Origin of the sequence: Pedobacter sp. BAL39 (genome assembly GCF_000170795.1) — a bacterium.
In the GTDB taxonomy this organism is placed as follows: domain Bacteria; phylum Bacteroidota; class Bacteroidia; order Sphingobacteriales; family Sphingobacteriaceae; genus Pedobacter.
In genome coordinates this window covers 1-115,343 of record NZ_ABCM01000015.1, presented here as the reverse complement: position 1 = coordinate 115,343, position 115,343 = coordinate 1, and the positions used below count along the sequence as shown (strand labels likewise).

Here is a 115,343-nt window from a genome sequence, read left to right as displayed (position 1 = left end):
GAGCGCTCATCCTGGCCATACTTGCCTATCAGCAGAATAAAAGTAAAGTAGCCCTGGAGCTCCTGCCGATCTACCTCAGCTATATCCAATACATGCAGTGTGATGACGGTAACTTCAGGAACTTCCTCAGTTTCAACCGCAATTACCTCGATGAGGTGGGTTCTGAAGATTCTTTCGGACGTACCATCTGGTCACTGGGATACCTCATCAGCAATCCGCCCAACAACTCCTACAGAGAATTTGGAAAGGACCTTTTCCTGAAATCCGTGCCTCATTTCAAAGCGTTGAAACACTTGCGCGGCATTGGAAATACCATGATCGGGCTGGCGAAATATATGGAAGCCCACCCACACGATGAGCACATCAGCAATCAGATGGCCATGTTGGTGGAGCCCCTGAAAAATGCATATAAAAACAATAAAATCGGAGCCTGGCACTGGTTTGAGGAAAAGATGACCTACGACAATGGTATCCTGCCTCTTGCATTGCTCTGCAACTATGAAGTGAACCACGACCAGGAATCACTTGACATTGCATTGGAAAGCATGGAATTCCTGACCCAGAAGACCTTGATCCAAGGTTACCTGACACCAGTTGGAAACGACGGCTGGCTGTTCAGGGACGGAGGTGAAATGGCGTTATACGACCAGCAGGCGATTGAAACCATGGCCATGGTGCTCATGTACTTCAAAGCCTACGAGATCACCAAAGACCTCGTCTACATCAAACAGATGAACCTCTCTTATCAATGGTTCCTTGGCGAAAACAGCTTGAAACTGCCATTGTATGACCATGAAACCAAAGGATGCGGCGATGGTCTGCAAACTTATGGCGTCAACAGGAACCAGGGCGCAGAAAGTACCCTCGCGTACTGGATCTCCCATCTGATGATCCTTCAGGCGCTGGAATCTGAATACCAATACATCCAGAGCGGCGACCTGATGGCTGTGCAGAAAGGTGCTTTCTAGGGACATATGAAGATAGCCGTATTATCACCTGTGGCGTGGAGAACTCCTCCGCGCCATTATGGTCCCTGGGAACAAATGGCCTCCAACCTTACTGAAGGCCTGGTTCAACAAGGCCTGGACGTCACTTTGTTTGCTACAGGTGATTCGATTACGTCCGGAAATTTAGATGCTGTAATTGGGATGGGATATGAGGAGGACCGCAGCCTGGACGCAAAAGTTGTAGAATGCCTTCACATCAGCAACCTGATGGAAAGAGCATCGGAGTTTGACCTTATTCACAATCATTATGACTTCCTGCCGCTCAGCTATTCCAAATTAACGAAAACGCCGTTTATCACCACCATACATGGCTTCTCCTCGGAAAAGATTCTGCCTGTTTACCAAAAGTACAACACAAATGGCCATTATGTTTCTATCAGCGATTCCAACCGCCACCCCTCGCTGGAATACCTCGCGACAGTCTACAATGGGCTTGAAGTGAAAAACTTCGGCTTCAATCCGACGCCAGAGGAATACCTGTTGTTCTTTGGCAGGATTCATCCCGATAAAGGTACAGCTGAGGCGATCGATATTGCCATCCAAAGCAAGCGGAGACTGCTCATTGCTGGCATCATCCAGGATGCGCAATACTATAATGAACGCATTGCTCCCCGATTGAGTGCAGATATTGTTTATGTGGGATCTGCGGGCCCCGAACAGCGTAATGAGCTCCTGTCCAATGCTGCTGCACTGCTACACCCCATTAACTTTGAAGAACCTTTCGGACTAAGCGTTGCTGAAGCCATGTTATGTGGCACTCCTGTAATTGCCTTCAGCAAAGGCTCCATGCCGGAACTGATTGATCATGGGCATACAGGATTTCTCGTCTCAAATGTGGATGAAGCCGTAGCGGCTGTCAGCAACACCTCCTCCATAAACCGGCAGAACTGTCGCACATGGGCAGCTGAAAAGTTCTCTAAAGAAAAAATGGTAGCAGACTATCTGAGCCTCTACCATCATATCTTAAAAACGGACCATATTTAAGTATGGATCACATTTAAATACGGATCATCATCCAATCTTGCTTAAGCTCGAAGGATGATGATCTTTAACCATAGTCAAATGTATCCTAAAGTTTCTCTTCAAACACTCAATATCTTCTTTAAGAAGGCTGAATGACCTGCTCGTCTTCGTTAAGTATCGCCAGGGCCGAATTTTTCAGTTTCTCTAATACCAGGTCTATTTTTACCGAAGCAAATGAAGAGCAATAATCGGATAGTCCATAAGGTATGATCAGCTCACCATTGTGTATGATGGACCCGCAGGAATACAAAACATTCGGCACATAACCTTCACGCTCATCGTTATTCGGTACTACCAAGGGCTCCTCCAGTCGTCCAATTTCCCTCGAAGGATCTTCCAGATCAAACAGACTTGCGCCCAGGCAATAGCGGCGCATAGGCCCGACGCCATGGGTAATGACAAGCCAGCCATCTGGCGTCTCTATCGGAGAACCACAATTCCCAATCTGTATAAATTCCCAGGGGAATTTTGGGGACTGCAGCTTCACCGGGTTGTCCCATACCGTTAGTTTATCTGAATACATCAGGTAGTTATTCCATCCGTCAATACGTGACATCATTACATATTTACCCTTGATCTTCCTCGGAAATAGGGCCAGGTTTTTGTTCTGCGCACCCACGCCATGCAGCGGGCTGATTTTAAAATCGTAAAAATCTGTGGTCTGCAACAGCTTAGGCATGATCATCGCTCCATCAAAAGCGGTGTAAGTGGCGTAATAAATTACAGACCCGTCGTCCTTCGTGAACCTTACAAAACGTGCATCCTCTATCCCCTTGCGCTCAAATTCTGAAATCGGGAAGATCACCCTGTCAGATATATCAGTATCCCTGGAGAAACTGATTTCATGATAGGTATCTGATAACCACAGGATCTTATCATATTGTAACTTCTTCAGGTCGTCCTCCTGCAGGCTCTTGCCGTCGATGATAATTTTTCTCAGTGTGGCATAATCGAACTTATCTTCCAGCTTTCCTCCCAGTTCGTCCAGTACCTCGACATCAATTTTGGAATCAATCGCCTTCTTCAGAAACAGTTTCTTATTGTAAACGGCATTTTTTACGACCTCTGCCTCATCGATATAGTTACCTGCAGGGATTACCGTGATGTTGTTGTCTCTATCAATCAAAGCCCTTCTGAACACAACTGACGAGATATGCCCTTCACCTACCGCCCTGAAGCTGATGATGACGCGTTTTTCACCCTCTACGAGCTCGGTCTGATCCGGGTCTTCCACAATCGATGGATTGAAAAATGCAGCAGATTCAATGGAATACTCATGCGTAAAGTATGAACCAATCAGCAAACGCTGATACTTATCCAACGACTCCGGATCAAAACCGGCCGCCTCAATACGACGCATCACCTTCTTACAATGACGCGTAAGGATCTTGGTGATGTTACGGTGCCGCTTGGAATATTCCTGCAGCAAAGGTGATATAATCCCGAACACCTGCTTGTCTGTCAACGACATAACATGCTTGACCACCTCCTCAGCACGTTCATCTCCATTAAAGAAAAAACGGGCAATGACTCTCTTAGGATCTGGATATACCTTTACCGGCTTTCGTTCTACTAGTAATCTCATAACCATATAACGTTTAAACAAGCAAAAATGATTTTGTTAATTGAAATAAAACAGGTGTTTTTTTCGTCCCCAAATCTTTGAAGAAAAGATTTGCACGTCCTCAAAAGAACACCTGTTTTATTTCTGCATCTTACTATATCATATTGCAGAGGACGATGGTCCATAAATGTTACTTGTTGGTGCCTACTGGAGGAAAGTGGAATGCTAAGTGGGGCAGGGCTGTACTTTTTTTGTGGGGGGAGTTTGGGTTGATGTGTTCCTTTGTTTTAAGGCTTGCGGAGTGGTCATATCAGCATCCGAAGGGCAGCAGGGCTGTAAAACATGGCCAAAATAAGATCGCGGAGCTCAGATGATAAAAACGGTATGAAAAATCCCTAAATTAGTTGCTTCAACAACAGATCAACATGAAGAAAATCTTCTTAATCACCTGCGGTTTAGGATTAGTCCTTTCCACACAAGCACAAACGCCTCTAAAGACCATTAAAGATAATGCCTCGACCAATATTAAAGATCAGGGGCAATCAGGTACCTGCTGGAACTATTCTACGACTTCCCTTATTGAATCTGAGGAAATGCGCCGTGGACTGGGGGAGTTCAACCTTTCTGAGATGTTTACTACACGTGGTGTCTACATTGAAAAAGCAAAAAATTATATCCTGAGACAGGGCAAAGCGCAATTTAGTGAAGGCGGACTTGGTCACGATCTGATCCATGCCACCGCAACTTATGGAGCCCTGCCACAGGAGGTATTCCAGGGTGCAAGTGGTGAAGTACCCAATCATAGCGGACTTGCAGATGAATTGAAAACATACCTTGATGATGTACTGAAAAAACGTCCTTTAGATAAAAATTGGCTCCAGGGCTATGAAGCCATTCTCAATAAAAAAATGGGTACACCGCCAGCCAACTTTGACTATAAAGGAAAAAATTATACCCCCATCACCTTTGCAAAGGAGGTGTTGAAATTTGACGCTAACGATTATGTCAGCATCAGTTCCTTCACTCACCACCCCTATTATACTCAATTTGTGCTTGAGGCACCGGACAACTTCGCAAATGGTGCGTTCTACAACCTCCCTTTAGAAGAAATGATCGACCTGACCAAATCGTCCTTAAAAGATGGGTATACCGTAATGTGGGATGCTGATATCAGCAACAACGATTTCCAGCAGGACAACGGTTATGCGCTGTTATTTGAAAATGATGCAGATGTAAAGGCCAATCCGCTAAACCCCGATGCCAAAGAAAAAGCCTATTCCGCATCACTTCGTCAGCAGTTGTATGAAAACCTGACGACTCAGGATGATCACCTTATGCACCTCGTGGGCCTGGATCAATCTGCAAATGGAAAATATTTTTTCAAGGTGAAAAACTCCTGGGGTCCGGTCGGTCCGTTCAAGGGTTACATTGAGGTATCAGAGCCCTATTTCGCCATCAATACCGTCAGCCTTGTGGTACCTAAAGCAGCCTTATCAAAAGACTTGAAAAAGAAACTGGGGATCAACTAACCGGGCAGAACACCTGGGATCGATTAACAGGCAAAGCAGCAACACCAACATCTTGCCTCCGGATGGATCTTCCGGAAAACAAATGCGTCGCACATTTGCGGGTAAAAAAACAGGAACGACACAAAAATAAGCGGCAAAGTAAAAAACAGCGCCGCAAAAAACAATACAGACTTATCCAAAAAAGGCCGCAAATTGCGACCTTCAAACATTCAAGCTTTTCAGCAAAAAAACTCCGTTACGCAACTTAACCGGCTTCGGACCGGCATGGAGAAATTCCAAAAAAAACAGATGTGTTTTGAGAACGTGCAAATCTTTCCTTCATAGATTTGGGAACGAAAAACACATCTGTTTTTTTATTATTTTTTCAGCTCGATCTCGCGGTCAATTTCAGTGATATTTACTTGCTGAGGTGTCGTAAAATCACCGATCAGGTATTTGTTAAAATGGTCTGCAAGTTTCCAGAACGCATATTCTGTCAGGTCGCCAAAAGCATGTCTTTGTCCGGGTATGATGGCAAATTCAAACCTTTTACCGGCCCGCATTAGCGCATTCGCAACCCTTATGGTATTTGCAGGGTGTACGTTGTTATCTACATCTCCGGTCATCAGTAAAAGGTGCCCTTTAAGATTTTTTGCAAGATCAGGGTTTTTATCGATGCTATACTTGAAGGTCGTATCGCCTTTTGCGGAAACGATTTCTTTCACACCATGGTGTTTCTCACTCCACCATCTGTTGTAAATGCTATTGTCATGATTTCCAGCGTTGGACACTGCAGCCTTGAAGAAGTCAGGATACACCAGCATGGCGGCGGTGGACATGAAGCCTCCGCCGGAGTGCCCGGTAATCCCCACTCTGCTCGCGTCAATAAAAGGATATCTGTCGGCAAGCTGCTCTACCGCTGCCTTTTTATCTGCCAGTCCGTAGTCGCGGAGGTTACCGTAGCCGTAGGTATGGTACCATTTGGAACGTGCCGGATTTCCACCTCTGTTTCCCACCGTAACAACGATATATCCGAACTGAGCGAGGCGTTCCGTTCTGTCCATGCTTTTGCTGAAGGCCTTATTTACGGCTTCAGTTTGCGGACCAGGATATACATACTCAATGATCGGGTATTTCTTTGCCGGATCGAAGTCGAAAGGTTTATACATTACGCCATAGATGTCGGTGATGCCGTCATCAGCTTTTACTTTAAATGGTTCAGGGAATTTATAACCAGTGGCCATGAGCAGTGACAAATCTGTGGTTTCCAGGTTCATAATTACACGGCCATTATTGTCGGACAATACCGATTTTGGTGCGGTGTTGACCCTGGAAAAATTGTCCACAAAAAATTTAGCCTCATCATTCATGCTGATGGCATGGTCGAAGTCGCCCGCATTCAGCAATTTCAGTCCGGAACCGTCAAAGTTGATGCGGTAGAGGTGCAGATAATAGGGATCTTCCTTAACTTCTCGGCCATTGGCAGTAAAATAAAGCACCCTGTTTTTCTCATCTACATTCACGATCTCCTCACAATGAAAATTTCCTTTGGTGATCTGATTTTTGAGTTTGCCATTTCCATCCATGAGGTAGAAATGCGCCCAGCCGTCACGTTCAGACCAATGGATCAGTTCCTTACCGCCATTAACCACCGCCGGTCTGTTGAGCTCCACATAGGTATTGAAACGCTCCTCAATCAGCACGGTCACCTTGCCGCTATTCACCTCGATGGTACCGATATCGGCCCTTTTAAGATCCCTGCTGATGCGTGAGAAATAAAACCTGCTGTCGTCACCAAGCCACAATGACGGCCTGAACTCATTGTCGCGGTCCTTATTCAGCTGTGGTGCGGAGAACACCCCGGTGCTCTGATCTTTGAAAGCCGCAGTATTCAGCTTTTTGAACGATTTGGCGTTAAAGTCGAACAACAGCAGTTCATCAACAGGAGCTTCCGCTTCACCCGGCATCTGGTACTTATACGTCTCCAGAGTAGGCCTTCCTGCGGCTACGTTATTGATGACCCAGAGGTCTTTCACTTTCCGGGAGTCCGTACGGCTGAGGATGAAATATTTGGCATTTGGCGACCACAGTACGAAGGCCCTCCTTCTCTTTTTATTGTTCTTTTCCTGTTCCTCGTTGTTTTCTCCATCACCATTGCTGCCGTAGGCGTAAAATTTCTCGCCGTTTTTCGTAAGCTGATGTTCCACAATCGTACTGTCCTCTTCATTTTTTACCGCTTTCTGGTAATTTGCCTTATCCATCCAGTAGAGGTTGTAGTTTCTGCTGAAGATGACTGCGGAGGAATCCGGTGCTACTGCGCCCCAGGAAGGTTTAGCCTTTGGTTTGGTGTAGTTGGGTATTTCGCTGAGCTTCGCTCCTGCAAATTCATAGTTGAAGAAGAAAATTTTCTTCTGCATGGAGTCAGCGGCTTTTTTATCCTTACGGTCTTTTTTTAGCTCATCAATGCTGCTCTTCAGCTCGAAGGTGATGCTCTTTTCATCGGATGAGAACTTCAGGTTCTCCAGGGGCAGGTGTTGTGCATCAAAAGGGTCACGCATGATGGTGGTGATCTCCGCCGCCAGCCGATCACGGTCAAACATTTTTAGCTTTTGTTTGGAAGACGGGTTCACCAGGTACCATTCCTTACCCGCAGGCGTCTCATACTCATACCAAAAGCGATTACTGAGCTTCAGCCAATGCGGATCTACTGCCGTGGAGTAAATCAGTTTTTTTAATTTATTAGGTGAAAAGCGAGAGGCCAACTGGTAATTTGCAACAGGTGCCGGTGTAACCGACTCGGTGATGGTGAATGTTTTTGTCTGCGCAAAGGCATTAGCACTGACACCAAACACCGTAAAAATCAGGTAGTAAATTTTCTTCATGTATGTGTATTAGGATTTTGGCCTAAAAATATTGATTATTCAGTTGATGAACGCCTATACCTATGTAATAAATGCGATAGTTTGTCTTCTGATGCTGCCCAGGAAGAACCTGAACCCTATAAACTGATTTGAACCGGGTACAGCGTCCTCAGTTCGAACTTGAAAAACCAGCATGCCTGCAATAAGACCAATATTTAAGGCAAATAATTATTCTCATAAATCAGCTTCGATTTTATAGTTTTGCAACAAATACATCATAATGAAATTTCAGCTATTACCTATGATTGCGGCAGCAATGATTTTTACTGCAGGCTGCCAGTCAAAATCCCAGACAACAAGTACCGATGGCAACGGAAAAGACAGTGCCAGCGTTGTTGCAGCAGATCCCAATAACCCGTCCGATGGTGGCCAAGCCCCTATCGGCGACATCATGAAGATGAAAGTGGCTGATGCGAAAACCATCCTTGCGCGAAAGCAGGTGCCTATTTTATGTTATCACCAGATCCGCGACTGGCGTCCGAAGGATTCCAAAACTGCAAAAGATTATATTGTCCCGGTGGAGGCATTCAAAGCGCACATTAAGATGCTGGCCGACAGCGGTTATCATACCATCTTGCCGGATCAGCTGTACGACTACCTCAACAATGGGACAGCACTTCCTTCAAAACCGGTAATGCTGACTTTTGATGACACCGACCTTGACCAGTTTACCATTGCCGCTCCGGAAATGAAAAAATATGGCTTCAAAGGAGTTTTCTTTGTGATGACCGTTTCATTGGGCAGGCCAAATTACATGAGTCGTGCGCAGGTGAAAGAACTTTCTGACATGGGGCATGTGATCGGATCGCACACCTGGGACCACCACAACGTGAAGAAATACCAGGGTCAGGACTGGGTAACCCAAATCGAGAAACCGACGAAGACCCTGGAGGAGATTACCGGAAAGCCCATTCATCATTTCGCTTACCCTTTTGGGTTATGGAATCCTGAGGCCATTCCTGAGCTAAAGAAGAGGGGGATGAAATCGGCCTTCATCCTGGCGACAAAAAGAGATGAAAACGATCCGCTCTTTACCATCCGCAGAATCATCGCCAGTGGTTACTGGAGCGCAAAAACGTTGAGTAACAGCATTCGTAACAGCTTTTAGACCGAAATGAAGAGCGGATTATTTATATTGGGACTGTCTGCGGTGCTGATCTTCAGCAGATGCAGCAATTCATCACAGGCGCGCACAGGAGCTATCGGCAATGACACACTGACCACTGCTCAGAAGGGTACGTCGGAAGAGCAACCTGGGTCAGGAGCCGACACTGCTGCCATCGGCAATGGTAAAGCAGCTTCTGCGGCCGAAATTCTAGCAAAAAAAGAAGTTCCGGTATTGTGTTACCATCAGATCAGGGACTGGAAAGCCAGTGATTCCAAAAGGGCGCACGACGACATCATTCCACCAGCAAAGTTCAGGGAACACATCAAGATGCTGGCCGACAGCGGTTACCATACCATCCTACCGGACCAGTTGTACGATTACCTGAAATTTGGTAAAGCCTTACCCGAAAAACCCATTATGATCAGCTTTGATGATACAGACCTTGACCAGTATACTGTAGGTGCACCGACATTGGAAAAATATGGCTTTAAGGGTGTTTTCTTCCTGATGACCGTATCCATTGGCCGGCCAAGATATATGAGCAAAACACAGATCAAAGACCTTTCAGACAAAGGTCACGTGATTGCCAGTCACACCTGGAACCACAAAAACTTCAGTCAGTTTACAGCGGAGGACTGGGATATCCAGATTGATCAGCCGACCAAAAAACTAGAGCAGATCACCGGAAAGAAAATCACTTACTTTGCCTATCCCTATGGTGTATCCAAGGCATCAGAGCTGCATAAACTGGAAGAACACGGTTTTAAAGCCGCCTTCATCCTGTCGACCAGACGTGATGAAATCTACCCATTGATGACGGTCAGGAGAATTATAGATCCCGGTACTTACACTGCCAGAAACCTATACCATAGCATTAATAAAAGTTTCAAATGAAACATTTGCTGATACCCGGACCTTTGTTCGGGTTCAGGTATCAGCAATCCTATAAATTCCGATTAATCAGAGGATGGATTTCAGGAGATACGTTTTACCATTAAAGGTAAAACTGTCTCCTGTTTTTTTACCCATCAGCAGCTGCCCGATCGGGGATGCCGCAGAGACCGCAAAAAACACCTCTTTCCCTATCGTCAATTGCCCTGCACTGATGCTAATGTAAAAGGCACCCTGGTCAGTATATACCAGGCTTCCATTCCTTACCCGGTCGCCTGCAGGAACTTCCTTTACGCTATTGAGCAGCTGCAGGTTTTGCTGTGCATCCATGAGCAGGCTTTTGTTCCTGCTGATGTCCTGCTGCATCATCTCCCTGGTGGTTTCAAATTTATCCCCGGCGCTACTTTTTGTATCATCGTTACTAGCTTCACGGGCTTGTGCAAGGGCAACATCTGCTGTCTGGATTCTTTTATTGATAAACTCCAGGCAGTGTTCAAATAGCAAATTTTTGATCTCTTCCATTACGATTCCACCCATTTTACTTTGTCTTCAATAGGTGTTCTTTTCGCTTCACGGGGAACATCATTGTGGTATCCCATGTAAAACAAACCGAAACATTTGTCCTGCGCCCCCATCTCCAGGAAGCCGTTAAGATCGGAGATCATGCCGGGCGAGCTCCAGTAAGCGCCAATATTCAATGCCTCAGCGGTAAGTGCCATATTCTGTACTGCACAGGCCAACGCCGCCAGCTCTTCCCATTCCGGGATTTTATCACTGTTCAGATGGGCACTGAGTGTAATGATGCAACTGGACTGTGCTGCTTTTTCCAGGATGCTCTCGTATTTCTTTTGCAGGAATTTATCCGTAGGTGTGGTTTCTTTGTACAATCGTGCCAGCTCTTCAGCGAGTTTTAATTTACCTGCTTGTCTGAATACAACGAAGCGCCAGGGCTCGGTCAGTTTGTGTGTAGGCGCATAATTTGCACTTTCCAGCACCTGCTGGATCTGTTCAACAGGAATCTCTTCAGCGGTATAACTCGCAGGGAAGATACTGCGTCTTCTTTTTATGATATGAGTAAGGATGTCTATTTCTTTTTCCATAGTGGCATTGTGTTCAATTCAGGCAAAGTTAAGCCTTTTTCAGTTGACCACTAAAGCTTTTTCAACTGCTTTCGAATCTGCCTCGCGCGGGCAAAGAAGGCAATACTTTCCCTTGACTCCAGGTAAGCGATCGTTTCCAGAAGTTCTTCCTTTATCCAGGCGTAACGTGGGGCAAGGTTGGCCAGCGACTGCATGGCATGTACTTTTACCGCAACGGGTGTAGCCTCTTCGATGAGCCAGCCGAAGAACAACTCAGCTTCGGCGTTCAGATCCTTTGAAAGCAGCAGCATGCGTAAGCCTTCCGGCGCATTTTTGCCTGTAGCGCAGGCGAAAATCTTGCCGTAATGGCGCATCACAGAATGATTTCTGAGCTGTGGCAGACCTTCGAGGAAAAGCTCAAAAACTACCGTAAAACCCTGATATACAATTGTTAATTGTTCCAGCAGCCATGCAGCGCGGAAAGCCATCTCCTTGTCGGCACCCATGCTAAGGTCGAGCACATCCCTCAAAGTGAAGGGTTGACCTTTCTTCGAGGGCGATTCCTGCTCCGGCCGAAGTTTCCAGCTGCGTTCGTCCCTAAGGTCAGCAAACTGAACCTCTGCAATACCATTAAGTAAGGCAGCCATTTTACCGCCGGGTGATGCGGCAAGGTGACTGATCAATTCCTGTTTAATCAATTTACATCAGATTGAACACGAAAATAATGTTTTTCATTCGGGCTTTCCAGGCATCGTACGCAGTTTTTCCTGAAGCACCTCATATTCCTTCATTAAGATCCTGAAAGCCTTATCATCCGGAAACGCCCCGTCTTCCGCCGCTATGCGTGCCATATAACTGGCCTCCACAACATCAAAACGTGTTTTTACCTCCATATATTTCTTCTTGTTCAGTTTATCCTGTGCAGTTTCAGCCTGTCCGTTCAGGTTACCGACGTACATACTGTCCGAAATTTCTGTCGCATCAGCAGACCTGAAACACATAAAGGTTTCCATAGGGTGATCAAGCAGTTTTTTGCTCAGGGGAATAAAAAACTTAGCTGCACTTCTTTTTGCCGCATTAAAATACATTCTGCTATCTCGAAGCCCCGGAAAACAGAGCACAATCATGGCGCTGTCCTCACCGCGGCCACGGTAATAGTCGCGTTCCCCGGGATCCCAGCTGACAATCACCCCTTCCTCGGTCTTTGTGATCTGAACATCCTTAGCCACAGGCACCCGACCATTGCTATTGCTCAAGATGACCTTGCTGTAGTCAATACTTAAATTCGGATATTCTCCCTGAACTGCATTCTTTTTAATATAGGAAGTCGCCAAATTATGCGCATTTTTTGTCGTCCCACTGGCTTCAAGGCCAAAACTTACCTTAACGAAGTCCTTAATTGGCCGCAGGAAGTCCATGGTTAAAGACATCGCCTGAAAGTTAGCCTTTTGTCTGATGGTGGGCTTGCCATTATAGGCACCAATTGTCCTGCTTACGTACTGACCATTCAGCATATAAGATACTATATTTCCAGATTTTCCGATGAATTGGCCATTTGGGCCTTTACCTATTGCCATAATGAGACGATTTTAAGTTTAATATTGATCTAAAATTAATGTTAACCCAATATAGGAATATTCTATTCAAGATCTAAGTCAACACTAGAATTAATTGTATTTTTTTTATTTGATAAGTAGTTATTAATCATACCTTGAATAGTCATTTTGCCCTATTAACTTCTTTTCAAATATTATTTAAAACACAATCAAAGCATATTTAAATTTAGTCGCATATTAGCTGGTGATGCGATAAGGTTATTGAGTCCTGAACTGCGTTACCCTGCTGATGTCCTATATGCTTTAATAAATTATGCCTACCTTTGCGGCTTATTTTTCATCAATATGATTTCAGTTTCTAATTTATCCCTGCGCTATGGAAAGCGTACCTTATTTGAAGATGTAAACCTAAAATTCACCCATGGCAACTGTTATGGCGTAATTGGGGCAAACGGTGCAGGTAAGTCTACATTTCTAAAGATCCTTTCGGGCGAAGTGAACCAGACCACTGGCAGTGTTGCTTTCACCCCTGGAGAACGTATGGCGGTGTTAAAGCAAAACCACTATGAGTTTGATGAGTTTACAGTGATCGAAACGGTCATGATGGGTCATAAAGAATTGTATGACATCATGAAGGAGAAGGATGCCATCTACATGAAGGAAGACTTCACTGATAAAGATGGTGAGCGTGCCGGAGAACTGGAAAACAGGTTTGCAGAAATGGATGGATGGAATATGGAAAGCAATGCAGCGACCATGCTCAGCAACCTTGGCATAAAGGAAGAACATCACTACAAACAACTTAAGGAGCTTGATGGTAATCAAAAAGTACGTGTGTTACTTGCTCAGGCTTTATTTGGTAACCCGGATATCTTGTTGCTGGATGAGCCTACCAACGATTTGGACATCGATACCATTGCGTGGCTGGAAAACTTCCTTGCTGATTACCAGAACATTGTTTTGGTAGTTTCCCACGACAGGCACTTCCTGGATGCGGTATGTACGCATATCGTCGATATCGACTTTAGTAAAATGAATATTTATTCCGGTAATTACTCTTTCTGGTATGAATCCAGTCAGCTGGCCCTGAAACAACGCAGTGATCAAAACAAAAAGCTGGAAGAGAAAGTAAAGGAGCTTCAGGAGTTTATTCAGCGATTCAGTGCGAATGCTTCTAAGTCGAAACAAGCGACTTCCCGTAAGAAAGCTCTCGATAAAATCGATATCTCGGAAATCAAGGCTTCCAGCAGGAAATATCCTGCCATCCTGTTCAATAACCTGGGCAGAGAGGCTGGCGACCAGATCCTGCAGGTGGAAAACCTATCCTGCACACTGAATGGTGAGGTGATGTTTAAAAACATCAGCTTCATGGTAAATAAGGGTGATAAAATTGCCGTGCTGTCGCAAAATAGCCTGGCCACAACGGCCTTTTACAATGTATTAACGGAAAGAGAAAAAAACTATACCGGAGAATTTAAATTCGGGGTAACGATCAACGTTGCCGATATCCCGAACGACAATACGCCTTATTTTGAAAACAAAGATGAGAACCTGGTAGACTGGTTGCGTGAGTACTCCGGTACCGATCAGGATGAACAGTTTGTCAGGAGTTTCCTTGGCAGGATGCTGTTTTCCGGTGAAGAGGTACTAAAAAATGTAAAGGTCCTTTCCGGAGGTGAGAAAATGCGTTGTATGTTCTCGCAAATGATGCTGAGACATGCCAATCTTTTACTTTTTGATGAGCCAACGAATCACCTGGACCTGGAGTCGATCACCGCCCTCAACAACGGGATGAAAGACTTTAAGGGAACAGCGTTGTTTACTTCGCGAGATCATGCGCTGACAGAATCCGTAGCGACCAGGATTATCGAACTGACGCCACGAGGAACCATTGATAAAATGATGACGTATGACGAATACATCACCAGTGCTGATGTTGCAGCTCTGAGAGCCGAAATGTATAAATAATAACAGTTTAACTCAACTAAAAAAAAAACGGGCACCTGTCAACCAGATGCCCGTTTTTTTTAGTCGCGATTATAGCAACTTATAACGACATCGAGGATTTAGAACTGCTTTTTACGCATGCGGGGCCTACAACATTTGGTCAAATGGGTTGTTAAAATGTCCATTAGCCGCATAAACCAGGAGCTCTGCCTCATCAAGCAGACAGTTTTCCAGTTCCGCTTTCAGGAGTACCGGATCAAGGTCCTGACCGATAAACACGAGCTCATTCAGACGATCGCCAAAGCGTGGATCCCATTTGTTTTCTATCTCTTTCTGGTTCAGCACATAATCTTCATAGCGTAGGCGCTGATCCAGGGGCATGCTTGCCCACCAGGTGCCGGCACTGTCGATTCGGAGTGATCCACCAGCTTGTGAGAAATTCAGCGCATGGTCGCGCAACGCTGCCAGCCAGAACAAGCCTTTTGTGCGCAGTACATTTGCAGGAAAGTCATCAGTCATGTAACGCCATAGCCGTTCCGGATGAAAAGGTCGGGCTGCCCGGAAAACTGTACTGCTGATGCCATACTCCGTTGTTTCGGGGACATGAATGTGCTGTAGTTCACTGATCCAGCCTGCCGACCGGGAGGATTGCTCAAAATCAAAAAGTCCCGTATCAAGGATCTGGCTGGGATCAATCTGTCCAAAAGAGGTTTCCAGCAAACGGGCTGAGGGATTGAGTTTATGAACCACTGCCCTGATCAGACGCAGGTCGTCGGCATCTACCAGATCGGTTTTATTTAGGAGGATAACATTCGCAAACTCAATCTGGTCGGTGAGCAGGTTGACAATAGTACGTCTGTCGGCAGCATCATCTACCCAGTCGCGATCCCTGAGCAGCTCATTGGTACCGAAGTCATTCTTAAAATTAAAACAGTCCACCACCGTTACCATCGTGTCTAACCGGCTAAAGCGACTAAGGTCGATGCCCATCTGTTCATCGACATAGCTAAAAGTCTGGGCGACCGGGACAGGCTCCGAAATTCCCGAGCTCTCAATGATGAGGTAGTCAAATTTATCCGCCCTGGCCAGCTCCGCGACTTCCGCAATGAGGTCTTCACGCAGCGTGCAACAGATGCAGCCATTGCTCATCTCCACCAGCCTTTCCTCTGTGCGCGATAGCTGCGCCTGCTGCCCTACCGTCCGGGCATCAATATTGAGCTCGCTCATGTCATTGACAATCAACGCCACCTTCAGTTGCTGCCTGTTGTGCAGGATGTGGTTTAGCAATGTGGTCTTCCCACTACCAAGGAAACCACTCAACACCGTTACAGGTAATCTTTTTCTCATCTTAATGCAATTAAGTTGCAAACTTACAAACCTAGATTTTAAATGCAACAATATTGCGTGTATATTTGCAGCGGCATGGACGAAAGCCTCCGGCTGCTTCCGAAGAAGCATTTACTTTTACAAATCGCATAAATGAGCAAAAAATTAGATCACCTGGGCATCACCGCCTCACTAGCCTGTGCTGTACACTGCGCGGCGCTTCCTTTTATCATCACGATGCTGCCTTTGTGGGGGCTTGGTTTTTTGGCTGATAGCTGGGTAGAAATGACCATGATCGGACTTTCCCTTGTTGTCGGTATCTGGTCGTTGGGCAGTTCCTATCCCCGGCACAGGAAGGCTTTACCCGTTGCCATTCTACTTGCAGGTTTTGCATTGATTGCTACCGGACACTACCTCCTCCATGAGTTTGAGGCTGTACTGATTCCGCTCGGTGGTGTTGTCATTGCCGCAGCACACCTGGTCAACTGGCGTTACACCCGGCTTTGCAAGCACTTATAACAGGATTTCGGCCCACTAGGGCCGGTCGGGGTAAAAATAACAACATCATAGCAAATACTTTACTATCATGGTCAACAATAAAATAATATTCGGTGTACTTTTGCTGTTTGTGAGCCTGCTCAATCCAGGATGCAAACATCAGCAACAGGATACAAAGCAGCTTTACTTAAAATATTTAAAAAGCCGCACTAAACGTTAATGCCGGATTCCTAGTCAGATGTGAACCGGCGTATACAGGGCTTAGAAAAAGATAACATATATGATTTCAATACAATCAGTCAGCCATCAATATCCGGGCGGTAAGCAGATCAGTTTCCGCGACTGGCAGATCAATGACGGCGACCAGTGGCTGCTGCTCGGTGCATCCGGTAGTGGTAAGACGACCTTATTGCACATCCTTACCGGCATCTTACAGCCTTCAAAGGGTGAGGTGCTGATAAAGGATACGTCAATCTACAGCCTGACCGGCAGGGCGCTGGACCAGTTCCGCGGCCGGCACATCGGCATCATCTTTCAGCGTCCGCACCTCATCAAGAGTCTTACCATCGCCGAAAACCTGTCGCTCGCACAAACATTTGCGGGTTTGGCAAAAGATGACAAGCGCATTGAAGAAGTGCTGACTGCCCTTGGCATTGCCGACAAAAAACATGCTTATCCACATGCCTTAAGTCAGGGACAGCTACAACGGGTTTCCATCGCGCGGGCAGTCATCAACAAACCGACCCTGCTGATTGCCGATGAGCCTACCTCCAGTCTGGACGATCACAATGCGATGGCGGTACTGAAACTGTTAATGGAGCAGTCGGGGGCCAATCAGGCAACCCTGGTGGTGGCTACGCACGACAAAAGAGTTAAAGATGCATTTACAAATACTTACGAACTGATATGAGCCCGATAAGAATCAGCTGGAAAAGCCTTTGGTCAAAACCCCTTTCGTCGGCCTTAAACATCATGCTCATTGCTTTCGGCACGGGTATCCTGACCATCCTGATCCTTGCTTCCAGCCAGATTGCCGGAAAGCTGGACAACAACTCCAAAGATATTGACCTGGTAGTTGGTGCCAAGGGAAGTCCGCTGCAACTCATCCTCAGCAGCATCTATTACATTGACTTCCCCACCGGCAATATCCCTCTGAAAGAAGCAAAAGAACTGATGCGCAGTCCCTTTGTGAAACGTGCCGTACCATTGGCCTTGGGTGATAATTACAACAGCAGCCGCATTGTAGGTACCGACACAAACTTTGTGGCACTGTACAAGCTGAAACTTGCTCAAGGAAAATTCTGGAGCAATGATTTTGAGACCACAATTGGCAGCAGCGTTGCTGAGAGCCAGCAGCTGAAGGTTGGCGACAAGTTTTACGGGGCTCATGGTTTGAGCAGCAGCTCAGATGTGCATAAAAGCCATCAGTACACGGTTACCGGGATCATCGCCCCACAGGGAAATGTTGCGGATAACCTGATCCTGACCAATGTTGCCAGCGTCTGGAAGATGCATGACGAACATGAGGAGCACGATGATGCGAAACATGAAGGTCATCACCATGCGGATCACAAGCCGGAGACAGATGACGATAAAGAACTGACTTCGATTCTGATCCAGTACCGTTCACCGATGTCTGTGGCGATCTTTCCACGAATGGTCAATGAGACCACCAATATGCAGTCGGCCTCTCCCGCACAGGAAAGTACGAGGCTCTTCTCGCTGATTGGCGTTGGTGTGGACACCCTGCAGTGGTTTGCCATACTGATCATGCTCATTGCGGCGGTCAGTGTATTTGTAAACCTCTACAACTCGCTGAAGGAACGTCAGTACGATCTTGCAGTGATGCGTATCCTGGGGGCTTCCCGTGGCAAGCTGTTCGTTATTGTGATCGCCGAGGGCATTATGCTGACACTTGCCGGTACAGTAGTTGGTCTGGCGCTGGGTCATTTTGCGCTACAGCTGATCGGCAGCTACCAGGAAAGCAGTCAGGCGAAGCTTACAGGCTTCCTATTCCTGAATGAGGAGATTTATTTGTTTGTTGCTGGCCTTGCTATTGGTATATTTGCAGCTATAATCCCTGCAATACAGGCATACCGCTCAGACATTTCAAGGATTTTATCAAAGAATTAAGTTGCCGGCCGGCAATTGTAGATCACCGGCCATGAACATATTAAAGAACCAGAGATGATGAAGAGATTATTTTTAGCCATTTTACTATTCACAGGATTTGCTGCGCAGGCGCAGCACAACCCGGATGACCAGATCATGTCTGACAACTGGGATGTTGTAGGTGGTGTAGACTTCAAGATCGTGAAGGATACGGAGATGCTTCCTGTGTTTACACCGGAGATCAAGAAACACGCCAACAAGCCCTTTGAGCTGGAAGGGTACATTGTGCCGATCAAAGACGGTATGAAACAAACGAAGTTCATGTTGTCGACCTTACCCATCAACCAGTGTTTTTACTGCGGAAAAAACGGGGTTCCCATCATGGTGCTGGTTGAGATGGCAGAGCCGATTAAATTTACTTATAAAACCATAGTGGTAAAAGGAACGCTGAAGCTGAGCGCAGGCAATGCGATGGATAACCCTCCCATCTCGCTGGTGAATTCAAAAACTATATAATCATGAGACTAGATCCATCGGCCATACTGAAGGAACACGAGCTCAAGCACACAAAACAACGTGTGCGGGTGTTGGAGGAGATAGCGCTGGATACTGCAGCGATCTCGCAGCCTGAACTGGAGAAGAAACTTGGGAAGGAAATCGACCGGGTGACACTTTACAGGATTTTGAACATCTATGAAGATAAGGGTATCCTGCACAGGATTATGGACATGAACGGAACGGCAAACTATGCCATCTGCTCTCCCTCCTGCACCGAAGACCACCATCATGATGAGCACGTGCACTTCAACTGTACGAGCTGTGCTAAAATTTACTGTTTAGAGGTGAATGCACCAAAAGTCAAAATGCCTGCGGGATATACCGCAAAAACCATTAACACGACCGCCTACGGCATTTGTGAGAAGTGCAACAGTAGCAAAGTTCAATAGTATTCAGCCACTATTAAATTACTGACACCATCATAATGCATGGTTGTTAAATAAAAAAACCGCTTGTCAATAGCTGACAAGCGGTTTTTTTGTGTATAACGTTTACTGACTAGTGACCGGAGTGACCATCAGCACCGTGTGCGTGACCATGAGCAAGCTCTTCCTGAGTCGCCTCGCGAACAGCAAGAATTTTTCCTGCGAAGATCAGGTCTTTTCCAGCCATAGGGTGGTTTAAATCTACTGAAACAGTCTCCTCCCCAACAGCAGTAACACCTGCTCTGAAATGATTACCCTGGTTGTCCTGCAAAGGAATGACATCACCTACTGAAGGCAATTCCACTTCTTTAAACATATCTTTAGGAAGATCTGCATACGCTCCCGGATCAATTTCACCGTAACCATCAGCGGCAGTAAGTTCAAAACCGTATTCATCACCAACATTTAAGCCAGCCAGATGCTCTTCAAATTTTGGCAACATCATTCCTGTTCCATACAGAAAAACCAATGCATTTTGCTCATCTGCTTTCTCTACAAAAACTTGTTGTCCTTCTTCATTAGTCGTATGCAATTCGTACGTTAATGACACTACTGTGTTGGGTTTAATACTCATTATGATGTTATTTTAGTTATTAACTTTAATGCTTCCTTAACCGAACTCACTGGCAACTGGCATACTTTATTTCGGCAAATATAGATTTTTGTTTCTAAGCTTTGCTTATCTTTTAACAATGGAAGGTCCGAATTTGTTCCCGCCAGCAAGATTTTGTTAGGGATGTAGTGTTTATTCAGTTCCGTAACCACCTCTTTAACAGCTGTACCTGTAACGGCAATCTCATTGATGCCATAGACCTCATTGAGCAGCTGTATCGCCCAGTTGGAATAGGCTGAACCGTAGGTTTTGATCTGTGGCTGTATCGCGGCAAGCATGGCCGAGGCGCGCTCCGTATAACTGTCATCATCAAACAGAAGACCCAGCAGGTGTAAGTTCTGCGCCATTACCGAGTTCGAAGCAGGGATCACATTATCCATAAGTTCATGTTTGCGGGCGATAAGGCTTTCTGCACCCGAAGGCGTATAAAAGAACATTGGGCTGTCGGGATCTGCGAATTGCCCAAGCACCGTTTCGGCGTACTTTCGGGCTTCCAATAACCATTGTTCATCGAAATCATATTGGTACAGGGCGATGAGTGCATCGATAAAGAAGGCGTAGTCGTCCAGAAATCCGGAAATCGTCGCTTTACCGTTTTTGAAGTTGCGGTACAGTCGGCCGTCCTGCTCCTGCATCGGTTGCAGGATAAAATCTGCTGCTGTTCTCGCCATCTCATAGTAGTCCTGTCGCCCAAAAACAGAGGCGCAACTGGCGAGGCCTTTAATGGCCATGGCATTCCAGGCGAGCAGACACTTGTCGTCGAGCGCTGGTGTTACCCTTTTACTGCGATGTTCAAGCAGCTTTTCCCTTGCAGCGCTGACCTTCAGATCAAGCTCCTCCAAAGTGATGCCCTGCTGAGCTGCAAAGTCCTCATCAGCAAACCGGCGCATCAGGATGTTGGTTTCCTCCTCTTCCCAGTTTCCCGAAGAAGTCACCTGATAGTACGCTTTCATAAGGAGATGATCTCCCTGTGTCACCACCTCAAATTCCTCCTCGTCCCATACATAAAACTTACCCTCCACTCCCTCACTGTCGGCGTCCAGGGCTGCATAAAATAGTCCCTCTGGGGATCGCATTTCCCTCGCCATCCAGCCGATGGTTTCGGCGACCACAGAATTGAACAGCGGCAGTTGGGTATATTGGTAAGCCTCCGCATAGAGCGCAATCATCTGGGCATTATCATATAGCATTTTTTCAAAATGTGGGACATGCCATCGGCCATCCACGGAATATCGGGCAAAACCACCCCCAATCTGATCATAGATCCCACCCAGGGCCATCTTTTCGAGACTAAGCAGGGTAGCAACATGCGTGGCATTATCACCGGTCAGCAGGCTGTACCTGAGCAGAAACTGCCAGTTGTTGGGCATTGGGAACTTCGGTGCGCGGTTGTAGCCACCATCTGTCATGTCCAGCTCCCGCTTCCAGGGGTCTGTGATTTCGCGAAGGTGGGTATAGTTGTAAGGTTCTTTCTTCTCATTCGGGATGATCTTTTCCGCATTGCGGATGCCATCCGTCAGCCTGTCGGCATACTGAAGCGCTTTGTCAGGTTCATGCAGCCAGAGCGCAGCTACATTTTCCAGTATGCTGGTCCAGTCGTCCTTTTTAAAATAAGTACCTCCATAGACAGGGCGCTGATCAGGGAGGCAGATGCAGTTCAGTGGCCATCCCCCGCTACCAGTCATCAGCTGGATGGCCAGCATATAGATCTGGTCAATATCCGGTCTTTCCTCACGGTCGACCTTGATACATACATAATGCTGGTTCATTACCGCTGCCACCTCATGATTTTCAAAGCTCTCCCGCTCCATCACATGGCACCAGTGACATGCGGAGTATCCAATGCTGACGAGGATCAGTTTGTTTTCCCTTTTTGCCTGCTCCAATGCTTCCAGCCCCCACTCCTGCCATTGCACAGGGTTATAAGCATGCTGCAAAAGATATGGAGAGGACGCATTGATGAGTTTATTCGGTTGCGGATTCATGACATAAAGGTAAAAATAGCAGCAGAAAATCGACTGGTTACGATGGAATATTGTAATAATATCATGATCTTTAAAAACCTAGCGAAGCAGATTATGAAGATCACCCACACCGAAATCTACCGTTTTAGCATTCCTATGGAGCCCTTTGTCATTGCTACGGGCACGATGCATTTCGCACAGAATGTGCTGATCAGGATCCATACCGATAACGGACTGTACGGCCTGGGTGAATGTTCGGCTTTTCCGATGATTGTAGGCGAAAACCAGGACACCTGCCTGGTGATGGCACGGGAGTTTGCGAAGTTGTTGCCGGGGAAAGATCCACTTGACATCCCTGGGCGGATGAATGATCTGCTCGGTTATGCCGACCGCAATACGACCATTAAGAGCGCTTTTGACATGGCCTTGTTCGACCTTGCGGCCAAACATGCAGGGCAGCCGCTGTACCAGTTTCTTGGGGGAAACAGAAAAAAAGTGGAGACCGACATGACCATTGGCATCAGCAGCCCTGAGAAGATGGCACAGCTGGCGCAGCACTATCAGGCCCAAGGCTGCAGCATACTGAAAGTGAAGCTGGGAAAGGATATACATGAAGACATTGAGCGGGTAGCACAAATCAGGGCTGCAGTGGGCGGCATGATGACAATCCGGCTGGATGCCAACCAGGGATGGAGCTTTGACGACGCCCTTTATGGGCTGGGGGCCCTGGCAAAGTACGACATTGAATTTTGTGAACAGCCGATGCGCAGCTGGTATGATGACCGCCTGCCGGAGCTGCAGCTGAACTCCCCCATTGCCATCATGGCAGATGAAAGCTGCTATAACCATCATGACGCACGGCGGCTGATCAATAGCAGGTCATGCGAGTACCTGAACATCAAATTCTCTAAATCAGGTGGGATCCTGGAGGCACAGAAAATCCACGAGGTGGCACTGCAGCATGGGATGAAATGCATGATGGGCGGCATGCTGGAAAGCAGGCTTGCGGCAACAGCAAAGCTACACTTTGCCTTATCGGCGCCAAACATTGTATTTTTTGACCTCGACACCTGCATGCTGGGGCACCTGATTGATCCTGTTGTTGGAGGGATGAGCTACGAAGGCTTTATCCTTGACGTCCCTGAGGCGCCGGGCATAGGCGCCGATGCAGACCCGGCCTTTCTTGACGAATGCGAATCCTGGAGGATTTAATCCTGAATCCTCATGGCCTCGAAGGCCGTGCTATCCCCTTTAAAGGCATTGAAGTCGACGACATGGTTGATGCCAGAGATCTTGGCCTTATCAGAATGCTGCCAGAAGAACCATTTGGTATTCTCGCTCAGCTTCAGTTCAGATTTATAATAATGGGCGATCCATAGCGGATACTCATCAAAGTATCCTTTCAGGTAATCCTTATAAAAGGTAAGACCGGAGTAGATGATGGGTTTCACTTTGGTATTGTGCTCTACATAGGTCAGGAATACCTGTAGCTCGAGCCTCATCTGTTCCGGGGAAGCGCCGTTGAGCTGCTCAATGTCGACCACGGGAGGAAGGTCGCCCTCCTCAAATTTCACGGTCTGCAGGAAGAACTTTGCCTGCCATTCTCCCGATTTCTGGGGTCTGAAAAAATGGTAAGCGCCGCAGACGATGCCTGCTTTTGCAGCTTCGCGCCAGTTGCGTTGAAAGTATGGATCCACGCTGAACATCCCTTCAGTAGCTTTGATGAAAGCGAAATGCACCTGGACATCATCTTCCTTCATCTGTTTCACCTGCTTCCAGTCGATCTTCCCCTGATAGTAGGAAACATCAATACCATGAATGCTGTATTTTTTCGGGATCTTGATGTTGAAGCTGCTGTAGGTCCTGTAGTTCGGATCCTCACCCCAATCGGCAATCCACCTCCACGTGGAACTGAAGCCTTTGATGACGTAGCCATAGTAAAATGGCGACAGCAGGATGAGCAGCAGTCCGGCAATTGCAAACTTCCATTCCATAGCCATACCTTTCTTTTTGGCATTTCTCTTTCGCGCCGCAGGCTTGCGTCCACTGGCAGACGGCTTCCGGGAGGAATTGGTCTTTCTTGGAGCAGGAGGTTTTGGTGGCACTAAAGGAGGCATAGGGATAGTATTGAAGGTGTAGATTGAGTAAAAAATTGCCTGTTAAGGGTTGAGGTTAACAGGCAATCAGGTGTTTTGATGCTGATGAAAGCGTTCTTATTAGGCTTTGCTCAGCTCCGCGAAATACTTGTGAAACAGCGGCAATGTTTCGATTCCTTTATAGTAGTTAAAGATGTCATACTTCTCATTCGGAGAATGCAGCGCATCACTGTCGAGGCCAAAGCCAAACAGCACCGATTTAATACCGAGAGCACTTTCAAACAAGGCAACGATAGGGATACTACCACCACCTCTTGTGGGGATTGGCTTTTTACCGAAGGAATCCAGGATTGCCTGCTCCGCAGCGCGGTATGCGGTGCTATCTGTAGGGGTCACTACAGGCTCGCCACCATGGTGTGCCGTTACTTTCACCTTTACATAGTCGGGCGCAATGCTTTTGAAGTGTTCAGCAAAAATTTCCGAGATTTCTTCTGAGCTTTGGTTGGGTACCAGGCGCATGGAGATTTTGGCATTTGCCTTTGAGGGGAGGACCGTTTTAGCACCTTCTCCGATGTAACCGCTCCAGATGCCGTTTACTTCCAGCGTAGGCCTTGTGCCGGTACGCTCCAGGGTAGAATAACCTTTTTCGCCCCACTCCGCGTTGATGTCCAGGTCTTCCTTATACTCATTCAGATCGAATGGAGCTTCATTTAATGCTTTTCTTTCCTCATCAGAAAGCTCCGCTACCTTATCATAAAACGCAGGGATGGTGATGTGGTTGTTTTCATCATGCAGGGAGGCGATCATCTTACAAAGGATCGTCGCGGGATTAGCCACTGCGCCGCCGTACACACCAGAGTGCAGGTCACGGTTGGGACCTACCACTTCCACCTCCATGTAGGCCAGGCCACGAAGACCTGTTTCAATAGAGGGGTTTTCCATGCTGATCATGGAGGTATCAGAAATCAGCACCACATCAGCTTTCAGGCGTTCCGTATTGGCGTTGACAAAGATGCCAAGATTGGCAGAGCCTACCTCCTCTTCGCCTTCGATCATGAACTTCACGTTGCAGGCAAGGGTGTTGGTCTGCATCATCAGTTCAAAGGCCTTTACATGCATGTAAAACTGTCCCTTATCATCACAGGCACCGCGGGCATAGATCTTACCATCGCGCACTGTAGGCTCAAAGGGTGGGGTGTGCCAAAGCTCCAGCGGATCTGCCGGCTGCACATCATAATGTCCATATATTAAAACAGTAGGCAGTTTTTCACCGATAATTTTCTCGCCATATACAATTGGATAACCAGCGGTCTGGCAGACCTCAACTTTATCGGCACCGGCGTCTTTCAGCTTCTGCGCTACAAAATCAGCAGTTTTCAACACATCACCTTTGTATTGAGGGTCAGCACTTACTGAAGGGAAACGTAGCAGTTCAAACAGCTCATCCAGGAATCGCTGTTTGTTATCTTCAACATATTTTTTGATCTCTTCCATAACAATATGATTTTAGGGCAAAAATGCCGCTATGATTTGAAGGGTTAAAACTAGAAAATTTAAACTAGTTGGAGGTAGTCGAAAATGAAAATCTTTGTCATCGCTGAGGTAAAGATTTCCTCAACCTGACAAAGATCCTTCTCATAGGAAACACGCTTCCGGCCAGGAAACAGCCCTCGCTGCGACAAACATCGCCTGCGTTGATAAATTGCTGGCAAACTATTCCCTGTTTCAGCTGAAGATTTCCTATTTTTGTGGAGCATGCCAATTTCGTAATCTATACGACAGCGATCAGGCATCACTCACTAACAATACCTTTTAAAAGCAGAACAACACAGGATTTTGGATTATTTAGCAGGATTAAACCCCCAACAACGCGCAGCAGTAGAAAACACCCAGGGACCAGCAATGATTGTTGCAGGTGCCGGTTCAGGAAAAACCCGTGTCATTACCTACAGGGTAGCACACCTGATTGAGAAAGGAGTTGATGCTTTTAACATCCTTGTGCTCACCTTTACGAACAAAGCTTCGAAAGACATGCGTGAGCGGATTATGAATGTGATTGGTCCTGAGGCCAAGAACATCTGGATGGGTACCTTTCACTCCGTGTTTGCCAAGATATTGAGGGTCGAAGCGGAGAAGATCGGTTATCCTTCTAATTTTACGATTTACGACAGTGACGACAGCAAGAGCCTCATCCGCGCGATTTTGCGGGAGATGCAGCTGGACGACAAACTATACAATGCCAACTTTGTGCACAACAGGATTTCCTCAGCGAAGAACAACCTGGTTTCTCATTTTGAGTATATGGAAAACCCGGAGATCCAGGCAGAAGATGTGGCCAACAAACGCCCCCTGCTGGGTGTCATCTATGAAACTTATACCAAAAGGTGTTTTAAAGCAGGTGCGATGGACTTTGACGATTTACTGTTCAAGACCAATGTGCTGCTGAAGAACCATCCTGATGTGTTGAATAAATATCAGCAGAAATTCAAATACCTGATGGTGGATGAGTATCAGGATACCAACTTTTCGCAGTATACGATTGTGAAAAAACTGGCTGCTGCCTACCAGAACATCTGTGTGGTGGGTGACGATGCGCAGAGTATCTATGCCTTCCGTGGTGCCAACATCCAGAACATCCTAAACTTTGAACGTGATTATCCTGACCTGAAGGTCTACAAGCTGGAGCAGAACTACCGTTCCACACAGAATATTGTGGAAGTTGCAAACAGCATCATCGCCAACAATAAAAACCAGCTGGAGAAAAACGTATTTTCCGACAATGAGTCTGGCGACAGGATTAAGGTACAACGTGCCTTTACCGACAATGAAGAGGGTAAAATTGTCGCTGAGGCCATCGTACAGGAACGCAGTTCCAAGGGATACAATTACAACGACTTTGCCATTTTATACCGCACCAATGCCCAGTCGCGGGCAATGGAGGAGGCTTTAAGAAAATTAAATGTACCTTATAAGATCTATGGCGGACTATCCTTCTATCAACGTAAGGAGATCAAGGATCTAATTGCCTATTTTAGGCTGACCTTCAATCCTGCGGATGAGGAAGCCATTAAAAGGGTGATCAACTACCCTAAAAGAGGACTTGGCGACACTACTGTAGAGAAAATTCTGGTTGCGGCCGACCAGCATGACACGACCATGTGGCAGGTGATCTGCAATCCGCAGCAATATATACAAGGCAGGATTGCCAATCAGCTGAACGACTTTGCCGTGATGATCCAGAGCTTTGCCGCCGAGGCTAAAAAGCTGGATGCTTATGAAACGGCTTTATATATCGCACAACATTCCGGAATCTTGAAGGAGCTGCACTCTGATACTACCGACGAAGGGCGCGGCAGACATGAAAACGTTCAGGAGCTGCTGAATGGTATCAAGGAGTTTGGCGAGCGTGAAGATATTGAAGACCGCAGTCTGGCGGTATTTATGCAGGACATTGCCCTGCTGACGAATGATGACAAAGGCGGTGACGACAAGAATAAAGACACAGTATCTTTGATGACTATCCACTCATCTAAAGGTCTGGAATTCAAGAACGTGTTTGTTGTCGGACTGGAGGAAAATCTCTTTCCGTCGCAGATGTCATTGAATTCAAGAACTGACCTTGAAGAAGAGCGCCGGTTGTTTTATGTTGCCGTAACACGTGCAGAAAAGAAACTGACGCTGACTTATGCCACCTCGCGTTACAGATGGGGTACGCTGACGAACTGCGAGCCGAGTCGCTTCATTGACGAGATCAATGCCCGTTACCTTGAAATTGAGGTGGTCAAACCTGCAAAGAGCACACTTAGTGAAGACAGTTTCCAGTCGGAGCGCAAAAGCTGGTCGCAGCAGCGTGATACGTTCAGCAAGCCAAAACCTGCTTCAGCATCAGGAAGCAGCACTTCCACTGCACCGAGGCCAAAGACCACCACCATGCTACCAAAGGCGCATGTACCTACACCAGGGTTTACGCCTGATGCAGCAAATGCCTTTCAGAATGGTATGGATGTGGAGCATGAGAAATTCGGTTTTGGTAAGATCGTGAGCCTTGAAGGCACACTGCCGGATGTGAAAGCTACCGTATTTTTCCAGGGTCTGGGTAATAAGCAGTTATTATTAAAATTTGCTAAGTTGCGTATTGTTAAATAAGCATTATATTTGCGCGGAATGTTTCCACAATTAAGGCACTGTGTTTGCTCGGCATTTACAATTGTAAATAAAAATAATATCAAACATTTTATGTAGAATTGGGATTATTGTCGTTATCTTCCTGTATCGGCAATCCCTGATATAAAGTTATTTAAGCGCCATGATTGCGCATTACGCCCGGAAGGGCCCGGTCCTGCACAGGGGACTAAGCAAAAAAGAATTAAAAGTATTAAAGTATACAGATGAATTTCGATTACAATACCACAAGAAATGAGCTCATTCTGGCCGAGTATGGCCGAAATGTACAAAACATGGTGAAGTACATTATCGAGCTGCCAGATCTTGAAGAGCGCAACAAATATGCGCAGGCGGTGATAGACCTGATGGGCTTTTTAAACCCTCACCTGCGTGATGTGGCTGATTTTAAGCATAAACTTTGGGATCACCTGCACATCATTTCAGGATACAAGATTGATGTAGACAGTCCTTATCCGAAACCTACTCCGGAGGCAGCATTGGTAAAACCGGAGCACATTGGCTATCCGCAGCAAAGGATCACCTATAAACACTATGGCAAAACTGTAGAGGTGATGATTGAAAAAGCGAAAGCAGTAGAGGAACCTGAGCGCAGGGCAGCGATGGTGCAGGGCATTGCCAACTTCATGAAGATGGCCTACGTGACCTGGAACAAAGACAGTGTAGCTGATGAAACCATCCTTAAAAACCTGCGTGAACTATCTGGCGGACAGCTGCAACTCGACGACAATGTAAATCTGGCCAAAGTAGAATTTAAACCAGTGGTGACCCGTCCTGCCAACACCAACAACCGCGGCAGAAACAACAATAACAACAAAGGACGTCAGAACAATAACAACAACAACAACCGTCCCCAACGCAACAATAACAACGCTAAGCAAAGACACTAATTCTTACCAATCTTATATACTACACAGCTTAATACAAACATGAACGCATTTGAAATCATTGGCGGAAAAAAGTTAAAAGGCGAAATTCATCCCCAGGGTGCCAAAAATGAGGCCCTGCAAATCATATCGGCAGTATTGCTGACAGAAGAGAAAATCACCATCAGCAATATCCCTGATATAAAAGATGTAAATAAACTAATCGAACTGCTTGGCGATCTTGGTGTGACTGTTGAGCGCATCAATAAGGATACCTATACTTTCGAAGCGAAAAACATCAACCTTGAATTTTTCCAGTCTGAAATCTTCAAGTCTAAAGGAGGTAGCCTCCGAGGCTCAATTATGATCGTTGGGCCATTGCTTGCACGATTTGGAAAAGCAGCCATCCCTAAACCGGGAGGTGATAAGATCGGACGCAGAAGATTGGATACCCACTTCCTGGGATTCGAGAAGCTGGGTGCTAAATTCGTATACGACCCTAAGAAAGAATTTTTTAACGTTGATGCGACCAACCTGCGTGGCGCTTACATCCTGATGGATGAGGCTTCCGTAACGGGTACGGCAAACATTGTCATGACTGCGGTGATGGCGAAAGGCACAACGACCATTTATAATGCTGCCTGTGAGCCTTATTTACAGCAGCTATGCAAGATGCTGAACCGCATGGGTGCGAAGATCAGCGGCGTAGGTTCTAACCTCCTGACCATTGAAGGTGTGGAGAAACTGGGCGGTACAGAACACCGGATGTTACCGGATATGATTGAAATTGGCTCTTTCATTGGCCTTGCTGCCATGACCGAGTCGGAGATCACCATCAAAAATGTATGTTACCAGGAGCTGGGCATCATCCCCGAAGTATTCAGAAAGCTGGGTATCAAGTTTGAGCTGAAAGGTGATGACATCTATATCCCTTCTCAGAAACACTATGTAATTGAGTCATTTATCGACGGATCGATGCTGACCATTGCAGATTCACCCTGGCCAGGCTTCACCCCTGACCTGCTTAGCATTGTGCTGGTAGTGGCCACACAAGCAAAAGGATCAGTATTGATCCACCAGAAAATGTTCGAAAGCAGGCTGTTTTTTGTCGACAAGCTGATTGACATGGGTGCACAGATCATCCTTTGTGATCCGCATCGTGCCACAGTAAACGGCATCAACAAGGACTATAAGTTACGTGGTATCAGCATGACCTCTCCGGACATCCGTGCCGGCGTATCCCTGCTGATTGCGGCTTTATCCGCAGAGGGTAAGTCGACCATCTTCAACATAGAACAGATTGAGCGCGGTTACCAGGATATAGACACACGTTTACGTGCTTTGGGTGCTCAGATTACGCGTGTGGAAGTCTCGGCTCCAAGTCACTAATCAACACAAACCGTAACCGAATTAATGAGCTACAATACAAAAGCTCAGAACATAAAAAAGTCCCGGAGCACATCCGGGACTTTTCTTTATCACAGCACACATGCAAGCTCAGGAGCTTAACCTGAGATCGCATTGATGATGTCATACTGTGTAATGATTTCAATTTTACCCTGCTCATCTTCGACCAACACCGCACTGTTCTCTTTATTGATGAGTGAAGAAATGCGGTCTATCGACGTATTGAGGTCTACAAAGGGGAAAGTCGGCGACATGATTTCTTTCACCGGGGCCGATTTCAGGGCTGGGTTTTCAAGGAGTGCTTTAAGGATATCCCCTTCAGCAAGCTTGCCCACCACCATTCCCTGTTGGGTCACTGGAATTTGTGAAATGTTCAGCGTATTCATATTATTAATGGCTTCCAGGATTGTTTTCTCGCAATCAATGGTAATGATTTCGGTGCTTTCCTTTTTGGCGATGATCGACTTGGCTGTCAGTTTCTGATCCTTCAGGAATCCACGTTCCCTGAGCCAGTCTTCATTATACATTTTACCCATATAGCGGCTGCCATGGTCATGGAAGATGACCACCACGATATCTTCAGGCTTCAGTTTATCTTTCAATTGAAGCAGTCCGGCAATGGCAGATCCGGCAGAATTACCTACGAAGATCCCCTCTTTGCGGGCGATATCGCGTGTCATGAGTGCCGCATCCTTGTCGGTCACCTTTTCAAAGAGGTCAATGATGTCAAAATCCACGTTTTTAGGAAGGAAGTCTTCACCAATCCCTTCAGTGATGTAAGGGTAGATTTCATTTTTATCAAGAATGCCAGTTTCCTTATATTTCTTAAACACGGAGCCATACGTATCTATTCCCCAAACTTTGATATCAGGATTCTGCTCTTTCAGATATCTACCTGTACCAGAGATTGTTCCACCCGTACCCACACCTACCACCAGGTGTGTGATCTTACCCTCTGTCTGGGCCCATATTTCAGGGCCTGTCTGTTCATAATGCGCCTGAGAGTTGGCAAGGTTATCATATTGATTGGGTTTCCAGGAGTTGGGTACCTCACGTTCCAGTCGGGAAGATACCGAGTAGTAAGACCTTGGGTCTTCAGGTTCCACATTTGTGGGGCATACGATGACTTCCGCACCAAATGCGCGCAGCGCATCTACCTTCTCCTTAGATTGCTTGTCGGTTGTCGTAAAAATACATTTATAACCTTTGATGATGGCGGCCATGGCCAGTCCCATCCCGGTATTTCCGGACGTCCCTTCGATGATTGTGCCTCCCGGTTTCAGCTTTCCGCTTCGCTCGGCATCTTCAATCATCTTGATGGCCATACGGTCTTTGATGGAGTTTCCAGGGTTGGTGGTTTCCACTTTAGCCAGTACCGTTGCCGGAATGTCTTTCGTAATGTTATTCAATTTTACCAGTGGCGTATTGCCGATGGTTTCCAAAATGTTATTGTACCACATAAAGCAAAAATACAAAATGTAGCTAAGAATTCTATTTACAAATAAATATTCAAAATATAATATCGAAAAAGAAACACAAACAAAATAACATTTTAACCTAGTAACCCAATAGATTTAATAACAATCTTTTATAAGGCAAAAAATAAAATCAGTGTCAGGAAATGCGGTAACTTTTTCCGGGGAGGGCTGTGATCAGGCCATTCATTTCCAGGTTTAGCAGATGGAGTACAATTTTACTTTGCGGAAGCGCAATTTTGAGGGCAATCTGATCAATATCCAGCGGTCCCTTAGCGAGGCAGCCCATCAACGATTGTTCCTCAGGCAGCAAATCCAGGGGAAGCTGTACCTGCGTCGCTTTGGCTTTCTCCACTGACCTTGTAGGCTGCCAGCCCAGGTTATGTATCAGATCTTCCGCGCAGCTGATGAGTCCTGCCTGGTTCGTTTTAATGAGGAAATTGCATCCCGAGGAGCTGCGATCCGTTGTCCTTCCAGGAAAAGCATATACATCCCGGGCATAAGAATTGGCAATATCCGCGGTAATGAGCGCCCCACCCTTTGCCGCCGCTTCCACAACAATGGTTGCATCAGTCATCCCCGCAATGATCCTGTTTCTTTTAGGAAAGTTCTCTTTTTCAGGACTGGTAAACAGCGGAAACTCAGTAATCAGGCCACCATCAGCAATCATCTTCTGTGCAACGCCAAAGTGTCCGGAGGGATAAATGCGGTCCAGGCCATGCGCGAGTACCCCAATGGTCGGAACATTAGCATTCAGGCTTTCCTGGTGGGCTGCGATGTCAATGCCATAAGCCATACCGCTGACAATAGTCACATCATAAGGCGCCAGGGCTACTGCAAGCTCCCTGCAGATTTGCCGCCCATACTCCGTCGCGTTCCGGGTGCCGACCACACTAATCATTCTCGGCCTGTTGAGGTTTGCATTCCCCTTGTAATACAGCAATACCGGCGCATCATCGCAATTTCTAAGACGCTTTGGATAATCATCATCCGTATAAAACAGTACCCGAACCCCATTCCGCCCAATAAAAGCCATTTGCTGTTCCGCAATCCGGAAAGAAGCCTTACTTAAAATCTCCCTGGCAGTCAGCATCCCGACCCCGGGCACCTCCATCAGCTCCTCCCTACTGGCTTCGAATATCCGTTCCGGGCTTCCAAAATGGCTTAATAAAGCCTTAGCCGTAACATGTCCTACATTTTTTATCAGCGTTAACGCAATCTTTTTAATCATACCCATAAGCTAACCTATAGCTTATTGCGCAACAAAACCAAACTAAAAAGAAAAACATTTTAACACAAGAAACGTCCAAATGCCTCCTAACAAGCACACAACACAATCAGACTACCCTGAAAACTTTCAAAATAAAAACCAGCTGTACTGCATCCCCCTTAAAGATACAAAACAAAAGACCTGCTGTACTTTATCCCCTTTTAATACACAAAGCGAAAAACCAGCTGTACTGCACATCCCCCTTAAACATACAAAACAAAAGACCTGTGCATTTTAATCCCCTCTTATATACAAAAAAAGACCAGCTGCACCGGATACACGAAAAAAAACCAGCTATACCCCATTCCCTTTTTAACCACCTTGCCTTTGTCTGGAGAGAGATTGTGCCGGTTGCAAAAAAAGTTCAAATTCCTTTGAACACATCCAAATATTCGCCCTTCAGCGAAGATTTGAGGATGAAAAGGAGTTTGAACTTTTTTTATTTACAACTTTTGAACGGAATGTTATTTAGCAGGGGATATAAACGACATATTTTGTCTCAAAAAAATCTTCCTCAAAATATTCCGACAGCGGGTATAGTTCCGCTTTAAGTTTAGTTTCGGCGATTTCTTCAGTGAGGTCTCCCCCTTTAAGGTATAGAATACCATTAGGGATGGCATTTTTGGAGTCTTTTTTAAACTTGCCTTTCACCCACGGATAGAAGTCGATGAGTCGTGTTACCGCCCTTGAGACGACGAAATCATACTTTTCCATTACCTGTTCCGCTCTCAGATGACTGGCTTTTACGTTGTTGAGGCCCAGGCCGGCAGCCACTTCAGTAACTACTTTAATCTTCTTTCCAATAGAATCGACCAGGTGGAACTGAGTCTCAGGGAACAGGATAGCAAGAGGAATCCCTGGGAATCCGCCGCCGGTACCCACATCAAGGACAGTTTCTCCAGGCTTGAAGGAACAGAATTTGGCGATCCCAAGGGAGTGTAGGACATGCCGGATGTAAAGTTCATCGATATCTTTCCTGGAGATGACATTGATCTGGGCATTCCAAAAGCTATACAGTTCGTACAGCTGACCAAACTGCTCCAGTTGCTGGGCAGTCAGGTCTTTAAAATATTTTTGTATTAAGGATGAGTTTATTTCCACTTTACTTTTTTAACAAATATAGACAGAAAGCCATTAAACATAAGGAAAATGAACAATAGAATGTCCAGGATCGGGAAAAACCAGCGCAGGTCACCATAGTTCAGGCGCTTGAGGATGCGGGGATAGATGAAGCAGCGGATGACGATGCTGAGCAACAGGATTACCGCAGTAGGGAATAACAAGGTTTTAATACAGAAAGCTGCAGCCAGAAAAGCATAAAAGAGAAACTGGAAGATGATCTGTGTAGAAAGGATGAACTTATGTTTGCGCTTATAGAGCTTACCGGCACCGAAATGTCTCTTTTTCTGACGCAGGTAGGCGAAAAAACTCGTATTCGGTTCCGACCATACATGTGCCTCCTTATTGATCCTGATGGCGGTATTTGTGGGATTGGCATTTGCATTTACAAAAAGATCATCATCACCAGAAGGGATGTGCATGTGTGCTGCGAAGCCCTTATTTTTAAAGAAAAGCGACTTTTTATAGGCCATATTACGGCCAACACCCATGTAGGGCATTCCCTTAATGGCATAAGAAAGATAGTTGACCGCAGTAAAGAACGTTTCAAACCTGATGAGCGCATTGAGAAGACCCCATTTTTTAAGATATGGAGAGTACCCAAGGACGATCGCAATCTGATCATCAGCAGGCGCCTGCATCCCAAGAAGCCAGTTTTCCGATGCCGGCACGCAATCTGCATCAGTAAATACCAGCCACTCGTTGCTTGCTGCTTTGATTCCCATGGTGGCAGCGAACTTCTTTCCGGCGATAAACTTTTCCCCTTCAGAGATCGTCACGACTTTGAGTCGTTTATCTTGTTTGGCAAACTCTTCCAGAAGTTCGCGGGTACCATCCCAGGAACGGTCATTTACGACAACCACTTCAAAGTCAGGATAATTCTGTGCCATTACCTGCGGCAGGTAGCGCTTTAGGTTTTCCGCCTCATTGCGGGCGCAGATGACGACGCTCAGGGGTTTCAGGGCAGTCTGAGGAACCTCTTCCACGGTATATCGGGCAAGTCTGAGGTGCACAAATAGGCTGAAATAAAGTTGAATAAGGAAGCAAAAGATCAATGAGCCGAGCAAGCAACTCTCTATTAAGGTTAATTCCACGATGTAATTTTGTAGGCGCCAAATTTCTGATTTTTAATCTGTAATGTATGTTATTGTTGATAAAAATTTAAGCCCGTTAATCGCGCGAATTTTCCTATTTTTGGCAGATTTTAGTGGAGCATACAGATTTATGAAATTTACCTTAGCGGCAAAAGATACACATTCGAAGGCAAGAGCCGGCGTAGTTACAACCGATCACGGAGACATTCAGACTCCTATATTTATGCCGGTAGGCACCGCCGGAACGGTGAAAGCTGTGCATCAGCGCGAGCTTAAGGAAGACATTGATGCCAAAATCATCCTTGGAAACACCTACCACTTATACCTTAGACCGGGACTTGACATCATTGAACAGGGCGGCGGATTACATAAATTTATAGGCTGGGACCGTCCCATTCTTACGGATAGCGGAGGTTACCAGGTCTATTCACTGAGTAAAGTAAGAAAGATTAAGGAAGAAGGCGTGACTTTCCGCTCGCACATCGACGGATCCAAACACCTGTTTACGCCTGAATATGTGATGGACATCCAGCGTACCATTGGTGCAGACATCATCATGGCATTTGATGAATGTACCCCTTATCCATGCGACTATAAATATGCGGCCAACTCCATCAATATGACGCACCGCTGGTTAAAACGCTGCTGTGCCCGTTTTGACAGCACTACCCCTAAATACGGATTCGACCAGACGTTATTCCCTATCGTTCAGGGATCAGTTTATAAAGACCTCAGGATGAAGTCTGCAGAGTTTATTGCCAGCATGGACCGTGAGGGAAATGCCATTGGCGGACTGTCTGTAGGGGAGCCTGCGGAGGAGATGTACGCTATGACGGAGGTCGTATGCAACATACTTCCAGACGAGAAACCGCGTTATCTAATGGGCGTGGGAACGCCGATCAACATCCTTGAAAACATTGCATTGGGTATTGATATGTTCGACTGTGTAATGCCTACAAGGAATGCCCGCAACGGCATGCTTTTCACCAGGAATGGCATCATCAACATCGGTAACAAGAAGTGGGAGAACGACTTCTCGCCTATTGACGCAGACAGCGACCTTCATGCCGATCAGGTGTATTCAAAAGCATATTTGAGACATCTGATGCACTCTAAGGAGATGCTGGGCGCGCAGATTGCCACCTTACACAACCTTCATTTTTACCTGTGGCTGGTAAAAACTGCGAGAGAAAAGATCATCAGCGGTGAGTTTTACGCCTGGAAGAACAAAATGGTCACTATATTAGGTAACAAATTATAGATGAATCTAATCAAGGGAAGAATAAAGATTATTGACTGGTACATCATCAGCAAGTATCTGGGTACGTTTTTATATACGCTGACACTCTTTGTAGTGATCATTGTGATATTTGACTTATCCGAGAAGCTGGACGATTTCCTGAGCAACAACCTTACATTCTGGCAGGTGGTATCGCTATATTATGCGGGATCCATCCCCTTTTACGTGAACATGCTTTCACCGCTGATCAACTTCATTGCAGTAATTTTCTTTACCGCAAAGATGGCTGACCAGACGGAAATTGTGCCGATATTAAGCGGTGGAGTGAGCTTTAACCGCTTTCTGCTGCCTTATTTCATCTCCGCATCGATCATCTTTGCAGCAAACCTGGGTGCCAATCTCTATGTGTTGCCATACACCAACACCCTTAAAAACACGTTTGAAAACACATACGTAAAGAAAAATGACCCAAGCAGCAAAAGCGACATCCATATGAAGCTTGATGCACGCACCTATATATATATGCGTAGCTTCGACAATAAGAATAAAACAGGAGCTCAATTTTCATTAGACAACTTCAACGGGGATGAAATGACCCGCAAGATTGTCGCCGATGAGATCAAATGGGACTCCCTGAAACGGTCATGGAAGCTCACAAACTACTCCATCCGGGACATCAAGGGCCTAAAAGAAACCATGACAAACGGGGCCGGCAAGACGAAGGACACTATACTGGACATGCGCCCTGACGATTTCTCTGCCTATGATAACATCTTTGAAAACCTATCCAATCAGGAGCTATCGGACAAAATCAAAAAGGAAAAAATAAGAGGTTCAGGTATCATGAATGACCTACTTTTTGAGCGGTACAAACGGTATCTGCACCCACTTTCAGCGTATGTACTAACCTTGATTGGCGTAGCCTTATCGTCCAGAAAGGTACGTGGAGGCGTAGGCTTACCCCTGGGAATAGGCATCCTGCTGAGTTTTACCTATATCGTATTTAATCAATTTGCGAAAATGTTCTCACTGAAAGGCGAGTTTCCGCCGCTTCTCGCGGTGCTGATGCCCACCATTATCTTCGGAATCCTTGGCTTTTATCTCTTGAAGAAGGCCCCAAAATAGCCATGAACATTACCAATTCACCCGATGCTTCAGTCACCAAAAGAAACCTGCTGATCCTCCATTTCACGGTTTTTATCTGGGGATTTACCGGGATCTTAGGCGCATTAATTTCAATAAACGCCATACAACTCGTGTGGTACCGGGTACTGATTGCGACCTCGACATTACTGCTTTATTTTCTTTTCAGCAAGACCAGCTTACGTGTTTCCAGGCGCCAGCTTATCCAATTTATCCTTACCGGAAGCATTGTGGCCATCCATTGGATCCTGTTTTTTCATGCCATAAAGGTGTCAACAGTATCGGTTACACTGGTTTGTTTGTCCTCTTTCACACTTTTTACCGCAATATTAGAGCCTCTGATCAAGAAAAAAAAGATTCTGATACCAGATGTCGTAATTGGGCTTGTGATCATTCTAGGCATCTATTTGATCTTTAAATTCGAATCACAGTATACATGGGGTATCATTTTAGGCCTTTCGTCGGCCTTAGCCTCCAGTTTATTCTCCATCATCAACTCCACATTGGTACAGAAAAGTGAGCCCAAAATCATTGGATTTTATGAGATGGCTGGTGCTTTTTTCTGGATTTCGCTATACCGTTTATTCGATCATTCCTTACTTTCAGAAACCTTTACATTGGCTGTAAATGACTGGATCTGGCTGATGATTCTAGGCACCATATGCACTGCTTTGGCCTACGTCGCAGGGGTGTCTGTGATGCGCACTTTGTCCGCATTTCGCGTAGCACTTATCACCAATCTGGAACCCGTTTATGGGGTCCTGATGGCCTTCATTTTCTTCGGCACAAAGGAGCAAATGTCGCTCGGTTTTTACCTCGGCGCCACCCTGATTATCGGCTCAGTTTTCGGCTATCCCATCTACAAAAAGCGACGGAATCTGAACTGATTTATTGCCGGTTCAGGGCTTAGAATTGCTACATCATCAACCCCCAAAATACACCTTTATCTGTGATGATTTACCATATATTTTCAATGCATTTCACAGACTCCTATAGCTATCAGATACAGGCTTCAGCTCCTTGTATTTGCTGCCAAAAACCAGCTGATCAGAAAGATTAAAACAATCGAATCCACCAGAGATTTCACACCTGAAAAACTTCCAAAAAACCCCCTCACTGAACAAAAAAAAAGCGGCAGTACATCATAAACATCCCAGCTAAGGGCAAAGAAAACTGTAGAAATGGCTTGGTATTTCCACCTATAAAATCCAACCAGACCAACACATTCCCCTATTGCAAAAGAAGCCAAAACTCAATTTATTTTGGCCTCGACGGCGCATAAAAAAGCAGTATTCTCCATCAGAAACATCAACTAGAACAAATGGGAAAGAAGCGGGTGCGGAGACCTAAAAAAACCGTCAAAAACAAGGAGCCACCACTCAAAAAAATGCCATCCAGGATAAGAAAAAAGACGCCAGAGAAGCTTAAAAAGAGCTCATAAAACCACCCGATGCAGGGAAGAAGCGCCTTAAAAAACAGAAAAACATCCGCAAAACCACATTAAAAAGTCTGACATACACACTCAAAAAAGGACAAGACTGAGTGTTCGGAAACAAAATAAGAAGACCGGAAATCATTTTTTATGCTCAAATATCAAGCAATCTATCCCCTACTAAAGCATCAGATCTATCAGAGAATAGAGCGAAAAAAGGTAAGAAGTTGCCTGACATTCACCTGGAGGATAAATAAATCTTCGACATTTTGTGACCTTCAAATCGAAAACCAGGACAGAAAACGACGCCTACAAAGAATAAAAACCTTACTACGACCAACACCAGATTCCCGGATCTGGTATAAAAAGTCGGATCATAAACGGTGGGAAAATTCTTACCCCCCCTTTTGTCTCTTAGAAAAACCATCGGAGCGAGCATTAAAAGTTATATAATCATTACAAAAAATAAGCAAAACAGGCTCCTAAAATTATTAAATCCGGGTGAAAAAAGTAGTCTATAAGACACAACAAATTAGAAAGAAAAGGATACTTCAGGACGAAAAAGAGCATTAAACCGCAAGGTCAAACCGTCATTACAATGAGAAAAAACCAAGGCAAAAAAACAGTATTGTCACAGCAATCAGCAAAAAAACATCAACTCATCAAACTGAAATAGCTTACATTTTAAGTGCAATCCCCCTCCATCTTCGGGTAAAAAAGCGCTAACTCCGACGCCCAAAATCACATAATTCCAGGACCAAAAATCCTCGGAAATTTCCCGAATTCCGCATCAAAACTGCAACCGAGTCACCTTAAAAAAAGAGACAACAAGTCGAGAAAACTGAGTAAAAAGACCAAAACCCATCGACAAATGCCATGCAAAAACACGGTAAAACCCGACTGATCACAAGCAAAAAAACTGAGGAAAAAGACTCAAATGCAAATTAAAAAACACTTCCAAAGTTGCCAGACAGCGAGGTAAAAAAGAACCACAAACCAGCACAGAACGCTAAACTAAAACGCAGCAAAAGCAGCACAAAAACCACCCCTAAAAATCAGAAAACAGCGTCGAAATATACCCTCCAAAAACTTCAAAAAAGCAATCAAACTCAGCGCTAACCGGACAAAAAAAACCTGAATTTAACGATAAAAACCTGAAGAAATTCAGGATCATTTCTTCATAAAATCTCCCAATATTGATGCAAAAACAATTAGGGTAGGGGTAAAGAAAAGCTCAAAAATTATGTTACATTTGACATACCACAACGGTGAAACGGTTGTTTCTGGCTTGATATTTATTGATGAATTAGTGTATTTAATGTAATACTTGAGCTAACATCAAGCATTGTGCACGAGAAGGTACTGAAAGGAGCTAAATAAATCCATTAAACATAAAAAACAGTTAAACCAGTCTAGCAATACAAAACACAATAATATCAGTAAATCAATTACTTACAATCATTAACTAAAATATGTAATTAATTAAAATCATAAACTACAAAAACGAAATACTAATTATTTTAGCAAGCGTAATTAATGAGTCTATATAACAAAAACAAAAAACTGATAATCAGCATTATAACATCATCAGCATTAAGTTTAATTTCACATCATGCTGCTGCACAGATTTTCAATGCAGAACAAAACCCACTTAGTGTAAAATGGAGGCAGATCAATGCTTCAGGCTTCCAGATCATCTATCCCCAGGAGATGGAAAAAGAGGCACAGCGAATGACCAATACCATCCGGCACATCTACCCTTATGTCGGCGCAAGCATCGGCCGGGGGGAAACGACTATCCCCATCCTGCTGCAGAACCGTGGCGTAGTGGCCAACGGCTTCGTCCAGTTGGGACCAAAAAAATCCGAGTTTTACACCACCCCCCCGCAGCAGTTTGACAGCCAGGATTGGCTCAACAACCTGGCGGTGCATGAGCTCCGTCATGTAGCCCAATTTGACAAGCTCACAAGCGGTCGCCCGAAGCCCTTTCCGGAGGAGGTTTACCTGGCCTGGTTTGGGGCCAGTATCCCCATCTGGTTTTTCGAGGGAGACGCTGTCAGTACCGAGACTGCACTTACGCATGCGGGACGCGGCAGACAGCCCTCATGGATCATGCCTTACCGGACGCAACTGCTCGAAGGAAAAAGCTACAGTTACAGCAAGCAGAACTTCGGATCGCAGAAAGACCTTACCCCCGGGTACTACCAGTTCGGCTACCTGATGAGTGCCAACATCCGGGCGCAGCAGGGCCGGTCAGTTTTCGACAGTGTGCTGACCGACATTCAGCGCCGGCCCTTCCGGCCTTACCCTTTTTCCGGAAGCCTGAAAAAGTTTAGTGGCAAGGGAAGTCAGGAGTGGTTCCGCAATACAACCGAGGTACTCAAGAAAGAGTGGGCACGTCAGGCATCCGAAATGAACACGACCGACTATCCGGCATTGAACGGGAAGTCAACTGTGGCCACGAGTTACTTCCTTCCGGTCAGGCTGGAAGACGGAGCACTGCTCAGCCTGAAACAGAGCAAGGATGCTGCACCACATTTTGTCCGGATTGATGCCGACCAGAAGGAAAGCAACATCATCGGCATTGGCCCCCAGGAACAGCCCTGGTTCAGCTACGCTAATGGCATCATCGTATGGGATGAAATCCGCTACGATCCGAGGTATCGTCAGCGGAGTTACAGTATCATCTGCAGCTACGACATGAAGTACAAAAAGATGAAGAAGCTGAGCTCCAAAAGCAGGCTCTTCTCCCCTTCACTTTCTGCTGACGGAAAAACTATTGTTGCCGTGCAGATCGGCCTCGACAACCAAAGCAATCTGGTGGAGCTCGACGCTGCCAGCGGCACCATCACCCACACCTACCCAAACCCGTACAACCTCATCCTTCAGACCCCCGCTTTCAGGACCGACAAAAACCAGGTGGTCTTCGTTGCCGTGAGCGAAGCCGGCAAGTCGCTCATGACGGTAGAACGTTCCGGCAAAATGACACAGATCATCGCAGCCTCCAACCAGCAGTTGAGCAGACCAATTTATGTTTCCCAGGGAATCGCATTTAACGCTCACTACAACGGTATCGATAACATTTACTACATAGTACCTGGCGAGCAAAAGATAAGCGCTCTGAGCGCTTCTAAATACGGCGCTTTCAACGCGACTCCAACTGCCGACCAGCAGCACATCGTTTTCAACAATTACAGCCTCGGCGGATATGAGATTGCGCAAAGCCAGATAGTCCCCGGACCGATAGGTAAAGCAGGCTTTGTCTACTTCGGTGAGGAGACCGAAAAACAGGAGAATACAGGCAACGTATTTGACCACATTCCAGACAGCACATTTACCTCCAAACCTTACCATGACCTGCAGCATCTTTTCAGGGTCCACTCCATCGTGCCGGTCTTCGAAGACGAGTACCGTGGAGGGCTGCAGCTGAACTCTGACAACCTGCTCAATACGATGAGCACTTTTGCCGGCGTCAACTACTACCGGGACCTCGGCCGGTTTGAGTATGAGGGTGGCTTCATCTTCAAGAAGCTTTACCCCATCATCAGCACCACCTACCGCAACCGCCCGCGCCAGACCTACTACGCGGCCGACGACGGAAGGATCGTCAACGGCGAATGGCGCGAGCACAATGTCGAGCTTGAAGCTTCTGTCCCATTGAATTTCAATGCCGGCGACCACAACTACGGGTTCAGCTTCAGGACCTCCACCAGTTACACCCGGAGGTACCTCGCTGAGCAGATGCCAGAAAATTACATTACAAGCCTTAAATTTCCGCTGGAGTATCAACTGACCATGAGTCATACGAAACGCGTTTCTGAGCGAGATATAGCGCCCAAATGGGGACAAATCCTTCGACTCAGTTACCTGCATCAGCCTTTTGATCCGCAGCTTCCCGGCAACCTGTTCTCAGCGGAGGCTTTCGCCTACTTTCCGGGAGTTGCCAGAAACCACTCTCTGCTGGTGAATTTCAATTATCAGGAGAGCTCCGGCATCAGGGCGTACGACAGGCAGATCAATGCGGTGTATGGTTACAGCAACATCCCCGCATACAGCCTCCTGAAAAACACCCTGCTGCTGAACTACCGTTTCCCGATTGCCTTTCCGGATCTGGAAGTCGGACCGTTGGGTTACCTCCGCAACGTCAGGGGAACATTGTTCAGCCATTACGAGAACATCGGCAAAGACACCAACATCGGAGAACCCAAAACTTTCGGCTTTGAGCTGCGCAGTGACATCAACCCGCTCCGCTATGATGCACTGATGGAGTTTGGCGCGAGAGTTGTGTTTGTCAACAGAATTTACCATCAAAATCCTATCTTAGAATTAATTTTAAACTTTAGCCTTTAGCTCATGCGCACCAAAACCATTTTTATCATTGCCTTCACCGTGCTCATCACCATTTTCCTGATGATGAATACCGACGCTGTAGATTTCGATTTCATTTTCGTGGAACAGAAAATCTCCAAGCTCGTCGTGATTGGGGTGTGTACTTTTGTGGGATTTATACTGGGATACTGGGCAGGAAGGCCCAAAGTGACAGTGGGTACCTATGACCCAAAATTTGATCCCCGGGATGAGCCCGGGGACCGGAATAAACAGTTGAGCGATGAAGATCGCGATTACATTAGCTGAGTGCCTGACGGATGTCGGCGATGATGTCGTCGATATGCTCCAGTCCGATGGATAAACGGATGGTGCCCTGTTCCACACCCACCTGCAGCCTTTCCTCTTCCGTCAACTTGGAATGGGTACTGGTTGCAGGATGCGTCGCAATAGACCGGGTATCACCCAAGTTTGCCGAAATCGAGAACATCTTCAATTTATCCATGAAGGCGCCTGCAGCCTCAGCACCACCATCGATGGTAAGGGTTACAATACCTCCACCCTGTTTCATTTGTTTCTTAGCGATTTCATACTGAGGATGAGAAGGAAGAAAAGGATACATCACCTTTTTTACCTTTTCCTGTGCCTCCAGGAACTGCGCTACCTTCAGCGCATTTTCGCAATGTCTGTCCATACGCACCGCAAGCGTCTCCAGACTTTTAGAGAGCAACCATGCATTGAAAGGCGACATTGCAGGTCCGCTATGCCTTGCGAAAGCTTCGATCTCCGCAATCAGCTTCTGAGATCCCAGGATCACGCCGCCAAGTGTACGGCCCTGTCCGTCAATAAATTTCGTTGCCGAGTGGATCGAGATATCCGCGCCAAGTTTGATCGGCTGCTGCAGGTAAGGTGTTGCAAAACAGTTGTCGACCACCATCAGCACATTGTGCTTCTGCGCCAGCTTTGCCAACCACTCCAGGTCGATGATGTCTATTCCAGGGTTTGATGGTGTTTCCACAAAAATCATCCTTGTATTTTCCTGGATGCCATTTTCCCATTGTGAGGGCTGGTCCAGGTCCGCATAGGTATAGGAAATCCCCCATTTCGGGAAGATGCCGTTGAGCAGCTGGTGTGTAGAACCGAATACCGAGCGACTGGACAGGACATGGTCGCCCGACTTTAGAAAAGCTGCAAAGGTGGTAAAGATTGCAGCCATACCTGTTGCCGTTACCCAACCTGACTCCGCTCCTTCCAGGATGGCCATCTTGTCGATCAGCTCCGACGTGTTCGGATTTGCGTACCTGCTGTAAACATTCCCTTCTTTCTCATTGGCAAACAGCGCCCTCATTTCTTCCGCATCGTCAAACTTGTAACTCGAAGTGAGGTACAGGGGTACAGAATGCTCTTTAAAATGGGTTCTCTCGGCTTGCAAACGGATGGCCAGGGTTTCGAAATTCTCTTCTTGCATTGTAATATCTAGTGAATGGTGTATGTAAAATTGATGGTCGCCGAGCGGCTGATGATGTTGGATACGGAGCAGTACTTCTCAAAAGTAAGGTTCAGTGCCCTTTCCACCTTTTGTTGGTTCAGCGCACCATAAAGGTCAAAGTGAATGTCAATGACATCAAATATCGGAGGCATCTCCTCATCTCTTCTGCTGGCATTGATGCGGATCTTCACATCATCAAGAGGTTCTTTTTGCTTTGTGAGTACATTGACCATGTCTATGCCACTGCATCCGCCCAGGCCGATCAGCAGCATTTCCATCGGCCTGAAGCCTTTACCCTCTCCACCGATCTCCGCTTTTGCATCGAGTTCCACTTTGAATCCGGTACTATTTTCGGCCTCAAAATTAAATTTATCGTTTTTTCTAATCAGGTTGATTTCCATATTCCTTAAACGTTATAAAACACTTTATTGTCCATTTCAAGCTCCCGAAGACTGACTGGTTGTCTGAAGATGGCAAACACACAGGATCCGCTGCCGCTCATCGCTGCATAATCAGCTCCCAATGCATAGAGTTTGTTCTTCAGGCTTTCGATCTCCGGATACCTGGCAAATACGGAATCTTCAAAATCGTTCTTCAGTACTGCCTTCCACTCAGTTAAAGGCAAATGTATTAAATCTTTTACCGATGTAACAGGGGCGGCGGGTTTTATGCCTGCATAAGCATCTGCGGTAGACACATGTGACGGAGGTTTGACGAGCACGATGAAATAATCTGACAGATCGAGCTCCAGCGGAGAAAATTCATCACCCTTCCCCACAGCATAGGCAGGCTTGTTACGAATAAAAAAGGCACAATCAGCCCCCAGCTGACGCGCATAATCCTCCATACTGTCATCCGACAGGCCAAGATTGAATTTTGTGTTGAGCAGCCGGATCAGGAATGCCGCATCCGCAGAACCACCGCCAAGGCCTGCGCCGATGGGAATATTTTTCAGCAGGCAGATGTGCTGGGGTGGCAGCTGAAAGTCGTCGCTAAGCAATTGATAGGCCTTCATGCACAGGTTATCTGACGCATCCCCCGGGATGTCAATTCCGCTGATGGTACAATGTGTATGCGTTGCGTCGAGGATTTCGATGACGTCATATACTCTAACGGGATAAAAAACCGTTTCCAGGTTATGATATCCGTCGGCACGTTTTTCCGTAACATGCAGTCCGAGGTTGATTTTGGCATTGGCGAATGCAAGCATCTGTGTGTTCTTTTGTCTATCTGCTGCAAACTTACAAAAACGAATGTATATGCCATCCGATATGATTTCAGGATAGCCGGTATTATTTGGAGATACTTAAGCCGGAAATGCTTAATTTTGACGGCGAGCAATCAAGAAGCGCAATTACATGAAACAATATTTAGATTTAATGCAGCATGTGCTTGACCATGGCACACAGAAACACGACCGCACGGGAACGGGAACGATCAGTGTATTCGGGTACCAGATGCGGTTTAACCTTCAGGAAGGTTTCCCGATGGTGACCACCAAGAAGCTGCACCTGAAATCTATCATCCACGAACTGATCTGGTTTCTAAGCGGGGATACCAACATCAAATACCTGAAAGACAACGGCGTGAAGATCTGGGATGAATGGGCAGATGAAAATGGGAACCTGGGTCCTGTTTACGGATCCCAATGGCGCTCATGGCCAACTCCTGACGGCAGGCACATCGACCAGATCAGCCAGATTGTCAATACCATCAAGAACAACCCGGACTCAAGAAGAATTATTGTATCGGCATGGAATGTGGCCGACATTGAGGAGATGGCCCTTCCTCCCTGCCATGCTTTTTTTCAGTTTTATGTGGCCGACGGCAAGCTGAGCTGCCAGCTGTACCAGCGCAGTGCAGACATCTTCCTGGGCGTCCCTTTCAACATTGCTTCTTATGCATTGCTCACCATGATGGTGGCACAGGTATGCGGGTTGGAGTATGGCGACTTTATCCATACTTTCGGCGACGCCCACCTTTACAACAACCACATCGAGCAAGCCAAACTGCAGCTCAGCAGAGACATCAGACCCTTACCGGTGATGGAGATCAACCCAGAGGTTAAAAACCTGCTCGACTTTAAATTTGAAGATTTCACGCTGAAAGGATACGATCCTCATCCGCACATTAAAGGTGCTGTTGCCGTATGATCGTCTCCATCATTGTAGCACTTGCTGAAGACCATGGCATCGGCAGGGACAATCAGCTGCTGTGGCACCTGCCGGCAGACCTGAAGTTTTTTAAAAACACAACCACAGGACATACCATCATCATGGGCAGAAAAACCTACGACTCTATAGGAAGACCGTTACCCAACAGACGTAATATTGTGATTACAAGAAATGCGGCACTGGAGATTCCGGGCGCGGAAGTACTCACCAGCTTAACTGAAGCCATTGCACTTTGCATGGAGGAAAAAGAGGTTTTTGTGATTGGTGGTGCCGAACTTTACAAACACGCGCTCCCACTTGCAAACAGGCTGTATGTCACCCAGGTGGAGGGCAGCTATGAGGCCGACACATTCTTTCCGGAATTTAGTGAGGAAGAATGGCTCGAAACTCATAGGGAAGCGCACCTTCCAGATGAAAAAAATACGGTGGCTTATACATTTATCACGTTCGAACGTAAATAGTTGAGCCCCCTAATAAAAACTTTAATAAGGTGGCCTATTATTTAAAAAAATAATTAGATTTGCCGACTTGTTAAAAAAATATATAGCTATATAGACTAATAATTACAAAACAAATGCAGGGTAAAGGTTTTATTAAATTTATGGCAATACTATTAGGTATTGTCTGTGTGTATTCTCTCTCTTTCAACTTCGTCACTTCGAAGGTTGAAAAAGACGCAAAGACTTACGCTAAGGGAGATCCGGCCAAAGAAAAGGCTTATCTGGATTCCATGGCTACAGTTCAAGTGTATCCTGTATTTGGATATACGTATGCGTTCTGTAAAGGCAAAGAAATCAACCTGGGGCTTGACCTTAAGGGCGGTATGAACGTAACGATGGAGATCTCGTTGGGTGAGCTGGTAAAATCACTGGCAGGAAATACCGATGATGTTAACTTCAACAAAGCACTGTCGGAAGCACAAACAAAATTAAACGCCGGAGGTAAAGACTTCATGGCTTTGTTTGTTTCGGAATATGAAAAACTTTCGCCGAATGGTAAACTGGCAGACTTCTTCGCTAATCAGGACAACGCATCGTTATTAAAACCAAATGCAACCAATGCAGAAGTAAAGACATTCCTTTCAGGACATGCCAACACCGCAATCGACCGTTCGTTCACCATCATCAGAAGCCGTATCGATGGTTTCGGTGTCGTAAGCCCGAACATGCAGAAACAGGAAGGTACCAACCGCATCCTGATCGAGATGCCAGGTGTGCAGGACAAAGAAAGGGTTCATAAATTATTACAAGGATCTGCAGAATTACAGTTCTGGCAGGTATACAACAACGAAGAGGTGTACTCTACCATGGAGAACATCAACAAAACGTTGGCTTCAGTATTAAAAGTTACTGCACCTGCTGCTACTGCTGCTGCCGGAACTGACACTGCTGCAAAATCTGAAAGTAAACTTGCCGGCCTGGCGAAATCTACAGACAGCAAAGATTCTGCTGCTGTAAAAACTCAGGAGCTTGCAAAATCCAACCCATTGTTCGCTGTATTGAACATCCCTACTTATCAGGCTGAAAACGGACAGACTTCATTGCGTCCGGGTCCGGTTGTTGGATGGGTAGCGCAAAAAGATACGGCTAAGGTGAACGCTTTCTTCGCAAGACCGGAGATCGCATCGATCATTCCACACAGCTTCAAATTCATGTGGGGTGTTAAACCAATGGAAACGGGTGTTGCCGGCGGAGCTAAGATTTTCGAATTGTATGCCATCAAGGTAACCTCTACTGATGGTAAACCCGATCTTGGTGGTGCTGCGATCAGCAATGCACGTGCGGACTACGATCAGAAAGGTCGCCCGGAAGTAACGATGTACATGACCGGCGACGGCGCTGCGAAGTGGAAAGGCATTACTGCTGCAGCATCTGCTGATGCGAGCAATAAAAAAGCAATCGCTATTGTTCTGGACAACATGGTGTACTCTGCGCCTACTGTTCAAAATGAAATCCCTAACGGTATCTCTTCCATCACTGGTAGCTTCACTGTAAATGATACACAGGATTTGGCCAACATCCTTAAAGCTGGTCAGCTTCCTGCACCTGCAAGAATCGTTGGTGAGTTCGTTGTCGGTCCATCACTGGGTCAGGAAGCGATTCACAATGGTTTACTTTCATTCGTCCTTGCGTTTGTCGTGATCCTCATCTTCATGGCGCTGTACTACAACAAAGCCGGATGGGTAGCTAACCTTGCATTGGTGATCAACTTATTCTTCATCATGGGTATCCTGGTTTCACTGGGCGCCGTACTGACATTGCCTGGTATCGCAGGTATCGTACTCGTTATCGGTTTATCGGTGGATGCGAACATCCTGATCTTCGAACGTGTGCGTGAAGAGCTTACCCTGGGTAAACCTACACCGTTGGCGATCAAAGAAGGATTTAAACATGCGATGTCGTCCATCATTGACTCCAACGTAACAGTATTGGTATTGGGTGTGATCCTTTACATCTTCGGTTCAGGACCTGTGCAGGGTTTTGCAACGACACTTTGTATCGGTATCCTTTCCTCACTGTTCTGCGCAGTATTGATCTCCCGTCTGGTATTTGATTACCTGATTGAGAGAAAATCTGACATCACTTTCGGTAACAAAATGACAATCCATGCATTCAAAAACATGGCCTTCAACTTTGTTGGACACAGAAAAGTATATTACACCATTTCATCAATAATCATCGTTCTTGGTTTCATCTTCTATTTCAAAAATGGCGGACTGAACCTGGGTATCGACTTTAAAGGAGGAAGAACCTATATCGTTCACTTCGATAAAGACATGGAGACTGAAGATGTAAAAGCAAAGCTTGACGGCGTTTTTACAGAGTCAGAAACCATCGTTAAAACTGCTGGTGCAAACAATGAATTAAAAATCACCACTACTTACCACATCACTGATCAGGAGACTACTGCCGACAAACTGGTGGAAGATGCCCTGAAAAGCGGATTGGAAAAAACTGGCGTAAAATATACCATTGAAAGTAATGAGAAGGTAGGACCAATCATTGCGAGTGACATCGTTTACGGTGCTTACGGTGCAATCTTGTTCTCCTGCTTAGTGATGTTCATCTACATCGTTGTGAGGTTTAAGAAACTGAACTACGGTCTTGGTGCGGTAATCGCCTTATTCCACGACGTATTACTGGTACTTTCATTCTACACCATCCTGGATGGCGTACTTCCATTCTCTTTGGAGATCGGACAGGATTTCATCGCTGCGATCCTGACGGTAATGGGTTATACCATGACGGAGACAGTAGTTGTGTTTGACCGTATCCGTGAGAAACTTGCAGAGAGCGGTAAAGAAGATACACATGGCGAAGCCCGCAATACATTGATCAACTTTGCCTTGAACAGTACCTTAAGCCGTACCATCCTGACTTCATTGACAGTATTCTTTGTATTATTGGTGATCTTCATCTTCGGAGGTGCCAGCATCAGAGGATTTATCTTCGCCCTGTTGATCGGACGTATCATCGGTACTTACTCGTCACTATGTATTTCTACCCCTATCGTAATCGATCTGGGTAAGAAAAAATAAGTTGACGAACATATTATAAATGAAAGGCACCCTTTTTGGGTGCCTTTTTGTTTGTTATGTATATTTGAAAAACGAATAGTTATGGATCAAAACTTCCCGAAAGGTTCCAGAGCCAGAGTGATTATTGTAGGAGGCGGATTTGGTGGAATAGAGCTGGCAAAAAAACTCAGACATCAGGACATAGACGTCGTCATGGTAGACAAACACAACTACCACACATTCCAGCCCCTGCTCTACCAGGTGGCGACCGGCGGACTTGAGGCGGAATCCATCGCCTTTCCATTACGCAAGATTTTTAAAGGACAGCGGAACCTGACCTTCAGAGTCGCAGAGCTCCTTGCCGTGGACACCCAAAGAAACTGCATCCGTACCAGCATAGGAACAATGGAGTACGACCACCTTGTGCTGGCGACCGGTTCTACCAGCAATTTTTTCGGACAGCAGGAAATACAGGCCAACGCCATGCCGATGAAGTCGATTCCCGAGGCCCTGAACCTACGCAGCCTCTTTTTACAGAACCTGGAACTTGCACAGATCGAGGAAGATCCGCAGACGCTAAAGCAACTGCTCAACTTCGTGGTCGTGGGTGGTGGTCCAACCGGCGTAGAAACTGCAGGTGCAATCGCGGAGCTCAAAAAACACATCCTTAAAAATGACTATCCAGAGCTCAATATTGACCTTGTGAACATCTACCTGGTGGAGGGATCGCCGGAGGTGCTGGGCGTCATGTCCGATCAGGCCTCGAAGAAGGCGATGGACTTCCTGAAGGAACTTGGCGTGACTGTGATGACGAACACACGTGTGCTTGGCTATGACGGTAAGATCCTTAAACTGGGCGACAAAGCCGATATTCCTGCATCAAATGTGATTTGGTCTGCCGGCGTTAAGGGCGTCATTCCTGAGGGCATGGACCCTGCGGTAGTAGTCAGAGGCAACCGCTTAAAGGTAAATGAGATCAGCCGTGTAGATGGTTATCACAATATATACGCCATCGGCGATGTCTCTGCAATGATCACTGAAGAGTTTCCGAACGGACATCCCGGAGTAGCACCGACAGCCATTCAGCAGGGAAAACTGCTTGCAGAAAACCTGATGAAGATTATGGAAAACAAACCTACGGAGAATTTTAAATATCGCGATAAAGGATCTATGGCTACCGTTGGACGTAACCGCGCCGTAGTAGACCTCCATAAAATCAGATTTCAGGGCGTATTCGCGTGGTTTACCTGGATGTTTGTACATTTGATGACCCTGGTAGGATTCAGGAATAAACTGGTAGTGTTTGTCAACTGGGTATGGAGCTACTTCAGCTACGACCGCGGCACCCGTTTAATCATCCGCCCTTACGTTAAAGAAAAGTTAAATGAGCAACGCACCATCGAATAAGGTCAACCCTGGTTCTTCCGCAGAAAATCCTGCTGTTAAAATTATTGAATGCCCCCGTGATGCGATGCAGGGTATCCATAATTTTATTGATACCGACATTAAAGTCGCCTACCTCAACAAATTGCTGAAGGTAGGTTTTGACACCATTGACTTCGGCAGTTTTGTTTCGCCCAAGGCCATCCCTCAACTGCGTGACACTGCCGAGGTACTCTCCAAGCTCGAGCTCAACGATACCAGCAGTAAACTCCTGGCCATTGTAGCCAATTTAAAGGGTGTTCAGGAGGCGGCAACGCACCAGGAGATCACTTACCTAGGTTTTCCTTTCTCAATCTCTGAGACCTTCCAGCAACGCAATACAAACGCTTCAATAACACAGTCTTTTGATACCGTAAAGCAGATGCTGGAGATTTGTGACCGGGCAAACAAGGAAGCAGTAGTTTATCTGTCTATGGGATTCGGAAATCCCTATGGCGATGAGTGGAGCCCTGCTATTGTTACAGATTGGGCAGGAAAGCTAGTTGAAGCGGGTGTGACCATACTATCACTTTCTGACACGACCGGCGTTTCCAGTCCGGAGAAGATCAGGTCATTGGTACCAGTGTTATTTGAGGTCTTCAGGCATCATCCGCAAGTAGAAATCGGACTGCACCTGCACAGCACCCCCGAAACAAGACTGGAGAAGATTGACGCTGCCTACGAACTGGGCTGCAGGCGATTCGACAGTGCCATAAAGGGATATGGAGGTTGCCCTATGGCTGCCGATGACCTCACCGGCAACCTGGCCACCGAAGAGCTGATCCAGTATCTGAATGGTAAAGGAGCTGCAATGCAGCTCAACATCACGCGATGGCAGGAGGCCCTCGCCTACTCCTCAAGGGTATTCCTTTAAGCTTTTTTAACCATTTTGAAGTGCTGTATTCCGGCTTCTTCAAACTGCTCTCCTTCTGACTGAAAACCGAATTTAGCATATAATGGCATCGCATCCAGCTGCGCATTGAGGTAGATGTATTCCGCATCCGAAGGTAGGTCTGCAAGAGCTGCAGCCACCAGTGCCTGTCCGATACGCCTGCCACGAAATTCTTTTAGTACCGCGAAGCGTTCCAGTTTGTAACCGGCATCGGTCTTGCGCCACCTGCAGGCGCCACAAGGCTGGTTGTCCAGCGTAGCGAGGAAATGTGTAGATACCTCTTCATTTTCCCACTCCAGTTCTGGCGGGCAGTTTTGTTCTTCTACGAAGACGATCTTGCGAATGGCAAATGCGCGTTCCAGCTCTTCCTGGTCTGCAACTTTAATGACTTGTAATGTTTCCATAAGATTGATTGTACTTTTTATGATGCGAGATATTATTAAAGTTGTCTGACGTATAAGGTCATTAAACAAAAAAGCGCCGCAGGAAAGCCTGCGGCGCTCGTTAACCAAACAGGTTTTTATAATTTATCACTTGCGTTTCTGCAGTTCAGGTCTTCGAAAGCTTGTGTAAGACGTTTCACAAAAGCCTCTTCACCTTTACGCAACCATACGCGTGGATCATAGTATTTTTTATTTGGTTTGTCTTCGCCATCAGGGTTACCGATCTGCGCCTGAAGATAAGCCTCATTTCCTTGGTAATAACCCAGGATACCTTCCCAGAATGCCCATTGCATATCGGTATCGATATTCATTTTGATGGCACCATAAGAGATGGCTTCCCTGATTTCTTCCTGAGAAGAACCTGAACCACCGTGGAAAACAAAGTTAATTGGTTTCTCAGCAGTAAGGCTGTATTTTTCTTTGATGAAGTCCTGAGAGTTCTTCAAAATGATCGGCTGCAATTTTACGTTACCTGGTTTGTATACACCATGTACGTTACCAAAAGCAGCAGCAACAGTGAATTTATCACTGATTTTGCTCAGTTCTTCATAAGCGTAAGCTACTTCTGAAGGTTGAGTATATAGTTTAGAGCTGTCCACATCGCTGTTATCCACACCATCTTCTTCACCACCTGTAACACCAAGCTCGATTTCAATAGTCATGCCCATTTTAGACATGCGCTCCAGATATTTAGCAGAGATTTCCATGTTTTCCTCGATTGACTCTTCAGAAAGGTCAAGCATGTGTGAGGAGAACAGTGGTTTGCCATGCTCAGCAAAGAACTTCTCGCCATGATCCAACAAACCGTCGATCCATGGTAATAATTTTTTAGCGGCATGGTCAGTATGTAATACCACAGCAACACCGTAGTGTTCTGCCAGTAAATGAACGTGTTTAGCTGCAGAAACAGCACCTAACACACACGCATTCAAATTATCGTTGTTTAATGTTTTACCTGCATAAAACTGAGCGCCACCGTTTGATAACTGGATCATCACCGGAGAATTCACCGCCTTTGCAGTTTCCATTACTGCATTGATTGTGTTTGTACCAGTAACATTAACTGCCGGTAAAGCAAACTGATGTTTTTTCGCCTGCTCAAATAGTTCTTGAACGGCATCTCCGTAAATTACGCCTTTATAACCTTTTAAACTCATTTTTTATAATTTAATATATGCCGAAGTTATGAAAAATATCATGCCAACCAAATGCCCGCTATCATTATTTACACAAACCTTTATCATAATTCCGTTAAACTTATCCTAAAACAAGGGTAAACTGTTCAATATTTTTTTTGTTTCTTTGTACTCGCATTTTTCAACTAATAACATGGCTTGGTTCAAGAGAGAAAAAAAAGGTATCAGTACACTGACAGAAGAAAAAAAAGAAGCACCAGACGGGTTATGGAACAAGTGTCCTAATTGCAAGAAAGCCCTGCACAGCGCCGATCTGGTAGAGAATAAATACGTTTGCCAATACTGTGACTACCACTTGCGGGTAGGATCAAAAGAATATTTCCAGGTATTGTTCGACAATGATGAGTTTAAGGAGCTGTTTCCAAACCTGACCTCAGGAGACCCCCTGAAGTTCACTGATAACAAACCTTATACCGAACGTCTGGTAGAGAGCATGACAAAAACCGGATTAAAAGATGCCATCAGGGCTGCTCATGGTAAAATTGAAGGTCAGGATTTGGTGATCGCCTGTATGGACTTCAACTTCATTGGCGGATCAATGGGTTCTGTAGTAGGTGAAAAGATCGCAAGGTCTATCGATTACTGCATCAAAAATAAAATCCCCTTCCTGATGATCTCCAAATCCGGAGGTGCCAGGATGATGGAAGCCGCTTTCTCTTTAATGCAGATGGCCAAAACCTCGGCCAAACTGGCGTTATTAAGCCAGGCTAAGATTCCATACATCTCTTTGCTGACCGACCCTACTACGGGAGGTGTCACGGCTTCTTACGCGATGCTTGGCGATATTAATATTGCCGAGCCCGGTGCGCTGATCGGTTTTGCAGGCCCAAGGGTCATCAAGGAAACCATCAAAAAAGACCTTCCTAAAGGTTTCCAAACTGCGGAATTTGTTCAGGAACATGGTTTCTTAGACTTTATCGTAGACCGCAGGGCAATGAAGTCAAAACTGGCTTCCTTCCTACACATGCTGAAAAACTAAGGAATCAGATCCTTTAAGATTTTATATTTACAACAGAAAGGGCAGCTATACAGCTGCCCTTTCTGTTGTTGTGGTATTATCTTCATAAAAAAAGCGGAAGAGTTGCCCCTTCCGCTTTACTTTAGTTATTCAGGATTTCTATTTGTTCTTATCTGTAGAGAAAGAGTAAGGGAAATCTGTTTCATTTGTACCTCTTTGTTTATTAGGAGTAGCAGACATGTTAAAGTTCAGTACTGCTCCTTTGTTCAGCTCAGAGTGGCTCAACCAGTTTTTGGAGTACGCTTTTCCATTATATTTCAGGTCAGTAACATACCTGTTGCTGCTGCTGTTTTTAGCGGCGTCAATGGTTACGGTTTTACCATTTTCCAGGTTTAAAGTTACCTTTTTGAACAATGGTGCACCAAGTACATACTGATCTACGGCAGGTGTTACCGGGTAAAAGCCCATTGCCGAGAACACGTACCATGCAGAAGTCTGTCCGTTATCCTCATCTCCGCAATAACCATCAGGAGTAGCTTTATACATTCTGTCCATTGTTTCACGCACCCAGTATTGGGTTTTCCATGGAGCACCGGCATAGTTATACAGGTAAATCATATGCTGGATCGGCTGATTACCATGAGCATATTGACCCATATTGGCAATCTGCATTTCACGGATCTCATGGATCACACCACCATAGTAGCTGTCGTCAAAGATTGGAGGCATAGAGAATACCGAGTCCAGTTTAGTTACAAATTTTTCTTTACCCCCCATCAGTTTGGCCAGTCCGTCAATATCCTGGAATACAGACCATGAGTAATGCCAGCTGTTACCTTCAGTAAATGCATCACCCCATTTGAAGGGGTTAAATGGCGATTGGAATGAACCATCTTTGTTTTTACCCCTCATCAATCCGCTTGCCGGATCAAAAAGGTTTTTATAGTTCATGCTTCTTTTTGCATAGATGTCAATTTCAGACTTTGGTTTGTTCAGCGCCTTGCCCAACTGATAGATCGCAAAATCATCATAAGCATACTCCAATGTTCTCGCAGCGTTCTCATTGATTTTAACATCATAAGGAACATAACCAAGGTCATTGTAATATTTCACCCCAGCACGGCCCACCGCTTCCATGGGGCCTTCATTATTTGCACCGTGAGTCACGGCTTCCCAAAGTGTGTTGACATCATAACCACGCATCCCTTTGATGTAGGCATCAGCCACTACCGAGGCAGAGTTGTTGCCCACCATGATGTTCGCATAACCAGGACTCGACCATTCCGGCAGCCATCCACCTTCTTTGTAGTCATTGATCAGGCCTTCCTGCATTTCCTTGTTGATCGAAGGATACATCAGGTTTAAGAATGGATACAGCGCTCTGAAGGTATCCCAGAATCCTGTACCAGCAAACATGTAACCTGGCAATACTTTACCGTTGTAAGGGCTCCAGTGCATGATTTTGTTGTTCGCATCCAGCTCATACAATTTGTTCGGGAAGAACAGTGTACGGTAAAGGCTGGAGTAGAACGTGCGGGTCTGGTCGATGGTACCACCTTCTACAGAGATCCTGCTCAGTGTTTTGTTCCAAACCGCTTTACCTTTTGTTTTTGTGGCCTCAAATGTATCATTTGCCAATTCTCTCTTCAGGTTGATGTCGGCCTGCTCAAAGCTGATGAAGGAAGAAGCCACTTTCATGCTCACTTTTTCCCCTTTTGCAGTTTTGAAACCAACGATAGCACCGGAATGATCTGCTTCGATCTCCAGCACATCCTTCTGCAGGTCGCCACCTTTCCAGGTATTAGCGGAGGTAAAAGGCTTGTCAAAATAAGCAACAAAATAGTTTTTAAAGTTTTTAGGGAGTGGTCCACGTGCATATTTAGTACTGTAACCAATCACCTTTTGCTCCTTAGGGAAGATTTTGATGTAAGAACCTTTGTCAAAAGCATCCAGGACCACAAATGAGCTGTCAGATTTAGGGAAGGTAAACCTGAACTGTGCTGCGCGTTCTGTAGGTGTAATTTCTGTAGTTACGTCCGCATCAGCAAGATATACACTATAGTAATATGGTTTTACCACCTCCGCTTTGTGGGAGAACCAGCTTGCGCGCTCATCCTGTTTAAATTTCTTTTTACCAGTTACCGGCATTACAGCAAACTGACCATAGTCGTTCATCCATGGAGAAGGCTGGTGCGTTTGTTTAAATCCGCGGATTTTGTCGGCATCATAGGTATAAGCCCATCCGTCCCCCATTTTACCGGTCTGCGGCGTCCAGAAGTTCATTCCCCAAGGCAAAGCAATGGTGGGATAAGTATTTCCATTAGACATGTCAGGCTTGCTGGCCGTCCCCATCAATGGGTTGATCCATTCTACCGGGTCGGTCACCTTACCAACAGTCTGTGCGATTGCTGCTGAGGAACCTGCAATTAAAATTGCTGTTAGGAATCGTTTCATCATAATGATTCGTGGATAATTTTAAGTTTATGGTTTTAAATGTGTATTTAAGGTTCTGGCTAAGCTGTTTCCGCATAAATATCCAGCTTTATTTGCTTTTAAAGCAGATAAACTGCAAATCATGCATTTGTTATTTGGTTAAAAACGATTTAGCACCGACTAATGTAATAGAATTCCGGCACATAAATAAACAAAAAGCGCAACATTTTAGTTAAATGTTGCGCTTTGCGGTTTCATTGAAATGAAAAAAATGGTGTTACTCACTGCCAGGCATTGTCCCAGGTTCATGATTGGCTCCCAGCGGTTTATTCCTGCGAGCGGGCCGTGATGAAAAATCTGTTCTGTCAAATGCAGCAGCGGAAGAAGTTTGTCCGCTGTTCAACTGTTCATCGTCGATTTCTTTTTCTTTATACACCGTTTTCTTTGGTGTTTCCTTGGTGTTGTTCTTTTCTGAAGTATTCATAATGCTGTCGTTTAAGTAAGAAATATGATGTTACTTATAAAAACAACAACCCAATTATGAAATTGTTTAGGCCGGCACGTTCTGGCTTACGATCTGCTTCACTTTTTCCACCACAATGTCCAGTTCCTCTTTCGTATTGTATTTGCTGAAAGAGAACCTTACGGAAGGCCTGTTTGGATCCGCATTGATCCCCGTCAGCACATGAGAGCCGATGTTGGAGCCTGATGAACAAGCGCTGCCACCCGAAGCGGAAATGCCGTTGATATCCAGGTTGAACAACAACATGTCAGCCATATCCATCGCCGGGAAAGAAACATTAAGTACAGTATACAAACTTTTGTCGGCCTCAGTTTCACCATTGAAGAACACGTCAGGAATCTCATTCTGCAGTCGGTCTTTCAGGTAATCCTTCAGCTGCTGAATGTAGCCCTGGTGCTCCGCCATATCGCGGTAAGCAATTTCCATCGCCTTGGCGAGACCTACGATCCCATAAACGTTTTCAGTACCACCACGCATGTTACGCTCCTGGGCACCTCCATAAATCATCGGACCTATTTTGATGTTATGGTTAACAAAAATGAACCCTACCCCTTTCGGGCCGTGCAATTTGTGTGCAGCACAAACGATAAAATGGGCCTTCAGCTTACGTACATCATGTACATAATGTCCCATTGTCTGTACCGTATCACTGTGATAAATCGCATCATATTGCTCACATAAATCACCAATACGCTCCATATCTGAAAGCGTTCCCAGTTCATTGTTCGCATGCATCAATGAGACAAATGAGCGCTCATTGTTTTTCAGCAGCTCCTCAAGGTGTGCATAATCTATTGTTCCTTTTTCATCTACATTGACAAAGCTCAGTTTATCAATGACGCCCTGTTCCAGCATTTTCTTCAACGTATGCTCTACCGCATGGTGTTCAATAGAAGAAGTGATGGCATGTTTGATATTATAGGCAGCGATACCGCAACGGATCGCTGTATTGTCGGCCTCAGTACCCCCTGAGGTAAAAAAGATCTCTGCTGGAGTTGCATTGAGCAGTCCGGCAACAGTTTTTCTTGCTTTTTCCACCAGTGTACGCACCTCGCGTCCCTGAGCATGTATCGCAGAAGGGTTGCCGTAATAAGTACTCATTACGTTCACCATTTCGCTGATCACATCTGCATCAAGCGGCGTGGTTGCAGCATTATCCAAATAGATTCTGTTCATTATGGATTAGTTGAGTTTTAAAATTTCTTTGATGTCTGATATAATTTTTGATGCCAGGTTTTCCGCTACAGTTTCGCTTTCAGCCTCACTGTAGATGCGGATGATAGGCTCAGTATTCGAACGGCGCAGGTGCACCCATTCCTTATCAAACTCGATTTTCAGTCCGTCAATCGTGCTATGAGGTTGGTTTTTATACTTTTCTTCCACCTTTAAGAGGAGGGCATCAATGTCCATCTCGGGCGTCAGTGTAATCTTGTTTTTAGAGATGTAATAAGAAGGATAGCTACTTCTCAGCAAAGAGATCGATTTACCGAACTTCGCCAGGTGCGTCAGGAACAAAGCAATCCCAACCAGTGCATCCCTTCCGTAGTGCAGTTCAGGATAGATGATCCCGCCATTTCCTTCACCACCGATGACCGCATTTACGGCTTTCATCTGGTTGACGACATTGACCTCACCAACTGCCGAAGCGTGGTATTCCCCGCCGGAGCGCTCAGTCACATCACGAAGTGCACGCGTAGAAGAAAGGTTAGAAACCGTATTTCCAGGATTATTCTTAAGAATGTAGTCGGCCACAGCCACAAGTGTATATTCTTCGCCGAACATGCTTCCATCTTCGCAGACAAAGCACAGGCGGTCTACATCAGGATCCACGACAATACCCAGGTCTGCCGCTTTTTCCTTTACCACTTTGGAGATCTCCGTAAGGTTCTCCGGAAGCGGTTCCGGGTTATGCGGAAAATGACCATCCGGAGTGCAATACAGTTCATGGATGGTTTCCACGCCGAGTGCTCTGAGGAGGGCAGGCACGAAAATACCACCCGTAGAATTAACACAGTCGATGGCCACCTTAAAGTTGGCCGCTTTAATGGCAGCCACGTCTACCAGCGGTAATGCGAGAATAACGTCTATATGTTTCTGCAGGTAGCTGTTATCTTCCAGTACTTTTCCAAGATGATCCACTTCCGCAAAAGCAAATTCAGCATTTTCGGCAATATCAAGCACTTCCTTACCATCTGCATCACTGATAAACTCCCCTTTTTCATTCAAAAGTTTCAGGGCATTCCACTGTTTAGGATTATGGCTTGCCGTCAAGATGATGCCCCCACCCGCTTGTTCAGCAGGGACAGCGATCTCTACCGTGGGCGTAGTGGAAAGACCTAGGTCCAGCACCTCTATCCCCAGTCCCTGCAGCGTACCGATCACCAGACGGTTGACCATCTCTCCGGAGATGCGCGCATCGCGTCCGACGATAATTTTCCTGATGTTTGTTTTGTTGATGACCCAGGAGCCGTAGGCTGCTGTAAATTTAACGATGTCGATAGGCGTTAATCCATTGCCGGCAATTCCGCCGATGGTGCCCCGAATACCAGAGATAGATTTTATAAGTGTCAATTTATTCCTTGTTTTTTTCCAAAAATAGCAAAAAATCAGGAAATAACGTTGATTTTAAAACGTTCAGATGGTAAAATTACCATCATTAAATGTACTTCAAAAGTATGTGCACAAGTTAAAAAATCCGCAAAGTTGCATTTGAAAATACTATCTTTGTCGCTTCAAACACATCAAAACATCTTTGTGCTATGCAGCGTAAATGGTTCCAATATTGGTTTAATTCGCCCTATTACCATATTTTATACAGTCAGCGTAACGATGCTGAAGCCGAGTTTTTAATCGACAACCTCTCAGCCTACCTAAAGCCAGCTGCAGATGCGCGGATCCTTGACATTGCCTGTGGCAGGGGCCGTCATTCCATCTACCTGAACAAAAAGGGATACGATGTAACCGGCATCGACCTTTCTGAACAGAACATTAAATATGCACAGCAGTTTGAAAAGAAAAATCTGCACTTCTTTGTGCACGACATGCGCAAGCTTTCTTTCATTAACTATTTTGATTTCGCGATGAACCTGTTCACCAGCTTCGGTTATTTTGACACCGAGAAGGAACATGTGAACGCGCTGAAGGCTTTCAGAAAAGGATTAAAGGCCGATGGACATCTGGTGATCGACTACTTCAACACCCAGAAAATCGTTAAAAACCTGACCCATCAGGAAACAAAGGATGTGGAAGGCATTGAATTCCACCTGAAAAAGTTTGTTTCAGATGGTAAAATCATTAAACACATCAACTTCGAACACCGCAATAAAAGCTTTGCTTTTGAAGAAAAAGTGCAGGCATTTACGCTCAGCGATTTTGAGCGGATGTTTGAGAGCAGCGGACTGAAGATCGACGCGACTTTCGGCAGCTACGGACTGGAGCCATTCGATGAGAACAAGTCCGAGAGGCTGATTTTAATCTGTAAAAAAGCATGATCGAAAGCCTGCAGCAATTTGACGTCGACTTGTTCCTGAAGATTAACCGGGGACTGGCGAATCCATTTTTCGACTGGTTGCTGCCGCTGATGCGTAACCGTTACTTCTGGTCGCCGCTCTATCTCTTCATCATCATTTTCTGTCTTAGGGAGTATAAAAAAAACGGCTGGTACATCATCGGCGGACTATTGCTGACGGTAGCCCTGGGCGACCGTATTGCATCGGGCCTGATCAAACCTGCTGTTGCACGTTTAAGGCCCTGCAATGACATCACCTTGGCCAACGACATCATGAGCAGGGTGCATTGCGGCTCGGGGTTCAGCTTTCCATCAGCCCATGCGACAAATCATTTTGCCATTGCTGTATTTCTCATTTTTGTGTTCTACGGGCGCTGGAAGCCCATCTTACCCATCGGGCTTTTCTGGGCATTCCTCATTTCCTTCTCGCAGATTTATGTTGGCGTCCATTACCCGATAGACACCATGGCTGGTGCCCTGCTTGGCAGCACCATCGGCTTCGCCGTTGCCTTACTTTATAAAAAACTACAACCACAACAATTATAATGGATATCTGGAAATTGCTCGTTTTGTTCTTTAGCGCCTTCCTGGGTGGTTCCGCCATTTTCCTGGTGAGAAGTGACAAGTCTCAATTGCTAAAACTGATCCTTTCCTTCAGCGGTGCTTATCTTTTTGCCATCACCGTGCTGCACCTCATTCCCGATGCATATAGCGGAGAAGACCATGCGGAGATTGGCATCTTCATTCTGATTGGTTTTCTGCTCCAGATCTTCCTTGAACAGTTCTCTGAGGGTGTTGAACACGGACATATCCACAAACATGGCGATAGCAAAGCTTTTCCTTTCGGCATCATGATCAGCCTGTGCCTTCATGCTTTCCTGGAAGGCATGCCACTGGCCAAAGATCCCCATAATGCATTGATTTTTGGAATCTCACTGCACCACATCCCTGCGGCTTTCGCCCTGGCAAGCATCCTGATGCAGAGCCACTTCAACAGAAATAGCATCATCTTTTACATCAGTATTTTCGCCATCATGGCACCACTTGGATTTTATGTTAGCTATGGACTGAGCACCGGCAGTATCGGTGGTGTGGAAGCATATTTTAATAAGATCATGGGTATTGTGATCGGGATCTTCCTGCACATCTCTACGACCATTCTCTTCGAGTCCAGTGTGGACCACAAGGTGAGCAGGAAAAAGATGATTGCCGTATTGTGCGGTGTGTCGATTGCCCTGATCGGTTATTTCACCGCAGGCGGAGGGCATCACCACTAGGGGCCTACCCCCTCATTTTATCCAGCAGTTCATTCAGCTGCAGCGCTTCTTCGGCGGAAAGATTAGAGGAGACAATTGCGGAGATGCTGACCTCCTTATCCATCTTCTTTAGCAGATCGAGGCCTTTCTTGCTAATAAGAATGTCTACTGCACGTTTATCTGTAGGGTTGATCTCTTTCAAGACCAGTTCCTTTTGCACCAGGCGTTCCACGATTCTGGAAGCATCGCACATCTTATCCAGCATCCTGGATTTCAACAGGTTGATGGTAGAAGGCTGGGGATGCTGTCCACGCAGGATCCTCAATATATTAAATTGCTGAGTGGTGATATCGTACGGAAGCACCACTTGTTTCATCTGATCGTTACACCAGCCATAGGTGAACAATACGTTCACAATGGCCTGCTGATGAACACTCTCAAAACGTGATGTTTTAGTTTCTTTCGCTAACTGCATCTTATCAATTCTTTATATCCCTTTTTTATCAGCCGGTTTAGGTTTCTTTTTTCCGAACCCCCAGGGGCAATGCCTGCATTTATTTTTGCAGCAATATCCCCTTTTCCGATGATAAGCTTCGGTAAAGACCATCAATCCATCTTCATTCAGATAGTAGTCTGTACCTTCTTCCATCAATTAAGCAATTTAACGACCAAACTTTTCTCATAATGGCTTTTCAGCTGCAAACCATTGCCGTGATTCGTCCAGATCTCTGTCGGTTGAACTTTTTCGATCGTGTACAGGATATCATTCCAGTCCGCGTGATCCGAGACATACAACTGGAGTTCATTGTTGTTCTGAAGGTGTTTCCAGCCAGTAGCGAACACCCTGACTACATTAATGGCCCTGAAATAACTACCATAAACCATCGGGGGAACCATATAAACCATATTGCTCTGGTTCTGCTTCATCACCTTGCGGTCATAGACCTCGTACTTACCCAGGTTTACCCCTTCCTGTTCGTAAATCTTCACGAAGGGCATCATGCTGTGGTGCAGAAGTATCCTTTTTTCCGGACAATAAGCATTGATGAGCTGGATCAGGCGCTGACTTTTACCCAATGCATAAGCACCGAGCATGATGTTACTCTGTGTGGAATTCAATTTTAGTATTTCCGTTTCAGCGACAGGATGTTGCGTAGCAGGATCAGCAAAGGTGGTCTCTGTAATGAAGACATCGGCCTGCACAAACTCAATTGGTTCGCAGGTTGCATCAGGCTGCAGTTTATAGTCGCCGCTATAAAGATACCTTACCTGCTGATATTCCATGAGTACCATTGCCGAGCCAAGAATGTGTCCGGCGGGAATGAAGGTGACCTTCACCCCGTTCACATCAAACACCTCATGAAAAGTTTTCAAATGAAAATCTACCGCTGCAAACTTTTTATAACGATGCAGCATAAACAGCGAAGTAGCACGTGTACAATATACGTTTTGATTGCCGCTGATGGCATGATCGCCATGTGCGTGGGAGATCACAGCATTTTTGACCCCTTCTTTAGGGTCCAGGTAAAAGTCACCATACCTGCAAAACAGTCCGGTTTTGTTAATTACGATAAAATCTTCTAAGATCATGAAGGAAGGGTATTTAAAAATTGGTGGTGCAGCTGCAACACCTGGGTAATCAACGAATCAGTTTCGTTGTTGAGGATCGTAAAGTCGGCCATCTTCAGCTTTTCTTCATCAGACAGCTGTTTGTCCATGCGGGCCTTCACCTGTTCTTCCGTAACCTGATCCCTGTTCATCACGCGCTGGATCCTCGTTTCCATGGGCGCCAGCACGAGCAGGCTTTGGTCACATGTTTTGTAGGAGCCACTTTCAAAAAGCAGAGCAGCCTCCTTCAGGATATAAGGAGTGTGTTGTGGTAACTGGGCCAGCCAATGGTCAAAGGCACGAAATGTTGCCGGATGCACAAGCGCATTCAGCTTCGCCAGCTGTTCCTGGTCGTTAAAGACGATGCCTGCAATGTATTTATTCTGAAGCTTTCCATCGGCATCATAGCTTTCTTCGCCAAAAGTTTCTTTTATCCCGGCAACAAGGACCGGATCTTTCACCATGATTTCTTTGGCCACGGTATCCGCATAAAACACCGGCACACCAAGGGTTTCAAACACCTTACATATGATGGTCTTGCCACTTCCTATACCTCCGGTTATGCCTATTTTTAACATTACTTTTCGATAATAAAATCCACTTTTTCAGGTTTGATCTCTACAATTTTACAGTAATCAGGAAAACGGTTGAGGGTAACGCTGAGTCGCTGGTGCTGGTATACTTTCCATTCGTTAACGTCCACCACCGCATCTATGAACTCTTCATTTACCTCTGCATACTTCGACAAGGCCACCTGCAGGATCACCTTTACCTTTTTGGGGTAAAGTTTAATGTTGTAATATTCCTTGTTGTTGATGATTTTCAGGGGTACTTCGATCACTTTTTCTGTGAACTCATCTACAGGCAGTTTCACCTCAACGCTGGAGGGAAAGATGTTTACATTTTTCATCTGCATGCGTTCCATGGACACCCTTGTAGTGGTTGTAGCCTGTATGTCTTTGAGGTTGAGGGTATCAGTGCTCCATTCTTTGATTTTCTGAATCTCCCGTTCAGGGCCCGATATCGTCACATAAGTGGGATTAAGCTGAACCTCATCATAAAGACCATATTGCCTGGCAAAATTCAGGTTGGAACGCAACTTCACCGGCACACGTTTCACCCGTCTTTCTGAGAAATCGAAATACAGCGTATCCGGTTTTACGGAGATGATCTTCTGTGAAGTTTCCAGCTGCCTGTTTACATTGTAGAGTTGTTCTGAGAACAGCACAAAATTCCTGTTGTTCAGCTTTTCCAGACTGATGGCGATCGATTGCGGGTTGATGCGCAGGCGTGCGAAGAGCAATTGCCAGCCGGTACCTTCCACTTGCAGGTCTACCGTATCCGACTGCAGCGGATGGAATGCTTTCTTTTGGGGGAAGTTCTGGTAGTCAAGTACCGTCTTCGCTGTATATACATATTTGTTGTTCAATGCCATAAATAACCAGGCGCCGACTGCGATGACAAAGCAGGTCAGCAGCACCAGAAAACGCTTTCGTTCTATTTTAGTGAGTTTGATTATTGGCATGGCGCGATCAGATCAACAAATTAACGTATTTAAATGCAAAAGCCGCACCAAACAAGGATGCGGCTTTAGTATAAATGAGCTTAAGCTTACGCTTTTGTGGTTTCAGTTTTAGCCGCTTCCACTTTTGGCGCCGCCGCTTTGGTCGCTTCAAGAGAGATGGCAGTTTTATCAAAACGGATTTTGGTACCACCCTCCACTTCAATCAGAAATGTAGTTTCATTCATATCTACAATTCTGCCATGAATACCAGCGGTAGTAACGATCTTATCTCCTTTTTTCAGGTCTTCAACCAGTTTCTTGTGGTCTTTGGCTTTTTTTACCTGAGGTCTGATCATGAAGAAATAGAATACGACCATGATCAAGACCATTGGGATCAGGGTACTCACCATGCTGCCGCCTCCGGCTTGTAAAATTACTGTTGATATCATATTGTTGTTTATAAAATAATGTTTAATGTTGGATGATTAGTCAACCTCTCCGGTAAGGTGCAGTTCCGATACTGCCGGACTTGCATTGGAGGTAACGGTAATGACTTTATCCTGTACACCAGACTTACCGGCGCTATTGAATACCACTTTGATCTCTCCTTCTGCACCTGGTTTAATTGGATCTTTAGGGATCTCCGGAATCGTACATCCACAGGTCGCTGTTGCATTGGTAATGATTAATGGACTCTTTCCGGTGTTGGTAAACTTATAGGCATAAGTAACTTTCTCGCCTTGTTTAATTTTACCAAAATTATGCTCGTCACTACCGAAGCTGATCACTGCTGCATCTGCAGAAGCTGCAGGCGCAAGCGCGGAGCTGTCAGTGGTGGTGCTGTCAGAAGCTGACAATGTTGTTTTTGCAGTATTTTGCTGACAAGCAGCAAAGGAAACTACGGCAACTGCCAATAAAAGGATTTTTTTCATACTGGTTATTATTCTTCTATAAGTCCGCGACCAATTTTGTGGATGCTATCCGTTCTCTTCAGGTCGCCTAAAATTTTGTCCAAGATACCGTTTATAAATGAATTACTTTTCGGGGTACTGTAATCTTTTGACAGGTCCAGGTACTCATTGATCGTTACCTTTACCGGGATCGACGGGAAGTTCATCAGCTCACAGATCGCCATTTTCATGAGGATGGTATCCATCAGGGCAATCCTTTCCGATTCCCAGTTTTTGGTACGGTCTGCGATCAGCTCCTGGTATTCCTTGTCCTTTCTGAGGGTGTAGGCAAAAAGATCTTCCACAAACTTGCGGTCCTCTTCCCAGTCCTGACTGATTGGCGTCAGTTTGTTTTTGAAGGGGTCTTCGTTTACGAAATTCTTCAAGGTCTTCGCCACCATACCCTGCATCACTTCTTTATCCACCGACCAGTTGATAAACTTATCTTCAAAAGCCTGGATAATACTGTGGCTTTTCAGAATGATTTTCCTGAAGATATATTTAATGATGGTTTTGGATTCCTCCAGGCTGTTGTCCTCATCTGCAAGATAAGCGACGTACTCCGGAGTAGTTTTAAGGGTATTGAAGATGGTTTTTACAAATTCCGGATCTGACATCCAGTTGATTTTGTATTTGTTGACCATCGCAATAAAGTCAGGGTTTTCCTTCAGGGTAACCGCAAATTTATTGTGCAGCAGTTTCATGTTCGGGTTAAGGTCTTCTGCTGTAGGCAGGTGTTTGTTTGACCTTTCGATTGCATCAATGCTGGTGTATTCAGTCACTTCAATGAGCAATGAAAGCATCCAGATGTACATTTCGTACACGCTGTCGATACTTTGCATCAGTGCCTTCTTTGAAGAAGCTAAATCTTTTTTGTCTGTCATGTGCCATGCAAAAATATTTTGCAAAGCTTTAATTCTTAAGTGCCTTCTGTTTAACATGAATGTAAGAACGAGTGGTAAATTACCGGTTTATTAATTGTTTATTTATTTAAAATGATGATTTTATTTTCTTGATGTCGATGATTCTTTTTTCTGCGATGCGGTTCGCTGCTTTGATGGTGGAGATGTTGTCTTTCTTGGATAACCTGATCACCTCTCTTGTAGCGTCATAGATATTTTCAGTCAGTTGTACCGTACGTTTTTTACCAAAACCAGTCAGTTCGGAATAGCAGCTGATCAGCCCCCCGGCATTGATCAGGTAATCCGGAGCAAACAGGATGCCTTTGTCCAGCAACTGCTGCCCGTGTAACTGTTCATCTGCCAGCTGATTATTTGCAGACCCTGCAATGATGGCGAACTTCATTTTGGCGATGGTACTGTTGTTGACGGTGGCACCTAAGGCACATGGCGAGTAAATGTCAGCTCCTATGCCGAAGATTTTATCCGCGCTGATGGGCTTAGCCTTATAAGTGCGCGCCACATGCTGCAGCCTTTCTTCATTGATGTCACTGATGTATACTTCCACATTTTCAGCCCTCAGCAGCTCTACCAGGTGTTCACCAACGTTGCCAATCCCCTGGACAACGACAGACCTTCCCGCAAGCATGTCGGTACCGAAAACTTCCTTCACGCAGGCTTTGATGCCAAGGAATACCCCTTTGGCCGTATGTGGCGCAGGATTTCCCGCCCCTCCGATAGATTCAGGGACGCCTGTAACGTGCTCTGTTTCCATACGGATATATTCCATATCCTTTGTGGTCGTACCCAGTTCTTCTGCTGTGATGAACTCCCCGTTCATATTTTTGATGAAGCGACCGAAGCTGCGCATCAGTGATTCTGACTTATCTTTTCTGGAATCTCCTATAATTACCGCTTTTCCTCCTCCCAAATTTAATCCAGTAATGGCGGCTTTGTATGTCATTGCCGCTGATAACCTCAATACATCTTCCAGTGCTTCTGCTTCGCTCACATAGTTCCACATTCTTGTACCGCCCAGTGCAGGGCCAAGCGTGGTATCATGGACAGCAATAATAGCTTTGAGACCAGTATCCGGATCGTTGCAAAAAACGACCTTTTTGTGCCCTGAAGCACTAAGCTGATCTAAAACCGAATTCACAAGAGCAGTATTATCAGACATATATTTTTGTTTATCAGATAGCCGCAAAACTAGCTAAAAAAAACTTTAATTACACTGTTTTAACGAAAGACTTCAAAAAAAATAGCTTTCATTTAGCTAACTTTACACGCTCATGAAACACCTGCGTTTTTTAAACAAATACTTCTCAAAATATAAGTGGTGGATTATTCCGGGCGTGTTTTTCGTCATCATCTCCAATATCTTCGGCGTAATTCCCGCACAGGTCATTGGCCATGCTTTTAACCTCATCACGGAGAACATCCAGATTTACGGACTTTTCGAGGGCTTTGAACGCCGAACTATCATCTACGACATCTTCAGCTACAGCCTTTTTTACTTCGGTATGCTGGTGCTCATCCTATACCTGTTAAGGGGTCTTTTTCTTTTTTTCATGCGTCAGACCATCATCCTGATGTCACGCCATATTGAGTATGATATGAAAAATGAGATCTACGCCCACTATCAGGAGCTGAGCCTTGGTTTTTACCGGAAGAACAATACCGGCGATCTGATGAACCGGGCAACGGAAGACGTCAACAGGGTCCGCATGTATGTGGGACCGGCAATTATGTATGCCATCAATACCGCAGTATTATTTGTACTGGTGATCTATGCGATGTTTGCTGTGAATGTGAAGCTTGCCATCTATTCCCTCCTGCCCTTGCCCGTTTTGGTTGTGATCATTTACTTTGTCACCAGCACCATCAATGAAAAAAGTGAAAAGATCCAGGAGCAATTGTCTAAGCTGAGCAGCTTCGTTCAGGAGCGTTTCTCCGGAATACGCGTCATCAAATCTTATGTGCGTGAAGACCATACCCGGAAAATTTTCGCCGGGGAAAGTGATGGGTATAAAGACAATGCAATGGGACTGGTAAAAGTGCAGGCACTCTTCTACCCCACCATGTTGTTGCTGGTTGGGCTGAGCACCATCTTAACCGTATACATCGGTGGTAAACAAGTTATTGAGGGCTCCATCACCGCGGGAAATATCGCCGAGTTCATCGTCTACGTGAACCAGCTGACCTTCCCGGTATCGATGCTGGGCTGGGTGACCACCCTGATCCAACGGGCCTCTGCTTCACAAAAAAGGATCAATGAATTCCTGCAGTTGCAGCCTGACATCAAATCGGGTGATTTGCAGCCACAACAGCTGGCTGGCAACATCAGCTTCAGAAATGTGAGTTTCAACTATCCAGATACGGGCATTCAGGCATTAAAAAATGTCAGCTTTGATATCCGTCAGGGAGAGTTTGTGGCCATTATCGGACGTACGGGCTCAGGAAAGTCAACCTTGGCCAACCTGCTGATGCGCATGTATGATGTCGATGAAGGCCAGATCCTCATGGATGGCACGCCCATCCAAAACCTTAACCTCGGCAATTACAGGGATCAGTTTGGCTTTGTTCCGCAGGAAGTATTTCTTTTTTCCGACACCATCAAAAATAACATCGCCTTTGGCCTGGATTCGGTCAGCGATGAACAAGTACATAACGCTGCTAAACAGGCTGCTGTTTATCAGAACATCATCAACTTTGAGCTCAAATTTGAAACCATGCTGGGGGAACGTGGGATTACCCTTTCCGGCGGACAAAAACAGCGGGTTTCCATCGCCCGTGCGTTGATCAAATCGCCAAAAGTACTCATCTTTGACGACTGCCTTTCGGCGGTAGATACCAGGACAGAAGAAGAAATCCTGACGAATCTCGGAAAAATGATGAAAGGCAAGACCAGTATCCTTATCGCACACCGGATTTCAACCATAAAAAACGCAAATAAAATCCTCGTCCTTGACAATGGAGAAATTATTGAACAGGGAACGCATCAGGAATTATTAAAACTGGGGGGATCTTACGCAGAAATGTATCAAAATCAATTATTAGAAGAAGAAAATCAATCTCTGTGATTTCTATTTTGAAGTTTAATAATTAATACATTATATTTACCCGAACCAAAAACCAAGATCAAGACCAACATGGGAGAATTTGACAACAAAGAGAGAGAAGAGGTTTTTTCAAAGAAAGTAAGGGCAGGAAAAAGAACTTATTTTTTCGATGTAAAAGCAACAAGATCAGGTGATTATTACCTAACCTTAACGGAAAGCAAAAAAAGACTGGAAGACGGTGTTTTCGTAAAACATAAAATCTTTTTATACAAAGAGGACTTTGAGAAATTTGCCGAAGGGTTAAACGAGACTGTTGAATACATCAAAAATCACCAGGAAGTTGTAGAGAAACGCTACGAATACTCTGAAAATCATGAAGGTGCAACCAAAGGGCACGACGATTTTTCTTTCTAAATAAACACATAAAATGAGGTCTTCCTGAAATAGAGAAGACAGGTAATCATATTGAAAAAGCCCTTGACGAATCATGGGCTTTTTTTCGTTAGATCTTCATTCCGAATTATCAAGTTAATGCGAACGCTCATCACCTTTCTTTTTATTTTCAGCTACTTCAATTCATTTTCAGCGGTTCCTCCAAATGACAATCATGCAGATGCCCAGGTAATTCTGGATGCTCAGGATTATTGTTCCAGTGATGGAGAATTTTCGAACGTAGATGCTACATCTAGTAACATCAGGAAAGGTACTTTTTGGAATACAGAAGGTAAGGATGTCTGGTTTAAATTCACGGCATTAAAAACCGATCTCAGCATCGTTGTTACAGGTAAAAGCGATGGTACTCCCCGTAGCACCCTGCTTAACCCCGTCGCAGCGATATATACCATTGAAAACAACCTCATTACAGAAATGATTGGTTCTATGCAGAACAATGGAAATGCCACAACGGTTTATAAGGGTGGGCTCAGCATCGGAAAGGTCTATTACATCAGGGTAAGTGCAGAAAATGATGGCACGGGACTTTTCAAATTGTGCGTAAACAACTATACCCCGCCACATCTTCCAGGACAGGATTGCAGTTCTGCGATCATGTTGTGCAATAAGGAAAGTTTCACAGAAAACAAGCTCAGTGGTGCAGGTGCCAATAACATGGAGGCTGTCGGCAGCTGCCTCAGTGTAGAATCCAATTCTTCCTGGTACAGATGGACCGCTGCCAATAATGGAACGCTAACCTTCCAGATTACCCCTACAAACAAGAGCGATGACATTGACTGGGTACTCTATGACCTTGGCCCCGCCGGTGCCTGCGAGCAAATCGTGCCGGCAAACATCCTTCGATGCGCCGCAGGGAGTGGGGTGAACTGTCCTCAGCCCTATTACATGACAGGGCTCAACATGAGCTCTACGGACCTGACCGAGAGTTCAGGTTGCGTTGCAGGTCAGGATGGCTTCCTGAGATATCTGGACATGATTCAGGGCCACAACTATGCTTTGCTGATTGATAACTTCTCTAATGGCAATAATGGATTTCACATCTCCTTTGGGGGCAGTGGTGAATTCTCAGGGCCAACAGCAGCGTTCACAATGGACCGGCAGGACGCATGCATGGAGCAACAGCATTATACTTTTACAAATACATCAACAGATTATGCCAGTTTAAAATGGAGTTTTGGTGAAGGAGCCACGGTGTCCGGCAATACCACAGATCAAACGCAGACTGTCAGCTATTCCAGTCCCGGATATAAAACAGTAGTGCTGGAAGCCAGCGCAATCCGGGGATGCAGCGCCACAACCAGTCAAAGTTTTTATGTAGCCCTTAAACCAGCTACTCCGGAGATCAGTATCAACCAGGCTGAATTTTGCAGTACAGACTCGATCAGGCTCGCTGTTCCCGTCATCAGGGATGCACAATATCGTTGGACCGGACCTGATAATTTTCAGGCAACCACTGCTGCGATATCGATTTCAGCGGAATCACCTTCAGTATCGGGAGTATATCATATTGCCATACAGGTTGGCGACTGCTGGAGTGAAACGACCAGTATTACCGTCCCTCCCATCAACAGAAATCCAGTTGCTGCTTTCAGTACCGACATCGCGATCCCTGGTAAGTATCCTGGTCCACTGCCCGTACAGTTTATCAATAATTCTGTAGATGCCTCAAATTATTTATGGGATTTTGGCGATGGTTCCAGATCTACAGCAAACAGTCCCAAACATACCTTTGAAACTCCGGGAACATATGAAATCAAACTTATTGCGAGTACCAGCCGCAGTTGCGTCGATGCAGTTACGCTCAGCAACCTGATCATTCTAGAAAAAGGAAGTGCACTTGTGCCCAATTCTTTCTCACCAAATAATGACGGGCGTAACGATGAATTCAACATTAATCTTGGCGGACTACGTCAATACAGAATTTCGATCTATAATCGTTATGGAAAGTTGATGTTTGAGAGTAATGACATCAACAACAGCTGGAAAGGGACTTACCAGGATCAGCCAGTTCCTGTGGGTGCTTATTACTACATGATCATTGCTAAGGATCAATATGGAAAAGACGTTAAGTTAAGTGGCTCCATTACGCTGATCAGGTAAGCAATTACCACATGTTCTGCGGACAAAACACCTTATATACATTATTCAATAGCAAACCAATCACCAGCTCATGACTTCCATTACTTACCTGATTTAATGGCGATGCCGTAAAATCATAGGAATAGGTCACATTGAACAGCTGACTGATGTTTACTCCTGCCATGGCCACCATGGCATCATTTGCCCGATATCCAGCCCCTATCCAGGCACGATCTCTATATCCCATTTTAAAATTTGCATCTACGGACGTAGGCGTATTGGTCACAATTTTAGCCATCACTGATGGCAGTACATAAAAATCTTCAGCAAAGAAAACCTTATAACCAGCCGTCGCAAATACATGTGGTATTTGTTTACTATGGTTATATTGCTGGTCTTCATTAAAAACCATGGTCTGTGCCACCAGTTGCTGAACGGAGATGCCGGCAAAAAAATCAGGACCGTATAACCATGTACCAATGCTGAGATCAGGATTAAAAGCATTCCGTGTCGCATTTGCCAGGGCCGGATCAGAGGGACTTTCCATCAGCAATCCCGCAGTATTGATGGATGTTCGGTTAAAACCTCCTGAAAGTCCCATACTAAGGTTCAAACGGCCATTCATTTGAAGATGGTAAGCGTAAGAAATACCGAGCACAGTGCTATTGATTTGAGCCGCATGATCATTGGCAATCAAAATGCCCATCCCATGGTGTGCAGGAGAGGAAGTGTAGTGCTGCTGATAGTTGCGCTGCATGGGATTATCTCCTTTTTCATCAAATGATAGTGGATTGGGCCACAGGTATTGATCACCTAAAGACCAGTTGGCGGTTATAAAGCTGGTTTGGGGTGCATCTGACAAGCCACTCCATTGCTTACGGTGCCCAAGCCGGACATCTGTGTAGTTTTCTATTCCACTAAGCGCAGGATTCAGCAAATAATTATTGAGCATATACTGAGAATAATGCGCGCGCTGCTGTGCCTGTCCTGGTAGACAAGTCAGCAGCAAGAGTGAATATAGCCATATAGTTCTCATTAATTTGTAGTAGGTCGGTCAGCAGCTTCTATGAAAAATGGAAGCAGGCTAACATCTTCCGTACCTGTTGTGGTATTTAGTTTGATCCTAACGGTAACTGCCTGGCGAAAATCTATTGTTGAAATTGAGGAATTATACAGCCTGTTGAGGCTCAGGTTGGAATTGTCGCGAGCCGTAGTAACTGCAGCTCCGTACATTAAACCTCCTCCTCCTCTACCCGTTGCAGTGAATATGGTATTAAAAGTAAACTTTCCTCCGGTAGTCGATTCCATGACGGGAAATAAATACACATTAGCGCCCTGAGTAAATTCAAGATAGATCAGTTTACTATTACTGGCGTTCATCGTCCACTCTACCAGAGAAAGGTTAATCCTAAGCATAGAATTACCTCCTGCCAAGGTCCCTGCTGGTATTGTATAAGCGTAAGCAGTTCCAAGGGTGCCTCGCTCCAGATAAGTATTATTGCTATTAAAGAAAATACCTGAATTGGCTGATTCGATCATCCTCACTACTCCTGATGACGCGGAAGCCAGGGCGGGTACCTGTTGTTTAGTGATGTAGTCTGTATTCTCCACACCATCCGGTCCGCTGATCCTTCCGGTAAATGCCTGTCCACTGACATTTGCTTTTGTATTTAAGTTGGTCTGATTTGTATTTCCAGCATTGACGACGGCTGCGTCGACATAAGCTTTTGTCGTTGCGTGGGCATCCTGCGTCGGAGTTGCGACAGATACAGTTCCGTTAAAAGCTGCCGTTCCTGTTAAGCTGATTGATGCAACATTTCCACCCGACCCATTCGCTGCTTTAAAAATCCATCCTCTTGTATTGGCGCCGCTAACGGTCAGGTACGTTGCCCAGTCGCCGGTGACAGCACCATGGGTTCCAAAGGTCGGTGTTCCAGAGAAGGCTATGCCATATGCAGGCATCCCTCCTGCATACGGAGTGGATCCACTGGCATACAGTGCAAGACCATCCCCGGTTAACGGCGATCCGACGGAGTTTACTGATACTCCCTTTCCACTAATGGTGTAGGCATTGCTCGCGGTACTGATATTTCCAAAAAAAGTTGCATTCCTTGCCGCATCCAACAGCATGGCGGTAGCCCCATTTGTGGAGATGGCCATAGATGTGGCGCTTGGTGCAAACAAACCTGTATTTGTAGAGCCGAATAACCTGAAAGCAGGCACAGCCGCAGTTCCACTAAGGGCACCTATAAAGTATCCATTCTGGTCAAATCTTGCCAGCTCTCTATCAGCCGCATTATTTCCCTGAGAAAAAATAATCTGAGACCAGGTGGTCGACTGGTTGTTTTTTGACAGGATTGAGGTTGCCCCAAGTTCATGATTGATATCTGTCCATGAGCCACCGGCCATTTTATTAATCCTAAGTGGTGCCGCAATGCCGACAAGGTCATCCGAGATGGACATTCTGCTGATACCAGAAGTATAGAAAAGATGTTTACTAGTTGATGGAAGGAAATAGTAAAAATCATTATTTGATGTAGAACCATGACCAATGTAGGAATTCCTGACATCCTCGTTATTAAAAAATTCGAGGTATGCTCCTCCAGCAGAAGTTGTGCTTTTCAATTTCAAGGCTGAGCCTGTCGTGTTGATCATTAGAGGATTCAGTGAGGTAGTTAAAGTGTTCGCGATCTTGAAACGGTTCGCATTGTTGGTGCTGAAGATGTGTTCGTTGTTAAACATTAAAGTGTAGTACATGTCGTTCGTAACCGCAGCCTGCCCGATATAAGCAGTCCTTGTTGCATTGTTGGTTTGGAATTCCATGAAGTTGTTGCCAGCGGCTGAGGTACTCTTAAGCAGCAGATTTGAGCCCGGTCCTGTTACCGACAATTGGTTGTTTGCCGCGACAGTACCGCCAAAGGTTGTATTACCAGTTGATCTATTGATGTTTAAAGCCTGCCCCAGGGCAACACCAGTATCGCTGTATCTTTGAATGACCAGATTACTACCTACGTTAGATCCTGTCTCTGCTGAAGTTTCAGTGTACATATACCATCTTCCGGAACCATTGGTCAGCATGCTGATTCCCCTATTGGTCCCTGCTGCTCCGGATGCCGCAAAACCAGTGGCAGTAACTGCGCCAGAGAAATTGCCGGTCGTTCCGCTAAGTGCGCCAGTAAGTGTCCCTCCTGAAAGTGGCAAGTAGTTTCCGGGCGTAAAATTACCACTGTGATAAATCTCATAAGTGGGACCCCATGCCGAAGCATCATAATTCTGCTGCCTGAATCCAATCTTACCGGAAATAGATTTTGAAAAAAGCAGTTGGCTACTCATTTTCACATCTGGCCCCCAATAAGACGATAGCCAAAGTGCATCCATCCAGCCACCCATTCCTGCAGCTTGTCCATTGAGCATTTGTAACCTTAATTTCGCTGACCCAAAGAAGGTGGGAAGTTCATGTCCTCCCGAAATATAATTGCTTCCAATCAATTCGTTGTTTGGTGCGGACACGGTAATATCAGCAGCACCGTTAAATGGAACCCCATTAATTAGCCTTGGGGTTTGTAAAATGCTGGCACTAGTCGCATTTCCTTCGAAACCGCCTGCAGCAGTAACCTTTCCCGGAATGATCAGATTCCCATCATTATTGAAGCGTCCAACTTCCCGGTTTAGCTCATTGTTACCTTGAGCGAAAGTAAGCTGGGAATATATGGCACTTGATTCATTCTTCGACAATAAGGTGGTAGCGCCAGCTTCGTGATCCAGTTGCGTATACTGCAACTGAGTGCCAGCCCTATTCACTCGAAATGGGATTTCTGTGGTCACCCTTGAATCAGAAACACCTAGCCTTTGTAATCCTGTCGTATAAAATCGATGGACGTTTGCAGTGGGTAACATATAGTATAAATCATTTGTTGCTGCAGTCCCATGGCCGATGTAGGAATTTCTGACCCCGCTAACGTTTACAAACTCGATATAGGAATTACCCGTTCCCGTAGCACTCTGGAGCGTCATTGTATTTCCGCCTCCGATGAATCTGGCAGTACCAGCTTGTAAGGAAGCACTAAAAGCGACGTTTCCTGTCGCTCTGTTCATCGTAAGCACTGCTCCCAGATTGGTGCCAGCATCATTATATCTGGAAATCAGGAAATTGCTACCCGTATTACCCCCTGTCTCGGCCGAATTGTCCGCATAGGCATACCAGCGAGGAGAAGACGGTGTGGTTTGGATACTAAGACCCCTATATGTACCAGCCGCCCCGGAAACTGTAAAATTCGAACCAGATGTAACCCCGGCGCTGAAACTGGAAGAAGTTCCGTTAAGCGCCCCGGTTAACGTACCTCCTGTCAGCGGCAGAAAAGCTGCAGAGCTGTAAGCGTTGCTGCCGAGCCCAAGAAACGTCCTGATCGATGCCTGGTTATGTTTACTTACCAGACCCGTGCCTGAAGGTACGCCAAGAAGATATCCCGTTGTGGCCAATGAGGTACCTACAGTCGTGTTCATGTCATGACTATAGCCGTTCCATAGGGTGGAATTTGCAGCAGTTGTGGCCGTTGCAGCATTCCCGACCAGATTACCAGAAAAGACACTGGAAGCAATATTTCCTGCTCCGTCTCTTACTACGACCTGATTGGGGCTATTTCCAGCATTAAGAGTTAGCATTGGTGTTGTTGTTCCCGTAGCTATCGTGAGGTAGGTATTAGCGGAGCTCAGGCTCGTTACCGTTCCCTGATTAGCAGTAGCTCCAACAGCAATACCATCAAGCTTCACTTTATCTGCTGAGGACAGCATTCCAGCAAATGCACTGGTTGCAACTGGTAATATGAATCCGGAACCATTTGAATTAACAATGGGAAGTGTAGTCGTCGTTCTGGTACCGAGTGCCAGATTCACTGTACCTCTTCTAACAAACGCTGTCTGTTTTACGAAACGCATATACCCATTTGCCCCCCGTACAAGGATGCTGTCATTAGCATTTCCCTCCATTATATTTTTAAGAAACAGTTTGCCATATAAGCCGATGCTACCAGTGGTCCCTGGTTCGCCTAAATGTACGCTGTCAGCACTGATCACGGAAACCTGAGCAAAAGAAGCTGAGGATATAAGGATAAAAAAAAGAATAAAGAGTCTTTTCATGATAATGAAGGGAACGAGCTTATTAGTAATATTTTAGGATAATAAGTTAGGATTCAGTGATGAGGTAAAACCCCGTTAAGGCAATTGATAGGTGAACGAATATTTAATGTACAATGTCTGCCCGGCAGTTAATGCAAGAGGATTATAAAATGTGAAAGTAGCTTCAGTTGGACTATTTGCCGAAACAGTACCCGAGATGGTAGTATTATTGGAAGCCAGAATACTTGCAACTCCCGATAGATCTTCAGAATAAGCAAATGAAGCGGGAAGAGGAATACTCAATCTAAAAGTCATTAAACCTCCTGCAGAAATTGCTACAGATTGTGCAGTAATATGGCCTGTAACGGTAACGATTTTAGCTGGACCAACAGTTGTGTAAAATGCCTTTTTCACTGCCAATGAGCTAAGTCCGAGTAAACCTGTTGAGGTCGGTATATACGTTCCACTCGCAGCATAGTTTTCCAAGGTACCAAGGTTCACCAGCTCAGCAGCTGCTGTTGGAGCTGCTCCTTCCAGTTTTCCGGAGGTATTTCTTAGTGGAACTGTTGATGGCGTATTCGCCAGGGTAGCAGCGGGTAAAGCGGCAATTGCTCCATCTACATAAGTTTTAGTCGTGTAGGTTGCCGGATTAAAATTCCCGGTATGGAAAATCTCATACACCTGGCCCCACGCGGTAGCATCGTAATTTTGTTGTCTGAAGCCTATTTTACCGATTGCAGATTTTGAGAATAACAATTGATTACCTAGCTTCACATCCGTGCCAGTATAAGAAGACATCCAAAGTGCATCCATCCAGGTCCCCATTCCGGCTGCCGTTCCGCTGAGCATCTGAAGCCTCAATTTACCCGATCCAAAGAAATTGGGTAACTCAGTCCCTCCGGTTACATAATTGTTTCCTACCAGTTGATTGGTTGTTGCGGGAATGGTAATATCAGAGGATCCATTAAAAGACACACCGTTAATTAACCTTGGTGTCTGTAATGTTGTGGCAGAAGTCGCATTTCCAGTTAAACCTCCTGTAAAAGCAGGCGCAGTTACAGTGCCTGTAAATGCACCCGTTCCAAGCACATCAAGATTCGCAATAGGACTCTTTCCCACCCCTATCTTTTGCGTAGTAACTAAATTACCATCATTATTGAACCGGGCCATCTCTCTGTCATCGGCATTATTTCCCTGAACAAATAATATTTGTGGATAAACTGCAGACTCCCCATTCTTACCAAGAACGGTGGTTGCCCCAGCTTCATGGTCTATCTGTGTATAATGAAGTGAGTTGTTTGACCTGTTTATCCTTAACGGAATCTCCGTAGTCACCCTTGCATCAGAAATACCAAGTCGCTGTATATTAGAAGTAAGGAAACGATGGGCATTATTGGTTGGCAAAGTATAATAAAGATCATTTGTTGCAGATGTTCCATGGCCAATATAGGAAAGTCTGGTACCTGTTGTATTTAGAAACTCCATATATACGTTTCCTGTTGCAGTAGTACCCTGTAACCTTGCAGCGCCACCCGCAGCGGTAAAGGTGCCTTGTTTTGCTGCAATATTACCTGTAAATACAGCATCGGGAATTATCGTACCTGTAAGGGTCATTCCTAATACAGGCGTATTATTACCGTATTGCGAATATAAATTAAGAGAAGCCCTATTATAAGTAAGCTCAGTATAATCCATGACCTTCTGTGCAGCCCCTCCTGAATTGAGTATACTAAAGTTGGAATTTGACCTAACTGATTGACCGACAAGACTGGTATTAAATACACCTGCGGTTCCGATCAATTGCCCAGTCAGCGTCCCTCCAGTCAATGGCAGATATGCCGCAGAGCTATACGCATTTGATCCAAGACCCAGCATTGCTTTAACACCATCAGGGCTATAAGTATACAAGGTGTTATCTGTTCCGCTGTTTTTGCCAACCAGTGCAAATGGGCTGCTTGCATAGTTCGTATTATTGGCCATGATCATGGTAGTTGCCGATACCGCACCGGTAGCAGCAATAGTGGTTACTCCGGTTAATGCCCCCGAAACATTTGCCGTCCCATTGAAGTTTTGCCCCCAGAGTGTTCTTGGGGTCTGTAAAGCAGTCGCTGAGGTCGCATTTCCAGTTAAACCTCCTGTAAAAGCAGGTGCAGTTACAGTGCCTGTAAATGTGCCTGTTCCCAGCACATCAAGATTGGCAATCGGACTCTTTCCTACCCCTATTTTTTGATTAAGCACCAAATTACCGTCATTGTTAAACCTAGCCATCTCTCTGTTATCGGTGTTGTTTCCCTGAACAAACGACATTTGTGGATAAAACGTAGACTGCTCATGTTTACTAAGAACCATTGTCATTCCATCTTCCTGAGCTAACTGAACATATTGGAACTGATTTCCAGCTTTGTTTACTCTGAGCGGAATTTCGGCAGTAACCCGGGAGTCGGAGATCCCTAACCGTTGTAAAGCAGTCGTATAGAACCTGTGAACACTCGCTGTTGGAAGAACATAAAATAAATCATTTGTGGTGGTACTTCCGTGACCGATATAGGAGTTTCGCACCCCCGCGTTATTTAGAAACTCAATATAGCTATTTCCCGTTTCCGAACCACTTTGAAGTGTCAGTAAGTTTCCTCCGCCAACTATTTTTGTCAAGCCAGCCTGCAAGGTCGAGCCAAAAGTCGCAGCCCCAGTCGCCCTATTTAATGTTAAAGAGGTACCCAAAAAAGCGCCGGCATCATTATATCGTGAAATTAAAAAATTGCTACCTGCATTCGCTCCAGTCTCTGGCGAATTATCCGCGTACGCATACCACCTTGTTGATGAAGGCGCAGTTTGAATACTTAGCCCTCGATTAGATCCTGCGGCAGCAGAAACAATGAAGTTCGAGCCTGATGTAACAGCGCCATAAAAACTCCCGGTACTTCCACTTAAAGCACCAGTAAGCGTTCCCCCTGTAAGTGGCAAATACCCCACAGAACTATAAGCATTCGCTCCCAATCCCAGAAAAGCTCTTATTGAAGCCTGATTGTGTTTACTTATCAAACCGGTCCCGGATGGAACCCCAAGGATATAACCAGTAGTTGCCAAAGAGGTTCCAACATTTGTATTCATGTCATGACTGTAATTGTTCCATAGTGTCGAGTTGGCCGCTGTCGTAGCCGTTGAAGCATTGCCCACCAGATTACCGGAAAACACACTTGCAGCAATGTTTCCGGCACCGTCTCTCACCACCACCTGGTTGGCATTACTCCCAGCATTTAGTGTCAGCGCAGGAGTTGTGGTGCCTGTAGCTACTGTGATGTAAGTGTTTGTAGAGCTCACATTTGTTACTGTTCCTGTATTCGCGGTTGCACCTGTAGCGATGCCATCCAGCTTGGCTTTATCGACAGAAGACATCATTCCTGCGAGTGCATTAGTTGCAATTGGTAAAACAAAGCCGGTACCGCTGGAATTGGTAATCGGAATTGTGGTAGCCGTTCTGGTACCAAGGGCAAGGTTGATCGTCCCTTTTCTCGCAAACACACTTTGGTTTACAAAACGCAGCTGCCCGCTTGCATTGCGTACCAGAATACTATCATTGGCATTGCCGATGAGTATATTTTTTAGAAATATTTTTCCGTAAAGCCCAATGCTTCCATTAATGGCTGGCTCTCCTAAATGCACACTATCGGCGTTGTTTACTGTAATCTGAGCAAATGTTGTGGAGGAAATAAAAATTAAAAGCGTGGTGATTCTTGATGTTAAGCTCATAGGTCTATTGGGAGTATTCTGGATAATCTGTGACCTTCAACGACCATTGGAAAAACTTCAAAGCCCAGGTTCACGGTAATTAGTGCATCATAATATAAGGGACCATCGTAAACGATCATGTCTATTGACAAATGTTGCCCCGGAATGGTGGTCACAGTAACTGAGGCATCCATGGGAACACTCAAGTTATCATCAATCCTTCTGAGCTCAACGTTTCGCGTTTTAATGGTTAACGTATGCGCCTCCGCAAATGGAAGCGCACTTTCAATTTGCAGGCTTACGATTAAAGTATTTTGGGGCCTGTTCCTTAAAAACATGGTGCCGACCAATTCAATCATATTGTCCGGTAATGGATGCAGGGGCACGATCTCCTGCCAAAGCGGCATTCTCCCATTTTGCGGTAAATAGCTTGGATCAAGCTCTACAAAAGCCATTGCAGCCTCATTATTTACACAAACCAGATCAGGGATATCTTCGCTTCCGGGAACCCTAAACAACCAACCCTCCGCAACAGAAACTTTCAAATCTTTTCCGGTAACTAAGTAGTTATTCTTCCTCATGTCGATTACTTCTTTGTGGTTTTTACTTTTTTATATTTTGCCAGCTCTGCTTTCAGGGCTTCGACTTCGGCAGACAATTCCTGAATCGCTTTCAAGGCAACACCAAGGGTTGTTCCTATATCCATGGTATTGTGGTCTACTGTCGAAAACAATGGATCAGTATCTTCGGCGATGAAACCAACTTTCTTTAAACTTCTATCGTCATTCTTATAGCTAAAAGACACGACATCTATTTCATTGATTTTTGCTAGTGCGTTGGTGGTAAAAGGGATGATATTTTCTTTTAATTTCCTCGAAGATGACTGTACAAATGATGTAGCAGTTACCTGCGCTGTCACAGTCTGCGGAGAACGCCAGACCTTATACCCCCACAAAGTATCCTGATCGCTATTGCTCGTCACATAATTGCGTGGAAGTTCGGATCTGAGTGCCAGGGTCCCAGTCACAGTTGGCATTGTCACCCTGATCAGCCCAGTAGCCTGAGCGGAGAAATTCGGCGTCAGTTCTATCGTTTTTCCTATACCATCAAAGAATAATGAACGCGCTTGCATTGTTAAGCTCTCTGTACTGAGCGTATTGGAAACTGAAATGCTAGATGGTGAAAAGCTAGATATAAAATTAGTACCACGGCCAACCAATGCCGCTGCATCGAGGGTCATCGAAAAATTGGTTTCCGGGTTTATAAAATATCCATAACCTTTAAGACTAAAGTTAGCCACTTGTGGTGTTGATATCGTGTTATTACGGATCACGCCATCAATAAATCCATTTCCATCACGTTTGACAATCTGGTTCGGACCAGAACCAGCATTCAGCTTTAATACTGGTGTCGTCGTACCGGTAAACACCTCAATATCCGTATTCGCAGAGCTCACCAGCGTGACTGCCCCCAGACCAAACCTACTTTGTTTTACAAATCGAATATGTCCGTCTGCACCACGAACAAGGATGCTGTCCTTGGGATTCCCTTCAAGGATATTTTTAAGGAAGAGTTTGCCGTAGAGACCGACGCTTCCGGTTCCATTAGGCGTACCTAGTCGGATGCTGTCGGGATTGATCACTGAGACCTGTGCGAAGGTGGCCGAGGAGATCAGGAGTAGAAGGGCTGTAATTAATTTATTCATGATAACTTGTTAAGCGATATTTAGTTAATCTTATAGGTATAGTTGAACTTCAATTCGAAAGAGGAGGATGTTATATTTGGCGGGATGATAAAAGTTATTGTAGCATTCGTCTGACTATTTGCAGCAATTTTTCCCGGAAAGATCACATCGGTTGCTGCATACCCGGAGATTACGGCAACTCCGGAGACATCAAAGGTATTTGCAAAATTAGGTGATACCGGGGCCTCCGAATAAAAAGTGACCAGTGTACCTGATGACGTGGAATTGGTGATTACTCTCATGCTACCCGTCACTGTCACAATGCTTCCTATCTTTGTGTAAAATGATAGATTTGAGGTGTAGGATGCTATCCCGACTGCCCCACTAATTACTGGAGTGAAACTTCCGCTGCTAACGGTTGCATCTGTAGTGGGAATGGTGATGTTTGCGGTACCATCAAAAGGGACTCCATTGATTGTTCTTGGTGTTTGCAGTTTTGCCGCCGATGTAGCATTTCCGTTCACCGCGCCGGCAAATGTTGGCGCAGTCACCGTTCCGGTAAAAGTTGGGGAAGCCAGATTTGCTTTTATAGCAACCTGCTGATCTACGTATCCTTTATTTGCTAAATGGCTCATAATCGTTGGCGCAGGAGCAGAAGCTATCGGTCCGTCGAAGTAAGCAGCACCATTGGTGAGGTTAACTGATGCAGTCACATTACCTGCATGTTTAAATACGATCTGGTGTTGACCAGTCGCATATTTAGAATTAAATTGATAACCAAGACCGTACATATTTTCAATCGTATTCCAGTTATCTCCAATAGTCCAGATGATTTTATCAGTAGTACCATTCTGTGTATAATCCCCTCTTAATCCATGAAAAGTGCGCGAAGCAAATCCGCCACCGGTTGGGCTGCTGACGAAAGTACTGGCAGTAGCGCTTCCGGAAAATGTCGACGCCCCATTTGCGCTAACCTTAAATAACGATGTACCATTTCGTCCTAGGCTATCTACACCAGACACCACGTTAAAAGCATAATAATTTGGATCTACTGACCTTGTACCAACTAAAGCACCAAAATATTCACCCAACAAAAAGGAAGAGGTTGTCGTTGTATTTCCTGCACTGTAAACCGCAAATTTATAAGGAATAGCCGTCTCCTTCCAGTTTATGCCAAAATTACCGGACTCACTGAACCTTGCCAGCTCCCTGTTGACTAAATTATTACCCTGACTGATGGTAATTGGAGAAAAAGCACCATTCCAGGTATTCTTAGACAAAATATTAGTCGCCCCCAAGTCATGATCGATTTGTGTGAACTGCCCATTATAAGTAGGATTATCAGTTCTATAGATCTTAAGTTTATTGAGCGACTCCGTTGCTGTTTCAGCAATCCTAAATCTGATTGCGTTTGAAGTTGCAAATTGATGGATATTGTTACCTGGGAGATTATAATATAAGTCGTTTGTAGAGGAAGCACCATGCCCTATGTACGAAGATCTAACACCGGCATTATTCTGAAATTCCATGATGTTATTTCCTGTTGCCGATGTTCCCCTTAACATCATGTTGACTCCTGCTCCTACTACGGCGATACCTGTGTTTGCAGTTAAAGAAAATCCAGTGATGGGCGTGGTATTTCCCACCACCACTGGCCCTCCATTAGGATTGAGTACTAACCTGGCTCCGGTAGCGGTAGCGTAATCATAAGATTCCAGCGTAGAGACGCCAGAAGCGTTATTTTGCATATACAATGCTGAACCATTCGGATTCCCTGTTGGCCTTGTTCCACCTGTAATAAAAAGCGTATTGGACGTAATATTCCCTTTGTTGGTTGTCAATTGAAGATTTTGCCCATTGCTCAATCCATCAACATAAGCTTTATTCGTCAAGTGATTCTGCAGAACGGGGGCCGCTGGTGAGTTTACATACCCATCAAAGAATGCTCCCCCTGTACTTAGGTTTATTGCTGCTTTCACACTTCCGTTCTCTCTAAATACAATTTGATGTTGTCCATTCACATACTTCGATGCAAACTGATAACCTATACCATACATGGTTGCAATCGTATTCCAGGTATCTCCAATCGTCCAGATGATTTTATCAGAATTTCCATTCTGAGTATAATCCCCTCTAAGTCCATGAAAAGAACGGGAAGCGTATCCTGTTCCTGTAGATACGGATGTAAAGTTTTTGGCACTTAGTTCGCCTTCAAAAGCCGCCGCTCCTGTCGCCCGGTTGATGGACATTGAATTTGCCAGCTCTGTTCCGGTATCACTAAACCTCTTGATAGAAAAATTAGATCCGGCATTAGCACCAGGTTCTGCTGCATTATCGGTCATTACACCCCACCTGTTTACTCCGTTAACCTTCGTTAAAAAACCACGATTTGCTGGCGAAGGCGAGTTAGTTGTAAAATCCGTAGCGGTTACAGGCGCACTAAAAGTAGCCGAAGTTCCATTTAATGAACCAGTTAAAGTACCTCCCGATAAAGGAAGGTAAAGCCCGGTATGATTCCCCCATCCCGCTGCTGTATCCCATTGTGTTTGTTTGGCAGTGGTCGGTATAGCATATCCAGATTGCAGACCTAAGGCAATTGTGCCCGAAGTGGTAACAGGAGAACCTGATACAGACAATCCTGCTGGAACAGTTACACCAACACTGGTGACTGTACCCGTGTTAGCAGTGGCCCCTGCTATAATTCCGTCCAGTTTAAGTTTATCAGCGGAAGACATAATTCCTGCCAATGCGGTAGTTGCAATCGGAAGGGTCACACCGGTACCATTAGAATTCGTGACGGGTACTGTAGTCGTTGTTCTGGCTCCTAAAGCAAGGTCTGATGGCGACAGTGTAACAGCAGGTATATTTAAAGCACCCGTTGTCGCGTTGAATGTTGCAGCGCCCGTTCCAGCCGTCGTCAACGACAGTACATTTGGAATAACGCCATTTACATCCCTTTTCACAACCTGGTTTGCGCCCGTTCCACTATTGAGTGCCAGTACGGGTGTACTTGTTCCGGTTGCTACCGAAATATCAGTGTTTACCGAAGAGACACTCACAACGGTTCCAATGTTTGTCGTAGCCCCTGCAGCAATGCCGTCCAGTTTAGCTTTATCAGCCGAGGACATGGTTCCCGCCAATGCATTTGTCGCTACAGGAAGTGTAAGACCTGTACCATTGCTATTGGTAATCGCAAGTGCTGTTGCGGTCCTTATTCCCAGCGCGAGATTCGACGGGGTGATGGTGAACGTAGGAATATTCAATGCACCTGTAGTTGCATTGAATGTTGCAGCACCTGATCCTGTTGTTGTAAGTGAAATCAGGTTCTGCTTATTGTTTAATGCGGCTTGAGTCGCTGTACTAATCGGCTTATTCAGATCTGAGGTATTCTCAACATTTCCCAGTCCTAAACTTACTTTAGTAGACCTGATAGAAGATACCTTGATATATTTCAAATGAGCATTCGCACCGATTACCAGGATGCTGTCTTTCGCATCTCCTTCCAGCATATTCTTCAGGAAAATCTTCCCATACAAGGCTACGCCTCCAATCCCTACAGGATTACCCAGCCAGACACTGTCGGCATTAACAACCGCTACCTGCGAAAAAGAGGCAGACGATATTAAGAGGAGAGCCAGCGTTAATAGTTTTTTCATTTTAATATAATACTTTTTTCATGTTATACAATTGGGATCGGTTTGATAAAGGGCTTCTTATTGTTTACTTAGGATCATTTTCTTTAATTCTGCTATTTCAGCTTTCAATTCATTTATCTGTTGCTGTTGCTCTTTATGACCTTCGATCAACGGAGCTACGAGCTTGCCATAGTCAACTGACAAAATCCCCTTCTGATCGGTGAACACTGCTTCAGGAAATGCTGCCTTAATTTCCTGGGCAATCATCCCGATATCATTTCTTTTATTGATCTTCCACTGGTACGAATAACCATTCAGCGTTTCCAGTTTCTCAGAAGATTTGCCCAGCCTGGTGATATTGGTTTTCAGCGATCTGTCCGAGTTAGTCAGAAAACCAAAAGACCTCGCATAGCCACCCACATCCAGATTCACGCCGGTTGATGGCGAATTCATCTGCACAGTCAGTGGACCTTGCATTTCTCCTCCACTGATGGGAAGATAATTTTCCATTGACACACTGGTGATAAAGCCGGAATCATTAATTAATTGAGAACTTTTTGTCGGAATCACCGCATTGGAATACGCAATTGATCCTAATCCAAGAAAATTCCGGACATTGGTAACACTTGCCGAATGCCATTTCCCATCTGTTCCGAACGCCATCATGTAAGTATTAATCGTCTCATCAGTATTGATGTATGTACCTGCCCCTTGCCAGTTATCTGAAATCCTAGACGCATCCACCCGAATCCCGAAGGTAGTGGAACCATTCCAGCCCATGAGTGACGGATAGGTTCCTGTCCATGGAGTTGCAGCGTTCGTATTGTTTATCGCCGTTCCATTTGGTGCGGTACCATTAGACGCATCAAAGATGACATGGTTATTGCCGAACTGCTTCCATCTCATCAATTGGGCTACCCCCACATCATTACCCGCAACAGCGGTTGATGTCGCCAATTGTGATCCTGATAGCGCAAGCCAATTTTTCACTGCCTCCTTGCTGAAGTTAGCGACTGATTCAGGGCTATTGCTGTTGGTGCCTAATACCCCACTTACACCTTCAGTTACAGATGTATAATTTACAGACCTACCTCCCCATTGACTCGAATTAGATGCATTTCCTAGAAATGCCGCCGCAGTGACAGATCCGACAACATTGAGATTACCATTTGAACCATATAATGTCATTCTTTTCGCGCTATAGTCCGGGCCACCGGCTACTCCGATCATAGTGAAATCCCCAACGCCAGATGTGTATCCCTTTCCGATGATCAAACTGGATAACCAACCTACCCGCTCAATGCCGAATTGTGCACCGTCAACCGTCGACATAAATTTTGAGCTGTTGGCAAAAATATCCCCATTGGCATGCACATTTCCATTAACGATGACGTTCCCACCAAATGTTGAAAACCCAGTCTGATCGATGTATAATCTTTCCGTGCTGACGCCATTATAAATTGTATTAAAGCTTAATCCTCCTCCGTAATTAGCCACATTACCTGATTGTAGCTTGCCTTGTATTGAACCTACTTCTTTTATACTTGAATCGTTGATGATGTTACTGAATATGATTCCAGGTCCCTGACCACCGGCCAATGTGTTTTTTGTCAATCGAAGACCTCCCTTGTCCTGCGCAGAAACTGCGGCTATTTTACCCTGAACCTGTAACTTGTCTAATCCATTGTCAATCGCTGCCCCGATCAGTACATTTCCAACCTGAAAATTATACTTGCTTGATGCCAGATCCATTGGAAGGAAAGTAGCATTATCCCTATTATAAGAATTGATGGCTGATGCATTTCCTGTATAAAACAGTTCAAGTCCGGCACCACCGCTGAGGCCATTTTGTCCTTTAATTTTGATAGTGTTGTTCGTAGAACTTTGTCTTGTGGTGACACTTTCAAGGGTTTCTCCGGCGGGAGCAATTCCCAGATAACTTCTGACTGTGGCGATACTTGTAGGTCGCCAGTTGCCACCTTCACCATCATAGGTGAGCATCCAGGCAGGAGTACTGGTAAATTCAGTACCCAGGTAAGTTGTGCCTCCCCATTTTCCCGCATTTAAGGTGGTTGCACCGTTATTTTGATAAGCAGCAGATCCTAATCCGAGCCATGATTGCAGGCCAGTTTTTGTAATAAGCCGGGCATCAAACAATCCACTGGTTCTCGCAAAAAGAGAGTCAAATCCGTCTTCATGGACAGCTGTTTTATTTATGGTATAGCCGTTCCATTTTATTGCATTTGTTGAAGTTGCAGCATTTCCCCCAATATTTTTGGTTGCATCGGAGGTGTTATCAACATTCCCTAAGCCCAGTGAAATTTTCGTAGGCTTAAGGGATGATGATTTTATATACTTTAGATGACCGTTGCTTCCAATCACGAGTATGCTGTCTTTGGCGGCTCCTTCCAACATGTTTTTGAGAAAAATTTTTCCGTATAGCCCAACTCCACCAATGCCAACAGGATTGCCAAGCCAAACGCTATCAGCATTGACAACCGCTACCTGGGAAAAAGAAGCTGTAGAAAATAAACAGAAAGTGAATATTAATAACGTTTTCATTTTTAATGGTTTACTGGAAATTCACTAATAAAACAACAAATTTTGAGTCACATCAGAAGAATTGGCCATGAGTTAGATCTACTTTGACTTTAACCATTTGTTGCCAGTGTAGATTATATCACCTTTATCATTATAGAATACATAAGTATCTGGCTTACCGAAATAACCTCTTATAATTGCCACTAAGCAACTTCTGTTTAAGTTTCTATTGTCCCCAGACGCCGTCTTCCAAAGGAAATTTTTATCTGAGTTATAAAACCTTAGGTTGCTAACGGGCATTGCAATCTCAAATTCAGCCTTCTGTATCGTATCTCTATAATTATTTGCAGCAGTCATTATTAAAGCACTATCAAGACAGGATCTTGGAAAATCCTTAACCAAAATATAATGCTCATGACCAACGCCAATACTTATAATAACTTCCTTGATGCCTAACGTGAATAAAGATTTAATTTCACAAACATTCGATTCCGGACGACAAGACAAGAATCCAACTACAATCATGAATAGATATTTTTTTTTCATTTCAATTATTATTTATCAGTAATAAATTCACGTGGGTCTATAGCAAGTCCAAGTTTTTCCTCTTTGATTCTTAATAGATATGTAACATCCTTTCCAGGTCTTTTATTAATGATATCCTCAAGGCTCCTCATATTTAAAGTTATCGTTACAGGCGTAAATTTGATAAAACCAAGATCCTGGATATTTGAGCCATGAGAATTGCCTGCGATCAACCTACCAGTGTCTTTACCATTAATCAACTCCGGCCCAACATAACCTCTAGCACCAATCGTCTGTATACCTAACAAATTAGCTGTATTTCTTGCAATATTTAAATTTCCGATATCCCATACGGGATCGTTAGAATTACCGGCATTACAACTCGCGAAGATCCAAATCGCATTTTTAGTAAACTTAACTTCTCCGGATTCTACACTTTTAGATAAGGTCATTATATTACTTGATTGATCAGAAATTTTCTGACTAACTAAAAATATTTATATACGAGTATCAAATAATAACATTGTATTCCACAATGCATTCATCGTGTCAGCATTCATAATCCATATGGACTCGTTGGCTTTTACTTTTATAAACTCATACTTATAGGATTTACCCTTCGATAAAGTTTCTCGAGATAGAATATCTAAAAACTCATTAATCGAAATTTCACTTTCGATGCCAGAAAGGGTCAAATAATAAATCTTCTCATTACCTATTACGGTATAAACCCCATCTTCTCTTTGAATCCCAACGAGCGCATCTTTTCCTCCGCTATTTAAATGTATAATAAAATCAGAGTTTTCGTCCTTAAAGTAACTACCTGATAATTCAGCTAGCATATTTCTTCTAATTCTAGCATTAACATTAATTTTTTTCACCTTATAGTTTTTTATCGAGTACAAACATGTTTTCTGAATTTCCTGTCTCGGTTACCTTGAATCCCATGAACTCTTTACCTTGTTTTGCTGCTTGCGACAACCTACCACTAATACTTTTATTAATTATTGGGCCAGAATTGATTCTCATCGCCGTTGCCCCATTCTCTCTCAATGCATTTGAAACAGCCGTAAGATCACTTGATGTTACTTTTGTCATATAAATAATTGGTATATCCGCAACTCCACCATTTATAGAGACTTCTTCTGCAAAAAAGCCAAGTCTTTCTGCTGCTTTTGATGCAAGGCTTCCAAAACTAACATTTCCCATAGAAACATTGGCGCCAGCATTTTTTACAGTGACCTTACCAATCACCGGTCTCGACATAGTATAAAGAGCAGCTCCCATCTCCATAGTCTGCTGATATGTTTCTGGATTTTTCAATGCATTCTTGAATGCCTCAGCGCTCCAACTTTCTTTCTTCGTCAGCTCTTTTGCATTTGCACTAATCGTTTGCCCCATCTTGTGAACAGAAGTCTTTACATCCTTATAGTCAAATGGCAACGAGCCGGTACTAAATGTAGTCGTAGCAGCATTCAATTCATCACTAGCCATATATAGGAGACCAATTACTCCGTTCACAACCCCAGTAGCAGCATTTGGTATTGTCTTGGCATAATCAGCTACGGTATTTTTGCCACTATATTTCATTGGCTCGAAATAGAAGCGAGGTGGCCCTTGCTCCATACCATCGATGTCTATAAACCTAATTGGCATATTTCCAGCATATGAATATGGCGTGTACCAAGGATATTCTCTAGTCAGCGGATCCACACTAAGGAACCTCCCTACCCTAGGATCATAGATCCTCATCCCGTAATCCTGCTGATTTCCCTCGCCTTTCACCTCATTATCATTCTCCTTACCATTGAACCCATACCGATAATTCTTACCTGAGATCCCCGCAAATTTCCTTTCAGGCATCAGACTACCAAAGGCATAATAATCCTGCGCATTCAAAATATCCGGCTGATATCCCCCTTCAACAACCAGGCGATTATCGCTGATTACCGACATCACATTTCCAAGGTGATTACTCAGCTCATAAGATTTCTTCCCGATAGAATCCCATTTACTGGTGCCGTTTTCAACAGTCAGATCAACGTTCGGATTCCAAACTCCCAATCTATTGCTACCGTACAAATGTTGCTCCTGCCAGATGCTCTTCGTTTCCGTCGCATCCTGGCCATAGGTTGCAATTGTATTTCCTGAGGCATCCCTAACATAATATGTTCTTATAGTAGTAGATGTCCCTGCAGACGTGGTTTCTATTTTTCGTGTTCTATTGCCAGAACCATCATATTCAAAAGAGATGACACCTTGTCCACCTTTTATAATTGTGCTTATTTTGCCATAAACATTCCATTCAATTCGAAAAACCCCATTATTGGCATCGCTGATGAGATTTCCAATTGCATCGTACACATACTTACTTTGCCCTTTCAGCTCACCAGCTTGATTGCTGCCAGCAACCGCATCATTTAAAACAGTCAGTTTATTATTTAAAAGCTTTCCATTAACATCTCTGGAGTAGCCATATGTTAGGTTATCCATCTCCACAGCCTGACTATTACGTTGTAAGGCCAGAATGTTACCATTGCCGTCATAGTTAAAATCTTCCTTGAAAGCATTTGTCATACTGGTTCCATTCCAGACGGCATTCCCTCCGATAGCATGCTGACGCATTTTCTTCAAGCGGTTCAGCTGATCATAACGATAGCTGTAACCAACAGATGAACCAGTTCCAATTTTAGCTATTGCATAACTGCTGTTACTGATATTTCCGTTGTATAAATTGGATCCGGTGATATCATCTGGCAAAGGCTCATATTTTTGGTTCAATGCCATTGCATTAGTACCGCCAATTGGTTTGTAATCGCTACTGTAATAACCCAATGTATATGCTAACGCATCGGCAGCAATTACACTACGATCATTCCCCATGTCGGCCGCACTACCTCCAAGAGCTGTACCGTTAACTCCTTTTAACCAACCTTGAAGTGTGTAGGCATAATCCACTCCCTGGACTTTACTTTGCACATGACCGAGTTCAATCCGTGCCAATGGTCCATGTAGATAATACTGATAACTGGCATCCAGTCGACGGTCGGGATCTGCCAGGCTACTTCCCACACCATATGAACTGACATTCGCAGTCGTACTCGTCCAGGCTTCTGTAAGCCTATTCTCCGCATCGTATTTATACTGATAGTAAAACTGGTCATTTGCTCCATGCTGGTAAGAAAGAAAGTTCACTTTACCACTCACCAGATCATATTCATAATCCAGTTTTTTGAGGTCTAATCCAATAATTTGCTGGTATAACGTTTTGACATTTCCGGTCAGGTCGTAATCGTAAAAAGTAGCACTTGAAAATCCTGGACCTTGAAAGTCCCGATAAATACTTGCCGATACTCGTTTACGAAGATTGCGTAAATTCAAATTCTCTGGTACACCGGAAGATGCAGCAGGTTGTACGTCATAAACAGTTTGTGTAATCTGACTATCGCTGCCCATTCCCAGGAAATTCTGGTAACTTGAACTGGACAGGTACTCAGGATCAGCCAATCCCGTTCCCGTTGCCCTTTTCTGACCAACCTCAACAGTACGACCAATGACGTCAAATTTGGTATAGCTGAAATTATTGTTTTCTACCTGCTTCGCATTCTGCGACACCACCAGCCTGCTCAGGTAATCATACCAGAACTTACTTGTTCCACCATCAGGAGTACGCTGTTTGACTACCTGATTGGTCGTATTGTAAGCATAGGTAGTTAATAAACCATGTTTAGGATAAACTCCGTTATACTGTGTTTCCTGGGTACTGTTATCGGCGATCGTCGTTGGCCCACCCATCGGAGGAACGTTAAATCTGTACCATGACATCGCTAAATGGTTACTGGCAAGGAAACAGCTGCTTTCCGCATTCGCGGCAATCTCAGCTGGCGTCATCAGACGTCCCAGGTAAGTACGCAAGTGTTTAATGGATTCGAAATTATCCGGCATCCGCAACGGATTGCTTCTGATAGACCATGAACATCCAGCAGATGGTGCACCCGGCACAGCATCATAGCGTTTACCGTTCACATAAATCTCCAGGTTGCCCTGTCCCATGTTCATTCCCTGCACCACCACATGCATCCACGGCGAAAGCGGAAGGAGGTCTTCGATATCAGCGGTAACCCTGTTGGTCAACGTGATCCTTACATTGTCGGCCGCAGTCTGGCTCAGGCTAAAAATCTCTACAGTCAGCAGCTTTCCATTCTGACAAGCATGTAACATATACTTCATATCCGGCGTAGCCGAAATAAATTGTCTACCGCCTTCAATATCATTGTGCAACCACATTTCCACCGCACTATTGGTGGTATTCTGCAGGGTCTGCGAAAGGCTGCTTAATGCCGTCACTTTATTAGAGACACTGGCAGGGCCGTCATAATTACAATATTCATCAGAGCGGTCACGTACTTTATCTACCAGCTCCATCTCCTTATCGGTTAGGAAGGTTACCCCCTCAGGAGGTACAGTTCGAACAAGGTTGCCCGCCTGATCATAGTAAAATAACGTATAATGATAGATCTGCTGTTTCGTATACAAACGAACATTTGATTTCGCCGCAGCGCAGGTATTGATATAGGCCGATCTGAATTTCAGCTTCTCCTCGGCAATGTATAACTCATAGTCCCTGCTGCCATAACCAAACGCCAGTTCAATCAGGCTCTTCGCACAGGCATAAACATCCTCTTCAACAGAATCGTAGGGAGGCTCATTACACAATAGGTCCGCTGTACCGGATGCGAAGTTGCTGTAGGTATCGTAACCAAGTCCAAATCCCCATTTCTGGTTCAGATAGTTCGCCACAATCACCTCGCGGTTACTCCATGTGCTGTCGGGAACGCCATTAAAGGCACTGGCCAAGTCTGCCATAGCCGCTGTATATTCTGCGCGACTGATACAGCCTTTTGACTCTGCCTGCAGGAAGACTGGCAGTTTGGTATCTTTCGACAGCAAGTACTTACAATTGGTACATCCTTTTATCAATACAGCAAAATCTGCCGGCGAGAGGGTCATTGCCCTTCCATAACGGTTGCTTAGCTGTGCATAAAATTCTGAAGTATTCCAGCCACCAGTATTTAAAGCATTCAGCTTCGCACAGATGTCTGCAGATGAATTCGAAATGACAAGTTCCGCAGTTTGTGATTTCACATCGTAAGGGTCCGGAGCATCCAGCAGCCATGGGTTGAGCTCATTGGTAAAGCCATTCAGGCCCAATACACTTTTGATCACCTCCCCAAAATTGTGGCATGCCTGTGAGCCAACCATGATCGTCTGCCCTGCAGGCAATGAGCTTGCACCCATCGGATGTTTCATGTCACCACCCGCAATGGCCAGCTCACTTAACTTAGTTTTCAATACAGTAACGGTCTCTGAGCTGTAGCCGCCAAGATCAAGGCCTGGCTGTAACCTGGAAATCCAGACCTCCGACATGCCCTCTACCGCAGCTCGGATCTGCTGTGCCAGAAGGATATTGTTTCTATCAAGCACGTCCTCAGTAACAGCACCAGGGGTCGAGCTCACGAGTCCTTCGGTATCTATTACTACAAACCGCGGTACTTTCGTCAGCAAGGTCTCCGGACAACTTTGTACCAGCGCCCCGTTTGCCCTGGCCAGCCTCAATGGCATGCTGCCCGGTACGTTGAAACGGAACCAGCGCATAGCAGTATGGTCCGACGCAAGGAAACATTTGCTCGCCGCATTGGCTGCAATTTCATAAGCAGTCATGCTACGCCCTGTATATAAACGCAGGTGGTGGAGATCATCAAAGTTGTCCGGCATCGTCAGCGGACTACTCGTAATCTCCCAGCTGCATCCTGCCGGAGGTGCATCAGGAAGCAACGGATATTTCTTGCCACCCACCCAGATTTCTGAAACGCCATTTACCGACTGATAAACGACATGCAACCATGGTTTCAATGGCAGCTGGTCGCTGATGTCTACAGAAAAATGTTTAGACAAGTCAATATTGACATTGTCAGGGCTGTATTGTGATAACGAGAAAAGATCTACACTCAGCAGGTTGCCATTGATACAGCTCTGCACCATGTACTTCATATCCGGGCTGGCAGTAATAAATTGTCTTGAAGCACCACTTGTGTTATGCGTCCACATTTCTATGGCACCATTAGGCATGGCGTCCAACAAACCTGATATCGCCTGACCGGCAACCGACCTGTCAGAATTGGTGGTAGGCCCATCATAAATACAATCTTCAGGAATGACCTCGGGTACTTTTATGGGCGTTCCAACTTCACATGAATTCAGACAGGTAGTTTCTTTACGTACTCTTTGGAAATAAAGCTGTTTCAACTCCAGGTACATATCCCGGTAAAACTCCCATTCGCGATCAATGACCCTGCAATCTTCTACCGGTGTACAGTTCAGCCAGGTGTCCTGAGTATTCTGCTGATTGGTAGTTCCTGAAGCATCGGCACAGTATAGTTGAAAATCAACCACCTGACAGATGTTCTTTAAGGCCAGTCCTGGTTGTTTCAATACAGATCTGCTGTATTGGGTCAGATCAGCGGCAATACTATCCCTATACATAAATCCTGCACTACCTGCCTGGAAAAATGGATCACTCGACAAAAGCCAGATTGGATTTGAGCGGTCGTAACGGTTGCCATTCAGCAACGTAGCAAGGTCTGCCTCTGCTACAGTCTCCTGCAATTGCTCATCCCAGCTGGAAGAGGCGCTATTCTCCATACAGAAAAGCAGTTTACAGTATTCAGGATGGAAAACGATAAACTGTTCTGCCCACTCCGGTCTCCAGTATTTAATCAGGTCCGCGATGGTGAAATTTATATCATATGGAGAAGTAACTGTACCATCATCTTTTGTAATCAGGTTGGCCTGGTAAATGGGGCTTCCTTTCGACAGCTCATCGAATGCACCATGTCTGAAATATAAACTCAATACATTGGTAAGCGGCTCCAAAAGGTTACCTGCAGAGTCGATCATTGCATACTGACCTCCGGGAGATACGTCAATCAGCATTGGGGTGCGATAAACATCACATGGTGAAGTCACAGTAGCACAGCTGGCCTGTAGCGCCGTCGCCCTGACCAGCAGACCATCATAAAGTGTACTGATATAAACATCATAACTGTTGCTGGCATCCCCCAGAGCGGCCAGTTTCGCTTTTACCATAGCCGTAAAAGCGCCTTTTGACCCCAACCTGGAAACTGCCGTCTTGCAGTCAGAAAAGCAGTCGTCAAAGCTCGACGCCTGCAGGTATTGTAATATAAAGTCTGACTGCTGCTTCAGCACACCCCTGGTCTGTCCCTCAGTGACGTACTCATTGGTAAAATGCTCGATGACATCCCTGCTCAGCGCAAACTCGAAAGTGACGTAATATTCGCCGATCTGGTTGATATTGATTGGAAAGCGATCTGCAAAAATGCCAGTTTGAGCAGGTTTTGATGTTGCTGAACCAATCTTCACGGGCTCAACATTTCTGTAAACAGGATTGCCACAGTCGTCCGTTACCGTAATGGTCAGGTCGTAATAACAATTGCTGCATGGCTCAAAAGCACCACCCGGGTAAAAGCTGATGAGCTGCTCTACATCATAACCCAGGGTATCTGCACCCGTAACCGCAGCCAGGAAAGTGGTGGTGGCGGTCAGCTTCAGGTCAGTTCCCGAGAACTTGAACTGATCTGGTTTGAGCAGATGGGTGATCTGCGATTTGGGAATGGTCCTGCTATCCAGCGAATCCACATTTGCAGGTACTTTCCCTGTCAGCGCGGTGGCAACAGCTTTGCCTGCAGCATTCAGGTAACTGACGCTGATCTGCCCATTGGGGTCAACCACCATATTCTTCAGGTAGTGCTCGGCATATCCGGCATCATTACCAAAGATCCTGTCCAGCTCCCATTGTTCGGGTTTACCATAATAGTTTTTGGAAGTATGGCTTTCCCCAGGGATACCAGGCTGAAAAACCGGCCCTACGCCTCCTTGTAACTTAATGCGCCCTGTATTGTCGGCCGTATATTGAGTAACAGAAAGCGGGTATCCTTCCGCATCAGGAATGTACTTATTATAAAGTTTATCATTGATAAACTGATTCTGACCAGAGTAATATTTCCCGGCACCGGAGCTTGTACTCAACGCATTGGGAAAAGGCTCACAATTGGCATTGTTCAGGTCATTGAAATTGTAGTTGTTGCCGGAAAGGTTTTTGTTAAAGCCTTTGAAATAATGTAAATATTGCGTCGTTAATGCCGTTTCCTTTACCGGTGCCGGCAGGATATTGGCTGCCACGCGACCAAACTGATCGTATACATTTTCCTGTACCACAGCAACATCATCACTATTGTTCAGTGTAACATTCTGCCTGCCTCTGAGTGTTCCATCCAGGTAACTGACGACCTCCTTTTTCTTGCCTTCTTCAGCAAACGCAGCCTCATACTGCCAGTTCATCGTTGGCTCATGCCAGCTCAGTGGCCAGATGGAATAGGTATTGGTATTGTCCTGTTTATAAAACCACTGGCCTTCCAGCCTTATCCCCTCCAGGTCATACTGCACCTGACGCATGCGGACGGCAATGTATTTGGCATTGTATAACAGGGAAATGAGGTAATTATTTTCGTGGGTGGTGATGCGCGTTGCATTGTTGCGAAACACTGCATCTAGCTGATCATCCAGCAATGACGGCGAGTTGTCCGTCATATCCTTCGCCAATTTCGCCCACTCGGAACCTTCATCAATCGTTACCCATTCCACGTCGTACTCCTCGGCACCCTGCACCAGCGACCAGCTCAATAACAGCTGATTGCCATTATTGGTAGTGGAACCACTACCCAGCCGCTGCATCTTACCCCCGGCACTATTAAACTGACCATTGACTCCAATAAACAAAAAGGGCTTGAACAGATACTTACGGTCGATCAGGATATGGCTGTTCAGCTGAAGTACCGGAGGCAGCTCTGTACCAAACTCCGGGCTGCTGATGTCGAGGATCGTCACCTTCACCTGGAAGCCGTCCTTGAACTTATAAGTATCTATATTTTTATAAACCGCGCCCGACTGCTTCGAGTAGTTGACGTTTAGCTTCACGGAGTCGATCACTGTCGGAACCGTTTGCCCTGCAACAGAGAAATATTCTATTTTTAAGGCTATTTTGCAGCTGAAATCACGGCTGATGGCCTGCTCGTCAATTACCCTTAATGAGATGGCATTCTGCACCGATATGTTGGTGATGTCCGACCAGTTGAATAGCGGATTGTTAAATTTCTCGTCCTTTACCAGTAGGGTATCGTTCTTCCTGAGCTGTCCCTTTATAAAGTTGTCATAGGGTTCTACACTCGCAAAGCCCTTGACTGCAAAGAGAATCAATAAAAAGAATAAACAAAGCGTGTTGCGGAGAGCAGCTGCCATAATTATATCGTTGTGTCTAATGTTAGTTGTTCGTTACTCATCATTCCTTACATCATTGTAATCAAATCATAAGCTTTGTATTCTTCGCTCAGCACCCAATGTCTGTCCTTCTGCTCCACCACCTTTTTACTGGCATAGCGTTCCAGATCGGATTTTGTTGCCGATTCCATGATCCGAAGGTTCAGTACCTGATCCCTCTTTTTGTTCTCTGGCTCCTCGCCATCACTTAACCTGAAGCGCAGCAATGCCGGCTTCAACGTTGTCTCATCGAATGCAAGACTAAACTCCTTACAGCTCAAATGATGCGGATTGGACAAAGTGATCTGCTCATTTCCTTCCGTTTGTATACGGCTCACCTCGAAGCCCTCTCCCTGTATCTGTGCGATCATCTGCTGAAGATCGGGCATCACATTACCTGCATTGATCTGCTTCTGTTTGGAAAGTATGACTTTCTTCTGCGCGTGATCGATGAACAGGTAGAAGCTCTTCAGGTTAAAAACCTCTGTCTGCCCAAGTTTAAAATAAAATTCTTTCCCCTTTTTGCTGAACAGGTAATCTGCGCGGTTCATATTATCGGTGCTGTCAGCGCCATTCACGACATCCAGCACACCGGTCAGCAGAAACTCTTTTCTATTCGGATCCAGTCCCGCAGAAACTTTTGTAAACAGACGTACCAGGGCAGTGTCCGGTGCTGCAACACCCAGGGTATCTGCTATTGCGTTGTCTTTGGCAACTTCAATAACTTTTGCATTACGGTAAACAGACCAGGCATAGAGGGATGTTCCTCCAATGACCAGAAGTCCTGCAATGCCTATAACCTTTATCAATTTCTTTCTCATATCCTTTTACCTTTACAGTGCACGTTTTTTGTAGGATGACCTGTTTTCTTTGAGTGTCACAATGCCCCGCTCTGTCTCTTTTTTCACGCGCACCAGTGATCCCTCGTCATCATATTCATAAAAAGTGGCAAATGCATTTTCATCCAGCTCAGCCATTAGCCTGAAATTTTTATCGTTGTACGCGTAGGATTTCATATGGGCATCCATCGGATGAATCCGTATATCATCAATATTGACTTCCGCAGATTTAGACTTTAGCGTGAACTCCAGCTTGTCGCCTGCAACGCCTGAAAGGTCAATGACGCCTTCCAGCAACTTCCAGCCTTCCACAATGGCTTTACAACTCAGTGTCATAGGTACCTCAGCCCCAGCGACACCCTTCAGCCCAGCGGTGATGTTCACCGATTTATTCGTCGGCTGTGCATCTTTCACCCACACATTAAAGATGTAGCGCTGTGCCGGTCTCGGCTCAAATCCGTTAGGATAAATTCCCGGAATTTTCGACAAGGCAAATCCCCTTGTATCGCGAATCAGATAATCGTTGGTTTTGTGCTCCAGATTGTGCAACTGCGTTTTCATGCGGATGCCTGTGCTGTTCAGACGGAGACTGTAATTTCCGGAGTGCGCTTTTGCAGGACTGGTCAGCGCATCTATTCCTTCGGTAGTCAGACTCGCGAATTCAGTTCCGATACATTCGGGATCGGTCTGTTTCCTGAATTTGAAGTCTTCAAAGCTATTGGTATAAATCTCCCTGTTCATCGCATTTGAAGCCACTGCTGCCGGAAGCTCCCCATTGAAATCGAAGTTCGCTGCACTATATCTGCCCAGGGCATCTTTGTTTTCCAACTCTTGTCCATACCGGTCATACAAGGTGACCGCATTTGCCGTCACCCAGTTTACAGGATTAACACTACTCCTCCAGCCTACCTGGGATGAAAATGTATAAAACGAGTTAAATGATCTCAGGTATCCTGCATTTTTTACGTCAATTCCTTTTTTACCTTCATTGAAAATCCGGTCATAGTCACGTTGCTCCTGAAATACTTTTTGCTCCTGCAGGTTCCAATTGCCTTTGTAACCCTGCACAAATGGATTGATATACTGTGTAGAACCCAGCAGCACATCATATGGAGAACCATCCTCATTTGTGTAATACCAAATACGTGATCCGTTCAGGGTTCTGAACACCTGGGTGTCCGTTTTTCCACGGAGATCCCTGGTAGTAAACAGCATAGGTGGCGGATTTGAAGCGGAATAGGTACCATTTATCAAACTGCTATAAGGTGCATCATAAATTTCCAGCCCTGCTGTGCCCGCATTGCTTTCATTATTGGCGTCCGCTACACATTTATTCAGGAACTCCACCCTCAGTCTGTGTTTCCCTTGACTGAGTTCAATCGGTTTAACCGTCCAGTAGTTATAAGAATCCGAAGATGAGGTACTCAGTTCACCAATCAAATGTCCGTCTATAAATACGTTCATTCCATTGTCAGCACCGAAACCCATGTAATAGATGTCGGATCTAAGAATATTCACTTCCTTTTCAAAACCAATCCACTCGTCCAGATTCGAAGGGATGGCAATGGAAAGCCAGATCCCACTTCGATTTAACGCCCAGCTGGAATGAGCCTGATTTGGCGGTAGCGAGGGCTCACTACGATTACATCCCCCCATATATGGTTCAGTACAACCTGCTGCCAAAGCCATTTTTGCAGCAGGTCTGGCGATGGTGTCGGCTTCCGCCATCCGTGCCACACCCCCGCCATAATCTATACCTCCCCAATAGGTAGACTTGACAACGACAGTTGATCCCTCAGTAGGATGCGTAATTCTCGCTCCGTTGTTTCCATAAAGGTTACTCTGCGCACCAGAGATGAAACTAAAACAATGATTGGTATTTGCTATCGGTGGCTTGAGCTTAGTTAAACTGCAATCCAGCTTACTCGCCCAATCTTCGCTATATGTTGCGGCTGATGCGCTGATCAGCTTATAATCTCCAAGGTCCTGGTCCGAGTACAGCATCAGCCTTCCTGTTCTCAATGGATCTCCCAATGAAACAATACTCGCTGCGCCCTGACTGAGTAAATTCCGGTACGCTGAGCGCGTCACCTTAAAATTGCTTTTGTTCAGGTTCCTCACCAACTGACCATCCCTGTCCATCAGCACCTTCGAATAGACATCCGAATAGGTGCCCTGCCTGGTCTGATCAATTACCCAGTACGTTGTACCATTGTTTAGATTCACCACTTCATCCCCCTGACGCAAAACAGACCAGTACACAGGATTAATCTCCGTTCCTGAAGTGATCTCCACGTCTTTCAATACCATACCCAGGTTTTGATAGGCACCACCCATCTTTTTATACACCCAATATGCGGGCAGGTTCACACTGTACAGGTATTTCTTAAATTCATTCTGTGTACGTGTCACCAGTGCCTCACCCGTCAGACCGTCATAAGCCACATTTTCAATGGCTATTGACGAGCCATTCTCTGTCTTTACCACCTTATTAATGATGCCAGTTGTTCTGACCACCTTGACTGCACAGGCTGAGCGGAACAGTTTGTATTCGTTATTCCCGTTTGTAGGCCAATGTGGAATTGGTAAAGGGAAACCAAAAAAGAATGGGATCACATCCACTCCGAGGTTTACCGCAGTACCATTGTTGGAAGTTTCCTGCTCCCTGAAGTCAGTGAAAAATTCAATATCCCTTCCCAGAACCTTGTCTACCACATAACCATCCGGGTTAACAACCTTGACCACATTGTTCAGCCGGAGCGCCTGCGCTTTCGGATCCTGCACCTGATAAAAATACTCCGTACCGGAAATCTCTGCACCAGAGGCGTTGAACACCTTCACCGCCTTTGGCTTTCCGTGCATGTCGTTAATTTCTATGCTGTACCCCTGCGACAATACCATTTCCTCAATACTATTGGTCTTGATCAGGGAATAACTAAAGGCAGGCCGTGGATTGTACCTCTGGATATCAGTAGCCTTCACAAATACAGGAAAGTCCTTCGCGGTATAAAACTCATTGACAATATACCCCGTCTTAGGCAGTTCCACCTCTTCGCCACCAGCCTCCAGGTCCCTTACGATAACTTTGCTGTAAGCAACTTCCGGAGCAGGAAAAAACGATTCCCCAAATGGTTCTTCGAGTTCAAAGAAATTATTGATGGCCCCTTTGATCTTCTGTACATAAGGCACAGGTTGTTTCAACGGATTTTCATCGTTACCAATAGATGGCTCATAACTGACTACGCCGCTGCTGATCCTGACGCCATCACGCATGGTCGTATACTCGTAACTCTGCCCGTAAATCGCCCGAGGGACCTGGTCGCCTGTAAAATCATCCCAGTTGTCTTCGATCATGACTTTTTTCACCCTCAATCCGCCGCCGATCTTCACTCCCGAGGTCTTTGCAATACGTACAAAACTCTTTTCCTTGACCAGTTCCCTGGCATATCCCTTCCTTTGGGCCTTTTTATAAAAGTTTTCCTTAAGTTCAGAGAGGTTCCTTGCAGCCCCAAGAATGGCATTGACCGCAGCCTGCACACCTCCGGGATTGTCTTTCACCCTATTCTGATAACCTGGATAGGCATATCTCGGATACTCATTTTTTAAGCGCTGCCAGGCCGCGAACCTGATCGGATTCATCTCCACATCGGCCTCATTGATCATCTCAAACTTTACCTCCGCCAGGTCACCGGTAATCTGCACTTCAGACACCTTACAATACGCAGGAATAAAATCGTAGTCCCTGCCATTACTTGGGGCATTGGAAGTGCTGATCTTCACCATCGCCTTGGTATACATATAGTCTGCCCCATTCAGGTAAGTCTTTTTAAACCAGGCAGTCGGCGTAAGTCCTGAATTCGCAGGATATGGCTTGCTCAACGGAATCTTAACTCCCCTTGCTCCTTCAAGCGTTGTTGAGCCCAGCAGATCCATCGGAACCATTTCCATGGCCTCCTTGTCCTGCACATAGGCGTAGTCGTCGGCCTCATAGTTTACAGAAATTTTTCCGCCTGATGGCAACTCTATAGTCTGCAGGTGCCACAGCGCCGCTGCTTTGTCTGCTGTCGTCCTATCCTGGCTGGCGTAAGGAAACTCCTCATTGCTCAGCCCACCGGGATTGGAAACCGGAAACTTAAACATGCCCCACCGGTCTGTGGCCATGGTTGCGTATTCAATCACGTTCCCGTCAATTTTCGACTGGTAGGTAAAAACATATGGATGATTTGCGCCTTTTTGCGTGCCGCCATATTCAAACCATACCTTTTTTAGTGTAAGCTTTCCCTGACCTTTAGCCATGCCCGGTTCAGCATCTGCAATGGAGTTCGGAGTTCCGGGACACAATTCATAATTGTAATCAAACTTCACTACCTTGATCGGTTTAGTAACGTCAGCCTTGGAATACAGACGGATCTCTTTCAGGCATTTTTGCCTGGTGTTGAGGTCTGAGCCACCGTTGATGCCCGACACACCAAGACCATCCTTCCGGTTTTCAGTAATGAAATAGGCAATCTTAGTCTTTGATTCAATGGTATGCACATAGTAAATTTCCTTTTCACCATACACGATACTCGCCTTATCATCTTCAGGGTCAGCGAGCATGGCTTTGTTCAAGGCTGCAGTATTGCCTAATGTCGCGTTATAATAGGGAGTCCTCCATTTATAGTTTCCAATTCTGGAATAGTTAAATCTGATACCGGTACCATTGTCGTCATCAGTAATGCCATCTCCGGTTTTGTCTACATAATCCGGCGAAAGTACACCTGTGAGCAAATAGCTATAGGCATAGGCACCGGTCTGGTCTTTATGATAATAATGATCAATCCCACGATTTCGGGGAATACTGGCACCAATACCCACCAATCCATCCTTACTGGTATAGGAAGCGCCGACGGCAAAAGAATATTCTTCCTGTTTCAGATTATATACAGGTAATCCAAATACACTTCTGGATCCTGCAGGGTCGTTAACTGTAATTTCCGAAAGATGATGGGCTTTCCTGCTGCCTGTTACCCTTGCATATTGTGCAGTTTTTATGGGCTGATGATTGACGGGCGGCTCAAATGAACCCAAATTATTGAAGTCATAGATCCCGATATTTTTGTCCAGTCCTCCTTTAGATGCTTCATTGGCAGTCAGGTAAGATACCATCGTCCCCTGCATCTGCCGCTCATTTTTTGTAATCGGCGAACTGATGTTTGTGATGTTGCTACCCAGACTACTCTGGCTTCTGAAGGAAGCATTTGCTGTTTTTCCTGAAGTGGTAACCGACAACAGTGATGTTTGGTTAAGTTTTCCCGAAAGACTATTGTCCTCAAGATTTTTCTCATCCACTTTTCTGAAAAAGACATGTTGCTGGTTCAGGTCCGTCGATGGTTCATCCTGAAAATCTCCACGACTCAAATAGTTGTTTTCAGATGTCCATTTGCGGGTTGTGGTATGTGTAGACTGATTGAAAAAAGTTACACCGCCGTGTGCATAGAGACCTCCCCCCGCATCAAAGCCCAGGGTATTCACGCCGGATTTGTCGGTACTTTCATTATCGAAATAAGCGCCGGTTCCCCCGCGGTATAACCGGAACTGTCCGGAGCCAACCTGACTGTTGTAACTAAAGATATCCGGTGTATGTACCGGCAATGCCAGATTCGGAAGCTCCGGAATAACAGGATTCTCCTTTTCCCGTAAGAAATCCATCACAGCAGATTTATTGTCCTTACCTTTTTCTGCATATAAAAAGCCGTACCCGGGATTTACCTGTGTTTCTTTTTCTACGCGCCTGGTATTGAGGTACCCTGTCCCACCGGCACCGGTAAATACTATGGCTGCCGCAAATCCAACATCAAAACTAAAGGAACTGTAATCTGAACGGTAAGGTACCTGTACCTTAGGATAGATCGGTTCTGTATTAAAAGAAATCGAAGGGTTGGCTTGTAGCCCTTTAAAAGTACTCCCAAAATTAAGGCTCTTCAAGCCCGAACGACTATTGTAACCCAGTGACGCACTTAGCCCTGCACGTTGCTGCTGCACTTCCTTGCCATGTTCCATAATTGAAAAAGAAACATTTGGAGTCACATCTACACCGCTTGCCGTATTGGACAACACGCCGATCCCCATCCCCGCGGTCATCAGACCATCATTCGCAAAAGAATAGGATATACCCGCATTTGCACCGATCTCAGCCCCGATACCGGTATAGTTATCGCTAAAAGCACCGAACGTGAACGAACCGCCAAGCTTGGCCTTTCCCTTTACTTCCACCTTTGCTGTAATACGTCCTCCAACGGTAACCTTAGGTTTTGTGTAATGTTGCGTAACAACACTATCACCGGCAAAGTCATCAGGAAGACCACGAAGCTGCCTGTTAATGGCGCCAACGTTGAGGTTCCAGCCCAACCCCACCCAGCTTGCTTCATCATCAATACCTACCCCCGACTGGTAATTGAGGTTCAAGGGATAGCCATCGATGTCCATCAATGGGATGTTATATTTGAAGTCTCCACTGACCAGATCCACCATATCAGATACACCAGCTGGTTGAAAGGACTGTGCCTCAGGCTGGCCGGGCCCTGAGGTCAATGCGGAAGCCGCCAGCGGCTGGAAAATTTGAATGACCGAAACAAAAAGTAATACCCTTGCAATAAATCTTGTTTTTTTCCTCTCAAACAGTATTCTCATATTCTTACCTAAGCTCGTAACGTTTCTGATTAATAAATTTATCCTGATACACCAGCACCTGATTTTCTGCCTTAACATCATCCCCTGCGTCAAATACGACCATGTACTCATAACAGCCATTGATGCCGCTCATCACAGGTTCACTTTGCATCGCATATATTTTCTTCTTCCCATCAAAAAGATAAAAAAGGCTGTCTGCATGATACATCATGGACTGATTAAGTGTCTTTTTATGTTCCTCCAGGATGTTCTTTGAAGGGAAAATTCTGATTTTATACAACACCGAGCCATCTTCTTTCTCAATGCTTCTGTTTGCCAGTGCCTCCAGATCACTGTCGACAGCCCGCATTACTTTTCCTGCATTGCTGCAGGCAGTCAGGCAAATCAAAAAGAGCGCTAACCAATAGATTTTCATAGTGTTGTTTTATAAATAAACCTTAATGTTTTCTGGCTTCCATCCGGCATCTGCACCTTCAGGATATAGGAATGATGTTCATCAAATGCCATATTACTACTCAGATTGAGCTTCACCTTATTCTGTCCTCTTTTCAGCGTCACCTTCGGCAGATTCCTGATTTTCTTGTCTGGATTTGTCAGGCTGCTGATGGTGTACTTGAGACGTTGCTCTTCATAGGAGTTCACCAGGGCAAACTTCAATGTCCCGTCAGCAACGTAATAGTTCCCCTTGATCAGGTCTTCAATATCACGATACCCAAGATCTGAATCTGGTACCACCGCAGCCGTATCCTGGCAGCTCTGCTTAAACGACCATACCTCAGACCTGTTAATGATGGTCTGGTCCACATAGGCCGTCACCTGCCACGCATAACTCTTACCTTCTTCTAAAGCTTTGGCAACCGGAGGATACATCAGGATGTTGTTGATGACGCCCTTCTGATTGACCACAGGCAGATTATAGTTAAGTGCCTCCACAGCATTCTGCCCCTCCTTAATCTCGGCAACGACCACCTCATACTGGGTACCCTGAGCCTTAGGAATTGAGGGCTGCCAGCTGAGCATCGGCCGCTGCTCACAGATCTGGTCTTTGTCATAAGGTTCCACCAGGTCCAGCGGTGCCGGTGGTGTGATCTCATGATCAAAGGTCATGTCAATCAGCTCCTCGCTGGACGAAGACGCCGCAATTACATTAAAATTGTACTCGTAACTGCCCTGAGGAAAGGTTTGCGTACGGCGGATGAAATTTGAAATCTTGTTGGCATTCATTACAATTGCGCCCGACTTCAACGCACTGCCGGGAATCCTGTTCGCGCCCGGAACAATGGTAAAGGGTTCTGTCCTCAGCGACAATACCTTGCCTGCTTTACGTTCAGTCACACTGATCATCAACCGGACGCTTCTGACGCCGCTTGCATTGTAAATCGTCGCATTCATCAACCCGTTTACGCTGTTTCCATATACCTCAGGCATAAACTGCACACTCACCTGGCCATAACCAGGCGATGCGACCATCCACACCAAAAAAGTAAAAACTATATATAAATATCTCATTGTCTGTCGAAATAGTATCTGATTGAAAATTCTGCCCTGCCTGTTGAATACAGATCCGGATATAGTGGATTGATCAGGTTTTTCTTTACATCCACATAAGCATTGATGTCAAAATGTTTCCTGACCATCATCTGTATGTTCTGACGGAGTCCGATCTGCTCGGCAGTTTCTGCATTGTTCAGATAGGTAACTCCCGATGACAGGTTAAGTGTGCGGAACAAGGTATACTGACAGGCAGCATCCGTGTTTAACAAATTCCCTATGGCCTCCTGTGTGTTGAGCTCCTTATTGTACAGGACATTTCCCGTAAGAGAAAAGCCGTTGAACATCACCGTCTGGGCATAGTTGGCCGTAAGAAAATCTATCGGCGTAGCAATACCTACATTGTTCATCACCTGCTTGCCTAATGTGAAATGACTAAAGCTCTGTCTGGAGGCCATTTTATAATTCGCACTGAAATCCATCTGAAATTTCTCCGACTGGTACACTGAACTGGACGCCGTAGTCACCTTATTCACACCATTATTGATGTATTTCAGGTTGACGTTGAAAATTTTTGAGATTTTATACCTACTGTCTACCTGGACATTGTAATTTCTCCAATGCGCCCCAGTCTCTGCACTGATCGGTGTATTTTTGATGTCTGACCGCAGGTTTAAGGTCAGTTTGTTCTGTAAAAGTTTCTTTTTGAGGTTACCACCAAAACGGAGATTGACATTCCCAAAAGCCTGCTGCCCTGGATTCTGGAAGCCTAAACCGGCATAATTCACGTACATCCTCGAATTAAAACCAGACCTGGGTGCCTCAAATTCATGATTGACTCCAAGAGAAAGGGTTTCCATAAAATCATCTCTGAAGTAATTCCCCTGGGTATTGCGGTCGATCATCAGCTGATCCGGCCCTATAAGCGCAAGCGTCTTATATTCAGTTGCCGACTTAGACACATCCACCGTAAACTTTCCCACATGGTTGAACTTCAGGTCCTGGGACAAAGTAAAAACAAGGTTATTTTTAGGCATTGCATTGACAGATTGCCGTATGGTACTGCTGAATTGTTTGTCATACACACCGACCCAGCTCAGCTGTCCCTTGCCAACCGAAAAATTTGTAGTGGGCACGCTGACAAAGCTAAACAGCTTTGGAGTCGCATATAGGGAGCTGGAGAACTCCAGGTCTTTCGGCTGTTTCAGGTCGTTGCTGTTTCCCAAACCCACCGTTACGGGTCCGCGAAAGGTCTTTACAGTCACCATAAATCCACTCAGGAACAAGTCATTATTCATACTACTGCCTGGAAGTGGCTCCCCGAAAGAACCCGCCTTCAGCGTTTGCACTTTAGAGTAATATTTCCCCAATCCGCTAAATTTCTGTTCCTTGCTCATCTCGTTGACGAAAAAGTCTCCAAGATCCTGTTCGGTAATCTTCTGGTCCAGAAATTTCTGAAATAAGCCGATCTTCTGCTGATCAATGCCATTGTCTGCCATATCCTGCTTAAAATCCTGAATGACCTCAAACATGACATCCACTTCCTGATTGACATTCATTCCCGACACGGTTCTTAAACTATCGGAAGCCCCGGTAATCGAACGCTCTGCGGTTGCCTTGCTGTCGGAAAGCATCACATATAATTTTTGCTTCAGTTCCGCAGGGTTCAATTGAAGTAACTGCTGAACCTGCTCGGGGCGGCTCAGAATTTTCATCATGCGGTCCTGATTGCCGGCTTTGCCCTTCATTTTATCCAGGGCCTGCTGCTGAACCTTATCTTTTAAAAAACCTTCAATATTTCTGCCGCTTAATTTGTCCTGTTTGTAATGCTGAAACTCCACAAGTTTAGCACGGTAAGCCTGTGTAAGGCTATTCCTGTTGAAACTCATCTTCATCAATTTGTTGTCCAGGGAATTGAAATTATTAAAAGCGTCGTAATTGCTGGCGAGATTGATATTCAGCGGAAAACCCTTGACCATCAGCTGACCGGAAATGGTGATGTTATTGATGTAAGAAGGAAAAGGTCCTGGTGTCTCCGGCTTCACATATTGCCCGGCATTCTCAATGTAAAAATCCTTAAACCCTAAGGTTGGCTTTTTCTTCAATGAATCCTTTTTCAGATACTTGTCAATACCGGTTCGCTGCAGGAGTTGCTTAGGCTTATTTTTCAAGACACTATCTAATGCGCGATCGCCTATCTTTTTATCAAGATACTTCTGAACACTGTCTTTACTAAACAGAGATCCCTTATCCTGACCAAACAAAATACTTCCCGAAAATAACAGTAAAATGAAAAGCGTGCCTCCAGCGATCAGTTTGTTCATGTGTAGCGTAAATGACGAACAAATACTTTAATTGAATAATCAAGTTAAGGCGGTAGAGAGCGATAATTTGAAATAAGCAATAAAAATTAAATGTGCGTGTTAATATTTATTTATATAACCCGTAAGTCGGACGAATGTAATAATATTAAATAATCAAACAAAAAAAATATTTTATAAATTAAACAAACATTGCATCACAAGATATCAAAAGAGATAAATCGTCCAAAAATCGGATAAAAACAGCTTTTTAAAATAGGTGATTCACGTCACTAAAATGATTACAAAGAAATAATCAACCTTACAATAACTTATCAAAACATTTATTTAATCAAAAACAAAATTATAGAAGTTAAACACTTGTAAATACCACCGAAAATAGCTGTAAAAGTGCTAAATACAGCATCAAGTGCAGTTAAGGCGCAATAAAAGGTTGGAATACAAATAGAAAACGCACATTCAATTTCAAACAAATCAAATGTGCGTTGAAAGAAATAAATCAATATTTAGTTAACAAGAAAACAACATTAACCTTTATCATTTCACTTTTAACCAGGCCGCGGGAACCTCCTGAATCTTACCTCCATTGACGCTATACTCCAGCTTAAGTGTAAAACCACCACCGCCTTCAACAAACTGGATCCTAAACGGATGCAAACCTTTGCTCAAAGCAATCTGACCACTTTTCTGAATTGGCGCATGCCATCCGTCATTGTCGACAACCTTCTCTTCCTCAACATATAGGTTCGCACCGTCATCCGCTGTCAGGAAGAAACTGTAGATACCCTGCTCTGGAACATCTATGTATCCGCTTAACTTTGCGGCAAAAGCCTTCCCTCCTTTTCCAAATACTTCGGGAATGGCCACAGTGCTGATGTGTACCACACTGTCTGCTTTGGCAGGAAGATTTGTTACGCCCTTGATCTCCACCTTGTAATAATCAAGCGTCAGCCCTTGTTTCAATCCTGAAACCGCCTTAGCAGGGAAATAATTTTGTTGCTTGTAATTCAGGGCGTAAATGTCACTGCGACTTCCCGCCGGACTGAACGTTGCCATCTTCATTTTCAGTGGCTCGGCAATTGTAAAAGGATAAGGTAATTCTTTTGAACTCATCGTTGGCGGCGTCCCGTCTGTAGTGTACCGTATTGTCAGTTGCGGCAATGGTTTTTCAATTTTCAACACTACACGGTCGACAAATACATTTTCCTCCGCAAACCCTTCCAGGTCTGGCACACGATAGTTGACGTTGAGCAGGTCGAGCCTCGGATAATGAGATTTCAGGCGTTGAAGATAACCATCATAATCAGAATGATGTGTCCACAGCACTTCCGACAATGCCGTCATCCTTGGCAGCAGCATAAAGTCAGCGCGTTTCTCCGAAGGGATCTGCTCTGTCCAGATGTTGGCCTGGGCGCCAATGATAAATTTGGCTTCTTCTGGAGTAAGCCCTTTAGGGATCAGCTCAAAAGCGTAGACATCTGCAATGGAATTGCGGTCAGGAATACGGTCGAAATACAATGGATTCCCCGGTGTCATGATCACACTGTTTCCGTTTTTCGCCGCCTTCACAGGTGCGTCAGGCACCCAGCTTCGCCAGTACATCAATATGGCTGTCGGACTGATCCCGCCTTCCAGGATCTCATCCCATCCAATCAGTTTCTTTCCTTTTTTATTGAAAAACTTCTCCATGCGATGGACAAAGTAGCTTTGCAGCTCCTCTACCGACTTCAGGTTGTTTGCTTTCATTACGGCATCACAATCCGGAGAATTTTTCCAGCTGCTTTTGTCCACCTCATCTGCTCCGAGGTGCATGTATTTGGAAGGGAACAATGCGGCAATCTCAGTATATACGTTCTCAGCAAACTCAAACGTGCTTTCCTTGCAAGGACAAATCGGCGTACTGAAAAGCGCACCCCATTTTGATCCTCCTTCGCAGCTCAGGTAAGGATAAGCCTTGATCGCCGCCATCATGTGCCCTGGCATGTCAATTTCCGGAATAATCTCCACATGGCGTGCTGACGCGAAAGCAATGATGTCCTTCATCTGCTCTTGTGTATAGAAACCACCATACAACAATTTGCCATCCTTACGTACAATATGTTCAGGGTCAAGCGCCATATCAGGATTACTTTTCGCCATCTCCATACATACCGAATCCTGGTGATTGAATTCACGCCATGCTCCCTGTTCCGTCAACAATGGATATTTCTTGATTTCAATGCGCCATCCCTGGTCGTCAGTCAGGTGCAGGTGAAACTTATTGATTTTATATAATGAAAGAATATTGATAAACTTCTTCAGGTAAGCAACAGAAAAGAAATGCCTGGAAACATCCAGATGAATCCCCCTCCAGGAATAGGTAGGATGATCTTTAATTATCACTGCTGGGACGACGATTTTACTTGATCCTGCACGTTCCACAGCCGCGGGCATCAGCTGCCTTAAGGTCTGGATTCCGCGGAACATCCCTACCGGACTTTTAGCAGCGATCTCAATTTGATTGCGGTCGACAGACAAGGTATAGTCTTCTTCCGCAGCAAGTGTGTTGTCTTTTTTAAGAATAATACTACCTGAAATCACTTTAGACCCCATTTGCAGTGTTTTCCCAAGGCTCGTTGCTATTAGCGACTGAAGCTGGGAAATTTCATTGGAAAAGTATTTCTTATCGGCCACGACCAATCTGGTTTGTGGTCCTACAATAAACTCGCCAGTCTGAGGCTCAAGTTGTTGAGGATAAGGAATGACCGGGTAGCGATCATTTGCTACATTCTGGGCACCAGTACTACCGGCAATCAGCATCAGACATAACAGTAAAAAACTGCAACGTTTTGTAAAAAAGTCCATATCAGGTTTAGGTTTCATTTGTAAAGCAAAATAAGTAGAATAAATTATTTTCAATGATTTAAACACCTCTTTGCCAAAATAGATGAAGATATGGACAAGATCGCTGAATTCAGAGCTAAACTTTTCTGGGACCATCCAGCGCTCCTACCTACTTCATTCAGGGTATAATCGCTAATAAATACGCACTAATGATCCATTCCGAGGTGATTTTATTAGCTCTAGCTTACCAAATCGCGAACCAATGGCTACGCAATGGTTACGTAACCCTTTTCCAACTGCGAACATGGTGCGAACAAGCACCGAACGAGCACCGAACAAAAAGCCTATTCTTTAATCCGGGGTTGGCCTTACAAAAATCGGAGCGTTAAAAGGGTAAGCATTTCCAATTATAAATATTTAATTGGAAATCCCTTACATTTATTTTAGCCTTGCCCCTGT

Annotated in this window: 82 protein-coding genes (1 of these 82 running past the window's edge); 32 read left to right on the top strand and 50 right to left on the bottom strand. The window is 45.3% G+C overall.

The window, feature by feature from the left end; genetic code table 11:
* On the top strand, positions 1-968 hold the 3' portion of the coding sequence (locus tag PBAL39_RS17820; RefSeq protein WP_008244107.1) for a glycosyltransferase family 4 protein. Its footprint begins 1,315 nt before the window's first position; 968 of the gene's 2,283 nt are visible here — the last part of the coding sequence; its start codon lies beyond the left edge, outside the window; it ends in the stop codon at positions 966-968.
* A 6-nt stretch (positions 969-974) separates the two neighbouring features.
* Complete coding sequence (locus PBAL39_RS17815; protein WP_039867007.1) at positions 975-1,991, top strand: glycosyltransferase family 4 protein; 1,017 nt, start codon at positions 975-977, stop codon at positions 1,989-1,991.
* Positions 1,992-2,109: 118 nt separating this feature from the next.
* On the opposite strand, the gene PBAL39_RS17810 is transcribed toward PBAL39_RS17815, so the two are convergent.
* Positions 2,110-3,615 (bottom strand): glycoside hydrolase family 130 protein, encoded by a 1,506-nt coding sequence (locus PBAL39_RS17810; protein WP_008244103.1) that lies wholly within the window; start codon positions 3,613-3,615, stop codon positions 2,110-2,112.
* Between the two features lie 404 nt (positions 3,616-4,019).
* Here PBAL39_RS17810 and PBAL39_RS17800 point away from each other — a divergent pair, with 404 nt between their 5' ends.
* On the top strand, positions 4,020-5,123 hold the full coding sequence (locus PBAL39_RS17800) for a C1 family peptidase (protein WP_008244099.1): 1,104 nt from the start codon (positions 4,020-4,022) through the stop codon (positions 5,121-5,123).
* Positions 5,124-5,479: 356 nt separating this feature from the next.
* On the opposite strand, the gene PBAL39_RS17790 is transcribed toward PBAL39_RS17800, so the two are convergent.
* Complete coding sequence (locus PBAL39_RS17790) at positions 5,480-7,984, bottom strand: DPP IV N-terminal domain-containing protein (protein ID WP_008244096.1); 2,505 nt, start codon at positions 7,982-7,984, stop codon at positions 5,480-5,482.
* 259 nt (positions 7,985-8,243) lie between these two features.
* Here PBAL39_RS17790 and PBAL39_RS17785 point away from each other — a divergent pair, with 259 nt between their 5' ends.
* Positions 8,244-9,131, top strand: a complete 888-nt coding sequence (locus PBAL39_RS17785) for a polysaccharide deacetylase family protein (RefSeq protein WP_008244095.1) — start codon at positions 8,244-8,246, stop codon at positions 9,129-9,131.
* A gap of 6 nt (positions 9,132-9,137) precedes the next feature.
* Positions 9,138-10,025 (top strand): polysaccharide deacetylase family protein, encoded by an 888-nt coding sequence (locus PBAL39_RS17780; protein WP_008244093.1) that lies wholly within the window; start codon positions 9,138-9,140, stop codon positions 10,023-10,025.
* A gap of 66 nt (positions 10,026-10,091) precedes the next feature.
* Here the strand turns inward: PBAL39_RS17780 and PBAL39_RS17775 are convergent, their stop codons facing one another.
* The 4 genes from PBAL39_RS17775 to PBAL39_RS17760 are packed head-to-tail and all read right to left on the bottom strand — an operon-like array spanning position 10,092 to position 12,678.
* A complete protein-coding gene (locus tag PBAL39_RS17775; RefSeq protein ID WP_008244092.1) occupies positions 10,092-10,559 on the bottom strand; it encodes a hypothetical protein in 468 nt (155 codons plus the stop codon).
* Positions 10,544-11,122 carry a nitroreductase gene (locus tag PBAL39_RS17770; RefSeq protein WP_008244091.1) on the bottom strand — a complete coding sequence of 193 codons (579 nt, stop codon included), beginning with the start codon at positions 11,120-11,122 and terminating at the stop codon, positions 10,544-10,546. Before PBAL39_RS17770 ends, PBAL39_RS17775 begins: the two co-directional genes overlap by 16 nt.
* Positions 11,123-11,172: 50 nt before the next feature.
* Positions 11,173-11,799 (bottom strand): hypothetical protein, encoded by a 627-nt coding sequence (locus PBAL39_RS17765; RefSeq protein WP_008244090.1) that lies wholly within the window; start codon positions 11,797-11,799, stop codon positions 11,173-11,175.
* Positions 11,800-11,832: 33 nt separating this feature from the next.
* Positions 11,833-12,678, bottom strand: coding sequence for a DUF6266 family protein (locus tag PBAL39_RS17760; RefSeq protein ID WP_008244088.1), 846 nt, complete (start codon positions 12,676-12,678; stop codon positions 11,833-11,835).
* A gap of 324 nt (positions 12,679-13,002) precedes the next feature.
* Between PBAL39_RS17760 and PBAL39_RS17755 the strand changes: the two genes are divergently transcribed.
* Complete coding sequence (locus tag PBAL39_RS17755; RefSeq protein ID WP_008244086.1) at positions 13,003-14,625, top strand: ABC-F family ATP-binding cassette domain-containing protein; 1,623 nt, start codon at positions 13,003-13,005, stop codon at positions 14,623-14,625.
* Positions 14,626-14,751: 126 nt separating this feature from the next.
* On the opposite strand, the gene PBAL39_RS17750 is transcribed toward PBAL39_RS17755, so the two are convergent.
* Positions 14,752-15,951 (bottom strand): GTP-binding protein, encoded by a 1,200-nt coding sequence (locus PBAL39_RS17750; RefSeq protein ID WP_008244084.1) that lies wholly within the window; start codon positions 15,949-15,951, stop codon positions 14,752-14,754.
* A 132-nt stretch (positions 15,952-16,083) separates the two neighbouring features.
* On the opposite strand from PBAL39_RS17750, the gene PBAL39_RS17745 reads away from it, so the two are divergent.
* The 5 genes from PBAL39_RS17745 (at position 16,084) to PBAL39_RS17725 (ending at position 19,487) form a co-directional block, all read left to right on the top strand.
* Positions 16,084-16,449 carry a MerC domain-containing protein gene (locus PBAL39_RS17745; protein WP_008244082.1) on the top strand — a complete coding sequence of 122 codons (366 nt, stop codon included), beginning with the start codon at positions 16,084-16,086 and terminating at the stop codon, positions 16,447-16,449.
* 259 nt (positions 16,450-16,708) lie between these two features.
* On the top strand, positions 16,709-17,338 hold the full coding sequence (locus tag PBAL39_RS17740) for an ABC transporter ATP-binding protein (protein ID WP_008244073.1): 630 nt from the start codon (positions 16,709-16,711) through the stop codon (positions 17,336-17,338).
* Positions 17,335-18,561 carry an FtsX-like permease family protein gene (locus PBAL39_RS17735; RefSeq protein ID WP_008244071.1) on the top strand — a complete coding sequence of 409 codons (1,227 nt, stop codon included), beginning with the start codon at positions 17,335-17,337 and terminating at the stop codon, positions 18,559-18,561. Before PBAL39_RS17740 ends, PBAL39_RS17735 begins: the two co-directional genes overlap by 4 nt.
* A gap of 54 nt (positions 18,562-18,615) precedes the next feature.
* A complete protein-coding gene (locus PBAL39_RS17730) occupies positions 18,616-19,056 on the top strand; it encodes a hypothetical protein (protein ID WP_008244069.1) in 441 nt (146 codons plus the stop codon).
* Between the two features lie 2 nt (positions 19,057-19,058).
* A complete protein-coding gene (locus PBAL39_RS17725; protein WP_008244067.1) occupies positions 19,059-19,487 on the top strand; it encodes a Fur family transcriptional regulator in 429 nt (142 codons plus the stop codon).
* Between the two features lie 109 nt (positions 19,488-19,596).
* Here PBAL39_RS17725 and PBAL39_RS17720 read toward each other — a convergent pair whose 3' ends face one another.
* On the bottom strand, positions 19,597-20,097 hold the full coding sequence (locus PBAL39_RS17720) for a peptidylprolyl isomerase (RefSeq protein WP_008244065.1): 501 nt from the start codon (positions 20,095-20,097) through the stop codon (positions 19,597-19,599).
* Complete coding sequence (locus tag PBAL39_RS17715; protein WP_008244064.1) at positions 20,097-22,121, bottom strand: thioredoxin domain-containing protein; 2,025 nt, start codon at positions 22,119-22,121, stop codon at positions 20,097-20,099. The genes PBAL39_RS17720 and PBAL39_RS17715 overlap by 1 nt, the downstream gene beginning before the upstream one ends.
* A 93-nt stretch (positions 22,122-22,214) precedes the next feature.
* Between PBAL39_RS17715 and PBAL39_RS17710 the strand changes: the two genes are divergently transcribed.
* Positions 22,215-23,312: a mandelate racemase/muconate lactonizing enzyme family protein gene (locus PBAL39_RS17710; RefSeq protein ID WP_039867028.1), complete on the top strand. Its 1,098-nt coding sequence runs from the start codon at positions 22,215-22,217 to the stop codon at positions 23,310-23,312.
* Here the strand turns inward: PBAL39_RS17710 and PBAL39_RS17705 are convergent.
* Together PBAL39_RS17705 and PBAL39_RS17700 are read right to left on the bottom strand one after the other, a co-directional pair.
* Positions 23,309-24,217 (bottom strand): glycoside hydrolase family 25 protein, encoded by a 909-nt coding sequence (locus tag PBAL39_RS17705; protein ID WP_008244059.1) that lies wholly within the window; start codon positions 24,215-24,217, stop codon positions 23,309-23,311. The genes PBAL39_RS17710 and PBAL39_RS17705 overlap by 4 nt on opposite strands.
* 99 nt (positions 24,218-24,316) lie before the next feature.
* Positions 24,317-25,690: a dipeptidase gene (locus PBAL39_RS17700; RefSeq protein WP_008244057.1), complete on the bottom strand. Its 1,374-nt coding sequence runs from the start codon at positions 25,688-25,690 to the stop codon at positions 24,317-24,319.
* 342 nt (positions 25,691-26,032) lie between these two features.
* Between PBAL39_RS17700 and PBAL39_RS17695 the strand changes: the two genes are divergently transcribed.
* The 3 genes from PBAL39_RS17695 (at position 26,033) to murA (ending at position 30,633) form a co-directional block, all read left to right on the top strand.
* The gene (locus PBAL39_RS17695) at positions 26,033-28,342 is read left to right on the top strand and encodes an ATP-dependent helicase (RefSeq protein ID WP_039867005.1); all 2,310 of its coding nucleotides are present in this window, start codon (positions 26,033-26,035) and stop codon (positions 28,340-28,342) included.
* A gap of 242 nt (positions 28,343-28,584) precedes the next feature.
* Positions 28,585-29,268 (top strand): DUF4290 domain-containing protein, encoded by a 684-nt coding sequence (locus PBAL39_RS17690; protein WP_008244053.1) that lies wholly within the window; start codon positions 28,585-28,587, stop codon positions 29,266-29,268.
* Positions 29,269-29,307: 39 nt separating this feature from the next.
* Positions 29,308-30,633, top strand: coding sequence for a UDP-N-acetylglucosamine 1-carboxyvinyltransferase (gene murA, locus PBAL39_RS17685; protein WP_008244051.1), 1,326 nt, complete (start codon positions 29,308-29,310; stop codon positions 30,631-30,633).
* A gap of 116 nt (positions 30,634-30,749) precedes the next feature.
* Here the strand turns inward: murA and PBAL39_RS17680 are convergent, their stop codons facing one another.
* The 4 genes from PBAL39_RS17680 to PBAL39_RS17660 all read right to left on the bottom strand — a co-directional run bounded on the left by PBAL39_RS17680 (position 30,750) and on the right by PBAL39_RS17660 (position 35,609).
* Complete coding sequence (locus tag PBAL39_RS17680) at positions 30,750-32,111, bottom strand: pyridoxal-phosphate dependent enzyme (protein WP_008244050.1); 1,362 nt, start codon at positions 32,109-32,111, stop codon at positions 30,750-30,752.
* A gap of 154 nt (positions 32,112-32,265) precedes the next feature.
* Positions 32,266-33,357 carry a DNA-processing protein DprA gene (gene dprA / locus PBAL39_RS17675; protein WP_369750747.1) on the bottom strand — a complete coding sequence of 364 codons (1,092 nt, stop codon included), beginning with the start codon at positions 33,355-33,357 and terminating at the stop codon, positions 32,266-32,268.
* Between the two features lie 507 nt (positions 33,358-33,864).
* Positions 33,865-34,497, bottom strand: a complete 633-nt coding sequence (rsmG, locus tag PBAL39_RS17665) for a 16S rRNA (guanine(527)-N(7))-methyltransferase RsmG (RefSeq protein WP_008244047.1) — start codon at positions 34,495-34,497, stop codon at positions 33,865-33,867.
* Entirely contained in the window at positions 34,488-35,609 is a 1,122-nt protein-coding gene (locus PBAL39_RS17660; RefSeq protein ID WP_157274088.1) for a glycosyltransferase, read from the bottom strand. The genes rsmG and PBAL39_RS17660 overlap by 10 nt, the downstream gene beginning before the upstream one ends.
* 130 nt (positions 35,610-35,739) lie before the next feature.
* On the opposite strand from PBAL39_RS17660, the gene tgt reads away from it, so the two are divergent.
* From tgt to PBAL39_RS17625, 5 genes are all read left to right on the top strand, one after another.
* Positions 35,740-36,870 carry a tRNA guanosine(34) transglycosylase Tgt gene (gene tgt / locus PBAL39_RS17655; protein ID WP_008244045.1) on the top strand — a complete coding sequence of 377 codons (1,131 nt, stop codon included), beginning with the start codon at positions 35,740-35,742 and terminating at the stop codon, positions 36,868-36,870.
* A complete protein-coding gene (locus PBAL39_RS17650) occupies positions 36,871-37,974 on the top strand; it encodes an LptF/LptG family permease (protein WP_008244044.1) in 1,104 nt (367 codons plus the stop codon).
* Between the two features lie 2 nt (positions 37,975-37,976).
* On the top strand, positions 37,977-38,879 hold the full coding sequence (locus PBAL39_RS17645; protein ID WP_008244043.1) for a DMT family transporter: 903 nt from the start codon (positions 37,977-37,979) through the stop codon (positions 38,877-38,879).
* A gap of 2,081 nt (positions 38,880-40,960) precedes the next feature.
* Entirely contained in the window at positions 40,961-43,774 is a 2,814-nt protein-coding gene (locus tag PBAL39_RS17630; RefSeq protein WP_008244038.1) for a hypothetical protein, read from the top strand.
* 3 nt (positions 43,775-43,777) lie between these two features.
* The gene (locus PBAL39_RS17625) at positions 43,778-44,059 is read left to right on the top strand and encodes a LapA family protein (RefSeq protein ID WP_008244037.1); all 282 of its coding nucleotides are present in this window, start codon (positions 43,778-43,780) and stop codon (positions 44,057-44,059) included.
* On the opposite strand, the gene metZ is transcribed toward PBAL39_RS17625, so the two are convergent.
* From metZ to ispE, 3 genes are read right to left on the bottom strand one after another with little or no spacing between them, the layout of a single operon-like run.
* Positions 44,052-45,218, bottom strand: a complete 1,167-nt coding sequence (gene metZ / locus PBAL39_RS17620) for an O-succinylhomoserine sulfhydrylase (protein WP_008244036.1) — start codon at positions 45,216-45,218, stop codon at positions 44,052-44,054. The genes PBAL39_RS17625 and metZ overlap by 8 nt on opposite strands.
* Positions 45,219-45,226: 8 nt before the next feature.
* The gene (locus PBAL39_RS17615; RefSeq protein WP_008244034.1) at positions 45,227-45,640 is read right to left on the bottom strand and encodes an OsmC family protein; all 414 of its coding nucleotides are present in this window, start codon (positions 45,638-45,640) and stop codon (positions 45,227-45,229) included.
* A gap of 5 nt (positions 45,641-45,645) precedes the next feature.
* A complete protein-coding gene (gene ispE / locus PBAL39_RS17610) occupies positions 45,646-46,449 on the bottom strand; it encodes a 4-(cytidine 5'-diphospho)-2-C-methyl-D-erythritol kinase (RefSeq protein ID WP_008244033.1) in 804 nt (267 codons plus the stop codon).
* 148 nt (positions 46,450-46,597) lie between these two features.
* Between ispE and PBAL39_RS17605 the strand changes: the two genes are divergently transcribed.
* The 5 genes from PBAL39_RS17605 (at position 46,598) to PBAL39_RS17585 (ending at position 53,226) form a co-directional block, all read left to right on the top strand.
* Positions 46,598-47,392, top strand: coding sequence for a thymidylate synthase (locus tag PBAL39_RS17605; RefSeq protein ID WP_008244031.1), 795 nt, complete (start codon positions 46,598-46,600; stop codon positions 47,390-47,392).
* The gene (locus PBAL39_RS17600) at positions 47,389-47,874 is read left to right on the top strand and encodes a dihydrofolate reductase (protein WP_008244029.1); all 486 of its coding nucleotides are present in this window, start codon (positions 47,389-47,391) and stop codon (positions 47,872-47,874) included. The genes PBAL39_RS17605 and PBAL39_RS17600 overlap by 4 nt, the downstream gene beginning before the upstream one ends.
* 113 nt (positions 47,875-47,987) lie before the next feature.
* The gene (gene secDF / locus PBAL39_RS17595) at positions 47,988-50,951 is read left to right on the top strand and encodes a protein translocase subunit SecDF (RefSeq protein WP_008244028.1); all 2,964 of its coding nucleotides are present in this window, start codon (positions 47,988-47,990) and stop codon (positions 50,949-50,951) included.
* Positions 50,952-51,032: 81 nt separating this feature from the next.
* Positions 51,033-52,337 carry an NAD(P)/FAD-dependent oxidoreductase gene (locus PBAL39_RS17590; RefSeq protein ID WP_008244026.1) on the top strand — a complete coding sequence of 435 codons (1,305 nt, stop codon included), beginning with the start codon at positions 51,033-51,035 and terminating at the stop codon, positions 52,335-52,337.
* A complete protein-coding gene (locus tag PBAL39_RS17585; protein ID WP_008244024.1) occupies positions 52,315-53,226 on the top strand; it encodes a hydroxymethylglutaryl-CoA lyase in 912 nt (303 codons plus the stop codon). The genes PBAL39_RS17590 and PBAL39_RS17585 overlap by 23 nt, the downstream gene beginning before the upstream one ends.
* On the opposite strand, the gene PBAL39_RS17580 is transcribed toward PBAL39_RS17585, so the two are convergent.
* Together PBAL39_RS17580 and fbaA are read right to left on the bottom strand one after the other, a co-directional pair.
* Entirely contained in the window at positions 53,223-53,648 is a 426-nt protein-coding gene (locus PBAL39_RS17580) for a GNAT family N-acetyltransferase (RefSeq protein ID WP_008244022.1), read from the bottom strand. The two genes, PBAL39_RS17585 and PBAL39_RS17580, sit on opposite strands and share 4 nt — an antisense overlap.
* Positions 53,649-53,764: 116 nt before the next feature.
* On the bottom strand, positions 53,765-54,844 hold the full coding sequence (gene fbaA / locus PBAL39_RS17575) for a class II fructose-bisphosphate aldolase (protein WP_008244020.1): 1,080 nt from the start codon (positions 54,842-54,844) through the stop codon (positions 53,765-53,767).
* 172 nt (positions 54,845-55,016) lie between these two features.
* Here fbaA and accD point away from each other — a divergent pair, with 172 nt between their 5' ends.
* Positions 55,017-55,862, top strand: a complete 846-nt coding sequence (gene accD / locus PBAL39_RS17570; RefSeq protein WP_008244018.1) for an acetyl-CoA carboxylase, carboxyltransferase subunit beta — start codon at positions 55,017-55,019, stop codon at positions 55,860-55,862.
* Positions 55,863-56,000: 138 nt separating this feature from the next.
* Here the strand turns inward: accD and PBAL39_RS17565 are convergent, their stop codons facing one another.
* The 4 genes from PBAL39_RS17565 to glmM form a co-directional block, all read right to left on the bottom strand.
* The gene (locus tag PBAL39_RS17565; RefSeq protein ID WP_039867016.1) at positions 56,001-58,295 is read right to left on the bottom strand and encodes a GH92 family glycosyl hydrolase; all 2,295 of its coding nucleotides are present in this window, start codon (positions 58,293-58,295) and stop codon (positions 56,001-56,003) included.
* Positions 58,296-58,551: 256 nt separating this feature from the next.
* A complete protein-coding gene (locus PBAL39_RS17560; protein ID WP_008244014.1) occupies positions 58,552-58,758 on the bottom strand; it encodes a hypothetical protein in 207 nt (68 codons plus the stop codon).
* Between the two features lie 66 nt (positions 58,759-58,824).
* Positions 58,825-59,973 carry a cysteine desulfurase family protein gene (locus PBAL39_RS17555; RefSeq protein ID WP_008244012.1) on the bottom strand — a complete coding sequence of 383 codons (1,149 nt, stop codon included), beginning with the start codon at positions 59,971-59,973 and terminating at the stop codon, positions 58,825-58,827.
* A 6-nt stretch (positions 59,974-59,979) separates the two neighbouring features.
* Positions 59,980-61,368, bottom strand: a complete 1,389-nt coding sequence (glmM, locus tag PBAL39_RS17550; protein WP_008244009.1) for a phosphoglucosamine mutase — start codon at positions 61,366-61,368, stop codon at positions 59,980-59,982.
* 188 nt (positions 61,369-61,556) lie between these two features.
* On the opposite strand from glmM, the gene PBAL39_RS17545 reads away from it, so the two are divergent.
* From PBAL39_RS17545 to PBAL39_RS17535, 3 genes are read left to right on the top strand one after another with little or no spacing between them, the layout of a single operon-like run.
* Positions 61,557-62,288: a bifunctional 2-polyprenyl-6-hydroxyphenol methylase/3-demethylubiquinol 3-O-methyltransferase UbiG gene (locus PBAL39_RS17545; protein WP_008244007.1), complete on the top strand. Its 732-nt coding sequence runs from the start codon at positions 61,557-61,559 to the stop codon at positions 62,286-62,288.
* Entirely contained in the window at positions 62,285-62,851 is a 567-nt protein-coding gene (locus tag PBAL39_RS17540; RefSeq protein ID WP_008244005.1) for a phosphatase PAP2 family protein, read from the top strand. The genes PBAL39_RS17545 and PBAL39_RS17540 overlap by 4 nt, the downstream gene beginning before the upstream one ends.
* Entirely contained in the window at positions 62,851-63,582 is a 732-nt protein-coding gene (locus PBAL39_RS17535) for a ZIP family metal transporter (RefSeq protein ID WP_008244004.1), read from the top strand. Before PBAL39_RS17540 ends, PBAL39_RS17535 begins: the two co-directional genes overlap by 1 nt.
* 4 nt (positions 63,583-63,586) lie before the next feature.
* Here the strand turns inward: PBAL39_RS17535 and PBAL39_RS17530 are convergent, their stop codons facing one another.
* The 9 genes from PBAL39_RS17530 to PBAL39_RS17495 all read right to left on the bottom strand — a co-directional run bounded on the left by PBAL39_RS17530 (position 63,587) and on the right by PBAL39_RS17495 (position 69,702).
* On the bottom strand, positions 63,587-64,036 hold the full coding sequence (locus tag PBAL39_RS17530) for a MarR family winged helix-turn-helix transcriptional regulator (RefSeq protein WP_008244003.1): 450 nt from the start codon (positions 64,034-64,036) through the stop codon (positions 63,587-63,589).
* 12 nt (positions 64,037-64,048) lie between these two features.
* A complete protein-coding gene (locus PBAL39_RS25600; RefSeq protein WP_008244002.1) occupies positions 64,049-64,210 on the bottom strand; it encodes a DUF5522 domain-containing protein in 162 nt (53 codons plus the stop codon).
* Positions 64,210-65,151: a hypothetical protein gene (locus tag PBAL39_RS17525; protein ID WP_008244001.1), complete on the bottom strand. Its 942-nt coding sequence runs from the start codon at positions 65,149-65,151 to the stop codon at positions 64,210-64,212. Before PBAL39_RS17525 ends, PBAL39_RS25600 begins: the two co-directional genes overlap by 1 nt.
* Positions 65,148-65,747: a dephospho-CoA kinase gene (gene coaE / locus PBAL39_RS17520; protein ID WP_008244000.1), complete on the bottom strand. Its 600-nt coding sequence runs from the start codon at positions 65,745-65,747 to the stop codon at positions 65,148-65,150. The genes PBAL39_RS17525 and coaE overlap by 4 nt, the downstream gene beginning before the upstream one ends.
* Positions 65,747-66,694: a YbbR-like domain-containing protein gene (locus tag PBAL39_RS17515; RefSeq protein WP_008243999.1), complete on the bottom strand. Its 948-nt coding sequence runs from the start codon at positions 66,692-66,694 to the stop codon at positions 65,747-65,749. Before PBAL39_RS17515 ends, coaE begins: the two co-directional genes overlap by 1 nt.
* Before the next feature lie 86 nt (positions 66,695-66,780).
* Positions 66,781-67,122 carry a preprotein translocase subunit YajC gene (gene yajC, locus PBAL39_RS17510; RefSeq protein ID WP_008243997.1) on the bottom strand — a complete coding sequence of 114 codons (342 nt, stop codon included), beginning with the start codon at positions 67,120-67,122 and terminating at the stop codon, positions 66,781-66,783.
* Positions 67,123-67,158: 36 nt separating this feature from the next.
* The gene (locus PBAL39_RS17505; protein WP_008243995.1) at positions 67,159-67,605 is read right to left on the bottom strand and encodes a DUF1573 domain-containing protein; all 447 of its coding nucleotides are present in this window, start codon (positions 67,603-67,605) and stop codon (positions 67,159-67,161) included.
* Positions 67,606-67,613: 8 nt separating this feature from the next.
* The gene (nusB, locus tag PBAL39_RS17500; RefSeq protein ID WP_008243993.1) at positions 67,614-68,507 is read right to left on the bottom strand and encodes a transcription antitermination factor NusB; all 894 of its coding nucleotides are present in this window, start codon (positions 68,505-68,507) and stop codon (positions 67,614-67,616) included.
* Positions 68,508-68,613: 106 nt separating this feature from the next.
* Positions 68,614-69,702, bottom strand: coding sequence for a Glu/Leu/Phe/Val dehydrogenase (locus tag PBAL39_RS17495; protein WP_008243992.1), 1,089 nt, complete (start codon positions 69,700-69,702; stop codon positions 68,614-68,616).
* Between the two features lie 112 nt (positions 69,703-69,814).
* Here PBAL39_RS17495 and PBAL39_RS17490 point away from each other — a divergent pair, with 112 nt between their 5' ends.
* From PBAL39_RS17490 to PBAL39_RS17480, 3 genes are all read left to right on the top strand, one after another.
* Positions 69,815-71,605: an ABC transporter ATP-binding protein gene (locus PBAL39_RS17490; protein WP_008243990.1), complete on the top strand. Its 1,791-nt coding sequence runs from the start codon at positions 69,815-69,817 to the stop codon at positions 71,603-71,605.
* Positions 71,606-71,674: 69 nt separating this feature from the next.
* Positions 71,675-71,998, top strand: coding sequence for a DUF3276 family protein (locus tag PBAL39_RS17485; protein ID WP_008243988.1), 324 nt, complete (start codon positions 71,675-71,677; stop codon positions 71,996-71,998).
* Between the two features lie 117 nt (positions 71,999-72,115).
* Positions 72,116-74,137 carry a T9SS C-terminal target domain-containing protein gene (locus PBAL39_RS17480; protein WP_008243986.1) on the top strand — a complete coding sequence of 674 codons (2,022 nt, stop codon included), beginning with the start codon at positions 72,116-72,118 and terminating at the stop codon, positions 74,135-74,137.
* 4 nt (positions 74,138-74,141) lie between these two features.
* Here PBAL39_RS17480 and PBAL39_RS17475 read toward each other — a convergent pair whose 3' ends face one another.
* From PBAL39_RS17475 to PBAL39_RS17395, 17 genes are all read right to left on the bottom strand, one after another.
* A complete protein-coding gene (locus PBAL39_RS17475; RefSeq protein ID WP_039866996.1) occupies positions 74,142-75,152 on the bottom strand; it encodes a type IX secretion system membrane protein PorP/SprF in 1,011 nt (336 codons plus the stop codon).
* On the bottom strand, positions 75,152-79,252 hold the full coding sequence (locus PBAL39_RS17470; protein WP_008243982.1) for a hypothetical protein: 4,101 nt from the start codon (positions 79,250-79,252) through the stop codon (positions 75,152-75,154). Before PBAL39_RS17470 ends, PBAL39_RS17475 begins: the two co-directional genes overlap by 1 nt.
* 75 nt (positions 79,253-79,327) lie before the next feature.
* Positions 79,328-82,981 (bottom strand): hypothetical protein, encoded by a 3,654-nt coding sequence (locus PBAL39_RS17465; protein ID WP_008243980.1) that lies wholly within the window; start codon positions 82,979-82,981, stop codon positions 79,328-79,330.
* Complete coding sequence (locus tag PBAL39_RS17460; protein WP_008243978.1) at positions 82,978-83,541, bottom strand: hypothetical protein; 564 nt, start codon at positions 83,539-83,541, stop codon at positions 82,978-82,980. The genes PBAL39_RS17465 and PBAL39_RS17460 overlap by 4 nt, the downstream gene beginning before the upstream one ends.
* Before the next feature lie 5 nt (positions 83,542-83,546).
* Positions 83,547-84,665: a tail fiber domain-containing protein gene (locus PBAL39_RS17455; protein WP_008243963.1), complete on the bottom strand. Its 1,119-nt coding sequence runs from the start codon at positions 84,663-84,665 to the stop codon at positions 83,547-83,549.
* A 20-nt stretch (positions 84,666-84,685) separates the two neighbouring features.
* Positions 84,686-88,300, bottom strand: coding sequence for a hypothetical protein (locus PBAL39_RS17450; protein WP_008243961.1), 3,615 nt, complete (start codon positions 88,298-88,300; stop codon positions 84,686-84,688).
* A gap of 57 nt (positions 88,301-88,357) precedes the next feature.
* Positions 88,358-90,841: a tail fiber domain-containing protein gene (locus PBAL39_RS24790; protein ID WP_008243959.1), complete on the bottom strand. Its 2,484-nt coding sequence runs from the start codon at positions 90,839-90,841 to the stop codon at positions 88,358-88,360.
* A gap of 78 nt (positions 90,842-90,919) precedes the next feature.
* Positions 90,920-91,366 carry a hypothetical protein gene (locus PBAL39_RS17440; protein WP_008243957.1) on the bottom strand — a complete coding sequence of 149 codons (447 nt, stop codon included), beginning with the start codon at positions 91,364-91,366 and terminating at the stop codon, positions 90,920-90,922.
* Positions 91,367-91,374: 8 nt separating this feature from the next.
* A complete protein-coding gene (locus PBAL39_RS17435; protein WP_008243955.1) occupies positions 91,375-91,797 on the bottom strand; it encodes a hypothetical protein in 423 nt (140 codons plus the stop codon).
* A 45-nt stretch (positions 91,798-91,842) separates the two neighbouring features.
* Positions 91,843-92,226, bottom strand: coding sequence for a hypothetical protein (locus tag PBAL39_RS17430; RefSeq protein ID WP_039866993.1), 384 nt, complete (start codon positions 92,224-92,226; stop codon positions 91,843-91,845).
* 1 nt (position 92,227) lies between these two features.
* Positions 92,228-100,720: an RHS repeat domain-containing protein gene (locus tag PBAL39_RS17425; protein WP_008243952.1), complete on the bottom strand. Its 8,493-nt coding sequence runs from the start codon at positions 100,718-100,720 to the stop codon at positions 92,228-92,230.
* Positions 100,721-100,767: 47 nt separating this feature from the next.
* Entirely contained in the window at positions 100,768-101,559 is a 792-nt protein-coding gene (locus tag PBAL39_RS17420) for a hypothetical protein (RefSeq protein WP_008243950.1), read from the bottom strand.
* 12 nt (positions 101,560-101,571) lie between these two features.
* The gene (locus tag PBAL39_RS17415; RefSeq protein WP_008243948.1) at positions 101,572-108,249 is read right to left on the bottom strand and encodes a hypothetical protein; all 6,678 of its coding nucleotides are present in this window, start codon (positions 108,247-108,249) and stop codon (positions 101,572-101,574) included.
* Between the two features lie 4 nt (positions 108,250-108,253).
* Positions 108,254-108,664 (bottom strand): hypothetical protein, encoded by a 411-nt coding sequence (locus tag PBAL39_RS17410; protein WP_008243946.1) that lies wholly within the window; start codon positions 108,662-108,664, stop codon positions 108,254-108,256.
* Positions 108,661-109,719 carry a DUF928 domain-containing protein gene (locus PBAL39_RS17405; RefSeq protein ID WP_157274091.1) on the bottom strand — a complete coding sequence of 353 codons (1,059 nt, stop codon included), beginning with the start codon at positions 109,717-109,719 and terminating at the stop codon, positions 108,661-108,663. The genes PBAL39_RS17410 and PBAL39_RS17405 overlap by 4 nt, the downstream gene beginning before the upstream one ends.
* A 35-nt stretch (positions 109,720-109,754) precedes the next feature.
* Positions 109,755-112,064 carry a hypothetical protein gene (locus tag PBAL39_RS17400; RefSeq protein WP_008243943.1) on the bottom strand — a complete coding sequence of 770 codons (2,310 nt, stop codon included), beginning with the start codon at positions 112,062-112,064 and terminating at the stop codon, positions 109,755-109,757.
* Positions 112,065-112,598: 534 nt separating this feature from the next.
* Entirely contained in the window at positions 112,599-114,923 is a 2,325-nt protein-coding gene (locus PBAL39_RS17395; RefSeq protein ID WP_232282977.1) for a family 20 glycosylhydrolase, read from the bottom strand.
* Positions 114,924-115,343 lie beyond the last annotated feature (420 nt).

What these genes read in the sequence shown, in the direction of transcription:
- PBAL39_RS17790 (WP_008244096.1), bottom strand. Translation starts at nt 7,984, where the DNA reads ATGAAGAAAATTTACTACCTGATTTTTACGGTGTTTGGTGTCAGTGCT.
- PBAL39_RS17775 (WP_008244092.1), bottom strand. Translation starts at nt 10,559, where the DNA reads ATGGGTGGAATCGTAATGGAAGAGATCAAAAATTTGCTATTTGAACAC.
- PBAL39_RS17460 (WP_008243978.1), bottom strand. Translation starts at nt 83,541, where the DNA reads ATGAGGAAGAATAACTACTTAGTTACCGGAAAAGATTTGAAAGTTTCT.
- ispE (WP_008244033.1), bottom strand. Translation starts at nt 46,449, where the DNA reads ATGCTTGCATTCGCCAATGCCAAAATCAACCTCGGACTGCATGTTACG.
- PBAL39_RS17750 (WP_008244084.1), bottom strand. Translation starts at nt 15,951, where the DNA reads ATGAGAAAAAGATTACCTGTAACGGTGTTGAGTGGTTTCCTTGGTAGT.
- PBAL39_RS17475 (WP_039866996.1), bottom strand. Translation starts at nt 75,152, where the DNA reads ATGAGAACTATATGGCTATATTCACTCTTGCTGCTGACTTGTCTACCA.
- PBAL39_RS17810 (WP_008244103.1), bottom strand. Translation starts at nt 3,615, where the DNA reads ATGAGATTACTAGTAGAACGAAAGCCGGTAAAGGTATATCCAGATCCT.
- PBAL39_RS17700 (WP_008244057.1), bottom strand. Translation starts at nt 25,690, where the DNA reads ATGGAAGAGATCAAAAAATATGTTGAAGATAACAAACAGCGATTCCTG.
- PBAL39_RS17710 (WP_039867028.1), top strand. Translation starts at nt 22,215, where the DNA reads ATGAAGATCACCCACACCGAAATCTACCGTTTTAGCATTCCTATGGAG.
- metZ (WP_008244036.1), bottom strand. Translation starts at nt 45,218, where the DNA reads ATGCAAGAAGAGAATTTCGAAACCCTGGCCATCCGTTTGCAAGCCGAG.
- PBAL39_RS25600 (WP_008244002.1), bottom strand. Translation starts at nt 64,210, where the DNA reads ATGGAAGAAGGTACAGACTACTATCTGAATGAAGATGGATTGATGGTC.
- PBAL39_RS17690 (WP_008244053.1), top strand. Translation starts at nt 28,585, where the DNA reads ATGAATTTCGATTACAATACCACAAGAAATGAGCTCATTCTGGCCGAG.
- PBAL39_RS17505 (WP_008243995.1), bottom strand. Translation starts at nt 67,605, where the DNA reads ATGAAAAAAATCCTTTTATTGGCAGTTGCCGTAGTTTCCTTTGCTGCT.
- PBAL39_RS17480 (WP_008243986.1), top strand. Translation starts at nt 72,116, where the DNA reads ATGCGAACGCTCATCACCTTTCTTTTTATTTTCAGCTACTTCAATTCA.
- PBAL39_RS17580 (WP_008244022.1), bottom strand. Translation starts at nt 53,648, where the DNA reads ATGGAAACATTACAAGTCATTAAAGTTGCAGACCAGGAAGAGCTGGAA.
- PBAL39_RS17815 (WP_039867007.1), top strand. Translation starts at nt 975, where the DNA reads ATGAAGATAGCCGTATTATCACCTGTGGCGTGGAGAACTCCTCCGCGC.
- nusB (WP_008243993.1), bottom strand. Translation starts at nt 68,507, where the DNA reads ATGACAGACAAAAAAGATTTAGCTTCTTCAAAGAAGGCACTGATGCAA.
- PBAL39_RS17645 (WP_008244043.1), top strand. Translation starts at nt 37,977, where the DNA reads ATGAACATTACCAATTCACCCGATGCTTCAGTCACCAAAAGAAACCTG.
- PBAL39_RS17545 (WP_008244007.1), top strand. Translation starts at nt 61,557, where the DNA reads ATGCAGCGTAAATGGTTCCAATATTGGTTTAATTCGCCCTATTACCAT.
- PBAL39_RS17450 (WP_008243961.1), bottom strand. Translation starts at nt 88,300, where the DNA reads ATGAAAAAACTATTAACGCTGGCTCTCCTCTTAATATCGTCTGCCTCT.
- murA (WP_008244051.1), top strand. Translation starts at nt 29,308, where the DNA reads ATGAACGCATTTGAAATCATTGGCGGAAAAAAGTTAAAAGGCGAAATT.
- PBAL39_RS17650 (WP_008244044.1), top strand. Translation starts at nt 36,871, where the DNA reads ATGAATCTAATCAAGGGAAGAATAAAGATTATTGACTGGTACATCATC.
- PBAL39_RS17615 (WP_008244034.1), bottom strand. Translation starts at nt 45,640, where the DNA reads ATGGAAATCAACCTGATTAGAAAAAACGATAAATTTAATTTTGAGGCC.
- PBAL39_RS17705 (WP_008244059.1), bottom strand. Translation starts at nt 24,217, where the DNA reads ATGCCTCCTTTAGTGCCACCAAAACCTCCTGCTCCAAGAAAGACCAAT.
- PBAL39_RS17755 (WP_008244086.1), top strand. Translation starts at nt 13,003, where the DNA reads ATGATTTCAGTTTCTAATTTATCCCTGCGCTATGGAAAGCGTACCTTA.
- PBAL39_RS17735 (WP_008244071.1), top strand. Translation starts at nt 17,335, where the DNA reads ATGAGCCCGATAAGAATCAGCTGGAAAAGCCTTTGGTCAAAACCCCTT.
- PBAL39_RS17485 (WP_008243988.1), top strand. Translation starts at nt 71,675, where the DNA reads ATGGGAGAATTTGACAACAAAGAGAGAGAAGAGGTTTTTTCAAAGAAA.
- PBAL39_RS17730 (WP_008244069.1), top strand. Translation starts at nt 18,616, where the DNA reads ATGATGAAGAGATTATTTTTAGCCATTTTACTATTCACAGGATTTGCT.
- PBAL39_RS17405 (WP_157274091.1), bottom strand. Translation starts at nt 109,719, where the DNA reads ATGGTCGCATCGCCTGGTTATGGCCAGGTGAGTGTGCAGTTTATGCCT.
- PBAL39_RS17715 (WP_008244064.1), bottom strand. Translation starts at nt 22,121, where the DNA reads ATGAATCCGCAACCGAATAAACTCATCAATGCGTCCTCTCCATATCTT.
- PBAL39_RS17420 (WP_008243950.1), bottom strand. Translation starts at nt 101,559, where the DNA reads ATGAGAAAGAAATTGATAAAGGTTATAGGCATTGCAGGACTTCTGGTC.
- PBAL39_RS17455 (WP_008243963.1), bottom strand. Translation starts at nt 84,665, where the DNA reads ATGAATAAATTAATTACAGCCCTTCTACTCCTGATCTCCTCGGCCACC.
- PBAL39_RS17585 (WP_008244024.1), top strand. Translation starts at nt 52,315, where the DNA reads ATGAGCAACGCACCATCGAATAAGGTCAACCCTGGTTCTTCCGCAGAA.
- PBAL39_RS17680 (WP_008244050.1), bottom strand. Translation starts at nt 32,111, where the DNA reads ATGTGGTACAATAACATTTTGGAAACCATCGGCAATACGCCACTGGTA.
- PBAL39_RS17760 (WP_008244088.1), bottom strand. Translation starts at nt 12,678, where the DNA reads ATGGCAATAGGTAAAGGCCCAAATGGCCAATTCATCGGAAAATCTGGA.
- PBAL39_RS17530 (WP_008244003.1), bottom strand. Translation starts at nt 64,036, where the DNA reads ATGCAGTTAGCGAAAGAAACTAAAACATCACGTTTTGAGAGTGTTCAT.
- PBAL39_RS17440 (WP_008243957.1), bottom strand. Translation starts at nt 91,366, where the DNA reads ATGAAAAAAAAATATCTATTCATGATTGTAGTTGGATTCTTGTCTTGT.
- PBAL39_RS17395 (WP_232282977.1), bottom strand. Translation starts at nt 114,923, where the DNA reads ATGAAACCTAAACCTGATATGGACTTTTTTACAAAACGTTGCAGTTTT.
- PBAL39_RS17625 (WP_008244037.1), top strand. Translation starts at nt 43,778, where the DNA reads ATGCGCACCAAAACCATTTTTATCATTGCCTTCACCGTGCTCATCACC.
- yajC (WP_008243997.1), bottom strand. Translation starts at nt 67,122, where the DNA reads ATGATATCAACAGTAATTTTACAAGCCGGAGGCGGCAGCATGGTGAGT.
- tgt (WP_008244045.1), top strand. Translation starts at nt 35,740, where the DNA reads ATGAAATTTACCTTAGCGGCAAAAGATACACATTCGAAGGCAAGAGCC.
- PBAL39_RS17745 (WP_008244082.1), top strand. Translation starts at nt 16,084, where the DNA reads ATGAGCAAAAAATTAGATCACCTGGGCATCACCGCCTCACTAGCCTGT.
- PBAL39_RS17555 (WP_008244012.1), bottom strand. Translation starts at nt 59,973, where the DNA reads ATGAACAGAATCTATTTGGATAATGCTGCAACCACGCCGCTTGATGCA.
- PBAL39_RS17435 (WP_008243955.1), bottom strand. Translation starts at nt 91,797, where the DNA reads ATGACCTTATCTAAAAGTGTAGAATCCGGAGAAGTTAAGTTTACTAAA.
- PBAL39_RS17590 (WP_008244026.1), top strand. Translation starts at nt 51,033, where the DNA reads ATGGATCAAAACTTCCCGAAAGGTTCCAGAGCCAGAGTGATTATTGTA.
- PBAL39_RS17785 (WP_008244095.1), top strand. Translation starts at nt 8,244, where the DNA reads ATGAAATTTCAGCTATTACCTATGATTGCGGCAGCAATGATTTTTACT.
- PBAL39_RS17415 (WP_008243948.1), bottom strand. Translation starts at nt 108,249, where the DNA reads ATGAGAATACTGTTTGAGAGGAAAAAAACAAGATTTATTGCAAGGGTA.
- secDF (WP_008244028.1), top strand. Translation starts at nt 47,988, where the DNA reads ATGCAGGGTAAAGGTTTTATTAAATTTATGGCAATACTATTAGGTATT.
- dprA (WP_369750747.1), bottom strand. Translation starts at nt 33,357, where the DNA reads ATGATTAAAAAGATTGCGTTAACGCTGATAAAAAATGTAGGACATGTT.
- PBAL39_RS17630 (WP_008244038.1), top strand. Translation starts at nt 40,961, where the DNA reads ATGAGTCTATATAACAAAAACAAAAAACTGATAATCAGCATTATAACA.
- PBAL39_RS17800 (WP_008244099.1), top strand. Translation starts at nt 4,020, where the DNA reads ATGAAGAAAATCTTCTTAATCACCTGCGGTTTAGGATTAGTCCTTTCC.
- accD (WP_008244018.1), top strand. Translation starts at nt 55,017, where the DNA reads ATGGCTTGGTTCAAGAGAGAAAAAAAAGGTATCAGTACACTGACAGAA.
- coaE (WP_008244000.1), bottom strand. Translation starts at nt 65,747, where the DNA reads ATGTTAAAAATAGGCATAACCGGAGGTATAGGAAGTGGCAAGACCATC.
- PBAL39_RS17465 (WP_008243980.1), bottom strand. Translation starts at nt 82,981, where the DNA reads ATGAGCTTAACATCAAGAATCACCACGCTTTTAATTTTTATTTCCTCC.
- PBAL39_RS17515 (WP_008243999.1), bottom strand. Translation starts at nt 66,694, where the DNA reads ATGCCAATAATCAAACTCACTAAAATAGAACGAAAGCGTTTTCTGGTG.
- PBAL39_RS17780 (WP_008244093.1), top strand. Translation starts at nt 9,138, where the DNA reads ATGAAGAGCGGATTATTTATATTGGGACTGTCTGCGGTGCTGATCTTC.
- PBAL39_RS17560 (WP_008244014.1), bottom strand. Translation starts at nt 58,758, where the DNA reads ATGAATACTTCAGAAAAGAACAACACCAAGGAAACACCAAAGAAAACG.
- PBAL39_RS17740 (WP_008244073.1), top strand. Translation starts at nt 16,709, where the DNA reads ATGATTTCAATACAATCAGTCAGCCATCAATATCCGGGCGGTAAGCAG.
- fbaA (WP_008244020.1), bottom strand. Translation starts at nt 54,844, where the DNA reads ATGAGTTTAAAAGGTTATAAAGGCGTAATTTACGGAGATGCCGTTCAA.
- PBAL39_RS17600 (WP_008244029.1), top strand. Translation starts at nt 47,389, where the DNA reads ATGATCGTCTCCATCATTGTAGCACTTGCTGAAGACCATGGCATCGGC.
- PBAL39_RS17410 (WP_008243946.1), bottom strand. Translation starts at nt 108,664, where the DNA reads ATGAAAATCTATTGGTTAGCGCTCTTTTTGATTTGCCTGACTGCCTGC.
- PBAL39_RS17470 (WP_008243982.1), bottom strand. Translation starts at nt 79,252, where the DNA reads ATGAAAAGACTCTTTATTCTTTTTTTTATCCTTATATCCTCAGCTTCT.
- PBAL39_RS17540 (WP_008244005.1), top strand. Translation starts at nt 62,285, where the DNA reads ATGATCGAAAGCCTGCAGCAATTTGACGTCGACTTGTTCCTGAAGATT.
- PBAL39_RS17525 (WP_008244001.1), bottom strand. Translation starts at nt 65,151, where the DNA reads ATGATCTTAGAAGATTTTATCGTAATTAACAAAACCGGACTGTTTTGC.
- PBAL39_RS17720 (WP_008244065.1), bottom strand. Translation starts at nt 20,097, where the DNA reads ATGAGTATTAAACCCAACACAGTAGTGTCATTAACGTACGAATTGCAT.
- PBAL39_RS17565 (WP_039867016.1), bottom strand. Translation starts at nt 58,295, where the DNA reads ATGAAACGATTCCTAACAGCAATTTTAATTGCAGGTTCCTCAGCAGCA.
- PBAL39_RS17770 (WP_008244091.1), bottom strand. Translation starts at nt 11,122, where the DNA reads ATGGAAAAAGAAATAGACATCCTTACTCATATCATAAAAAGAAGACGC.
- PBAL39_RS17400 (WP_008243943.1), bottom strand. Translation starts at nt 112,064, where the DNA reads ATGAACAAACTGATCGCTGGAGGCACGCTTTTCATTTTACTGTTATTT.
- PBAL39_RS17605 (WP_008244031.1), top strand. Translation starts at nt 46,598, where the DNA reads ATGAAACAATATTTAGATTTAATGCAGCATGTGCTTGACCATGGCACA.
- PBAL39_RS24790 (WP_008243959.1), bottom strand. Translation starts at nt 90,841, where the DNA reads ATGAAAACGTTATTAATATTCACTTTCTGTTTATTTTCTACAGCTTCT.
- PBAL39_RS17535 (WP_008244004.1), top strand. Translation starts at nt 62,851, where the DNA reads ATGGATATCTGGAAATTGCTCGTTTTGTTCTTTAGCGCCTTCCTGGGT.
- PBAL39_RS17495 (WP_008243992.1), bottom strand. Translation starts at nt 69,702, where the DNA reads ATGTCTGATAATACTGCTCTTGTGAATTCGGTTTTAGATCAGCTTAGT.
- PBAL39_RS17490 (WP_008243990.1), top strand. Translation starts at nt 69,815, where the DNA reads ATGAAACACCTGCGTTTTTTAAACAAATACTTCTCAAAATATAAGTGG.
- PBAL39_RS17725 (WP_008244067.1), top strand. Translation starts at nt 19,059, where the DNA reads ATGAGACTAGATCCATCGGCCATACTGAAGGAACACGAGCTCAAGCAC.
- PBAL39_RS17425 (WP_008243952.1), bottom strand. Translation starts at nt 100,720, where the DNA reads ATGGCAGCTGCTCTCCGCAACACGCTTTGTTTATTCTTTTTATTGATT.